At 47.6% G+C, this 115,343-nt stretch carries 93 protein-coding genes and 1 riboswitch (2 of these 94 only partly in view); of the genes, 53 read left to right on the top strand and 40 right to left on the bottom strand.

Features of this window, described 5'->3' with window-relative positions; genetic code table 11:
- Together D9Y29_RS08090 and D9Y29_RS08085 are read left to right on the top strand one after the other, a co-directional pair.
- Positions 1 to 509, top strand: partial view of a 3-keto-disaccharide hydrolase gene (locus D9Y29_RS08090; protein WP_127126820.1) — the final stretch only. 856 nt of this gene lie to the left of the window's left edge; 509 of the gene's 1,365 nt are visible here — the last part of the coding sequence; its start codon lies beyond the left edge, outside the window; the stop codon is at positions 507 to 509.
- A gap of 216 nt (positions 510 to 725) precedes the next feature.
- On the top strand, positions 726 to 1,598 hold the full coding sequence (locus tag D9Y29_RS08085; protein ID WP_127126818.1) for a class I SAM-dependent methyltransferase: 873 nt from the start codon (positions 726 to 728) through the stop codon (positions 1,596 to 1,598).
- A 52-nt stretch (positions 1,599 to 1,650) separates the two neighbouring features.
- Here the strand turns inward: D9Y29_RS08085 and D9Y29_RS08080 are convergent, their stop codons facing one another.
- The 6 genes from D9Y29_RS08080 to rpsF form a co-directional block, all read right to left on the bottom strand.
- Positions 1,651 to 2,526: a universal stress protein gene (locus tag D9Y29_RS08080; protein WP_164735310.1), complete on the bottom strand. Its 876-nt coding sequence runs from the start codon at positions 2,524 to 2,526 to the stop codon at positions 1,651 to 1,653.
- Positions 2,527 to 2,556: 30 nt separating this feature from the next.
- On the bottom strand, positions 2,557 to 3,936 hold the full coding sequence (locus tag D9Y29_RS08075) for an HAD-IB family phosphatase (protein ID WP_127126814.1): 1,380 nt from the start codon (positions 3,934 to 3,936) through the stop codon (positions 2,557 to 2,559).
- A gap of 439 nt (positions 3,937 to 4,375) precedes the next feature.
- Positions 4,376 to 4,741, bottom strand: coding sequence for an RNA recognition motif domain-containing protein (locus D9Y29_RS08070; RefSeq protein ID WP_127126812.1), 366 nt, complete (start codon positions 4,739 to 4,741; stop codon positions 4,376 to 4,378).
- A 359-nt stretch (positions 4,742 to 5,100) separates the two neighbouring features.
- Entirely contained in the window at positions 5,101 to 5,547 is a 447-nt protein-coding gene (gene rplI / locus D9Y29_RS08065) for a 50S ribosomal protein L9 (protein ID WP_127126810.1), read from the bottom strand.
- Positions 5,548 to 5,557: 10 nt separating this feature from the next.
- Positions 5,558 to 5,824, bottom strand: coding sequence for a 30S ribosomal protein S18 (gene rpsR, locus D9Y29_RS08060; protein ID WP_127126808.1), 267 nt, complete (start codon positions 5,822 to 5,824; stop codon positions 5,558 to 5,560).
- A gap of 5 nt (positions 5,825 to 5,829) precedes the next feature.
- Positions 5,830 to 6,186 carry a 30S ribosomal protein S6 gene (rpsF, locus tag D9Y29_RS08055; protein WP_127126806.1) on the bottom strand — a complete coding sequence of 119 codons (357 nt, stop codon included), beginning with the start codon at positions 6,184 to 6,186 and terminating at the stop codon, positions 5,830 to 5,832.
- Positions 6,187 to 6,753: 567 nt separating this feature from the next.
- Here rpsF and htpG point away from each other — a divergent pair.
- Positions 6,754 to 8,595 (top strand): molecular chaperone HtpG, encoded by a 1,842-nt coding sequence (gene htpG, locus D9Y29_RS08050; RefSeq protein WP_127126804.1) that lies wholly within the window; start codon positions 6,754 to 6,756, stop codon positions 8,593 to 8,595.
- Positions 8,596 to 8,610: 15 nt separating this feature from the next.
- On the opposite strand, the gene recJ is transcribed toward htpG, so the two are convergent.
- Positions 8,611 to 10,320 (bottom strand): single-stranded-DNA-specific exonuclease RecJ, encoded by a 1,710-nt coding sequence (gene recJ, locus D9Y29_RS08045; RefSeq protein ID WP_127126802.1) that lies wholly within the window; start codon positions 10,318 to 10,320, stop codon positions 8,611 to 8,613.
- Between the two features lie 37 nt (positions 10,321 to 10,357).
- Complete coding sequence (locus D9Y29_RS08040) at positions 10,358 to 11,320, bottom strand: polyprenyl synthetase family protein (RefSeq protein WP_127126800.1); 963 nt, start codon at positions 11,318 to 11,320, stop codon at positions 10,358 to 10,360.
- 349 nt (positions 11,321 to 11,669) lie between these two features.
- Here D9Y29_RS08040 and D9Y29_RS08035 point away from each other — a divergent pair, with 349 nt between their 5' ends.
- The 8 genes from D9Y29_RS08035 to D9Y29_RS08000 all read left to right on the top strand — a co-directional run bounded on the left by D9Y29_RS08035 (position 11,670) and on the right by D9Y29_RS08000 (position 18,817).
- Positions 11,670 to 13,175, top strand: coding sequence for an OmpA family protein (locus D9Y29_RS08035; RefSeq protein ID WP_241237875.1), 1,506 nt, complete (start codon positions 11,670 to 11,672; stop codon positions 13,173 to 13,175).
- Positions 13,176 to 13,333: 158 nt separating this feature from the next.
- Complete coding sequence (locus D9Y29_RS08030; RefSeq protein WP_127126796.1) at positions 13,334 to 14,149, top strand: outer membrane protein assembly factor BamD; 816 nt, start codon at positions 13,334 to 13,336, stop codon at positions 14,147 to 14,149.
- A complete protein-coding gene (locus tag D9Y29_RS08025; RefSeq protein ID WP_127126794.1) occupies positions 14,124 to 14,465 on the top strand; it encodes a DNA-directed RNA polymerase subunit omega in 342 nt (113 codons plus the stop codon). The genes D9Y29_RS08030 and D9Y29_RS08025 overlap by 26 nt, the downstream gene beginning before the upstream one ends.
- 133 nt (positions 14,466 to 14,598) lie before the next feature.
- Positions 14,599 to 15,795, top strand: a complete 1,197-nt coding sequence (coaBC, locus tag D9Y29_RS08020; protein WP_127126792.1) for a bifunctional phosphopantothenoylcysteine decarboxylase/phosphopantothenate--cysteine ligase CoaBC — start codon at positions 14,599 to 14,601, stop codon at positions 15,793 to 15,795.
- The gene (gene porD / locus D9Y29_RS08015) at positions 15,788 to 16,708 is read left to right on the top strand and encodes a type IX secretion system protein PorD (RefSeq protein WP_127126790.1); all 921 of its coding nucleotides are present in this window, start codon (positions 15,788 to 15,790) and stop codon (positions 16,706 to 16,708) included. Before coaBC ends, porD begins: the two co-directional genes overlap by 8 nt.
- A complete protein-coding gene (locus D9Y29_RS08010) occupies positions 16,705 to 17,370 on the top strand; it encodes a DUF4296 domain-containing protein (protein ID WP_127126788.1) in 666 nt (221 codons plus the stop codon). The genes porD and D9Y29_RS08010 overlap by 4 nt, the downstream gene beginning before the upstream one ends.
- A gap of 62 nt (positions 17,371 to 17,432) precedes the next feature.
- Entirely contained in the window at positions 17,433 to 18,125 is a 693-nt protein-coding gene (locus D9Y29_RS08005) for a CoA transferase subunit A (protein WP_127126786.1), read from the top strand.
- Between the two features lie 32 nt (positions 18,126 to 18,157).
- Positions 18,158 to 18,817: a 3-oxoacid CoA-transferase subunit B gene (locus tag D9Y29_RS08000; protein ID WP_127126784.1), complete on the top strand. Its 660-nt coding sequence runs from the start codon at positions 18,158 to 18,160 to the stop codon at positions 18,815 to 18,817.
- A gap of 80 nt (positions 18,818 to 18,897) precedes the next feature.
- Here the strand turns inward: D9Y29_RS08000 and D9Y29_RS07995 are convergent, their stop codons facing one another.
- The 5 genes from D9Y29_RS07995 to D9Y29_RS07975 all read right to left on the bottom strand — a co-directional run bounded on the left by D9Y29_RS07995 (position 18,898) and on the right by D9Y29_RS07975 (position 22,371).
- Positions 18,898 to 19,578, bottom strand: coding sequence for a hypothetical protein (locus tag D9Y29_RS07995; RefSeq protein WP_127126782.1), 681 nt, complete (start codon positions 19,576 to 19,578; stop codon positions 18,898 to 18,900).
- Between the two features lie 43 nt (positions 19,579 to 19,621).
- A complete protein-coding gene (locus D9Y29_RS07990; protein ID WP_127126780.1) occupies positions 19,622 to 20,278 on the bottom strand; it encodes a response regulator transcription factor in 657 nt (218 codons plus the stop codon).
- Positions 20,279 to 20,335: 57 nt separating this feature from the next.
- Complete coding sequence (locus D9Y29_RS07985) at positions 20,336 to 21,175, bottom strand: sensor histidine kinase (RefSeq protein ID WP_127126778.1); 840 nt, start codon at positions 21,173 to 21,175, stop codon at positions 20,336 to 20,338.
- Positions 21,176 to 21,200: 25 nt separating this feature from the next.
- On the bottom strand, positions 21,201 to 21,680 hold the full coding sequence (locus tag D9Y29_RS07980) for a hypothetical protein (protein ID WP_127126776.1): 480 nt from the start codon (positions 21,678 to 21,680) through the stop codon (positions 21,201 to 21,203).
- Between the two features lie 292 nt (positions 21,681 to 21,972).
- The gene (locus D9Y29_RS07975; RefSeq protein ID WP_127126774.1) at positions 21,973 to 22,371 is read right to left on the bottom strand and encodes a hypothetical protein; all 399 of its coding nucleotides are present in this window, start codon (positions 22,369 to 22,371) and stop codon (positions 21,973 to 21,975) included.
- 923 nt (positions 22,372 to 23,294) lie between these two features.
- Here D9Y29_RS07975 and D9Y29_RS07970 point away from each other — a divergent pair.
- Positions 23,295 to 23,954 (top strand): response regulator transcription factor, encoded by a 660-nt coding sequence (locus tag D9Y29_RS07970; RefSeq protein WP_127126772.1) that lies wholly within the window; start codon positions 23,295 to 23,297, stop codon positions 23,952 to 23,954.
- A 277-nt stretch (positions 23,955 to 24,231) separates the two neighbouring features.
- On the opposite strand, the gene D9Y29_RS07965 is transcribed toward D9Y29_RS07970, so the two are convergent.
- Entirely contained in the window at positions 24,232 to 24,891 is a 660-nt protein-coding gene (locus D9Y29_RS07965; RefSeq protein ID WP_127126770.1) for a response regulator transcription factor, read from the bottom strand.
- 6 nt (positions 24,892 to 24,897) lie between these two features.
- The gene (locus D9Y29_RS07960; protein WP_164735309.1) at positions 24,898 to 25,677 is read right to left on the bottom strand and encodes a sensor histidine kinase; all 780 of its coding nucleotides are present in this window, start codon (positions 25,675 to 25,677) and stop codon (positions 24,898 to 24,900) included.
- 1,246 nt (positions 25,678 to 26,923) lie between these two features.
- On the opposite strand from D9Y29_RS07960, the gene D9Y29_RS07955 reads away from it, so the two are divergent.
- The 3 genes from D9Y29_RS07955 (at position 26,924) to D9Y29_RS07945 (ending at position 29,886) form a co-directional block, all read left to right on the top strand.
- Complete coding sequence (locus tag D9Y29_RS07955; RefSeq protein ID WP_127126766.1) at positions 26,924 to 27,601, top strand: response regulator transcription factor; 678 nt, start codon at positions 26,924 to 26,926, stop codon at positions 27,599 to 27,601.
- Positions 27,602 to 27,666: 65 nt separating this feature from the next.
- On the top strand, positions 27,667 to 28,515 hold the full coding sequence (locus tag D9Y29_RS07950; RefSeq protein ID WP_127126764.1) for an aminotransferase class IV: 849 nt from the start codon (positions 27,667 to 27,669) through the stop codon (positions 28,513 to 28,515).
- A 63-nt stretch (positions 28,516 to 28,578) separates the two neighbouring features.
- A complete protein-coding gene (locus D9Y29_RS07945) occupies positions 28,579 to 29,886 on the top strand; it encodes a cryptochrome/photolyase family protein (protein ID WP_127126762.1) in 1,308 nt (435 codons plus the stop codon).
- A 139-nt stretch (positions 29,887 to 30,025) separates the two neighbouring features.
- Here D9Y29_RS07945 and D9Y29_RS07940 read toward each other — a convergent pair whose 3' ends face one another.
- Complete coding sequence (locus D9Y29_RS07940; RefSeq protein ID WP_127126760.1) at positions 30,026 to 30,865, bottom strand: 1,4-dihydroxy-6-naphtoate synthase; 840 nt, start codon at positions 30,863 to 30,865, stop codon at positions 30,026 to 30,028.
- Positions 30,866 to 30,874: 9 nt separating this feature from the next.
- Positions 30,875 to 31,549, bottom strand: coding sequence for a futalosine hydrolase (gene mqnB, locus D9Y29_RS07935; RefSeq protein WP_127126758.1), 675 nt, complete (start codon positions 31,547 to 31,549; stop codon positions 30,875 to 30,877).
- Positions 31,550 to 31,615: 66 nt separating this feature from the next.
- Between mqnB and D9Y29_RS07930 the strand changes: the two genes are divergently transcribed.
- From D9Y29_RS07930 to D9Y29_RS07910, 5 genes are all read left to right on the top strand, one after another.
- Positions 31,616 to 32,026: a 6-pyruvoyl trahydropterin synthase family protein gene (locus tag D9Y29_RS07930; protein WP_127126756.1), complete on the top strand. Its 411-nt coding sequence runs from the start codon at positions 31,616 to 31,618 to the stop codon at positions 32,024 to 32,026.
- 38 nt (positions 32,027 to 32,064) lie between these two features.
- The gene (locus tag D9Y29_RS07925; RefSeq protein WP_127126755.1) at positions 32,065 to 32,484 is read left to right on the top strand and encodes a 6-pyruvoyl trahydropterin synthase family protein; all 420 of its coding nucleotides are present in this window, start codon (positions 32,065 to 32,067) and stop codon (positions 32,482 to 32,484) included.
- A gap of 15 nt (positions 32,485 to 32,499) precedes the next feature.
- Entirely contained in the window at positions 32,500 to 33,096 is a 597-nt protein-coding gene (gene folE / locus D9Y29_RS07920) for a GTP cyclohydrolase I FolE (RefSeq protein ID WP_127126753.1), read from the top strand.
- Between the two features lie 142 nt (positions 33,097 to 33,238).
- Entirely contained in the window at positions 33,239 to 34,129 is an 891-nt protein-coding gene (gene fabD, locus D9Y29_RS07915) for an ACP S-malonyltransferase (protein WP_127126751.1), read from the top strand.
- A 152-nt stretch (positions 34,130 to 34,281) separates the two neighbouring features.
- Positions 34,282 to 34,731, top strand: coding sequence for a hypothetical protein (locus tag D9Y29_RS07910; protein ID WP_127126749.1), 450 nt, complete (start codon positions 34,282 to 34,284; stop codon positions 34,729 to 34,731).
- 4 nt (positions 34,732 to 34,735) lie between these two features.
- On the opposite strand, the gene D9Y29_RS07905 is transcribed toward D9Y29_RS07910, so the two are convergent.
- The 3 genes from D9Y29_RS07905 to D9Y29_RS07895 are packed head-to-tail and all read right to left on the bottom strand — an operon-like array spanning position 34,736 to position 37,592.
- Positions 34,736 to 36,085, bottom strand: coding sequence for a S41 family peptidase (locus tag D9Y29_RS07905; RefSeq protein ID WP_127126747.1), 1,350 nt, complete (start codon positions 36,083 to 36,085; stop codon positions 34,736 to 34,738).
- Positions 36,086 to 36,124: 39 nt separating this feature from the next.
- Entirely contained in the window at positions 36,125 to 36,589 is a 465-nt protein-coding gene (locus D9Y29_RS07900) for a GNAT family N-acetyltransferase (protein WP_127126745.1), read from the bottom strand.
- Positions 36,590 to 36,599: 10 nt separating this feature from the next.
- The gene (locus tag D9Y29_RS07895; RefSeq protein ID WP_127126743.1) at positions 36,600 to 37,592 is read right to left on the bottom strand and encodes a beta-ketoacyl-ACP synthase III; all 993 of its coding nucleotides are present in this window, start codon (positions 37,590 to 37,592) and stop codon (positions 36,600 to 36,602) included.
- 132 nt (positions 37,593 to 37,724) lie between these two features.
- On the opposite strand from D9Y29_RS07895, the gene ruvA reads away from it, so the two are divergent.
- Both ruvA and sov read left to right on the top strand, forming a co-directional pair.
- Complete coding sequence (ruvA, locus tag D9Y29_RS07890; protein WP_127126741.1) at positions 37,725 to 38,309, top strand: Holliday junction branch migration protein RuvA; 585 nt, start codon at positions 37,725 to 37,727, stop codon at positions 38,307 to 38,309.
- Between the two features lie 96 nt (positions 38,310 to 38,405).
- Positions 38,406 to 45,497 (top strand): T9SS outer membrane translocon Sov/SprA, encoded by a 7,092-nt coding sequence (sov, locus tag D9Y29_RS07885; protein WP_241237873.1) that lies wholly within the window; start codon positions 38,406 to 38,408, stop codon positions 45,495 to 45,497.
- A 166-nt stretch (positions 45,498 to 45,663) separates the two neighbouring features.
- On the opposite strand, the gene D9Y29_RS07880 is transcribed toward sov, so the two are convergent.
- The 10 genes from D9Y29_RS07880 to folD all read right to left on the bottom strand — a co-directional run bounded on the left by D9Y29_RS07880 (position 45,664) and on the right by folD (position 59,150).
- Positions 45,664 to 46,167: a hypothetical protein gene (locus D9Y29_RS07880; RefSeq protein WP_127126739.1), complete on the bottom strand. Its 504-nt coding sequence runs from the start codon at positions 46,165 to 46,167 to the stop codon at positions 45,664 to 45,666.
- Between the two features lie 116 nt (positions 46,168 to 46,283).
- Positions 46,284 to 47,045: an SDR family NAD(P)-dependent oxidoreductase gene (locus D9Y29_RS07875; protein WP_127126737.1), complete on the bottom strand. Its 762-nt coding sequence runs from the start codon at positions 47,043 to 47,045 to the stop codon at positions 46,284 to 46,286.
- A 221-nt stretch (positions 47,046 to 47,266) separates the two neighbouring features.
- Complete coding sequence (locus D9Y29_RS07870) at positions 47,267 to 49,948, bottom strand: PKD domain-containing protein (RefSeq protein ID WP_127126735.1); 2,682 nt, start codon at positions 49,946 to 49,948, stop codon at positions 47,267 to 47,269.
- Positions 49,949 to 50,116: 168 nt separating this feature from the next.
- Complete coding sequence (locus D9Y29_RS07865) at positions 50,117 to 50,938, bottom strand: alpha/beta fold hydrolase (protein ID WP_127126733.1); 822 nt, start codon at positions 50,936 to 50,938, stop codon at positions 50,117 to 50,119.
- Between the two features lie 11 nt (positions 50,939 to 50,949).
- On the bottom strand, positions 50,950 to 52,122 hold the full coding sequence (locus D9Y29_RS07860) for an Lnb N-terminal periplasmic domain-containing protein (RefSeq protein ID WP_127126732.1): 1,173 nt from the start codon (positions 52,120 to 52,122) through the stop codon (positions 50,950 to 50,952).
- A gap of 27 nt (positions 52,123 to 52,149) precedes the next feature.
- Positions 52,150 to 53,652, bottom strand: a complete 1,503-nt coding sequence (gene guaB, locus D9Y29_RS07855) for an IMP dehydrogenase (protein WP_127126730.1) — start codon at positions 53,650 to 53,652, stop codon at positions 52,150 to 52,152.
- A gap of 113 nt (positions 53,653 to 53,765) precedes the next feature.
- The gene (gene dprA, locus D9Y29_RS07850) at positions 53,766 to 54,869 is read right to left on the bottom strand and encodes a DNA-processing protein DprA (RefSeq protein ID WP_127126728.1); all 1,104 of its coding nucleotides are present in this window, start codon (positions 54,867 to 54,869) and stop codon (positions 53,766 to 53,768) included.
- A gap of 739 nt (positions 54,870 to 55,608) precedes the next feature.
- The gene (locus D9Y29_RS07845; protein WP_127126726.1) at positions 55,609 to 57,525 is read right to left on the bottom strand and encodes an OmpA family protein; all 1,917 of its coding nucleotides are present in this window, start codon (positions 57,523 to 57,525) and stop codon (positions 55,609 to 55,611) included.
- A gap of 101 nt (positions 57,526 to 57,626) precedes the next feature.
- Entirely contained in the window at positions 57,627 to 58,244 is a 618-nt protein-coding gene (locus tag D9Y29_RS07840; protein WP_241237872.1) for a 7-carboxy-7-deazaguanine synthase QueE, read from the bottom strand.
- Between the two features lie 30 nt (positions 58,245 to 58,274).
- Positions 58,275 to 59,150, bottom strand: coding sequence for a bifunctional methylenetetrahydrofolate dehydrogenase/methenyltetrahydrofolate cyclohydrolase FolD (folD, locus tag D9Y29_RS07835; protein ID WP_127126724.1), 876 nt, complete (start codon positions 59,148 to 59,150; stop codon positions 58,275 to 58,277).
- Positions 59,151 to 59,232: 82 nt separating this feature from the next.
- On the opposite strand from folD, the gene D9Y29_RS07830 reads away from it, so the two are divergent.
- The 6 genes from D9Y29_RS07830 (at position 59,233) to D9Y29_RS07805 (ending at position 68,291) form a co-directional block, all read left to right on the top strand.
- A complete protein-coding gene (locus tag D9Y29_RS07830; RefSeq protein ID WP_127126722.1) occupies positions 59,233 to 60,051 on the top strand; it encodes a hypothetical protein in 819 nt (272 codons plus the stop codon).
- Positions 60,048 to 62,063 carry a ComEA family DNA-binding protein gene (locus tag D9Y29_RS07825; RefSeq protein ID WP_127126720.1) on the top strand — a complete coding sequence of 672 codons (2,016 nt, stop codon included), beginning with the start codon at positions 60,048 to 60,050 and terminating at the stop codon, positions 62,061 to 62,063. Before D9Y29_RS07830 ends, D9Y29_RS07825 begins: the two co-directional genes overlap by 4 nt.
- A gap of 253 nt (positions 62,064 to 62,316) precedes the next feature.
- Positions 62,317 to 65,469 (top strand): SusC/RagA family TonB-linked outer membrane protein, encoded by a 3,153-nt coding sequence (locus D9Y29_RS07820; RefSeq protein ID WP_127126718.1) that lies wholly within the window; start codon positions 62,317 to 62,319, stop codon positions 65,467 to 65,469.
- A 12-nt stretch (positions 65,470 to 65,481) separates the two neighbouring features.
- Entirely contained in the window at positions 65,482 to 66,975 is a 1,494-nt protein-coding gene (locus D9Y29_RS07815; protein WP_127126716.1) for a SusD/RagB family nutrient-binding outer membrane lipoprotein, read from the top strand.
- Positions 66,976 to 66,997: 22 nt separating this feature from the next.
- Positions 66,998 to 67,858, top strand: a complete 861-nt coding sequence (locus D9Y29_RS07810; protein ID WP_127126714.1) for a BT_3987 domain-containing protein — start codon at positions 66,998 to 67,000, stop codon at positions 67,856 to 67,858.
- A 118-nt stretch (positions 67,859 to 67,976) separates the two neighbouring features.
- Positions 67,977 to 68,291: a DUF3467 domain-containing protein gene (locus D9Y29_RS07805; RefSeq protein ID WP_127126712.1), complete on the top strand. Its 315-nt coding sequence runs from the start codon at positions 67,977 to 67,979 to the stop codon at positions 68,289 to 68,291.
- A 3-nt stretch (positions 68,292 to 68,294) separates the two neighbouring features.
- On the opposite strand, the gene radC is transcribed toward D9Y29_RS07805, so the two are convergent.
- A complete protein-coding gene (radC, locus tag D9Y29_RS07800) occupies positions 68,295 to 69,008 on the bottom strand; it encodes a RadC family protein (protein WP_127126710.1) in 714 nt (237 codons plus the stop codon).
- Positions 69,009 to 69,138: 130 nt separating this feature from the next.
- Here radC and D9Y29_RS07795 point away from each other — a divergent pair, with 130 nt between their 5' ends.
- The 11 genes from D9Y29_RS07795 to D9Y29_RS07745 all read left to right on the top strand — a co-directional run bounded on the left by D9Y29_RS07795 (position 69,139) and on the right by D9Y29_RS07745 (position 83,890).
- Entirely contained in the window at positions 69,139 to 69,348 is a 210-nt protein-coding gene (locus D9Y29_RS07795; protein WP_127126708.1) for a hypothetical protein, read from the top strand.
- 172 nt (positions 69,349 to 69,520) lie between these two features.
- Positions 69,521 to 70,471: a ribose-phosphate pyrophosphokinase gene (locus D9Y29_RS07790; protein WP_127126706.1), complete on the top strand. Its 951-nt coding sequence runs from the start codon at positions 69,521 to 69,523 to the stop codon at positions 70,469 to 70,471.
- A gap of 43 nt (positions 70,472 to 70,514) precedes the next feature.
- Positions 70,515 to 71,123 carry a 50S ribosomal protein L25 gene (locus tag D9Y29_RS07785; RefSeq protein WP_127126704.1) on the top strand — a complete coding sequence of 203 codons (609 nt, stop codon included), beginning with the start codon at positions 70,515 to 70,517 and terminating at the stop codon, positions 71,121 to 71,123.
- 190 nt (positions 71,124 to 71,313) lie between these two features.
- The gene (pth, locus tag D9Y29_RS07780; protein WP_127126702.1) at positions 71,314 to 71,892 is read left to right on the top strand and encodes an aminoacyl-tRNA hydrolase; all 579 of its coding nucleotides are present in this window, start codon (positions 71,314 to 71,316) and stop codon (positions 71,890 to 71,892) included.
- Positions 71,893 to 72,039: 147 nt separating this feature from the next.
- The gene (locus D9Y29_RS07775; protein ID WP_127126700.1) at positions 72,040 to 72,651 is read left to right on the top strand and encodes a fumarylacetoacetate hydrolase family protein; all 612 of its coding nucleotides are present in this window, start codon (positions 72,040 to 72,042) and stop codon (positions 72,649 to 72,651) included.
- 131 nt (positions 72,652 to 72,782) lie between these two features.
- Positions 72,783 to 74,852, top strand: coding sequence for an alpha-ketoacid dehydrogenase subunit alpha/beta (locus tag D9Y29_RS07770; RefSeq protein WP_127126698.1), 2,070 nt, complete (start codon positions 72,783 to 72,785; stop codon positions 74,850 to 74,852).
- Positions 74,853 to 75,026: 174 nt separating this feature from the next.
- Complete coding sequence (locus tag D9Y29_RS07765) at positions 75,027 to 75,734, top strand: hypothetical protein (protein ID WP_127126696.1); 708 nt, start codon at positions 75,027 to 75,029, stop codon at positions 75,732 to 75,734.
- Between the two features lie 528 nt (positions 75,735 to 76,262).
- Positions 76,263 to 76,712: a LytR/AlgR family response regulator transcription factor gene (locus D9Y29_RS07760; protein ID WP_127126694.1), complete on the top strand. Its 450-nt coding sequence runs from the start codon at positions 76,263 to 76,265 to the stop codon at positions 76,710 to 76,712.
- 151 nt (positions 76,713 to 76,863) lie between these two features.
- Positions 76,864 to 77,661, top strand: coding sequence for a hypothetical protein (locus tag D9Y29_RS07755; protein WP_127126692.1), 798 nt, complete (start codon positions 76,864 to 76,866; stop codon positions 77,659 to 77,661).
- Positions 77,662 to 77,823: 162 nt separating this feature from the next.
- The gene (gene gltB, locus D9Y29_RS07750) at positions 77,824 to 82,344 is read left to right on the top strand and encodes a glutamate synthase large subunit (protein ID WP_127126690.1); all 4,521 of its coding nucleotides are present in this window, start codon (positions 77,824 to 77,826) and stop codon (positions 82,342 to 82,344) included.
- 40 nt (positions 82,345 to 82,384) lie between these two features.
- The gene (locus tag D9Y29_RS07745; RefSeq protein ID WP_127126688.1) at positions 82,385 to 83,890 is read left to right on the top strand and encodes a glutamate synthase subunit beta; all 1,506 of its coding nucleotides are present in this window, start codon (positions 82,385 to 82,387) and stop codon (positions 83,888 to 83,890) included.
- A 108-nt stretch (positions 83,891 to 83,998) separates the two neighbouring features.
- Here D9Y29_RS07745 and D9Y29_RS07740 read toward each other — a convergent pair whose 3' ends face one another.
- Positions 83,999 to 84,607, bottom strand: coding sequence for a Crp/Fnr family transcriptional regulator (locus D9Y29_RS07740; protein WP_127126686.1), 609 nt, complete (start codon positions 84,605 to 84,607; stop codon positions 83,999 to 84,001).
- Between the two features lie 151 nt (positions 84,608 to 84,758).
- On the opposite strand from D9Y29_RS07740, the gene D9Y29_RS07735 reads away from it, so the two are divergent.
- From D9Y29_RS07735 to D9Y29_RS07725, 3 genes are all read left to right on the top strand, one after another.
- Positions 84,759 to 85,895: a sensor histidine kinase gene (locus D9Y29_RS07735; RefSeq protein WP_127126684.1), complete on the top strand. Its 1,137-nt coding sequence runs from the start codon at positions 84,759 to 84,761 to the stop codon at positions 85,893 to 85,895.
- A 247-nt stretch (positions 85,896 to 86,142) separates the two neighbouring features.
- Complete coding sequence (locus D9Y29_RS07730; RefSeq protein ID WP_127126682.1) at positions 86,143 to 87,540, top strand: ammonium transporter; 1,398 nt, start codon at positions 86,143 to 86,145, stop codon at positions 87,538 to 87,540.
- Positions 87,541 to 87,626: 86 nt separating this feature from the next.
- On the top strand, positions 87,627 to 88,751 hold the full coding sequence (locus tag D9Y29_RS07725) for an outer membrane beta-barrel protein (RefSeq protein WP_127126680.1): 1,125 nt from the start codon (positions 87,627 to 87,629) through the stop codon (positions 88,749 to 88,751).
- 33 nt (positions 88,752 to 88,784) lie between these two features.
- On the opposite strand, the gene D9Y29_RS07720 is transcribed toward D9Y29_RS07725, so the two are convergent.
- The 3 genes from D9Y29_RS07720 to D9Y29_RS07710 all read right to left on the bottom strand — a co-directional run bounded on the left by D9Y29_RS07720 (position 88,785) and on the right by D9Y29_RS07710 (position 92,031).
- Positions 88,785 to 89,063 (bottom strand): DUF5615 family PIN-like protein, encoded by a 279-nt coding sequence (locus D9Y29_RS07720; RefSeq protein ID WP_127126678.1) that lies wholly within the window; start codon positions 89,061 to 89,063, stop codon positions 88,785 to 88,787.
- Position 89,064: 1 nt separating this feature from the next.
- Positions 89,065 to 89,295, bottom strand: a complete 231-nt coding sequence (locus D9Y29_RS07715) for a DUF433 domain-containing protein (RefSeq protein WP_127126675.1) — start codon at positions 89,293 to 89,295, stop codon at positions 89,065 to 89,067.
- A 156-nt stretch (positions 89,296 to 89,451) separates the two neighbouring features.
- Entirely contained in the window at positions 89,452 to 92,031 is a 2,580-nt protein-coding gene (locus tag D9Y29_RS07710; RefSeq protein ID WP_127126673.1) for a phosphoenolpyruvate carboxylase, read from the bottom strand.
- Positions 92,032 to 92,364: 333 nt separating this feature from the next.
- Between D9Y29_RS07710 and thrA the strand changes: the two genes are divergently transcribed.
- The 9 genes from thrA to D9Y29_RS07665 all read left to right on the top strand — a co-directional run bounded on the left by thrA (position 92,365) and on the right by D9Y29_RS07665 (position 106,675).
- A complete protein-coding gene (thrA, locus tag D9Y29_RS07705) occupies positions 92,365 to 94,800 on the top strand; it encodes a bifunctional aspartate kinase/homoserine dehydrogenase I (RefSeq protein WP_127126671.1) in 2,436 nt (811 codons plus the stop codon).
- A 19-nt stretch (positions 94,801 to 94,819) separates the two neighbouring features.
- Positions 94,820 to 95,761, top strand: coding sequence for a homoserine kinase (locus tag D9Y29_RS07700; RefSeq protein ID WP_127126669.1), 942 nt, complete (start codon positions 94,820 to 94,822; stop codon positions 95,759 to 95,761).
- 9 nt (positions 95,762 to 95,770) lie between these two features.
- Complete coding sequence (gene thrC, locus D9Y29_RS07695) at positions 95,771 to 97,087, top strand: threonine synthase (RefSeq protein ID WP_127126667.1); 1,317 nt, start codon at positions 95,771 to 95,773, stop codon at positions 97,085 to 97,087.
- A 138-nt stretch (positions 97,088 to 97,225) separates the two neighbouring features.
- Positions 97,226 to 98,227 carry a DUF2167 domain-containing protein gene (locus D9Y29_RS07690; RefSeq protein WP_127126665.1) on the top strand — a complete coding sequence of 334 codons (1,002 nt, stop codon included), beginning with the start codon at positions 97,226 to 97,228 and terminating at the stop codon, positions 98,225 to 98,227.
- Between the two features lie 211 nt (positions 98,228 to 98,438).
- Positions 98,439 to 99,038, top strand: coding sequence for an RNA polymerase sigma factor (locus D9Y29_RS07685; protein ID WP_127126663.1), 600 nt, complete (start codon positions 98,439 to 98,441; stop codon positions 99,036 to 99,038).
- A 75-nt stretch (positions 99,039 to 99,113) separates the two neighbouring features.
- Complete coding sequence (locus tag D9Y29_RS07680; protein WP_164735308.1) at positions 99,114 to 100,298, top strand: FecR family protein; 1,185 nt, start codon at positions 99,114 to 99,116, stop codon at positions 100,296 to 100,298.
- A 141-nt stretch (positions 100,299 to 100,439) separates the two neighbouring features.
- Positions 100,440 to 104,006, top strand: a complete 3,567-nt coding sequence (locus tag D9Y29_RS07675; RefSeq protein ID WP_127126659.1) for a SusC/RagA family TonB-linked outer membrane protein — start codon at positions 100,440 to 100,442, stop codon at positions 104,004 to 104,006.
- A 10-nt stretch (positions 104,007 to 104,016) separates the two neighbouring features.
- Complete coding sequence (locus D9Y29_RS07670; protein WP_127126657.1) at positions 104,017 to 105,543, top strand: RagB/SusD family nutrient uptake outer membrane protein; 1,527 nt, start codon at positions 104,017 to 104,019, stop codon at positions 105,541 to 105,543.
- 10 nt (positions 105,544 to 105,553) lie between these two features.
- Positions 105,554 to 106,675 (top strand): TlpA disulfide reductase family protein, encoded by a 1,122-nt coding sequence (locus D9Y29_RS07665; protein WP_127126655.1) that lies wholly within the window; start codon positions 105,554 to 105,556, stop codon positions 106,673 to 106,675.
- 180 nt (positions 106,676 to 106,855) lie between these two features.
- Here the strand turns inward: D9Y29_RS07665 and D9Y29_RS07660 are convergent, their stop codons facing one another.
- The 5 genes from D9Y29_RS07660 to D9Y29_RS07640 all read right to left on the bottom strand — a co-directional run bounded on the left by D9Y29_RS07660 (position 106,856) and on the right by D9Y29_RS07640 (position 111,717).
- Positions 106,856 to 108,112, bottom strand: a complete 1,257-nt coding sequence (locus D9Y29_RS07660; RefSeq protein WP_127126653.1) for a homoserine dehydrogenase — start codon at positions 108,110 to 108,112, stop codon at positions 106,856 to 106,858.
- A 39-nt stretch (positions 108,113 to 108,151) separates the two neighbouring features.
- Positions 108,152 to 108,592, bottom strand: a complete 441-nt coding sequence (queF, locus tag D9Y29_RS07655) for a preQ(1) synthase (protein ID WP_127126651.1) — start codon at positions 108,590 to 108,592, stop codon at positions 108,152 to 108,154.
- Positions 108,593 to 108,604: 12 nt separating this feature from the next.
- Positions 108,605 to 109,792, bottom strand: a complete 1,188-nt coding sequence (locus D9Y29_RS07650) for a trans-sulfuration enzyme family protein (protein WP_127126649.1) — start codon at positions 109,790 to 109,792, stop codon at positions 108,605 to 108,607.
- A 246-nt stretch (positions 109,793 to 110,038) separates the two neighbouring features.
- A riboswitch (SAM riboswitch) is annotated at positions 110,039 to 110,159 on the bottom strand.
- A 101-nt stretch (positions 110,160 to 110,260) separates the two neighbouring features.
- The gene (locus tag D9Y29_RS07645; protein ID WP_127126647.1) at positions 110,261 to 110,908 is read right to left on the bottom strand and encodes a porin family protein; all 648 of its coding nucleotides are present in this window, start codon (positions 110,906 to 110,908) and stop codon (positions 110,261 to 110,263) included.
- A gap of 131 nt (positions 110,909 to 111,039) precedes the next feature.
- Positions 111,040 to 111,717 (bottom strand): YiaD family glycine zipper/OmpA-like lipoprotein, encoded by a 678-nt coding sequence (locus tag D9Y29_RS07640; RefSeq protein ID WP_127126645.1) that lies wholly within the window; start codon positions 111,715 to 111,717, stop codon positions 111,040 to 111,042.
- Positions 111,718 to 112,068: 351 nt separating this feature from the next.
- Here D9Y29_RS07640 and uvrA point away from each other — a divergent pair, with 351 nt between their 5' ends.
- Together uvrA and D9Y29_RS07630 are read left to right on the top strand one after the other, a co-directional pair.
- Positions 112,069 to 114,960 carry an excinuclease ABC subunit UvrA gene (gene uvrA, locus D9Y29_RS07635; protein ID WP_127126643.1) on the top strand — a complete coding sequence of 964 codons (2,892 nt, stop codon included), beginning with the start codon at positions 112,069 to 112,071 and terminating at the stop codon, positions 114,958 to 114,960.
- Positions 114,961 to 114,979: 19 nt separating this feature from the next.
- Positions 114,980 to 115,343, top strand: partial view of a 5' nucleotidase, NT5C type gene (locus D9Y29_RS07630; protein ID WP_127126641.1) — the 5' portion only. The gene runs 158 nt beyond the window's last position; the window shows 364 of its 522 coding nt (coding positions 1–364); it begins with the start codon at positions 114,980 to 114,982; the stop codon falls past the right edge of the window.

Here is a 115,343-nt window from a genome sequence, read left to right as displayed (position 1 = left end):
AATCCACCAATGGTGGCGATATCGTTACGCTTGACGAGTACGCTGCATTCGATCTCTCCTGGGACTTCAAACTCACGCCCGGCGCCAATTCCGGCGTGAAATATTTTGTTACCCTGAAGGAAGACAGCAAAGGTTCTGCTATCGGGCTTGAATACCAGTTACTGGATGATACGCTTCATCCCGATGCAAAACTTGGACTCAACGGCAACCGAACACTGGCTTCTCTCTATGACCTGATCAGGGCAGAGAAAACATCCCGCTTCATCAGGCAGCCGGGCAACTGGAATACAGCCAGGCTGGTAGTGTATCCTAATAATCATGTAGAGCATTATCTGAATGGAGTGAAGGTACTGGAATATGATCGCGGGTCACAGGCGTACAGGGAGCTGGTTGCAAAAAGCAAATACAAAGTGTGGCCTAATTTCGGAGAAGCGCCCAAAGGCCATATCCTGTTGCAGGACCATGGCGATTCGGTGAGCTTCCGAAGCATCAAAATAAAGCAGTTGTAACGGCATGTGGCCAAAAAGGTCAGAGAGCTGGCAGTCGCTCGCCTCTGGCGAGTGACTTTTATTTAGTCGCCTCCGGCGACGCGGTGTTCGCCGGAGGCGAACCAATACTGGTCACTCGCCAGAGGCGAGCGACTGGCCACAAACTGTTACAACTGCAATAGTCCGTTTTGGCGTTCTTATGTGGAATGATTATTTTACTGTTAATAATCGAAACACATGAAAGTAGACAAGGCCAGCCGCACCGCCCTATATATGGCTTTCTTCAGAGCACTCGAATCAACGAGACCGGAAGGTAAGCGCCTTTTCTACGATCCCTATGCTGTTTTTTTTCTCGATAATAAACTGAAACGGGCCGTGCGTTATTCGCCCGTCCCGTTGGTGAGAAAATATCTCCGGTGGAAGATCCACAAGGAGTTGCCGGGCGGATTTACTTCCGGCGTAGCGAGAACAAGATATATCGATGACCTGCTGAAAGCCAGTATCAACAAGGGTGTTCAGCAGGTCATAATTTTAGGCGCCGGTTACGATACAAGGGCGCTCAGACTGGATTATTTACAGGATATTCCCGTTATAGAGATAGACCATCCCAATACAGCAAAAAGAAAACTGGGCGCCTTGCAAAGTGAAATGGGGAAGCTGCCTGCAAATGTCCGTTTCTACCAGATCGATTTCAATGAACAAAGCCTGGATGACCTTGCGCAAACAAGGCATATCGATATGAGCATTCCTACAGCTTTCATTTGGGAAGGTGTTACCAATTATCTTTCCGATCAGGCAGTAGACAATACTTTCAAATTCTTCAGCCAGTTCGCGTCCGGCTCCTGCCTCATCTTCACATATGTTCACCAGCAGGTTTTTGATGATCCCGGTTCTTTCTTCGGCGCACAAAAACTCTTGAATGACCTGGCTGAGCTGGAAGAGACCTGGACTTTCGGTTTCGATCCGGAAGAGTTGAAAGATTATTGTAAGAAATTCAATTGTACCCTGGAAGCCGATAAAGGCGCAGTTGAATACAGGGAAGATTATATGCCTGAAAGGCCCGAGCGCGGATATGAGTTTTACCGTGTAGCGATGGCCGTTAGGGACTAAAAAGCCTCCCCTGGACAGAGGAGGCATAACCCTAAAAACAACTACTTAAAAATTAAGATGCTGAGATCGTTTCATTATTGTTGCGGCTGTCTGTGATCACGGGGATCCTGGAGCCATATGATAATAGTTTTCTGGTGATCCTGTTCCACCAGCCCGGCATATGGAATTCTTTCAGCGGGTTGGCCATGATCAGGTCAGCATTGATGCGTTTGGAGAATTCCAGTGTACTCTTTGCGAGATTCTTTCCTTCCAGCAGGAAACATTGTACAGGAATGGTACTGAGGCTCTGGATCACTTCCAGGGTGGTATCCATGATGCTCTTGGCAGCGTTCTGTTCTTTCTGCTCATCACGGAGGCTTACCAGGTATACAGTGGATTTGAAAGTGCGCGCCAGCATGGTGGCAAATTTGATACGGTGCAACGGCAGATTGTCTGTCAGTGGCAACACGATCTTCTTGAAATGACTAACCAGTCCACTGGAGCGGATAGTGAGCACCGGTACATTTGTTTTGTGCGCCAACCTGCTGATGCTAACGGTGCTCAGCACACGATGCAGAAGGTTGAAGCGGGCAAGCCCTACCACCACCAGGTCCATTTCAAATTTCTGGATATAGTCGGCCAGTTGCTGACTGGGATTGCCTTTGAGGAGGCTGATCTCCAGCTTGCCACCTCCGCAGATATGATTGCTGTAAATATCACGGAGGTTTTCCAGTTTCTTCCTGGCATTGGTCATGTCTGCTGCATCATAGGATGGCATCAGCATGCTCATGTCCAGCGGTAGCAATGGCATCAGGGCTCCCGACGAAACGTGCACCAGGTGTACGTTACAGTGGAAGGTATTGGCCAGTTCGATGGCCTTGCTGATAGCCCATTTGTTCTTTGCCGTGAAATCAACGGGAACCAGGATATTATACAGAGTTTTTGGCATAGACGTTCTTTTCATAATTTAAGTAAGTTGTTAAACAGCCAGCTCCAGTAATGTCTGGAAGCTTTCTTCTTCTATATTGGTGCCTGCAATGGTCCTGAGCAGCTCATCTTTTGTCCGGAATGCAACGCCCTTGCCACCATGTCCGATCATGCAACGGTCGTCCCGGCTATCGCCCACCACTATGCAGTTTTTCAATTGAACACTGTATTTATCGCAAACATGCTGCAGAACGTTCGTTTTACAGTAAGCATGTCCGCAGATGCTTTCCGGCGATCCGAACCAGTACGACGGGAGGTTTACTTCGCCGGTGCATTTACCTTCAAAGAATTCAAGCTGGTTGGCATAAGTGAAATCAGCGCCGATCTGTTGCTTCACATAATTGGCGACGAGCGTATAGCTGTTGCTGATGATGCCGATGATATAACCACGTGACTTCAGTTCAGCGATCACTTCTTTGATATCGGGCACCATAGGAATCTCAGACACAACATTGAGCATATCGTCGATAGTGCGTCCTTTCAACAGCAGGCCGATGCGCTTGGTAAGGATGATGGGGTCCTTCTCCTGCGAGCGGAGGTCATCAAGTTTAGCGGTGAACCCAAACTTTTGGGCACAGGCGTCGATGGTCCGGCCAAGAAGAATGGTATCATCCATATCAAAGATGGCCATCTTATGGAAGCCACTGAGCTTTTCACGGAGCGTTCTGTTCATTTCCCCGCTGACAGCTTCAATACTCATGATATCTTCCTCACTGATTTCCTGTGGGTGCCTGCGTTGCGCTTTGGTGATGATGGCGCGGCTCACTTCTCCACTCATTTTGCCGAGTGCCTGCCAGGGCTTTGATTTGTTTTCGATATAACCGATGTTCACTTCGCGGATGCGTGCTTTCATCAGGTACATATCGATGAGTATGCCGATATCAACACCGTAATCGTTGAGCAGATCTATTTTCTGGAAGAATGATTTTTTACCGGCGATCATGCCGCTAAGCGGTTGTTCAAAATGGGAGAGGCCGGGATAGAAGATATTGAGCAGCGGTTTAGCCACCAACTCTGTTACGCGGCCTGCGTTGCGTGCGAAACTTCCTTTCACGAAATCCACTTCATCCTTTACCAGTGGGTCGGCCAGCTTCGAAATGGTTTCTTCCGGATATGGATCGATATCTCCGTCCAGGAAGATCACAATATCATTGGAGGCTGCATCGATACCATCTTTCATGGAAATACCTTTCCCTCTCACCTGGCTGGTGATCACTTTGGCGCCTGCTGCGCTTGCAATTTGTGTCGTTTTGTCCTCAGATTTATCGTCAACCACAATTACTTCATTCACAAGAGGGGAACTGAGGCAGAACCTGACCACATTCGCAATCGTATTCTCTTCATTTAACACCGGGACAATAACAGTTAGCACAAGTACCTCCTTTTGATTTACTACGGTTTGTATTGATCTTTCTGCACTTATCTGGAAAATCCTGCCGGATGGTTCTGAGGGAAATTGGCAGATGCATTGTTATAGTTGACAAAAGCCATGCCTTAACACCCTGAGAACGATAAAAAATGCATCAATTGTGGATATATTTCCTGGCTTCACAGCGGCCCATAATGGCGCGGCGGTAATATGGCCTCTGAACCTTATCAGAGGGTTAAAACAGCATTAAAAAACTATTAAACATAGGGTGCTGGGATCATATAGTAATATAAGAAAAAATGAGGAGAAAAACAGGAGTATAATTTGACCGCTGATCTGCGGTTATTCGTTGCTGTTATATTGCCGGGTGCAGGCGCAAAAAAAATCCTCTTGTCCGTAAACAAGAGGATTATGATAGACTAAAAGCGATTAGTTGAGTTGATTAGAAATCCCTGTTGTAACCGCCGCCGCCCCTGTTGAAGCCGCCTTTCTTGTAGCCGCCGCCACCACCGGAGCCGCCGCCGAAGCTTCTCTTCTTGAAGCCTCCGCCACCGCCACCATTTTGTGGTTTGGGTTGCGCTTCGTTAACGATGATTTTTCTGCCTAATACTTCAGATTCGTACAGGCTGGTGAGCGCGTTCTGAGCTTCGCCGTCTTCAGGCATTTCAACGAAACCGAAGCCTTTGCTGCGACCACTGGCTTTGTCCTTTACGATTTTTGCAGAAGTAACAGAACCATATTGTTCGAATAAGGTTCTCAGATCGTCATCGGTCATTTGCCAGGAAAGGTTCCCTACGTAAATGTTCATTGTAACAATAATTTTAGATGTTCTGAAAAAGCAGATAATGACGCAAGTTGCTTCAATGAACTGAGGAAACCGGAAAAACAGGTAAAGCACTACAGTACAAGAGAACAAGTTCATTAACCATACATGAAGATAAGAAATAATTTGATTTACCAAATAAAATTTCGGTCAAATCCTGATTGGGCAAGCATTTGAAGAAATTACGATATGTACCCGATATACAAAGGATTAAGTGTGGAGCGGGTTCCGGGGAATGGGCCGGTCCTGTTTGCGGCCGGCCCGGATGGAGGAATACGGATGACCACAAAAAAAGAGGGTGGAAATGTTGTTCCACCCTCTTGAATTATCTGCAGACTTTGAGATTACTCAGCTACAACTTCGAATTCAACTTCGGTAGCATGACCGTTGCCGAAATCGATATTGGCTTTGTAGGTGCCCAGTTCTTTAACTTCGTCAACGATAGAGATCTTCTTGCGATCGATCTCATATCCTTTTTGCTCGCGGATAGCGCGGCTGATCTGGAGAGAAGTTACGCTGCCGAAGATCTTGCCACTGGTACCGGTTTTAGCACCGATCCTCAGTACACCATCTTTCAGTTTGGCGATTACTTCCTTGATTGCTGCCAGCATCACTTCTTCCTTCTTGCGAACGATCTTCATCCTTTCTTCCAGTTGTTTCAGATTGGATGAAGAAGCCTCTACCGCAAATTTTTGCGGAATAAGGAAGTTACGGGCGTATCCGTTGCGAACTTTTACAACCTCGTTTTTGGCACCTAAGTTATCTACGTCTTGAATGAGTATAATGTCCATGGTGTCCTCCTTATTTTAAAAGGTCTGTTACATAAGGCAGCAAAGCCATCTGACGGGCTTTTTTCACAGCCTGAGCCACTTTACGCTGGTACTTCAGAGAGTTACCGGTAATGCGGCGGGGCAGCATCTTACCTTGTTCGTTCAGGAATTTTTTCAGGAACTCTGCGTCCTTATAATCGATATACTTGATACCATACTTTTTGAAACGGCAGAATTTCTTCCTTGGCTTCTCAGTTTTAATGGCCGTCAGGTATTTGATCTCATTTGCTTTTGCCATGATGATTAACCCTCGATTGCTTTTTCAGTTCCTGTAGGTACACCACTTCTCTTTTTACCATTGTACTCGACGGCGTATTTATCGAGTGCAGTGAACATGTGACGGAGAATGTTCTCGTCACGGAGCATCTGAATTTTGAACTGCTCATTGAAGGTGGATGGCGCTTGGTATTCCAGTACCCAGTACAGACCAGTGGTCTTTTTCTGGATCGGATACGCCAGTGATTTCAGACCCCAGGGATTTTCGTGCACAACTACACCGCCATTATCTTTGATAAAGTCAGTGTATTTTTTCTGAGCGGTTTTGAAGTCGTCATCAGAAAGCACAGGGGTAAAAATCACCATCAATTCGTAATTGTTCATGATCCCTGTTTTGTTTTGAAATAAAGAAATATTGTTCTGTTCCCCGCCCCGTCTGCGTTTCCACTTCCGGTTAAGGGGCTGCAAAGATACAGACTTACCACCATAGTGGCAAAAGCCCGATCAGAAAAGTTTTGGAGAAGACGAGGATGGCGTATTTTGCTGAAAACAAAGAACTTATCGGGTAGCACTATCTTATCAGCCGCTTCCTGCTGCCCAACCTGATTCCCATTTCTCATTTCTCCTGCCTTTTTTTCTCATTCCTGTCACCTGGTCACCGTAAAAAAGGCCTGCAAAAGAAAATTCGGCATTCCATCATTTTCAGAAAAAATAGAAAAACCAACCATTTCTCCCATCATTTTATCGGCACTGCTGCACCCGCGGCCCCTCAGCGGAGGGTTATTGAAACTCCGGCCTGTAAAACAAAAGCGAAGAAGCCCGATAGAAATTCCACCGCCCAAACCAACCCTCCACAGCTGATCAAAAACTCTCCCGCGGCGGTTTGTTTTGCCGCCGGATTTCAAAAACCCGGAGCGATCTTTGGTATCTTCCCTGCAAATTAATTGTACAATGCAAAAAGGATCGATCAGGGTACAAACCGAGAACATTTTTCCTATCATTAAAAAATTCCTCTACAGTGATCACGATATTTTCCTTCGTGAGCTCATCAGCAATGCTGTAGACGCCACACAAAAACTGAAAACACTCAGTTCCATCGGAGAAGCCAAAGGCGAACTGGGAGAACTGAAAATTGAAGTGAAACTGGATGTGGACAACAAGACCATTACCATCTCCGACCGTGGTTTGGGTATGACTGCCGACGAGGTGGAGAAATACATCAACCAGGTTGCATTCAGCGGTGCAGAGGAATTCGTGAACAAATACAAAGGACAAAACGAGAATAATATAATCGGAAAGTTCGGTCTTGGATTCTATTCCGCTTTTATGGTGAGCGATAAAGTGGAGATCTTCACCAAAAGTTTCCGCGATGGTGCAAAGGCCGTTCGCTGGGAATGTGATGGCAGTCCCGAATACATGCTGGAGGAAACAGAAAAAGAACAAAGAGGCACAGACATCGTACTTCACGTTAATGAAGAAAGCAAAGAGTTCCTGGATGAGCTGCGTATCGAGTCAGTACTGAAAAGATTCTGCCGTTTCCTTCCTGTTCCTATCTTCTTCATCGGAAAAGAAAAAGAAGAGGAACCGCAACCTATCAACAACACACAACCGGCCTGGGTAAAGAAACCTTCCGAGCTGACTACAGAGGATTATCAGAACTTTTACAAAGAGCTCTATCCCTACAATGAAACGCCTTTGTTCTGGATCCACCTGAATGTGGACTATCCCTTCAACCTCACCGGTATTCTGTATTTCCCCAAAATCAAACAGAACTACGAGATCCAGAAAGACAAGATCCAGCTCTACGCCAACCAGGTTTTCGTAACCGATGAGGTCAAAGACATCGTACCTGAGTTCCTCATGTTGCTGCAGGGCGTGATCGATTCTCCGGATATCCCGCTCAATGTGAGCAGGAGCTATCTGCAGGGTGATCCCAATGTAAAGAAGATCAATAATCATATCACCAAAAAAGTAGCGGACAAGCTCGATGAAATTTTCAGGAACGAAAGGGCATCATTCGAAGAAAAATGGGACAGTCTCGGACTGTTTGTGAAGTATGGGATGATGACGGACGATAAGTTCCTGGAAAAGGCAAACAAATTCCATTTGTTCCAGTCTGCCGATGGCACTAAATTCTACACGCTGGAAGAATACCGTCTCGCTGCAGAAACACTGCAAAAGAATAAAGATGGAAAGCTGGTGATCCTGTATACCACGGATACTGTGCAGCAGGATGCTTACATCAAAGCTGCTGAAGCGAAGGGATACATCGTTGTGAAACTGGATACTTTGATAGATGCCAGCTTCATCAACCAGATGGAGCCTAAATGGAGTGATGTTCATTTCAACCGGGTGGATGCAGACATCACAGACAACCTGATAGACAAGCAGGAGAATACAGAAATGGTTTTGAACGAGGATGATCAAACGAAGTTGAAAAATCTTTTCTCCATCACTCCTCCGGGATTACAGGTAACAGTGGAGTTGAAAGGGCTAAGCCCCGAAGCGCCTCCTGTACTGGCCACAAGGCCTGAGTTCATGCGCCGAATGAAGGATATGGCTGCCATGAGCGGACCGATGGGAAGCTTCTACGCCAATATGCCTGATGAGGTAACGTTGACGGTCAATGGAAATCATCCGATCTACCAGCAGGTACTGGCTACAGCCGATGCCGGAAGGCAGGAAAAGATGACCAGGAACCTGGCTGATCTCGCTTTATTGAGCCAGGGTTTACTGAAAGGAACGGAACTAACCAGCTTCATTAGCCGAAGTGTAGACCTTCTGAAAAATTAAAGGGTAAGAAATAAATTATAAGGCTTCGTGCCGTCTTAAGTCAAGCACCTTCAGTTGAAGGTGCTTTTCATTATTCCACTCGTTCTCTTCCAGCGTGAATACGATATCCACTGGTTCTCCGTTCTGCAACAAATGGAATTTGGAAGCAAGGTTGAAGCCGATCCCGTTGAAGAGGATATTGCCCTGCCTTACTGAAAAACGGATATGCACATCCTTCACGATCTTCGAGTAGCCGGAATCGGTAACACCGCTCACCATGAGGAGCGGCTGCATGTTTTCCGGCCCGAAGGGTTCCATGCGTTTGATGATATTGAAAAAAGATTGCTTGAGGTCGCTTAGTGTAACAACCGAGTCTATATTGATTTCGGGGATCAGCATGTCTTCCGTGATGGAGGCTGAAACCACTTCTTCGAATCTTGCCCTGAAAGCCTCCACCTTGCCGGGTTCCAGGGTCATGCCAGCTGCGTAGAAATGTCCGCCATATCCAAGGAGGAGGTCGCGGCACTGGTGGATGGCTTCATAAACGTTGAAGCCTGCCACGCTTCTGGCGGAACCGGCAATATATTCTCCCGATTGTGTTAATACGATGGTTGGACGGTAGTAGTGATCGATGAGCCTGGAAGCCACGATGCCCACCACACCTTTGTGCCAGTGCGGTTGGTATACGACGGTAGATTTGCTGCTCACCATAGTGTTGTCTCCGCTGATGATGGCGAGCGCTTCGTCTGTGATATTCTTATCAGCCTCTTTTCGGTCTGAATTATCTGAATGCAGCATGGCTGCGTATTGCCTGGCTTCATCGATATGTTTGGCGATAAAGAGCTGCACTGCTTTGCTGCCATCGTCCATTCTACCGGCGGCGTTCACGCGCGGTGCGATCATGAATACCAGGTTATTGATATAAAGTTCCTTTTGCGCGCCTCCGAGTTCCTTGAGGGCACGGATTCCGAAATTGGGCTCCTCATTGGCTTTTTTCAGACCGTGGTAAACGAGTATCCTGTTTTCGTCTACCATGGGAACGATGTCTGCTGCGATAGCGGTGGCCAGCAGATCGAGGTATTCCATCGGGGCGGAGCTGCTGAGCTCCAGTTTCCCGGCAAGTGCCGTTATCAGTTTGAAACCTACGCCGCAGCCGCAAAGTTCTTTGAACGGATAGTTGCAGTCAGCTTGTTTGGGATTGAGGATGGCAACGGCCGGAGGCAGGATAGCGTCCGGCGTATGGTGGTCGCAGATCACAAAATCGATCCCGAGCTCTTTAGCATATCCTACCAGGTCGATGGATTTGATGCCACAGTCGAGGGAGATGATGAGCGTTGCACCTGTCGTATGTGCATGGTCGATACCTGCTTTGGAAACGCCGTATCCTTCGCGGTAACGATGGGGAATGTAATACTCAATATTGGAAGGTTCATACACGGTTTTGAGAAAACTGTACATGCAGGCCACAGCAGTTGTGCCGTCTACATCATAATCACCGAATACAAGGATCTTTTCGCGGTTATTGAAGGCTGTGAGGATGCGGTCCACGGCTTTGTCCATATCCTTCATCAGCCAGGGGCTGTGGAGGTTGGCGAGGTCCGGGTTGAAAAAGGCTTTTGCTTTCTCGTAAGTATCTATGTTACGCTGGATGAGGATTTGCAGGAGCGCCGGATGAATATTGAGGTCCTGCCGGAGTGCGGTGAGTTTTGCGTCTTCGACAGAAAGTATGTTCCAGCGTTTTTGCATGTTGGTATATGTAGTGTATGAAAATAGGAAAATGTGATCAGAATTTTCTGTCGGTGGTAAATCTCACCAGTTCTTCGAGGCCGTTGCGGACTTCCTGGTTATCGAAATCATTCAGGATGGCGAGGGCATCGTCGCGGTACTGCATCATTTTTTGTTCGGCATATTGGATGCCGCCGGCTTCTTTCACAGTATTGATCACTTCCTGCACTTTCAGTGGATTACGGTTATCGTTTTTAATGATACTGATCAGGCGGCGGCGGGTGGTTTTATCGGCATTGTTGAGGGTGTAGATCAGTGGGAGGGTAAGCTTCTTTTCTTTTATATCGTTGCCGGTGGGTTTGCCTACTGCTTCGTTGCCGTAGTCGAAAAGATCGTCCTTGATCTGGAAGGCAATGCCTGTTTTTTCACCAAAAAGCCGCATTTTTTCCGCAATTGTTTCATTTTGGGAAGAAGAATAGGCTCCGGCTGAGCAGGCAGAGGCGAGGAGGGAGGCTGTTTTATTGGTAATTATCTCGAAATAGATATCTTCCCGGAGATTTAGCGTGCGGGATTTCTCCATTTGCAGCAATTCTCCTTCGCTCATTTGTTTAACAGCGCGGGAGAGGATCTGCAGAATGCGATAGTCGTCGTTATCGAGTGAGAGAAGCATTCCTTTGGCGAGCAGGTAATCACCAACGAGTACGGACACCTTACTTTTCCAGAGGGCGTATGTAGAGAAAAATCCCCTTCGTTCGGGAGATTCATCCACTACATCATCATGTACGAGACTGGCTGTATGCAGCAATTCAACAAGAGATGCTGTCCTGTATGTGGATTCGTTTACAGGCCCGCTCAGCTTGGCAGACAGCAGCACAAACATCGGTCTCAGCTGTTTGCCTTTGCGGTTCACGATGAACCGCATGATGCGATCCAGCAGCGGAACCTGACTTTTGACCGCCTCCCTGAACTTTTTATCGAAAGCAGCCAGTTCATCGTGTAGTATTGCCTGTGATAGTTTCATGATTGGAAAAAAGAACGGCAAACATACTATTTTACTGTGTATTACTAACGGTAAAACAGCCCTGTTTTCGCGCGTTCTTAAAGGGTGAAAGACAGCAAGATAATGCACGCAACGTTGGTTAAAAAAATTTGGTATTTAGTTTGCAATTAATATTTTTGCACCTAATTCGGATAATTGGTTTTCTTAATCCTTCACATAAATTTTAGTTATGGCAAGCAAAAAGTACACAGGTTTATTTGGCTTACTATGCCTGCTTACGTCAGGCGCGTTTGCCCAGATAGGCGGAAGTTATGACGTACAGGATTCCTCTGTAATTCCCTCAAAAAGACTCCCTCAGCACACAGAGTTCATGGCAAATAATTACGCTTTTCCTGCCAAACCCAGAAATAAATGGGAAATAGGCGTGAAAGGCGGTTTGGCTACCATTTCCGGCGACGTTCGCGCCAGGCCGGGTTGGGGCGCTGGTCTCCACGTTCGTAAGGCTTTAGGTTATGTTTTCTCTCTGAGAGCCGACTTCGGTTACTACCAGGCGAGAGGTCTGAACTGGCAGCCTGGTCGTGTAACGGTTAAGAACCCAGCATGGGCTGGATACACTCCGGGCTCATATGTTTTCTATAACTACAAATCCACAATGTATGACGGAAGTCTGCAAGGTGTATTCACATTGAACAATATCCGCTTTCACAAAGCGAAAACCGGATTCAATATTTACGGTTTTGTAGGTGTGGGTGGTCTTGTTTATGATGTGAAAGTGAATGCTCAGAATGGCAGCAGTGGTAATTACGAAGCTGACTTTAATACCTACGTAGCAGGCCGTGGTCTTAACAACTTCAAGTACAAGGACAGGAAAGACATCCGCAAAGATGTGAAAGACATGATGGATGATTCTTACGAAACGCAGGCTGAAAGGGATAACGGACCAGAACTGTTCGACAAGCCTTTCAAACCTACACTCGTTTTTGGTGGTGGTATGCAGTTCAGACTGAGCAAAACACTTAGCCTCAGCATTGAAGACAAGGTTACCATTGCTAAAACCGACCTGCTCGATGGTCAGCAATATCAGGAGAATGATTTTACGCATGCTGCGCTCACCCCTGATAAGGATCTGTTCAACTTCGCTTCAATTGGTCTGAACTTCAATATCGGTGGCAAATCCGTTGAACCACTCTGGTGGCTGAATCCGCTGGATTACGCTTACAACGAGCTCAACGCTCCACGTCACATGAAACTGCCTAAACCCGTTCTGGATGATGCAGACGGCGATGGAGTTACTGACCAATTCGACCAGGAGCCTAACACACCTGCCGGTGCGCCTGTTGATACCCGTGGTGTAAGCCGCGATACTGACGGTGACGGTGTTCCTGACTACAAAGACAAAGAACTCATTACCCCCACACAATGTCAGCCAGTTGATGCTGATGGTGTAGGTAAATGCCCAGAGCCTGAGTGCTGCAAAGAGCTCCGCGATAAACTGGCTAACTACAAACCTGGTGGTGACTGCCAGATCGGAGACCTCCCAAGCATCTCTTTCAGAGGCAAAACTGTTGTACTGAGCAAAGACGCTAAAGCCCTCCTGGCCAGCGTAGCTCAGAAAATGCGCGACCACTCTGATTGTAAAGTTGCTGTTGTAGGCTACTGCTCTACCAACAAAACTGAACAACAATTAAGCTGGGACCGTGTGAACGCCGTTATCAACCACCTGGTTGAAAAAGAAGGTATCAGTGCTGACCGCTTTATCTTCAAATACGGTGAAATGAACGGAGATTGCAACACCGTTGACCTGCGCGATGGTACTGGTGAAGAAGGACCTACTACAGTTCCTGCTCCTCACCCCAACTTACGTCGCAGAGGATAATCATTTTTGCTTTGACTATACTAAAAGCCCTTTGGTCGGCCGCCGGATAACCCGGCGGCTGGATCAAAGGGTTTTACAATTTTATTAACTTCCTCTTTTTGAGGTTAATAACTAATCCTTTAATATTTGTACCTAAATCCTTAACTTTGCCCACTTTTATGAGATTAACTGTCATCTTCGTATTCCTGGCCATTACAGCCGTTTCCTGCTCCAAATTTGCCAAAGTGCAAAAGAGCAACGATTATGAGTATAAGTTGAGGATGGCGGAAAAATACTATGTAGCCAAGAAGTACCATTTTGCTTCACAGCTCTATGCCGAACTGTTCCCCTTGCTGAAAGGGCAACCGCAGTTCGAAGATCTTTTTTATAAGTACGCTTATTGCAGCTATTACCTCAAAGACTGGCCCAATGCGGAATCACTCTTCAAGCAATTTGTGGAAGTGTTCCCCAATAGTCCGAAGGCAGAGGAAATGGAATACATGAGAGCCTATACTTTTTACCGTCAGAGCCCGAAAGCTGAACTGGACCAAACCAATACCCAGAAAACGATCGGCCTGATGCAAACATTTATCAATACCCATCCGGAATCTCCCCGGTCCAAAGAAGCTTCGGGAATCATTGATAAATGCCGTGAGAAAATGGAAGACAAAGCGCATAAGAGCGCCGAGCTCTATTTCAATATGGGCCACTTCAGGGCAGCCGCAATAGCGTACACCTCCCTGATGAACGATTTTCCGGATTCTGAAAAAAGCGACGAATATAAATTTCAGGTGATCAAATCATATTATCAGTTCGCATCCAACAGTATCGAGGACAAGAAATTGACCCGCTTTGAGCAGGTGGTGACTGAATGCAACGATTTTATTGATCGCTTCCCCGAGAGTAAACTGCGCAAGGAAGTGGACAATTACCTGACATTATCTAAAAACAACATCAAAGATCCATCTAATGAGCAAGCTAAGACGCCAAATTAGTGCCAACACCACTAACGTAGCAGAAACCAAAGATCTGAATGTGATCAAGTCCAAGACTGGTAATGTGTACGAGTCCATCGCCATCATTGCCAAGCGTGCGAATCAGATCAATATCGGGCTGAAAGAGGAACTGCACAATAAGCTGGAAGAGTTTGCAAGCCATACAGACAGCCTCGAAGAGATCCACGAGAACAAAGAGCAGATCGAGATCTCGCGTGCATATGAGCGCATGCCGAATCCTGCGCTGCTGGCTACCCAGGAATTCCTGGAAGACAAGATCTACCATCGCAAGAACGAGGATGATCTGTTCAGCTAAATATGGCTGTTGGAGATAACTAAAATTCGTGAAGCGACAGAATCGTTCTGTCGCTTTTTTTGTATGAACAAGGCCCCGTAACTTGCTGGACCGCGTATATCGTTACCTGTCAGAAACTTCTTAATTTTAGCCTATGTTCCAGGGAAAGAAAATACTGCTGGCCATTACCGGAAGCATCGCAGCTTATAAATCCATCCTCATCGTCCGCCTGCTCATTAAAGCCGGCGCGGAAGTCCGTGTGGTGCTAACTCCTTCAGCTAAAGATTTCGTTACCCCGCTTACCCTGTCAACTCTTTCAAAACATCCGGTTATTTCAGAGCTGTTCACGGAAGAGGCCTGGAGCAATCACGTAATGCTCGGGCGCTGGGCAGATGTAATGCTTATCGCCCCGCTCAGTTGCAATACGCTCGCAAAAATGGCTACTGGCCAATGTGATAATATCGTACTCGCTACTTATCTCTCGGCCACCTGCCCTGTTGTAGTAGCGCCTGCGATGGATGAGGATATGTGGCATCATCCCACAACACGCGATAACCTGGCACGCCTCGGATCCTTCGGTAATAAGGTGATACCTGTAAACAAAGGCGAGCTTGCCAGTGGCCTGCACGGCGATGGCCGTATGGCCGAACCTGAACACATCCTTCAATACCTGGAAGATCATCTTTTCCAGCGGCAGGACCTTGAAGGGCAACGCGCCCTGGTTACTGCAGGACCTACATACGAACCACTGGACCCGGTTCGTTTTATCGGAAATCACTCTTCCGGTAAAATGGGGATCGCCATTGCAGAAGAACTGGCCCGCAGGGGAGCGGAAGTGCACCTGGTACTCGGTCCCTCTTCTTACACCACTACGGCAAAAGGTATTGAGATACAACGTGTACAAACAGCCGAAGAAATGTACCAGGCCTGCACACTTCACTGGCCATCGGCTTCACTGGCAGTAATGTCCGCTGCTGTGGCCGATTACAGTCCAACCAACTTATCGCAGGAAAAGATCAAAAAGTCGGAAGACAATTTTACTTTGGAATTATCCAAAACGAAAGATATCCTGGCCAGCCTTGGTGCCAGTAAACATAATGGACAGGTACTGGTAGGCTTCGCATTGGAGAACCGTAACGAGAGGGAGTATGCGCAGTCAAAACTTCAAAAGAAGAATGCGGATATGATCGTTCTGAACTCACTCAACGACAATGGCGCCGGTTTCGGATTTGATACCAATAAGGTCACCATCTTCGAGAAAGACGGAAACGAGATCCCCTACGAACGTAAACCCAAAACACAAGTAGCCAGGGATATTGTTGACAGAATTGTAAAAATGCTATATGCGTAAACAGATATTGCTGATACTCACAGTGGCTGTTTTGCCGATCATGATACAGGCGCAGGAGCTCAATGCCCGCGTCAGCATCAATGCCGGCCGCGTGAGCTCACAAACAGACAAGAAAGTGTTCTCCACCCTGCAGAACACCATCAATAATTTTCTCAATAACAGGAAATGGACCAATGAAACTTTTCAGGCCAATGAAAAGATCAATTGCAATTTCCTCGTGAACATCCTGGAAGCACAACCGGGAAATGTATACAAAGCCACACTAACGGTGCAGGCTGCACGACCGGTGTTCAATACCAACTACGAAACACCATTGATCAATTTCCAGGACGATGGCCTTACTTTCCGCTATGTGGAATTCCAGCCCTTCGAGTTCAACGATAATCGTGTGTCAGGCTCAGACCCGCTGGTATCCAACCTCAGCGCTGTGTTTGCGTATTATGTGTACATGATCCTGGGCCTCGATTTCAATTCCTATTCACTTCGCGGCGGCGATCCTTATTTCCAGAAAGCACAGAATGTAGTGAACAATGCTCCGGAAAACAGGGATATTACCGGTTGGAAAGCATTCGACGGATTGCGCAATCGCTACTGGCTGGTGGAGAACCTGGTGAACAACCGCTATAATTCCATTCATGATGCCATGTACAGCTATTACAGACTGGGAATGGACCATATGTATGAGAACGAGAATGAAGGGCGTACAGCAGTACTGAATACCCTCAGCATGCTCAACAGCCTCAATAACGATATCGGCAATACGATGATCATCCCTTTCTTCCTGCAGGGCAAATCCCAGGAACTGATCAAGATCTTCAAAAAAGCCACACCCGAAGAAAAACAGAAAGCACGGGATATCCTCCAGAAGATCGATATCTCCAACGCCAACACCTATAAATCGGAATTGAAATGATGCGTTCACCCTTAGTGAAGCGGAAGAGAGGCAATATCGTATTGATCATAGGAGTAGCCCTGGCGCTGGGTTTCGGCGCCTGCTCTGATAAGAATAAAGTCCCTTCAGGTGTGCTGGACCGTGAGTCGATGCAGGCAGTGATGTGGGATATGATCCTGGCGGATCGCTATGCTATCACCTATTTTCCTTCGGATACCTCCAAACGCAAGGATATCAAAACGGAGACCCTCAAACTCTACGACCAGGTATTCCAGATCCATGATATTACACAGGAAGAATTCCTGAAAAGCTACAGGTTCTATTTGTCGCGCCCGGATATCAGTAAGTCGATGTTCGATTCCATCTATACGCAAGCCAATCGTAAAAGGGATGAAGAGTTGCAGGAACGCCAGCGTGAACAACAGAGAAAAGATTCACTACAGAACCTGAAAATGAAGGACACTGTATACGCTAAATTTTACAGGGACTCTATCGCCAACAAACGGAAAGCTGACTCGGTTGCCAACAAATTGAGAGCAGACTCTATCGCTAAAAATTTAAAGCGTAGTACAGTCAACCCCAAAATAAAACCGGATTCAGCGGACCTGAAACGCAGGAAGGATTCCGTGCTCAACAGGTTACGCAACAAGGCCATGGACCAGCGTTTGAAACCGGCGCCATAAGCCGCTGCTTCCCGCCTCCTGGTTTATCTGTATTTTTACCATCTAAAATTCGCTTGTCAGATATGAATAAAGTTGTTGCAAATGCCGATGAGGCAGTAAAAGATATACAGGACGGAGCCACCATCATGTTGGGTGGCTTTGGTCTTTGTGGTATCCCCGAGAACAGTATTGCGGCGCTGGTGCGCAGTGGGGTGAAGAACCTTACCTGCATCTCCAATAATGCCGGTGTGGATGATTTCGGACTGGGCCTGATGCTGAAGACCCGCCAGATCAAAAAAATGATGAGCTCCTATGTGGGAGAGAATGCGGAGTTTGAGCGCCAGCTCCTCAATGGAGAACTGGAAGTGGACCTTATTCCGCAGGGCACACTCGCAACGCGCATACAGATGGCCGGTATGGGCATTCCCGCTTTTTATACGCCGGCAGGTTATGGAACAGAAATAGCTGCAGGCAAAGAAGTGCGTGAGTTCAATGGAAAGATGTACCTCATGGAACATGCGCTGCATGCGTCTTTCTCCATTGTGAAGGCCTGGAAAGGTGATACCCTGGGCAACCTGGTATTCCGCAAAACCACCCGTAATTTCTCTACTTCCATGGCAAAAGCCGGTGATATCACCATTGCGGAAGTGGAGCAGCTGGTGAAACCCGGAGAGATCGATCCGGATGATGTGCATGTGGCCGGGATCTACGTTCATCGCATCTTCCAGGGCGGTAATTATGAGAAACGGATCGAAAGACGCACGGTAAAGCTCTGACCTGTTCAATTTTTTCATCTTCAAATGCTTTTATGGCTTTAGATAAATTCGGTATTGCAAAACGTATTGCGCAGGAACTGCGCGATGGTATGTATGTTAATCTTGGCATCGGCATCCCCACGCTGGTGAGCAATTATATCCCTGGGGGAATGAGCATCATGCTGCAGTCAGAAAACGGACTGCTCGGTATGGGCCCTTATCCCGACGAAGAGCAAATAGATGCTGACCTGATCAATGCAGGCAAGGAAACAGTTACTACCATTCCCGGCAGCGCTTTTTTCGACAGCGCCGAAAGTTTTGGAATGATCCGCGCCGGGAAGGTTGACCTCACGGTTTTGGGTGCGATGGAAGTTTCTGAGAACGGAGACATTGCCAACTGGAAGATCCCCGGGAAAATGGTGAAAGGGATGGGAGGAGCGATGGACCTGGTGGCCAGCGCCAAGAATATCATCGTAGCGATGATGCATACTAACCCTAAAGGAGAATCGAAAGTACTGCCGGCCTGTACGCTGCCGCTTACAGGAGTGAACTGTGTGAAGCGCATCGTGTCTGACCTGGCTGTGCTGGAAGTAATGCCCGGAGGCGGTTTCAAATTGTTGGAACGTGCTCCTGGCGTGACTGTGGAGGAGATCAAATCGAAAACTGCCGGCAAGCTCATCATCGAAGGAGATATTCCCGAAATGAAGATCTGACGAAAATATTTATGCTGTGCCCAGTCGCTCGCGTCCCCGCGAGTGACTTCTATTTGATCGCCTCCGGCGATCTCGTCCCATCAGTACCTGAACTCTTTAAACCCTGTAGTGTGCTTCACTGCAGGGTTCTTTATTTTGGTGGATGCGGCGATGATGAAGAAAACGCTCCTGATAATGATAACGAGTGATTGCATGATAGCCATTTCCCTTTGCGGCTGTCCGTTCCCGTTGTATGGGACCATTGCCAGCAACAGTTCCATACAGGAGAAGGCGATGGTACCTGCAATGATCCAGAAAAGCGGCAACTGGAAAATGAATACTTCTCCTGATCTAAGTAACTGTATTAAACCTGCAATGGAGGCTGCCAGCAGGATCAGGTTCTGTAAAACCATTATAGTGCTTCCGGAAGACGCGGCACCCGTGATGGCATACACAGTGATGATCACGGAGAGGAATGCGATGGAAAAGATATAGAAGAGATCGCGCTTCCATCTGGGATCTGCCGGAGGTCTGAGCAGGAAGAGCAACAGGATGAATTCACCAAGACTGAAAGCTGCATGTGTGAAGTGGTAGCCGATTTGGTTAGCCGGCATGATTCCCGTGAGCAGCTGGTGCATGAAACTGAGGAGGGAGAACACCATCAGGAAGTTCAGTATATCCGATTGCCACACCCGTCTGAACAGGATGATCAGGGCCGGCGCCAGCGCAGCCAGCATGGCGATGATGCAAAGGGTGTTCTGTATAGTTCCGGCATTTACCATAATGGCTACAAGTCTGTAACCGGGGTTTCATAGAGTAATAAATCTAATCGATCAGGTTGTTTTTTACGGCAAAGAAAACAAGGCCGGCAGTGTTCTTGGAGCCAAAGCGTTCCATCAACCGGTCTTTTATCGCCTCCACAGTTCTGGGGCTCACTTCCAGCTTCTGTGCAATTTCATGCGCTGTGAATTCCATGCAGATGTACTTGATCACATCTCTTTCACGATCGCTCAGGGTGATCTCGCTATTGAGCGTTGGCACTACTTTCTGGCGGGCATGCGATTTTTTCAACAATATCCTGTTCACGAAATTGTTGAGATAATAGCCTTTGCTCATTACTTCCATAATGGCTTTCTTGATCTCGGCAGGATCAGCGCTTTTGAGCAAATATCCGTTGGCGCCGATTTCCATCATATGACTGACGAAGCGCTCATCTTCATACATGGTCAGCGCAATCACATGGATCTGCGGATATTGCCGGGCAATGATCTTGGTGGTTTCAATTCCGTCTTTCAGCGGCATTCTAAGGTCCATCAGAATTACATCAGGCTGCTCCGTCAATCCCGGCAGATTGTCTAACAGTTCCTGCCCGTTCTCCGCCTCCAGCACAAATTTGATATTTGTGTAGGGACGGAGGGAAAGTATCACTCCTTTTCGAAAGATCTTGTGGTCGTCTGCGATAGCAACTTTAATGGGTCCCATTGTTTTTATGATATTGGCAGTCTAAATTTACAGAATGTATGAACATGAACCATTGAATCATTCTGCTACTACTTCTTCCTCAACTCTTGGTATTTCAATGGTTACTTTATAATAGGTTTGAGACATGTCTTTTTCAAAGTAAATTCTTCCGTGCAGGAGCTTGAGGCGGCTCTGGATATTTTTTAGACCCAGGCCCTGGTTGCTTTTGTTGAGTTTCTCGAAATCGCTCTGGGTAATTCCCTTCCCGTCGTGGTGCATCCTGATATACAGCTTGTTTCCGCCGAGATTCTGGGTAACATGAATGAAACTGGCATTGCTGTGTTTGAGGATATTATTCACCAACTCTTGTATAACGCGGAAAATGATCAGCTCCTGGTCCGGATGGAGCCTGTCGCGATAATCATGGAACCTGCAACTGGCGTTCATGCTGCCCGAGCCGCTGATCTTCTGGAAGAGGTCGTTCACGGCAGATTCCAGCCCGAAATTCTTCAGGGTGGGGGGCATGAGGCTATGTGAGATATTCCTGATCAGCTGGATGGTATCATCGATGATCTGCTTGGCATTGTAGATGCTTTGAAGTTGCGAAGTCTTATCGAGGTTTACGAGGTTCTCGTTCAGATACAAGCGGGCGGTGGCGAGGAGTGGGCCTGCATCATCGTGAAGGTCCGCGGCTATGCGCTGGCGTTCTTCTTCCTGCAGGCGGATGGAGGCGTTGAGCAGCATCTTCTGTTGCTCCTGCTCCAGCCGCTGTAACTGAAGCTGGTAGCGGATCACTTTCCGTTGGTGGAAGATGATGAAGACGATAAGGCCGATGGTCAATGCCAACATGCCTACTGTACCAAAGAACAGTACCAGGGAAACGGGGCTATCAGTGCTGCTTATCTGGAGGAAGAGCATGGCCTATGAACAGGTAATTGGTTTTTTATAATGGGTTTAGTGGTGGTGGATCAAAGAGTTGATCCCTGTAATGTTTTTCCTGGGATTGGAGCGTATCGTTCTTTTTGGGCATGATCACGGCAATTCCAAAAAGAATATTCTTAATAATAGTAAATATATAATTTATGACTGACCATTTGGCCCATTCTTCATCACTTAAATTCCTGGAATAGGTAAAAAAGAAGAAAGTTCCCGTGGAATAGATGAGAATGCCTACAATTACCCAGAAAGTGTACGAGGAATAGATGAATACAGATTCGGGTTGATTGATCTCTTTGAAGAAATAGAACAGGCAGAATATGATAAGCAGGAGATATTCCACTGTAATACTCAGTGAGTCAATGGATGATCCCTGTGTTCTGAAGAATTCAAAGAAAGAAAAGGTCAGAAAGAAAGGGGATGCGATCAGTACGATCTTCTTGAAGACGCCTTTCCGCAGGTTGAGCCAGATAAATGCTGAGAACAACAAATATTCGAAAACAGTGAAAACGCTCAGCAGGATATAGATCAGAAAATTGTTCGATTCACTGGTCCGAAGGCTCAGATTGGAAATAGTGAGATCATTCAGAAAAGCGTATCCGCAATAAAATAAAATTACCCTTATCTCTGTTCTTCTGTTTCTTTTAAAGAATATGACGAACAGTAATAAGGGTAATAAGTGGGAATAAATAGTAATATGTTGAAGTAGAGCCTCTATATTTGAACAGCATTTGGGGTCAAATATATAAAAGGCATCATGAAGTTCAAATAAATTCTATTTAATCGACGATCCAGGTGAATGTGTCGGGCTCAGGCGAAGTGGGCGGTGGAGTGCTTGGCCTGCGAACAATACGGTCGGCCACGATGCCTTTGTTGGTTGACAGTTGGCCTTCCTGGTTTACAGTAGCGTACTCGAGGATGGCTTTGCCATCAGCGTCTAAACCTACATAAACCAAAGTTTTTTCGCCCATTTCATTGTAAGCGTTGTAGAACTGAATGCCTACGCAACCAGGTTGAGCAAGGATGTTTTCGATGATGTTACGACCGATTACGTAGCAATAAGCATCCTGAGGATTGGCTGTTTGGTAGTCGTTAACCATTGTAGCTCCGAGCTCGAAGCCGATCTCTTCACCAATAGCCTTGATATCGCGTTTAGTGATGAGTTCGTTTTGCATCATAGTAGTAAGTTTAAGAGGTTTAGAATAGTAGTTCCGAGTGGTAAAAGAACCTCCAAAAAAAAAGGTGGGCAACAGGTAGAAAGGCTCGGTGAAATGGTTTAAATTGCCTGCAATTCAAGCGTGTCGTGGGTTTACGAGAAATTTCAGGGTATTACTACGATATAAAAATGAGTAGAAACTCTGTTTATAGACCGTATTTTTACTATGGTAAAAATCGCAATTTAATCTGGAAAACTTACGAACTCCATCGAGGTTATTCACAAATCATGCCGGATTGTGGAAAAGTATTCCCAAGGTTTTGAGGATCTTAAAAACGGGACTGTTGGAAAGAGGAGGTAGTGGGTATCAAGCTAAATATTGCCATTCAGGCAAAAAAATGATAAACTGGAGTATAAAAGAGGGAGCCGTTTTTTCAAAAGATAATTGGAAAAAAGAAGAAGTTGACTGATATTGGATTTGACACGGCTTTCAGTGGATATTTGGAAATTAGTTTTTGGACGGTAAACTCAGGACATTGGATGATCGAAGAGGTTGCCAATTCTGTACCAATCAACTTCAGCACAAATATATTGTAGTGTATTTCAAGCTACAAGAGCATTATTGCTTGATTTTGGCCGTTCAGTAATTACTTTTAGGTTCGTAGATATTCCAGTACCGGGTGTTGGTAAAATCCCGATACCGTTTCAATAAAACTAACTACCATTGTTACAGGAACCGGCGCCTGTTAAGGATCCGGAGAGAAAGGAAATGGCATGAAGCAGCAACGGCAGCGTTTGCCGTGACAATGGTGTGGCTGATTGAGAGTATCCGGCACGGTGTAATCAACGGATTTTTAACGGGATTTTTCTCCCGGTACAATGATGGTCCACCGGCATCGTTTAGTACGTTACTAACCCAACCAATAAAGTCAAACCTGCCCCGTTATGAGCGCTGAACTGGTAATCAAGGTATCAATAGCCGACGATCACAAGATTTTCCGCGACGGCATTAAGATGGCTCTCAAAGGCAAAGAATATCTGAAGATCCTTTGGGAGGCAGAGGACGGAAAAGACCTGATGCACAAGATGAAGTTGAAAAAGCCGGATGTACTCCTCATGGACATCCGGATGCCGGAGGTGGATGGTGTGAATGCCATCGGCATCCTCCGCAAAGAATACAACGATGTAAAAATCGTAGTACTCACCATGTACGATGATCAGGAAATGATCACCAAAATGATGGAAATGGGCGCCAATGCCTATCTCACCAAAACATCAGATCCGGAAGAAATCTACCAGGCTATCCTTGCCTGCATGAATGAAGACTTCTATTTCAACGATCTTGTTAATAAAGCTGTACTTTCCAAACTTCAAACCAAGAAACAGGTAAGACAATTCTACCCAAATCCCATCAAGTTTTCAGAAAAGGAAATCCGCATTCTCAGGTTGCTGGCGGAAGACAAAACCACGGAAGAGATTTCCAAAGAAGTATTTCTCAGCCCGCGCACAGTTGAAACCATCAGGCAAAATATGAAATCCAAAGTTGGAGCAAAAACCATTGCCGGATTGATCATGTATGGCATGCGCAATAAGTTGATCGATTAAAAACCGGAGCCGGCACCTTGGCCAGGTTACACAGTTGATAAGCCGCCCGCACAGATCGGCTCACCAATCTGTCTGAATAACTATGCCATTTTCCTGAACCTGCTGATCAGGACCTGTCTTCATTACCGGTAACGACGCAATAATAAAGCAGCGTCCTTTCCGGCTGTTCCTGAAGCAGGCATAGTTTCTTCTAAGCCTTGCCAGGTGCAGGCTTCCGGAGCTCTCATTGGGAGGGATTAATATTACATGGACAAACTAGAAAGCAAAAAGCTATCCGTCAGATATGGACGATACCGCTGCGGATGGCATACATAGCCAGTCCAACGCGGTTCTTCACTCCCAAACGGATGAACAGATTATCCCTGATCGTATCAAGTGCGCGCATTGGGATGCTCATGATGGAAGAAATGGCTTTGTAGGTTGCTTCTGAAGTGATCAGCTTCAGGAACTCAACCTCCTGGTCTGTCAATGTTCTTTTACCGAGCAATTCATCGCGGAATGGACTGCGATAAGTAGTGGTGATCCTTCCCGCTGTGTCGTTCGAATGATAAAAGCCTTCTTCCATCACAGTCTGCATTGCCAGCTTCAACTCAGCAAGGTCCGCATCCTTACGGACAAATCCTCTTGCTCCTGCATGTAAGAAGCGGATCAGGAAAGAGTCGGAATTATAGATGCTAAACATCAGCACACGGATACCCGGATAATTATTCATAAGATATTTTGCGGTAGCATACCCGTCTATTTCAGGCATGTTCTGGTCCAGTAGTATCAGATCAGGTATATTGCCTGCATCAAGTTGTTTCAATACTTCGGCACCGTCTCCTGCTTCCAGTACAACTGAGAATCCGCCGAATGAATTGATCATCATTGCAACGCCCTGACGCATAATGCTGTGATCGTCTGCGATACCAACAGTATAGATAGTATTTGATTTCATGGTTTATTAGTTGATAGGTATTGAAATGGCAATGGTGGTCCCTTTGGGTTGATTGCTGGTTATAGTGCAGCAACCCTGCAACAACTCCGCACGTTTATGCAGATTTGCCAACCCGTTGCCCATTACTTTTTTTTCCAGCGCTGCACCAATCCCAATACCGTCATCACAGACCTGAAGATCCAAACGGTTGTCTGAGAACCTGAGCTGGATATCCACTATCCTGGCTTTAGCATGCTTGATCACATTATTGATGGATTCCTGGATCATTCGCAGTACGGCAATCTCTTTGGAAGGCTCGAAGGTTTTCTCTTCACCTTCCACATGTAATGAGATCTGCAAATGGTCCAATTGATTGATCCTTTCAACTTCCTGTTGAAGGGCATTCACCAGGCCCTGATCTTCCAGTACATCACCATTCATACTGTGACTGATATGACGGAGTTGGTCCATAGCCCGGCTGAGCATTCCCATAGACCCTTTGAGGTAGCGGGCTTCATCTGGGTCCTGTCTTGGTTTGAGCCGGTAGAGAAAATGCTTGACGGCGGTGAGTGTAAGCCCAACATTGTCATGTATCTCTCTTGAGATCATGCGGAAAATTGCTTCCTGTGCGCGCATTTCCGTGTTGAGCAACTGGATCCTGAAAACGGAAACAAAGCTGCGTGCCGACCAATGGAACCAGGAATGTTTCTTCCGGAACTGAAGTGTGATGGTAATCAGTAAGAGTACAATGAATACCAGCATGCTCATGGCGCTGGTAACAAAAAAACTGATGAAGAGTTGGTTCATACAGATTTGGTTTTTGGTGATGGATTTATTCAATGGGATTTCTGCCGGTTCAGTATGAAGGGTTGAGTGGAAGTTGAGCGCAATAATAAGCACAGCATTGTTATGGTTAATTCTGCTGTATTGACGTAGCATCCTTAAAGAATAAGTCCATGGGTCCGGGTAGACCCATGGAACTTAACGGGGGAGAGCTGTTAATAGGTGGGAAAAGGCTCTCCTGGCAGCAAACATCGAGTAGCACGGAAAGGGCCGGGGTATTGCTGGCAGAGCAACTAAGACGTTTTAAAGAAAAAATTATCCGGATGTATGATGCAGAAGGATCAGTGACCATCTTACAAGGTTTAATGTCATTTATGCAACATAACGGTGATGTGCATACGAAAAATGTGTACTGATCAAAAGTAAGAGGAGATGAATAAGCAGCAAGGGGAAAAAAAACGGGATTTTGCGTTTTTTTTCCCCTTGCTAATTGAGAAGAATTTTGTAAGGGAAATGTGCAGGTTAAGAAACTAACCAGAACCTTAGCCAAATGACGGGGATGGGAAATTTAGTAACAGGACCGGGCTAATGCACCAGGATAGGGACCGTTGAAAGGTTTCAGAAAGGAAAGGTTCAGAACGAAGGCGGTCTGAATAAAATTATGAAAAAATATAATGCAAAATGCAGTCGGGGAGCTTATGGGGAAAAGTTACAGGATGGCAGGTTGCTGTTGAATATCACCATGATTATGAAAAACCCAGATGATTAATTCGGTAATGAAATAAATGGAAAACAGGAAGGTGAAAAGGGGAACAATGAATATCAGCCAGGAAATAAAAAGAAAGAAAGTTGATTGACATTGGATTTTGCCGGCTTCATAGATATTGGAATACTTTTCTGGACGGTTATTATAAGGACATTGGATGGTGTGAGGTTGCTAATCCTCGTCAATCAACTTGTATAACAAAAATACTTGTGGATAACTATGTGCACAAGAGCAGATTTGCTTCATTTTCAAAATACGGTATTTACCAACCGCATTAGAAAATTTCCATTGTTGACTTCGTAAAACAACGTTTTTGTATCGTAGATTTCCTGTTTATAAATAGTTTCCTGTATATTCCGAAATAGTATAATTTCGTAAATCTGCTATAGTAATTGTCACGAAAAATTATCATTTTGAGCACGGTTAGAACCAGGTGTTCAACCCCTCAGTTTGATGCCTTATCAAACTAAACCTGGAACTCAATATTAAATACAATAGAACCGTATGAAAAAACCAGATGGAGAAAGGCTCATAAGAGTAGCAATTGCGGATGATCACGCCCTTTTCAGGGCAGGCGTTAAAACGGCCCTGTCGGCTAAAAAAGATGTGGAACTCATTGCGGAAGCAGACAATGGCATGCAACTGATCAATCTGTTGAAACACATAGAGCCCGATGTTATTCTCCTTGATATCCAGATGCCTATCATGGATGGCATCCAAACACTTCCAGAGATCAGGAAGGTTCGCCCCGAAGCAAAAGTGATTGTGCTCTCCATGCACAATGATCACTCCATGATCAGTAAGCTCATGGAGATCGGCGCCAATTCTTATCTCACCAAAAACTCCGACTCGGAAACCATTTACCAGGCTATCAAAACCTGTTTCGAGCAGGAATTCTTCTTCAATGAGCTCACCAATAAAGCACTCCTCACGGGACTTCGCACCAAACGAACGGACCTTGCCGGTCCGCAGGATGCGAATCTTTCCGATAAGGAAATGCGTGTGCTGAAGCTCATGTGCGAAGAGAAAACCACCAAGGAGATCGCTGATATTGTGGAAATAAGCCCTCGTACGGTGGAAGCGATCCGTGATAAATTAAAAACCAAAACAGGGGCTAAATCAATGGCTGGCCTGGTGATGTATGCAGTGAAGAATGGCATCATCGATCAGAACGGCAATTAATATTACTTGTTGCGGGTTGCTGTACCACAGTGATCCCAACTGTGAACAGTCACCCGCAACCATTCATGTCAACATTCGATTATTACAACGGCTCTTTCATTCCCGCCGGTTCTCCTGTGATCAGCGCCAATAGCCGCGCGCTTCGATATGGCGATGGACTCTTCGAAACCTTTAAGCTCCTCGATAACAGGCTGCTACTTGCAGATGCCCATTTCGACCGTCTCTTTCACGGGCTTACCCTGCTTCAATTCGAGATACCCAAACATTTTACCCGTGGGTTCATTACGGAAAATATCCTGCAGCTTGTTCGCAGGAACAAAACTGAAAAAGCTGCCCGCATCCGATTAAACATACTAAGGTCAAACGGCGGCCCCTATGACCCTGAAAGCATGCAGCCTCAGTTGCTCATCCAATGCTGGCCATTACAGGAACATGCGCTGCAACTCAATCAAAATGGTTTGCAGACCGGCATCTATGCCGATGCAAGAAAAACATGCGACGCTTTCGCCAATCTCAAATCGAACAATTATCTTCCTTACCTGATGGCAGCACAGTTTGCAAAACGGAATCAGCTCAATGATGCTGTTTTGTTGAACGTTTTTGACCGGATCTGCGATGCAAGCATCGCAAATATTGCCTGGGTCAAAAATGGAACGATCTTTACTCCGCCTTTGTCTGAAGGCTGTGTGGCCGGCGTGATGCGCCGTTATCTCCTGGAACAATGCGAACGCATTACAGGGCTAACGATGAAAGAACAGGCCGGCACTGCAGAGGATCTTGCAGAAGCCGACGAAGTTTTCCTTACCAATGCCATCAGCGGGATCCGCTGGGTGGCCCAGTGCGGGGAAAAGAAATACGGTCATTCACTCACCACACAGCTCTATGATCAGCTGATCAGGCCATTGCATCATTAAAACATTATAGCTGCATCAACCATTCATCTTCCATGAGATGAAACTGTCAATCGCATTTGTTGTATGAAGAAACTAAATGTTTTCTGGTTTCGCCGCGACCTTCGTCTTGATGACAATGCCGGCCTCTATCATGCCCTCAGGCAGGCTGAACCTGTATTGCCTGTATTCATCTTCGATACCAATATTCTCGATCAGCTGGGGAATAAACAAGATAGCAGGGTTGCATTCATTCATGCCGCATTGCAGGGCATGCAGGAGCAGTTGCTGGAGCAGGGTTCTGCATTGCAGGTAATGCATGACACTCCACTGAATGCATTCGCACAGTTGTTGAAGCACTATCCTGTTGCCGCCGTATACACCAATCATGATTATGAACTCTACGCAAAAGACAGGGATGAAGCGGTTCGCATCTTACTGAACGAACAAAATATTCCGCTTCATACATTCAAAGACCAGGTGATCTTTGAAAAGAACGAAGTAGTGAAAGACGATGGAAAACCTTACACCGTATTCACGCCCTACAGTAAACGATGGCTGGCCACGCTGAATGATTATTACGGGCAGTCTTATCCCAACAGAAAATATTTTTCCAACTTTTTTAAGCAGGAAGCAATTGCTATTCCTTCATTGAGGAAGATCGGGTTTAAAGAGTCGGATCAATCATTTCCTGCAACTGTGCTGAAGAAGTCGATCATCCGGCGATACGGGGAACAGCGCGATATCCCTGCGTTACAGGGCACTACTCATTTAGGCGTTCACCTGCGTTTCGGTACCGTGAGTATTCGCAAAGTGTTACAACAGACAATGCCATTGAGCGCCACTTTTGTGAATGAACTGATCTGGCGCGATTTCTTCCAGATGATCTGCTGGAATTTCCCGCATGTAGCACAAGGAAAGGCTTTCAGACCAGCGTATGATCTGATCCACTGGCGCAATAATGAAAAGGAATTTGAAAGATGGTGTGCAGGCGCAACAGGTTATCCCATTGTAGATGCCGGCATGCGTGAGCTTAATGCAACGGGCTTCATGCATAATCGTGTGCGCATGATCGTGGCATCATTCCTGTGCAAGCATTTGCTGATCGATTGGCGATGGGGAGAAGCCTACTTTGCGGAGAAATTACTGGATTACGAATTCGCGTCCAACAATGGTAACTGGCAATGGGCGGCAGGAAGCGGTTGTGATGCAGCACCTTATTTCCGTGTATTCAATCCCGCATTACAGGCAAAGAAATTTGATCCGGAATTGAAATATGTAAGAAGATGGGTTCCTGAGCTGGATGATTTCGGTTATCCCGAACCGATAGTTGATCATGAGTTTGCAAGAAAACGTTGCCTGGAAGTGTACAGCAAGGCGTTGAAGAGGGAGTGATGCAAAACCGGGGAGCAGTCGCTCGCGTCCCCGCGAGTGACGGTTATTCCGTCGCCTCCGGCGACACGGTGTTCGCCGGAGGCGAACGAATATGAATCACTCGCCGGAGGCGAGCGATTGCCAGCACACGGAAAAATTGTTACAGGTTATTCTCCAAAAACATCTCCGCTCCATTCACAGGAGTCTGGTGCAGGTTACCATAAATATCCAGGAATTTCTTTACGGCTGATCTGCCATCCGGGCCCAGGTCCAGCGAATAATCATTTACATACAGATCGATATGCTGGCGCATCACGGCCTCACTCATTTCCTGCGCGTGCTGTTTTACATAATCCGTTACAACGGGATAATGCGCAAATGAGTATTCAAGGCTCTTTCTGATGAGGCTGTCTGCACGTCGTTGCAGAACAGGATCGATATTGCGTTTGATCACGATGCCGCCTAATGGAATAGGATTGCTGGTAGTGGTTTCCCAGTATTCTCCGAGGTCTGCGAGTTTTAGTAATCCTTTATCCTTGTATGTAAAACGATTCTCGTGAATGATCACACCGGCATCTACCTGTCCACTCAAAATGGCATCTTCAATTTCAGAAAAGAGCAGGAATTTCTTTTTCCTCGCCTGCGGATAGGCGAGTGAGAAAAGCATATGTGCAGTGGTTTGTTCTCCGGGAATGGCAACGGTCATTTCCTCCACCGGTTTCACTTCTCCGTCATTGCGGGTAATGAAGAGCGGTCCAACGCCTTTGCCAAGTGCACCACCTGCATTGAGTACGATATAATCCTTAATGATCAGCGGGAGTACACCATAACTGATCTTGGTGATATCCAGCTGTCCTTGTAATGCCCATTCGTTGAGGGTTTGCACATCTTCAAGTACCGGTTCCACTTCCAAACCCTCCGTATCGATCTTCTTATTCACCAGTGCATCGAAGATGAATGTATCATTCGGGCAGGGAGAAAAGCCAAGCGTAAGTTTCATGTTGATCAGTTATTGTTCACTAAATAATTCCGGTTCCTGCAGTATGTTGATCAGTTGCTGGTTGAGCAGATGGATGGACTCTTTCATCAGCCAGTTCTTTTTATCCCTTTCGCCCACCATATTGCTGACGGCCCTCAATTGCAGGAATGGGATTTTTTGCTGAAGCGCCACGTAATGGAATGCAGCGCCTTCCATAGATTCAACAATTGCGGAATACTTTTGTTGCAGGATGCGGATGCGTTGAGGCGAAGTAGTGATCTCGTTAATGGTAACCGCTTTCACAAAAGGCAGCCCGAGATGGGCCCAATACGATGTATATGGATTGAGCAATGCGGTATCTGTAAAAGGGAATACGGCTGCCTGCTGAAGGTTCATATCGAATACATCCTTGAAATTCCCATCTTCTTCCACGCCAAGATCACCAAATGATTCTTCCTGAACAATTGCAATTGTGCCCGGGGGACAGTTGAGGGAAAAGCTGCCTGCGATACCGGCCTGGACCATTGCATCGGGTCTTTGCTGTTGAATGGCATGCATCAGGTGGTAAGTAGTTTGCATACTGCCGATGCCGGTGATTACTGCATTTACAGTTATTCCTGCTTCTGTGCGGAACTCATTTTTTTGCAGCCATTCCAGTGCAGGTGCAATTTCCAGCGGAGTGGCGGAAACCAGCATTATTTCCATGCTGGCAAAGATAGGAGATGTAAACCCATTAAATTGTACCTTTGCGCGGCAATTTAATTATGATCTATGGTGTATCTGACTCGTGTTGAACACTTTAATGCCGCTCACAAGCTATATAACCCCGCCTGGAGCAAAGAAAAGAATGAAGAAGTTTTTGGCAAATGCGCCAATGAACATTGGCATGGTCACAATTATGAATTGCTGGTCACCATCAAAGGCAAGCCTGATCCCGATACCGGATTCCTGTATGATGTGAAGCAGTTGAGCAAACTAATACAGCAATTTGTGCTGGACAAGCTGGACCATAAGAATCTCAATATGGACGTTGAGTTCATGCAAGGGCAGCTCTGTTCTACGGAAAACCTGGCCATTGCCATCTGGCAGCAGTTGCAGCCGCATTTGCCCCCTGCTGTAAAACTGCATTGCATCAAACTGTACGAAACACCCAGGATTTTTGTTGAATACTTTGGCGAATAAGCCAAACTTTTTAAAGCAATTATCGTAATACATTTGATATGAGCAGGAAAGTAGCCGTATTCCGGAAAGAACATTTCAATGCAGCCCACAGGCTGTACAATCCCGCATGGGATATGGCAAAGAATGATGCCGTATTCGGTAAATGCAATAATCCTAATTTTCACGGGCACAATTATGAACTGGTAGTGAAAGTGGTGGGGGAGCCTGATCCTGAAACCGGCTATGTGATGGACCTCAAAATCCTGAGCGATCTTATCCGCGATGAAGTGCTTGAACATTTCGATCACCGGAACCTTAACCTTGATACGCCTTTTTTCAAAGACAGTAATCCGACAGCTGAAAATATCTGCATCGTGATCTACGAATTGCTGCGCGCAAAGATCGATCTCAAATTCGATCTGCAGGTCCGTCTCTATGAAACAGAGCGGAACTTCGTGGAATACCCGGTGAACAACTAACAAAAAACTGTTATAATGGCTTACAAGAAAACAGAACAATACGAAGATAAGATCACTTCAGGGCTGATTGAAAACTACCGTGAGGTGTTGAATCTTCTGGGTGAGGACCCGAAGCGCGAAGGACTGGAGAAGACTCCCGAAAGAATGGCAAAAGCCATGCAATACCTTACACAGGGGTACCAGCTGGATGCCAATGCCATCCTCGCCAGTGCTATGTTCCGTGAAGAAGTAAGCGAAATGATCGTTGTAAAAGACATCGAGCTGTACAGCATGTGCGAGCACCACCTGCTGCCATTCTTCGGTAAAGCTCATGTTGCGTATATCCCTAACGGTCATATCACCGGGCTGAGCAAGATCGCACGCGTGGTGGACGTTTTCTCCAGGAGACTGCAGGTGCAGGAAAGATTGACCACCCAGATCCTGGATGCTATCAAAACAACGCTTCGTCCACTGGGCGTAGCCGTGGTGATTGAAGCCTCCCATCTTTGTATGATGATGCGTGGCGTACAGAAGCAAAACTCTGTTACCACTACTTCCGCTTTCTGGGGAGAATTCGAAAAGAGCGAAACACGCAGCGAGTTCACCAAACTGATCTCCTCCAGATTACACTAGGAATTTTTGTCTGCAGCTGACCTGTTCCGGGGAATCCACGCAGGACCTGCTGTTGCAAAGAACCGGATTTTCGTATGCTACAAAGATTTTGGTTTTATAATTCCTTTATGGCATTTTTGTCTGTCTAAACCCCAGGTAACTTATGAAGCATGCTTTTGTGTTTCCCGGTCAAGGATCACAATTCCCGGGTATGGGAAAAGAACATTATAATTTGAGCGTTTTTGCCAAGAAGCTGTTTGAGCAGGCCAATGAGATAGTTGGCTTTCGCATTTCCGACATCATGTTTGAAGGAACTGAGGAAGATCTGCGCCAGACGAAAGTAACACAGCCTGCGGTTTTCCTGCATTCTGTGATCGCTTTTAAGGGCATTGAGTCCGTTAAGCCGGAAATGGTAGCAGGTCATTCACTCGGTGAGTTTTCTGCATTGGTGGCTAATGGTGTGCTGAGCTTTGAAGATGGTCTCAAACTGGTGAGCATCCGCGCACAGGCCATGCAGAAAGCCTGTGAACTGCAGCCCTCCACTATGGCTGCAGTGCTGGGACTGGATGATGCAAAAGTAGAAGAAGTATGTGCTGCCGTTGCCGCCGAAACCGGCGAAGTGGTGGTGCCCGCCAATTACAATTGCCCCGGTCAGCTGGTGATCAGCGGAACTGTCAAAGGAATTGAAGTGGCTTGTGAAAGAATGAAAGCTGCCGGAGCCAAACGCGCTCTGGTACTGCCGGTAGGCGGCGCCTTCCATTCTCCATTGATGGCGCCGGCCCGCGAAGAACTGAAAACCGCGATCGAAACCACTACCTTCTACAATCCTACCTGCCCTGTTTACCAGAATGTGGCGGCCAAAGCGGTAATGGACAGGGAAGAGATCAAAAAGAACCTCATCGATCAACTTACCGGCGCTGTTCGCTGGACGCAGAGCGTTCAGGCGATGATCGCAGATGGCGGTAACCGCTTCACAGAAGTGGGACCCGGCAAAGTATTGCAGGGATTGATCAACAAAATCGACAAAACTGTCACTACCGAAGGCGTAGCCTAAATGACTTATTGATATTTGTCAAATTTTGACGCCTAAAACAACGTTTTTATCCCAAAAACGGGTCAACTGTATAAACCTTGTGGTTATGCGGTTGACCTGTTTCCATTTTGGAACGGCAGCATAACTGCAGGGGGAGAATAAAAACTTAGATATTGATGAGGTTGATGTATTTCTTAATAACGGTGCTGGCGTTTGTTACGGCTTGTAAAAAAGATAAGTCGGAACCGGAACTCCAGATCTATGATGTGAATGGCCCCTACGCAGGTGTATGGGTGGAGAGCAGTATGCAAAAGGATACGCTCAATTTCAATGCCCCCAAAGTTATGTTGGAACAACTTCCCTGGAGGCCGCCTTCCAATGCAGGCGTATTCATTATGGGATCGGAAGCGTTTAAAGCCGGGGACGGAAGCAATCGATCTCCCGGTGGTGTATATGCATATTATCGGAAGAACGATAGCCTCTACGTTTATAATTACTATAATTCCAATAGTTACACTGGCTATGAGTTCAAGGTGGATCCGGCAGAAAAGACCATCATTATCGGTCGTTTTTATGAACGTCCCGGTCTTACAGATCTGCTTAAATTCCGCCAGATCCGTTAATTGTTTAGTGTAAGTTCTTTGGTAAGGCCACGGCGCCCCTGAAGCGTTTTGCTCCCAGCAGATCATTGCTGGTTTCTGTTTGCGGCTCCAATTGCCTAATGCCATTAGGTTCTACCACTCTTGCATATGCGCCGGTACTGATGTACTTGAGGGCTGCTGCCAGGCAGCTTTCTGTAATATCTCCCCAGGCTTTGTCAAGCCCGTCACCAACCTGGTGGTTCAGGGTAAATCCATCAAAATAATTTCCTTGTCCATTCTTGTTCACGGTTCGGAAAGAAACCGGGAAAATATACCAGTCCATTACAGGAATGGGGAAGTAGCCTACGGGTTTCCCATGCGTTCTGGTGGGACCTACCAATTGCACATTGAGATAGGGTTTCAGACTATTGATGAGCAATTCACTTGCAGAAGCCGTGTTCTGACTAACGATCACGAATAGCCTGTCCAGGTCAAGGGAACCTTTCCTGCTGAATCTTGAAGTGGAATTATAATTGGAGTATTTATTGTTGAATTTTTGCTCTTCCATGATCTGGCCGTTGGCATCTGGCGGCGCCAGGTAATTGGCCAGTTCATCCTGCAAAAGCACATACCCGCCACCGTTATAGCGGAGGTCCAGCACCACATCACTCACACCGGCTGTGGTGAACTTGTTGAAGATGCGTGCGAATTCGTTCTTGATCTTTGTTGTATCACCGAGGAAGGAGTTGAAAACAAGGTAACCGGTTTTGGTAGCGCCGGTTGTATAGATGGTATCCAGGATGATCGGTTGTTCCAGGTAGGTAGCGGCTGTGAGTGCAACCGTGGTGTCTGCCTTTCCCTCCCTGCCGAGTAAGAGCGTAACACTGGTACTGTTGAAAATGGCGTTTGATACGAAATTGATATTGCTGGTGCTGATATTGGAACTGTTGTTGATTTGTTTGATCTGCCAGCTGCGTTTGATATTGGCTTTACCTGCCGGAGAGGCGGGCTCCACAAAGCTTACACGGAGATCATTGGAGTTATAATAAAAGATACCCAGTCCAAAATCGCTGCTGATGCCCTGGCTGAGATCGTCCCATACGTTTTTGGTAACGGCAAAGCTCCACCTGTCTACCGGATCAGTGAATCCGGGCTCGATACTATAATCCCTGATTGCTTCCATGATGGCGTCGGGATCTGCATAATTCCTGGCTTTGAAAGAAGAGGGGATCTTATCGTACCACAAATAAATATCACGTGCGTATAAAATGGTGGAATCTTTGAGGCGATCGCTATTGTTGGATCCGCCTCCGTTTCCGTCTCCGCTGCTTTTCTTGCAGGCGGGAAGGTGAATGGCGAAGGAGAAGATGATCGCCAGGAAAATGATTTGTCTCATGGTAACAGAGTTTCTGTTCCATTAAGTTAACACCTTTTTTTACAATTCCAGTGAGCAGTTGATCCAGCCCTGGTCAAGTTTGGCGCCGTATTTCTTATAAAAATCGATGGCAGGCTCATTCCAGTCGAGCACCTGCCAAACCATGCCGCTGAATTTTTTTTCGCGGGTTTCCTGTAATACCCTGTCGAAAAGGAGTTTTCCAAGGCCTTTGCCACGCATTTCTTCTGTAATGATGAGGTCTTCCAGGTAGAGGCGTTGACCTTTCCAGGTGGAGTAACGAATATAATAAAGTGCAAATCCGTGGATGGTCTCAACGCCCGAAGGGTCTGTAGTGGTAGCCACGAATGCCCACCAAACGGGATTTTCGCCAAAACCGCTCTCCTCAAAATGCTGAGGAGCAACGGTCACTGCATCGGGTTCTTTTTCGAACACGGCCAGTTCTACAATTAATTGCATCAATCGGGGGCAATCGGCCTTTACGGCCCTCCGGACGTTGAATTCCATCTTGATTATTTTAGTAAGCCCATTTGATCCAGGTAGCGCCCCAGGTGAATCCGCCACCGAAGGCTGCGAGGACTATATTATCTCCTTTCTTCAATTGTTTTTCCCACTCCCAGAGGCAGAGTGGAATAGTAGCTGCTGTGGTGTTGCCATAGCGCATGATATTGAGCATTACTTTATCGTGGCTCAGTCCCATCCTGTCTGCAGTGGCATCGATGATGCGTTTGTTGGCCTGGTGGGGCACCAGCCAGGCGATATCTTCACCGGTGAGGTTATTTCTTTCCAGCAGTTCAGCGCTAACATCGGCCATTCCTTTAACAGCGGCTTTGAAAACGGTCTGACCTTCCTGGTATGCATAATGTTCCTTGTTAGCAACTGTCTCCATGCTCGCGGGGCGGCGTGACCCACCGGCTTTCATGTGGAGGTAGGGCTCACCGGAACCATCACTTTTCAGAATCGTGTCTTTCATGCCATAGCCTTCTTCATTGGGCTCAAGCAGAACACCTGCGGCGCCATCGCCGAAAATGATGCAGGTGGCGCGGTCATTATAGTCGATAATTGAGCTCATCTTGTCGGCTCCGATCACGATCACTTTCTTGTAACGGCCACTTTCGATGAGGGCTGCGCCGGTAGAGAAGGAATAGAGGAAGCCCGAGCAGGCGGCCAGGAGGTCGAAGCCCCAGGCATTTTTCAGCCCTGCCTTGTGACAAACCAGGTTGGCTGTGGAGGGGAACATCATGTCCGGGGTTACAGTGCCAATAATCAGGGCATCGATGTCCAGGGGGCTCAGGTTCTTTTTCTCCAGGATCTGCAACACTACCTGAACTGCCATATCGGAAGTACCTTTTCCTTCACCTTTCAAAATCCTTCTTTCTTCGATCCCGGTGCGGGTGCGGATCCATTCGTCATTGGTCTCAACCATTTTCTCCAGGTCAAAATTGGTCAGTTTATCTTCAGGAACATAGCCGCCTACGGCAGTGATGGCGGCAGTGATTTTTTGACTCATCCTTGCGATTTAGTATGGAATTAAAATAAAGGTTGCCATTATAAAGCCGACAAAAATACGCCAAAAGTTATCATCATTTCACCAATTCATATCTATATAATAATTAAGTGGTTTTTCCCTATTTTCGCAGTCATGATCGCTTTTATACGGGGTAATTTCGTGCATAAATCACCGGCTGTGGTACAGGTGGAAGCCAATGGGGTGGGCTACGAACTTCAGATCAGTCTGAATACTTATTCCGCCATCCAGGGCCTCGAAAAAGGGATGCTTTATACCCATCTCGCGATCCGGGAAGATGCACATGTGCTGTATGGTTTCTCCGATACTGTTGAAAAAGAACTGTTCCTCCAGCTGATCAGTGTGTCTGGTGTTGGTGCAGCAACCGCAAGGATGATGCTGTCTTCCGTAAAGCCTGAAGAAATAGTGAGGGCTATTGCCGAAGCCAATACCAAACTGTTGGAAAGTATCAAGGGGATCGGTAAAAAATCCGCCGAAAGAATTGTTCTGGAGCTGAAGGATAAGATGGCCAAATCAAGGCTGGACGCAAATATTCCTTCAGCATCGTACAATCCAACGGGTCAGGATGCGTTAAATGCTCTGATGGCGCTGGGTATTGCCCGTGCCGCCGGTGAACAGGCTATTCAAAAGGTACTCAAAGCTGAACCGGGCCTTTCCGTAGTAGAAGATATTATTAAGAAAGCTCTAAAAACACTCTAAGCCTATCGTCAGGATTTCTACTTAACTAATTCTTGAGAAAAAAGATTGGCCCGTAATATCAACCACAATAATTGTTTCAAAGCAATTTGCATTGCTGTGCTTGTGCTTTTTTGCACAGCCACAAAAGCAAATCATGCCCCTCAACAGGATACCACAGTAAAAAAGACTGCTGATACCCTCAAATACCCTATTCATGACCGTAGGGGAGACCGCTACAGCGCCCCACGGAAAAGGTCTTTCGATCTCCCGGATCCAGTCAACATCACAGACTCCGTGGTGTATGACCCCAAAACAAAACAATATTATATCATAGAAAAGGTGGGTAATTTCTATTTCAGAAAGCCTACCTCCATGACCTTCGAGGAATTCCTGAATCTGCAGGCGCGGAAATCGGAGAACGAATATTTCCAGAAACGCTCCAATATCCTCAGCAGCCTCAACAGGAAATTACTTCGTCCGAGGATGAGCGTTACAGACAACCTCTTCAACCGCATCTTCGGTAATGGAAAGATCGAGATCAGGCCGCAGGGCGAAGTGAACCTCATCGCCGGTTACCAGGGGCAAAATATCAAGAACCCTTCACTACCCGAAAGGGCCAGGCGGAATGGTGGCTTCGATTTCGATATGAACGCCAATCTCAGCGTGATAGGTAATATCGGGGACAAGCTCAGGCTGCCGATCAATTACAATACCCTGGCCAATATGGATTTCGAAAACCAGCTGAAACTGGACTATACCGGAACGGACGATGAGATCATTAAACGTATCGAAGCCGGTAATGTCAGCTGGACTTCCAAAGGCTCCCTCATTCCCGGTGCACAGCAATTGTTCGGTATCAAAACTGAACTGCAGTTCGGCAAACTCAGCGTTTCTGCCGTAATGGCCAATCAACGCTCGCAGCGCCAGAGTATGAACGTAGCCGGTGGCAGTTCCAATATGTATTTCGAATTCAAGGCCAATGATTACGAAGAGAACCGTCACTTCCTCCTGGCGCAGTACTTCCGTAATCAGTACAACCAGGCCATGAGCAAACTGCCGGTGGTGAGCTCGAAAGTGCAGATCCTTCGTATGGAGGTGTGGGTTACCAACCGTAATGGGTCCACTACGGAAACCCGTGATGTGGTAGGTCTGATGGACCTGGCAGAACCAGATCCGTTCAATAACAGTATCAATCCGCTCAGCGCGCAGCCATATCCATCCAACGAATCCAACGACCTCTATCAGCGGATCGTGAGCGATCCCAACAGCCGGAACTCTGCCCTCATCACTTCCAAATTATCAACGCTCGGATTGCAGCCTGTGCAGGACTTTGAAAAAACATTCGCTCGCAAGCTGAGCCCTACTGAATATTATTTCAACCCGCAGGTAGGCTTCCTCTCGCTCAACCAGCCGCTTCAACCTGATGAAGTGCTGGGTGTTGCCTACCAGTACAGTTACAATGGACGTATCCTCCAGGTAGGTGAGTTCTCACAGGATGTAACACCCGATACAACCGTGAACAAAGGAGGTACGCAAAAGATCTTCTTCCTGAAACTCCTGAAAGCTACTTCGCAACGTACCAACCTGCCGCTCTGGGACCTGATGATGAAAAACGTGTATGCGTTGAAGAGTAAAGACAATAGCTACCTCTCCAGTGTGCAGCCACAGGATTTCAAACTGAATGTACTTTACGAACAACCCAGCCTCGGTCAGAAAAGATTCCTGCCGGAAGGCGACAGGGTGGGCGTGCCCATCATCACATTGCTGAACTTAGACCGGCTCAACGCACGCAACGACCCCATGCCCGATGGGGTGTTCGACTATATAGAAGGATTCACCGTAATGAGCCAGCAGGCAAGGATCATCTTCCCATTCCTTGAGCCATTCGGTCGCGACCTAGATTCCGTGGCCTTCCGGAACAGCTCACAGGACCTTAAAGACAAATATGTTTACTATCCGCTCTATGATACTATCAAGGCTATCGCGCAGACCTATGCGAACCTGGACAGGTATATCATCAGCGGTTATGCGAAAGGTAATTCCAATTCAGAGATCAACCTCAATGCATTCAATATTCCCCGCGGGTCCGTTACCGTTATGTCCGGGGGGCAACTGCTCAAGGAAGACGTGGATTATACAATCGATTATAACGTTGGAACACTGCGTGTGATCAATCCTGCAATCCTGGCTTCCGGAGTTCCGGTGAATGTGCAGTTCGAGAATAATGCCAGTATCGGCATACAACAGCGTAATTTCATGGGTATCCGGTTAGGGTACCAGGTGAAGAATACTGCCCGTGAATCATTGAATATCGGCGCCAGCATGGTGCGCCTGGGTGAACGGCCCTTCTTCACTAAAACGCAGTACAATGATGATCCGATCCGCAACACCATGTACGGACTGGATTTCAACTATCGCACTGAATCGCCCAGGCTTACTTCCCTGTTGAACAAATTACCATTCTATGAAACGAATGTGATGAGTACTATCACCGCTTACGGTGAAGCAGCCCTGTTGAAGCCGGGCCACCCGCCACAGATCGGAAAAGGAAAGGCCGGCCTCATCTTCGTTGATGATTTTGAAGGATCACGCAATTCCATCGACCTGCGCTTCCCGTTGGTGAGCTGGGGGATCTCCAGTACGCCAGCAAACAATGGGCTCTTCCCTGAAGCCAATTACCGCGATTCGCTCCCTTACGGTTTCAACCGGGCCAAGATCGCATGGTACAATATCGAACCTGTATTGCAGGACAGGCGTTCCGGCAATAACCCCGTAAGATCTTATGAAGATTTCTCCGATCCGCGCATCCGGCCGGTGAACCTCACGCAGATCTATCCCAACCGTACACCGGACCTGGGACAGAGCCAGCTGGTAACCTTCGATATCGCTTATTATCCAACCGAAAAAGGTCCGTATAACTTCGATGCAGAAAATGTAACTGCCGATGGCAAACTGACGGACCCGCAAACCCGCTGGGGTGGCATCATGCGCGGTCTTGACCAGGTGGACTTCGAAACCGGCAACGTGGAATTCATCGAATTCTGGATGCAGGACCCCTATATCAAAACACCTTCCAGCACCGGCGGTCAACTGTATTTCAACCTCGGTAATATTTCAGAAGATGTATTGAAAGATGGAAAACGATTTTTCGAGAACGGTATCAGCGGCGCTGTTACCAAAGCCCTGGAAGATCCCGATACAAGATGGGGTAAAGTGCCGGGCAATCCCATCCAGGTTACACAGGCATTCAGTAACGATCCTGCTGACAGGCAATTGCAGGATGCAGGCTTCGACGGCCTCGTGAATGAAGCTGAAAGAGAAAAGTTCGCAGCCTATCTCCAGGAACTGGCCAACCGCTTCGGCACCAGCAGCAAAATATACCAGGATGCCTTGAAAGATCCGAGCAATGACGATTTCCTCAATTACCGTGATGGTGAATACGATCAGACACGTACGGGTATCCTTGGCCGTTATAAGAACTACAACGGACCACAGGGTAACTCTCCTGTTGCCACCAACCAAAGCAATGTGGCTGCCTTCACCATGCTGCCGGACCAGGAAGAATTCAACCGGGATAATACCCTCAATGAACTGGAAGAATATTTTCAGTACCGCGTTGAGCTGAAGTCGAGCGAATTTGAAGTGGGACAAAACTTCATTACCGACAGTATCGGGTTTACCCCCAACGGTGGTATCCCTGAGAAATGGTACCTGTTCCGCATTCCTATCGCTCAATATGAAAAGAAAGTGGGTAATATCCCCGACTTCAAATCCATCCGTTTCATCCGGATGTTCCTCACCGGGTTTGAAGATTCAGTGGTATTGCGTTTTGCCAAACTGGAACTGGTGCGCAACACATGGCGCAGGTTCAGCTTTGAGCTGGATACTACCGGTACCTATAAACCGATCCCCACCAATACCACCACTACTTTCAATCAGCTGGCGGTGAATGTGGAGGAGAATAATGCACGCAGGCCTGTTCCTTACCGTACGCCTCCCGGGGTAGAGCGTCAGCAGGCGCTGAGCAACAACAACGTGAACCTGTTGTTGAACGAGCAGAGTATGAGCCTTAAAGTGTGCAATCTCGCCCGTCAGGAATCGAGAGGCGTGTTCAAGACCATGAACCTCGATCTCCGTCAGTACGGCCGCATGCAGTTGTACATTCACGCAGAATCTGTGAACTCCAGCAGCGATATCCGCGATAATGAATTGTATGGTGTGATCCGTCTCGGCGCTGACCTCATCAATAACTATTATGAGATCAAGATCCCGCTGAAGATGACGCCCTGGTTCACCAGCGATGCCCAGTTGATCTGGCCATTGCAGAATGAACTGGACCTCGCACTGGACCGGCTCATTCAATTGAAAGTGTCCCGCAACAATAATGGACAGGTATCCAATTATTATAAACAGACCGATGCTGACGGTAAGGAATATGCGATTTTGGGTAATCCCAACCTCGGTGAAGTTCGAATCTTCTTCCTGGGGGTAGAGAACCGAAATCGTGAAGAAGCCTGTACCGAAGTATGGTTCAACGAACTTCGCCTGAGCGATCTCGATGAGAAAGGAGGCTGGGCTGCGCTCGGCCGTGTAGACATTCAGCTGGCCGATCTCGGTACCCTGTATATTGCCGGTGCGGCGCATAGTGCCGGCTTCGGTACACTTGAACAAAGGATCAATGAACGTTCACGCGACAACTTCAAGCAATTTGATATTGCCACCAACCTGGAGCTGGGTAAACTGATCCCGCAGAAGGCAGGCATGAGCATTCCTTTCTACGCCAGCTATTCCAAAGCTGTGTCCACTCCGGAATACGATCCATATGACCTGGATGTGAAACTGAAAGACAAGCTCAAAGCGGCTGCCGGCGATACCAAGGATTCGATCAGGGACGATGCCGTAGATGTGAAGACCATCCGTTCCTTCGCCTTTACCAACGTGAGAAAGAACAATACCTCCGGTAAGAAACAACAGATATGGAGTATTGAAAATGTCGATGTGAGTTATTCTTATTATAAAGAAGAACAGCATAACCCGCTGATCGAAAACAATGAACTGGTCAGGCATCGTGCAGCAGTGGGATACAATTATACATCCACGCCAAAATTCTGGGAGCCTGCCAAACGGATGATCAAATCGAGATCGCCCTGGCTGGCCCTGTTCAAAGATTTCAATATCAACCCGATCCCTTCACTGCTCGGATTCCGGGCTGATGTGAACCGTCAGTTCGGCGCATTCAGACCGCGCAATGTGGGTGGACCGAAAGGCGGATTGCCTGAGACGTACGACAAATTCTTTACGTTCGACCGTTTCTATAATCTCCGATGGGACCTGACACGTTCATTCAATGTGGATTTCACTGCCGTGAACAAATCATGGGTGGATGAAGATTCCGGCAGACTAGATGATCGTGAAAAGAAAAGCATGTGGCACAATTTCTGGAAAGGCGGCCGCACCATCTCCTACAATCAGCATGCTGAGTTCAGCTATAATGTGCCGATGAGCAAGATCCCTGCACTCAACTGGACCACACTTCGTGCATCATATGCCGCTGACTTCGACTGGATCGGCGCCTCTCTGATTGCCCGCGAACTGGGCAATACGCTCAGCAACCAGCAACGCAAGACCCTCACTTTCGAAATGGACTTCACCCAGCTCTATTCGAAAAGCAGGTTCCTGCGCGCCATAGAAGATGATAATCCTGCTGCACCCAAAGCGCCGCGGGACCCGAAAGATACCACCAAACGGAAACGCGACAGGAATGAACCGCTGGTGCTCAGTCCCGGCGCCAAATTCGCAGGCCGCTTCCTCACCATGGTGAAACGTGCGAAGCTCGAATACTCCGAAGTGGCAGGAGCTACCATCTATGGTTATACGGATTCCACCCGTGCACTCGGTATGAACTTCAGGTCCGGCGCACCGGGTCTGCCATTCATTTTCGGTAAACAGCCAGACACCAGCTTCATCAGCACAATGGCGCAGAAAGGTTGGCTCTCCGCTGATTCCAATTTCAACTTCCAGAACAGGCAGGACTATACGCAACGATTCAATATCACCGCTCAATTACAGCCCATCCGCGACCTGATGATCGATATCACCATCGATAAACAATTTGGTAAGAACTATTCCGAACTGTACAAAGACACAACCGGTACAGGTCTTCACTTTGCAAGGCTTAACCCGTACAGCGCCGGCAGTTTCCGCGTAACTTATATTTCGTTCCAGACCTTGTTCAAGAAAGTGGAAGCGAATTCCGTGAGCGAAATGTTCCAGCGTTTCCAGGACTACCGCTACATTCTTTCCAAACGATTGGCTGAGTCCAACCCATACTGGCAGGCATTGCCCGAAACTGAGAAATTCCTCTCCGATGGTTATTACAGAGGGTACAGCCGCTATGCACAGGATGTGCTGATCCCGGCCTTTATTGCTGCTTACACCGGCAAGGATCCTAAATCTGTGCCGCTGCTGAAACAGAACAATCCGAATATCCGTTCCAATCCGTTCTCCGGCATCCTGCCGAAACCAAACTGGAGGATCACTTATACAGGCCTTACCCGTATCAAGGCATTGGAAAAGATCTTCACCAACTTTACCGTTACCCATGGATACAACAGTACGCTCGGTATGAACAGTTTCAATTCTGCATTGCTGTATCGTGATGATCTGCGATATGGATTCCCTGGCTTCCTGGACTCTGCAGGCAACTACGTGCCTTATTTCCTGGTGCCCAATATCACGATCTCTGAAGAGTTCTCTCCACTGATCGACCTGGATATGCAGTTCACCAACCAGCTTACTGCAAGGTTTGAGTATAAAAAATCGAGAACCCTCAGCCTGAGCCTGATCGATTATCAACTGAGTGAAACGCGCACTACGGAATTCACTATCGGCGCCGGTTTCAGAAAGCGTGGGGCTTTCTCCTGGATCAAATGGAAAGGTAAGCCGCTGGAGAATGATGCCAGCTTCCGTCTCGACCTCAGTCTGCGTGATGATATCACGGCCAACAGCCGTCTTGATCAGGAACAAACCCTGCCTACAAACGGAGCCAAGACCATCTTCATCAATCCTTCTGTGGATTACGTGATCAGCAATCGTGTGAATATAAAACTGTACTTCGAGCAGAGAAGAGTAACGCCCAAAATATCCTCCTCACCGCCTATCACCAATACCAGGGCAGGTGTGCAGGTAAGGATCTCGCTGGCCCAATAAGTAAGTGATTAAAAATGTCAGTGAGCTGGCAGTCGCTCGCCTCCGGCGAGTGACTTATATTTAGTCGCCTCCGGCGACGCGGTGTTCGCCGCAGGCGAACGACTACTCCCCGATAAACAAAAGGGCCGACATTTTAGCCGGCCCACAATAAAAAGATGGGAAGAAATTATTTCTTTTCTGTTCCGGGAGGAGCTGTGCGCTTGAACAACATTACATAGCCACAGAGTTTCTTTTTCTTTTTGTTCACCTGCACCGGTTTGATCATGTGCATTTCCGAGAACCTGGGAACATAATCGAAGTTGATGATATTGCCATCCACATCGCCCCACCTGTTCTGTTTGAAGATCACTTCCTTTTCATTGTAATCATACATTCTTACTTCGTACAACCTGGAGCTGGGATCACCGATAAAAACGAACTGGTACCAGGTGCCTTGTGTCATGGGCATGATGATAGGCATTTCGTATTCGCTTTCCATGGTCATGCTGGCCTCACGAAGAAGGCTGAAGCCGCGTTCACCATAATATTGTTTGATGGAATCTATCGCTGAAGTATAGCCGCTGATATCACAGCTTTGTTGTCTGATCATATCCTGCGCCTGTGATGGTTGAACGCCAACAGCTAGCCACAGCATGGCGCCGGAAATGAATTTCAACAGGGTCTTGAACATACGGTATGGTTTTTTGGACGGAACTTGGATTAAGGAACTTCTTCAAAATTAATCAATTCAAATACTTTGCCAAACGTTCTGGGAAATTTTCATATAAAATTAAATGTTTCTATGTATTATCCTTGTTTGTAGAAATATATTGAGTTAGCCTGGGCGGTACAGGTTAAAACCAGGTCGTTGATGCAAACATGTTGGGGAAGGGTGGTGGTAAAAAACGCCACATCTGCCACATCTTCTGCACTGAGAGGCTGGAATCCATCGTACACTTTGGAGGCCTGTGAGGCATCGCCTTTGAAGCGGACAACGGAGAATTCCGTCTCGGCGGCGCCTGGGTGAATGGCGGTAACCTTGATGCCATGACGCAAAAGATCGATCCTCATTCCTTTGGAAATGGCTTCAACAGCGGATTTGGTGGCGCAGTAGGCGTTTCCTCTTTCATACACTTCTTTTGCTGCGGTGGAGCCGATATTGATGATTTGTCCTTTCTTGTTCCTGATCATGAAGGGAAGTACGGCTTTGCTCACATACATGAGCCCTTTCAGGTTGGTATCGATCATGGTTTCCCAGTCGTCAAGATTGGCTTCATCAACAAAATCGCGGCCCAGCGCCAATCCTGCATTGTTGATCAGTACATCGATCTGTTGCCATTCAGCGGGTAGCGATCCGATGGCCTGGAAAGTGGCGGCGCGGTCCTGTACATCGAAATGCAGGGTATGCACGCTTGTTCCGTATGTTGATTGCAGTTCATTCCTGATGGCTTCAAGCCTGTCTTCCCTGCGGCCTGTAATGATCAGCCTGTATCCATTGGCTGCAAACTTGGAGGCAAATGCTTTTCCGAATCCTGAGGTAGCTCCGGTGATCAATACTGTTTGTGGCATGATGGAATTTTTTTGTGGCTGCAATCTAAAGAAAATCGGAGTGTTAGCAAGAAGGTCGGAGTGTGTGTGGGGCGACTAAAAAGGGCGGAGAGTTGGCAGTCGCTCGCCTCTGGCGAGTGACCTGTATTTGTTCGCCTCCGGCGAACACCGCGTCGCCGGAGGCGACTAAACAAAAATCACTCGCCAGAGGCGAGCGACTGCCCACACGCTGCGCCAATTCATTACCGGATAAGAACAGCGGTCCCTTTTTTAATGATCCACTGTCCGAGGAAGTCTTCTGCTTTCACCATCCAAACAAATGTTCCCGGGTCCTGCAGTTTACCGCCGATCCTGCCATCCCAGCCAGCACCTGGTTGTGAGGTTTGGAATACGAGCTGTCCCCAGCGGTTGTAGACCTGGAAATAGCTTAGTTTGGAGATGCCTGCCAGAATAGGCCGCAACAAATTGTTCTGTGTGCCTCCGGGCCGGAATGCATTGGGCACAAACACATCAGGTTTGGTTTTGAATACTTTTACATTGATGGTATCATCAGCGTAGCAACCTTCTGCCGTATAGGCGCGCATGTAATAAGTGTAATGATCAGAGAGCAGGGCAACGGGATTGGAGCCGCGCGTGGTGCTCAGGAAATTCGAGGGCCACCATTCTATGAATTCTGCGCCGCTTCCGGAAAGCCGCAGGGGCTGGTTGATCACGATACTGGTGTCGTTACCTGCAAAAGCATGGATTTGAGATCTTACAGTAACGGTCACGGAATCGAATTTCGGTTTGGGGCAACCGATAGTATCTGTAACGCGCAGTATATAAGTGGTAGTGCGCAATGGCCAGGCAAATGGTGAGAGGATAAAAGGATTGCTCAGTGTGTTCATGGGCAACCAGTTGAGCCTGGCGCCGATCATGGAGCCATGCAATCGGATGGTATCTGCATAACAGATGGTGGTATCAGGGCCGGCAATGGAAGTGGGGTAAGGAATTGTGGTTACTCGCAAATTGTCGGTGGTATTGCATTTACCCACTTCTGCAAATACTTCGTAGCTGGTGTTGCCAGTTGGGTTCACCAGTGGGTTCCTGGCATTGGCATCGTCGATGGGGCTGGCAGGAGTGGAAGTCCAGGTATACCGGAGACCGTCTGATCGGGGCCGGAGTTGAATGGTATCGGTGAGGCAGATGGTGGTATCAGGTCCGGCATCGAGTGTAACGAAGCTAATCGTTCGCACTTTCACGCTGTCTGTGTTGATGCAGCCATTTTCGTTCAATGATACCCGGTAGATGGTAGTTTTGTCGGGGAACACCAATGGTGTACCGGAGTTTGGAAAGAGCAAATCGGTGGTGGGCGTCCAGCTGAAAACACCAAAGCCGCTTGCCTGCAGCTGCAAGGTGTCCTGCACAGGCCTGTTACTGCAGATGAGCGTGTCCCTGAATGCGAGTGTGATGGTTGGTTTGTCCTTTATTTCCACATTGCTTTGAACAAGTGTATCGATACAACCTTTATCGCTTTCCACTATCAGCCGGACAGATTTGAAGCCTGTTGTGGAGTAACGCCAGGCGGGATTTTTTTGTGTGCTGGCATCGCTGCTGCTTGTTTCATCTCCGAAATCCCATTGCCACTTACTTACTGATCCGTAAACGGTGGTGGTCCTGTCTTCAAACTGTATCGGGTTGAGTATGCAGGAGCCGCGCCAGGTGAAGGCTGGTTTGAAGCCGGGCCATACTTTGGCGATGGTGGTGGTGGAATCGAAGCATTGTCCGGCAAGGACCACTTTGAGCTTGATGGTATAATCGTTGGGCGCGTTGTAAAGATGCCGGACCATTCCATCGGCGGCAAACACGGTATCACGTTTGGAACCATCTCCATAGTCCCAGATATACATGGTGCCGGCGGGGTTCACCTGTTCATTGCGGAAGGTTACATTGAAATCGTCGCAATAGGAATAATCCGGTTTCAGCCTTGCTCTCAGCGGAATGCAATCTGATACGCGGAGATGGATCTCTTTATGATGCACATTGATGAGTACATTGTTGCGGTATTCGCTCACACAGGCTTTCACCACATATTGTCCTTCCACAGACGGAGCGATGCCTGAGAGTATACCGGTTTTAGGATCGATGGTTGCATTGGGCCCCATGGGGGATGAGCCTGAGTAGCTGCCGCTGTAGCTGATCGGATAATAAGGGGGATTGTTGGCCGGATTGGGATTGGGAACATTGGGCCAGGAATTCCCTTGTCCGCCACCGTTATAGGCTTCGCAAAGTGAATACACCAGCGAGTCTGAGAGCTTGCCTACTGAATTGGTATCGGAGTCGATGGCGGAGAAATCGAAAGTGAAATAAGAACCGTAGCAGATGGCCACTGCGTCGCGGGGATCGAATTGCGGACTGGAATTTTTATATGCATCGGGAACACCATCTATATTGGTGCCGGGAATATTGGCCACGCAGGTAACGCCATAGCTTTCGCTGGGGGCGGATACATTCCGGATCCCATTGATGCGGCAGCATCGCTGCCAGGCCAGCGTGTAACCTCCGGGGATATTTGCCAGCGTAACCCGGGTGGTGAAGTACCGGAGCCTGTAGCAAACATCGGTGGGGGCATTGGAAATACAGGGATTGGAATTTGGATCGTACCGGATGAAATTTTCAAAGCTCATGGGAGCCACCAGGGTCCTGTCTTCTGTATTGGTGGCGCTCCTGAAAATGGTGATGGGCACTTCGGTTTCCAGTTGCCCGGGCGCGTTCTGGTTACAGTCGATATAAAGTTTGAGCGTGATCTCGTAAATAGATGTATTGGGAGTGGTTCCCGCACTGATAAATTTGTACGACAATTCCCCACCCCTGATATGCGCAGCATGGAGTGAAGTGTAACAGGTCATCAGCAGAACAGCGGTCCATAGTAGTTTTCTCTTCATTTACTTCCGATTAAGATCAGGCCGGAGTAAAGCAGCTGGCCGGAAAACTGTTTCCGTGGTTGCAGAAGGGATATTGAATATACAACAAACTGCCCAGCCTTTCAGGCTGGCGATCGATTATTTAATACGATATAAATATGGGGATCGTTGGTAGGAAGCTCAGATAATTCAGTGACCGGGAACTACTGTCTGGCAGGCATCGCAAAAGCGGTAAAGAAGCTGGTTGGCCCTTGGAGTTTCTTCCAGCATACCCATATGGCCGGAATGATTGAGGATCTCAACAAAAGAAAACCCGGGAAGATAGGTCTGTGGCAATACGGCATCGGGAGGGATGGTGGCATCGTATTGACCGATCACGAACAGGACTGGTTGGGGGATATTCTGTAACAGGGCGGTGCGGTCCGGGCGGCGGATCATCGCTTCATAATAACTGATCAGTGATGCTGCACTGAAACCTTCATACCTGTCTGTGATCTGTTGCACCAGTTGCGGATTTTCCTGTCTGGTTCCTTCCGCAAAAAGATTGGGCGTGGCCTGTTCCAGGAATTTGGCAGCGCCATGCTCTTTGATGAATTCGATGCCACGCCTGCGGATATTCTTACGCTCCTCACTATCGGCCATGGCTGTACTATGAAACAGGCCCAGGCCGAGAAGTTGCTGCGGATATTTTTCAGCGAATGCCAGGGAGATATATCCTCCCATGCTATGACCAATAATAATGGCGGTATTGATCTGTTCTTCTTCCAGAATGGCGTGAATGCCATCGGCAAACATTTCCATGGACCATTCGGTGCCTGTTGCAGTGGAATGACCACTGCCCGGAAGGTCCGGAACGATCACCGTGAAATACTGCTGCAGGAATTCCTGCTGCAATGCCCATCCCTGGCTGTCTTCGGCAAATCCGTGCACCAGCACCACGGCGGCGCCTTTGCCTGCTTTGCGGTAATACCATTGCTGGTCCGCTATCTGGATGGTTTTCTCGATGAACATAAGGGTTGTTTTTATTTGCTTCTGTAAAAGGAGCGAACCAGTATCAGACCGAGTACCGGGGCGATGGCCGGATTGAGTTGTTGGGGCAGGAAAAACCAGGAAACCAACACCAGTCCGGTAAGCATCGCGATGATACGGAAATATCTTCTTAACCAGGTTCTCCGCGAATTGAACAGCAAGGCTAATGCCGCGATCAGGTGGGTAGGAATTGCCCAAAGCAAATTGTAATTGTTCCTGCAAACATCATCTACGCGAATAAGCCAGAGGGTGAGGAGAAGGGTACCCAGGAGGCCGAGGAAAAGAAAGAAGATCACATCAAAGATGTAGAGCATCTTGTTCAAACCTTCATTGTTCATCACGGAAAGTGCGGTGATGGTGAGCAAAAGAATAGCGAAGCACATCACTGGCGCCACCGCCGTTTTGGATTCGCCGGAAAGGGCTGCTGCTGGAAGGATGGTGTTAGTGGCGCTTACGAGCGGTTGACCATCCACTGTTGCTTTGTCTATTCCTTTCATCAGGTAGTCCGGCAGGAACATGGCCTCCTGATTGTTGACGGCTGCATCCAGGTTAGCGCCGAGCAGGATATCGATCCCGAATTTGCTCCAGAGCATGCCGGAGGAATCGAGGTATTGATGAATAAGATTACGGTAGGTAATTTTTTTGTCGGGCAGCACATTGGCGAGTGAAACGGAATCGCCTGCATGTTTTGTGATCATGTCACGGGCGCGGGTAGTACAGTTATCAGTGTGGAAATAATAATTGTAGTACCGGTTGTCTTCCGTATTGTTCCTCATCAGCGCATGGATAAGCGCTTTTTTATGTTCGCAGGTGAGCCGGAGTTCCTGTTCTACCACTCCTCTGCCTGCGCTGCTGTATTCGTACACAAAATCACTGAAGGGATATGCAGACAATGCGTACAGCATGATCCCTTTAGTGAATTTGGTATAGAACTGCGGGTCTCTGTCGTCAAAAGTTCCGTAGTTGAAAACATAGTCCAGGGAGTGGGCACTGTCTATCACCCTGATGGCTGTATGCCCGAATGTGGAATACAATTCATTGCCGGGGCTGCAGGTGAGGAGGCTCACGCGCAGGTGGCATTCAGAGGAATCGGTTCCGGTTTTTGCTTTTACGATTGTTGAGCAAAGCAGGGCAAAGACGAACAGTAGGACCGGCGCATTTTTCATGAACAGTGTTTTCGGGGATGAGGCTGATTATCTTCTGCTGTAGTTCGGAGCTTCCCTGGTGATCTCGATATCGTGTGCGTGGCTTTCTTTCATAGCCGCATTGGTGATGCGAATGAACTGGGCCTGTTGAAGCGCTTTGATATCTTTGGCGCCGCAATATCCCATCCCTGCACGAAGCCCGCCTATATACTGGTAAACGATTTCGCTGAGGCTTCCTTTGTAAGCTACGCGGCCTTCGATCCCTTCCGGTACAAATTTCTTGATATCATCTTCTACATCCTGGAAGTAGCGGTCGCCGCTGCCTTTGCTCATGGCGCTGATAGAACCCATACCGCGGTATTGCTTGAATTTACGTCCTTCGTAGATGATGGTTTCTCCGGGGCTTTCTTCAGTACCTGCAAACACACCGCCCATCATAACCAGGTTGGCGCCTGCTGCGAGGGCTTTCACCATGTCGCCGGTATAACGGATACCACCATCCGCAATCAGGGGAATTCCTTTTTTGTGAAGAACGGAAGCGGCTTCCATCACGGCAGTGATCTGGGGAACGCCGGCTCCTGCCACGATACGAGTAGTACAGATGGATCCAGGTCCGATACCAACTTTCACAGCGTCAGCGCCTGCCTCTGCGAGAGCGGCTGCACCAGCGGCAGTACCAACATTGCCGGCGATCACCTGCAATTTTTTGAAATTCTTCTTCAGTGTTTTCAATGCATCGATCACACCTTTGGAATGACCGTGGGCGCTATCCAGGCAAACCACATCCACACCGATCTGCTGGAGGGCTGAAGCCCTGTCAAGCAGGTCGCCCGTGATACCGAGGGCTGCGCCGGCGAGCAGACGGCCGTAGCTGTCTTTCACTGCATTGGGGTGGCTGGACAACTGGAGGATATCCCTGTACGTGATCAGTCCGGCGAGGCTGCCGTCTTTGCGGATCACGGGGAGTTTCTCGATCTTATATCCTTTGAGGATCTTTTCTGCTTTTTTGAGGTCGGTGCCTTCGGGAGCAGTAATGAGGTTTTCACTGGTCATTACTTCGGCCACCTTTTTCCTGCTATCAGTTTCGAAACGAAGATCGCGGTTGGTAAGGATACCTACGAGCTTGTTTGCATTATCAACGATGGGAATACCGCCGATCTTATTGTCTTTCATCAGGCGAAGGGCATCGCCGATGGTGGCATCTTTGTGAAGGGTGATGGGGTCGATGATGAGACCGCTTTCACTACGCTTCACTTTACGGACCTGCTCAACCTGCTTTTCAATGCTCATGTTCTTGTGGAGGATACCGATACCGCCTTCGCGGGCCAGTGCAATAGCTAAATTGGCCTCAGTGACCGTATCCATTGCCGCAGATAACATGGGAATATTCAGTACGATACTTTTGGTGAGATGGGTTGAGATATTTACATCTCTGGGAAGCACCTGCGAGTATGCGGGTACCAGTAAAACGTCATCGAACGTTAAACCATCGCCAAAAAACTTACCTGATTGGGGGGATTTTGTTCCGGGAGCGTTATTTATTCTTGCCATGTGCAAAGGTATGGTGACAAAACCATATGCTCCAAATGAAATTTTGTTAAACACACGAAATGCAGTCTGGTAGCGGGTTTTCGGCCATTAAAACTTTTCCGGGTGGTAAATTGTTACCGGAGCCTGTACATTTTTCCCGGCAAAGATTCTATCACCTGCTGCAGTTCCAGGTTCAGCAGGGCCCCTGCCAGTGTACCGGGTGTAAATCCGCTGTGGACGCAGATCTCTTCCATATGAACTGAATCTTTTGTACGCAGCAGTTCTACCAGTACCGTCTCTGTTGCATTGAGCTCCGGAAAAAGCCGGGGCTGCATCACGTTTTTCTTTTCCACCGCCTTCCATCCCATCCAATGCATCAGGTCTTCTGCAGACTGTAACAATGCAGCTTTGTTCTCCCTGATCAGTTGATTGCAACCTGCACTTTGCGGATCGGAAACCCGGCCGGGAACGGCAAAAACATCCCTGTTGTAGCCATTGGCCAGTTCCGCCGTGATCATACTGCCGCCTTTGACGCCTGTTTCGATCACCACCACCGCATCGCAACAACCGGCCACAATCCGGTTGCGGGTAGGAAAATGATGTTTGTCCGGCTGTTTTCGGCTGCTGAACTCCGTTAGCAACGCGCCCTGCTGCATCATCTCCTTCGCCAGTCCTGCATGTTCCTTCGGATAGATAGTGCCCATCCCATGCGCCAGCACGCCGATGGTTGGCAGACCGTATCGCATCGCCGCCTTGTGGGCCTCCGCATCGATCCCGAAAGCGAGCCCACTCACAATGCAGGTGCCGGGCATACTGTCGGCCAGATCGCGGATCAATTCGTCCGTTACCCTCTTGCCATAGCCCGAACTGATGCGTGTACCCACTACGGCCACCATCCTTTGCGCACCCAGATCCGCCTTGCCTTTGTAAAACAACAACGTTGGCGGATCATAGCATTGCAATAACCTTTTCGGATAAGCAGTATCATTGAGGAAGATTGGCGTTACCTGGTATTTCTCCAGGAAACGGATCTCTTGTTCGGCTTCAGCAAAATTTCGGAACCCTGCAATACTTCTGGCCCTCGCCATTCCGATGCCTTCCACTTTCTCAAGCAGGCGCACCGGCGCCCTGAAGATCGCTTCAGCCGAATGAAAATGCTGTATCAAATTTTTCGCATGAACATAACCGATATGGGGGACGCTGCTGAGTGCCAGCTGGTAGATCAAATCTTTCTTCATGTGACTATTGTGTTGAGTTGCTATATACGAATGAAATGCCTCAATGGATTTGTTTTATTGCTCTGCTGCTGCAAAGGGGTATGAAACGGCGCTGTAAAACATACCACCGCGGGAGGATATTTGTTGGGCTGTGGATAGGAGAGATAGGGCTATAATATTTCAATTGAGCTGTTGCGCTTATGTTTTGAAGGCGCCTTGTTCATACCACCTTTGCAGCAGCCTGAACATTGCTGATGTGAAACAGATATATTGCATCAGCTGCACAATTCGTAGTCTCATTGGTGATGGGAGTTTTAGTCTCTGTACCCCGGCACTTAGCAGCTAAGGGGAGAGAGATGGGGAAAGCTTCGGGATGCGTAATGAATATCAACTTTGGCTTGCATGGTAACGGAAACAATTATGCGAATATTGTTATTGAAGGAGATGATAGGGAGGCAGGAAGAAATGTGAAGAATATAATTGAACAACAAAAAATGAAACTGAGCTATGAAAAGCCCTGAATGAAGGAAGAAATAAGTTAAGCAGATCCAAGAAAAAAGCAGCACATTCCAGGTGCCGTGGCCGGTGAAGGGGTTATGAAAACCTGGCCTTCAAAATATAAGCGAAGAAGATCAATAGAATTACAAAAGCCCCATCTCTCCCCTCCAAAGCTCAACAAATATTCTCCCGCGGCGGTATATTTTACAGCCAGCGTTTCATAACCCCTTCACCGGCCTGCCTGCCTGACAAAAACAGTAAATCATTGACTGATCACTTTGAGTTCGGTTCTCCTGTTCTTTGCACGGCCTTCTTCGGTATCGTTGCCGGCAACAGGTTGCGTTGCGCCATATCCTTTGAAGGTAAGGCGCTGCTGATCGATGCCCTTTGCTACAAGGTATTTCACTACGGCCTGCGCGCGGTTGTTGGAGAGCACCAGGTTATCTTCCGCTTTGCCAACATTGTCTGTATGACCGCTGAGCTGGATGCGGACGGTTGGATTATCGTGGAGTAATGCTGCCAGTTTATCGAGCTCCGAAGTAGATTCGGGTTTTAGATCGAATTTGTTGACATCGAAGAATACATTGCGCAGCACGATGGTGGCATCAGCTTCGATCGGTTGCAACGGAATATCGATATTGAATACAGAATCGGTTTGCTGGCTCAGAGAGAAATTTTCAGAGTAGAACAGATAGCCTTTCCGGTTCACGTTGAAGGCATAGTCTTTTCCTACAGGAAGTGTTACCAGGTAATGACCAGTTTCGTCTGTCTGTATTTTGCTGAGCAGTGCCTGCGTGCCAAGATCGGTCAGCTCTACTGCGGAAGGAAGACCCTGGCCGGTTTTCTTGTCGAACACTTTGCCCTTGACCCAGAGTGTGCGTGCAGGACGGATATCGCTGCGCAGCTCGAAAGTATAGAGGTCGAGGCCGCCGCGGCTATCGCTGCGATCACTGGCATACCAGGCTGTTTTGCCATCGGCAGACACAACGAGGCTACCTTCATTCTCGATGGTGTTGATGGGGTAACCGAGATTCACAGGTTTGCTCCATTGACCATCGGACTGCTTCCGGGAAATGAAAAGATCATCGCCTCCATAACCCAGATGCCCATTCGAAGTGAAGTAGAATGTATGGTTGTCTGCATGGATGAATGGACAACTTTCTTCCCCGCCGGTATTGATAGCGGGGCCCAGGTTCTCGGGCTCGCCCCATCTTCCGTTGGGCAGGAGGCGGCTCACCCAGATATCACTGCCACCAAATCCGCCGGGACGGTTACTGGCGAAATACAATTCTTTCTTATCGGGCGAAAGCGAGGGTGCGGATTCCCATGCTTCTGTATTGATGCGGTTGCCAAGGCTTTCAGGTTCGCTCCAGCCATTGGGGGTGAGATAGGAAATGTAGAGGTCGCAACTGCCGGCGCCACCAGGAAAATTGCAGCCGGTAAAGATCAGCCATTGACCATCCTGCGAAATATTCTGAGCACCTTCATTGCTTTGTGTGTTGATATTGCCGCTGAGCGGCTTTGCGGCATGCCATCCTGCACCATTCCTGCTGGCCCCGTAGAAGTCTTCATTGATCCCGTTCACGCGGCGCGTGAAGATCAGTTCTTTTCCGTCGATGGTGATGGTGGGATAATATTCTGAGTTGGACGAATTGATACTGTCGCCAAGGTTCGTGGGCTCGAAACGGTAAGCCCCCAATGGTTTTTGCTTTGCGTAGTTGATGGCGAACCGGTAGCTTTTCTTCCTGTATTCTCCCACCATCCTGCTTTTATCGCTGAGGTTGCTGATACTGAGGAAATCGTTGATGGCGGCAAGCGCTTTTTCGAAATCGCCTTTGCCTGCGAGGTTGATAGAGTAGGGCAGGTTGTAATCCCTGAAATAAATACTGTCGATAGCTTTTGCTTTTTCGTAGGCATCGATGGCTTGCTGGTATTGTTTCATTTCGCCATGAAGGCCACCGATACTGAGCCAGGCGTCCAGGAACTTTGGTTCTTTGGCAACGGCATTTTGCAAAATTTTGAGGGCCTCATTGAAATTACCGTCCTGGGCTGTAGTGATGGCCTGCTCGTAGAGGGCTGCCACTTTCCTATTGATCTTTTCCGGATCATACTGGGCCTGGCTGATCTGGATAGTGAATACAAAGGCGATTAATATGGTACAGAGTTGCTTGAAACCCATGACGGTGTTTTTAATGTCAGTTCCTGATGGAAAGATAGTGCCAAAAATTAAAAACGCATACGCATGCCGTTTATTCTACGGAAAGGATAATTCCTTTTGGATCAGGGTACATGAATGTATTTGTGCAGTTGCAGTGAGAATTCCCATTGGGGATGGTCCTTGATATAATCGATAATGAGCGGGGTCACCTGCTGGCTTTTGCTCCATTCCGGCTGCAGGTAGAGCTTGCAGTGGGCGCCAACCTGTGCTGCATATTTTTCGGCCCATTCGAAATCGCTTTTATTGTATACCACTACTTTCAATTCATTGGCCAGGGGAAGAATTTCCGGAAGGGGCGCTTTGAATTTTTTGGGCGAAAGGCAGATCCAGTCCCATTCTCCGCTGAGCGGATGGGCGCCGGAGGTTTCGATATGTGTTTGGAAACCGGCATCGTGCAGGGCATCTGTGAGAGGGCCGAGATCATGCATCAGTGGTTCACCGCCGGTAATGATGGCAATGCGGCCGGGGAATCGGGCAGCGCCTTCCACAATGGTTTCCAGGCTCAGTAAAGGATGTTTGGAAGCGTCCCAGCTATCTTTCACATCGCACCATACGCAGCCAACATCACAACCGCCGAGGCGGATAAAGTAAGCGGCTCTTCCCTGGTGATAGCCTTCACCCTGCAGGGTGTAGAAATATTCCATCACAGGAAGTTGCTGAGTGGTTACGATGTCAGACATGATGCAAAGTTAGGGTAATGATGAACAATGCTAGTTCCTTTCCATGCAGGCACGGTAGGTATTGGCCATCAGCGCTGCAATGGTCATGGGGCCTACGCCGCCGGGAACCGGTGTAATATAGCTGCACTTTGGCGCTACGTTCTGAAAATCTACATCACCTTTAATGGAGTAGCCTCTTTTTTTGGTGGTATCGGCCACGCGGGTGATACCAACATCGATCACCACAGCGCCTTCTTTCACCATATCGGCAGTAACAAATTCAGGTCTGCCCAATGCAGCTACAATGATGTCGGCCTGCAGGCAGATCTCTTTCAGGTTCTTAGTTTGCGAATGGCAAACGGTCACGGTGCAGTTGCCGGGATTGGTATTGGCGCTGAGCAGGATGCTCATAGGGCGGCCAACGATATTGCTGCGTCCGATCACCACGGCATGTTTGCCTTTGGTTTCGATCTTATAATGTTCCAGCATCAGCATAATGCCGTGCGGCGTTGCGGAAACGAATGTGGGAAGCCCCTGTACCAGTTTTCCTGCACTCATCGGATGGAAGCCGTCCACGTCTTTTGATGGGTCGATGGTTTCGATCACTTTGGCTTCGGAAATATGTTTGGGGAGCGGTAATTGTACCAGGATACCATCAACATCGGGATCATTGTTAAGGTCTTCGATGGCCTGTAACAGTTTGAATTCACTGATGTCTTCCGGGAGGCGGAGCAGTGTGGATTTATATCCGATCTCTTCGCAGGTCCTCACTTTGGAGCCAACATAGGTTTCACTGGCGCCATTACTCCCAACCAGTACTGCTGCGAGGTGGGGTACTTTTTTTCCTGCTGCGATCAACTGGCCTACTTTCATTTTGAGTTCGTCCTTTGTGGCCTGGGATACAACTTGTCCGTCTAAGATTTGCATGGCGCAAAGGTAATTGAAGAAATTTAAATGGAACGAATAGTAAAACTTTCCTCGTTTTTTGTTTCCATGGAAAATCTACTATTTGAAAACACTTCTCTGGGGCCTGTTATGTACGCTGAGCGTACGTTCTGTTGCCCAAATCATCCGTCCTGCAGCGCTGCAACCCATGCATGCCGCTGCTTATAATCAAGAGTTTGCCGATATATTTTCATCTAAAATTAACCCCGCTGCACTCGGCGGCATCACACAGTTCCATTCCGGGGCCTGGGTTGAAAAGAAATTCCTGCTGAAAGAGCTCAGGCAATATTCAATCATTGCAGGTGCGCCCGCCGCAGGTGGTGGATGGGCTTTCTCGATGGATTATTCCGGGCTGCCGGTATATCATCAATGGCAAAGTTCACTGGCATTTGGAAGAAAACTGGGCAGGGTTTCTTTGGGCGCGCAAATGAATTACACGGCACAGAGCACTACCGGCTATGGCAATAAAGGATGGCTCAGCGCGGGTATCGGCGCAGCCTGGCAACTGAGCCCACTGCTTTCTGCCGGCTGGCAATTGTATCATCTCTCCGGAAAATTATTGAACGCCGATGCGGATGAAAGGGTTGCCTACGGTTATTCAACGGGTTTAGGATTACTGCTGGCGCCTGCCCTTTTGATGGAAGGCAGTTTCTTCAAACACGAAGCTCAGCCTGCCTCTGTTCTGGCCGCTATTCATTACAAAGCAGGCCATCACCTGATGGCCAGTTGCTTCATGGAGTTGACGGAAACCCATCCATCTGTCAGGGTAAAATGGCAGTCGGGCATTTTTCAGTTAGGCGTTACCGGTAGTTACCAGGCTTTGCTGGGATTTTCACCCGGCGTATTACTGATTGTTTCAGGAACAAAAAAAGGAGGGTTATGAAAAAGCTGGTCCAACTGACTTTATTATTGGTCCTGGGATTCAGGGGATGGAGCCAGGAAGAAGAAGAACATCTGGAGATGCAGGAGCTGCAAATGGAGCAGCAACTGATGCGCGAAGAAGCGTTGCCGGAAGATGACGGGCAGTGGCAGGAGGCCGTGGCCTATAGAAGGCGGCCTCTGCGATTGAACACTGCAAATGAAGAAGAGCTGCAAAGTCTTCAGTTGCTACAGCCCTGGCAGATCAGGAGTCTCCTGCTGTACCGTAAAACATTCGGGAATCTGCTAAGCATTTATGAGTTGCAGGCCGTTCCGGGATGGGACCAGGGAACTATCCTGAAGGTTTTACCATTTATCAGTATTGCAGCGGATGAAGCTGCAGACCTGCCCTTTTTTCAAAGGTTCCGGGGAGGGGAGAAGAACCTGCTGCTTAGGAGTGGGAAGCTGTTCGGTGCAGAAAGCCCGTCTTCGTTCATCCGGTATCGTTATAAGATTGGAAAGCAGCTGCAGTGGGGATTTGCAGCTGAAAAAGATGCGGGCGAAGGATTCTTTCAGGGCGCACAAAAAAATGGCTTCGATTTTTATTCCATCCATTTCTTTGCCAGAAGGGCCGGCCCTTTCCAAATGGTGGCACTGGGCGATTTCCAGGTGAATATGGGACAGGGACTGATCCAGTGGCAGGGGATGAATTATGCTTTTGGAGCTGTGCTTTCGCTCAAAAAACAAACTGATGTTTTGCAGCCTTACAGTTCGGCAGGTGAATTCAATTTTCATCGTGGCGCAGGATTTACCATCGGGAAGCGGGACCTGCAATTCACTGCATTCGCTTCGTACAGAAAATTATCGGCGCATTTGAAACAGGACAGTGCCGGAACTTATTTCAGCAATTTTATCCTTAGTGGATATCATCGTACACCATCAGAACAAAAAGCAAAGCAATCGGCGCCGCTGTTCACCACAGGCGCCAGTCTTCGCTGGAGAAAAGCTGCCTGGCAGTTGGGATTGAATGCAGTTCAGTACCAGTTCGGAGTTCCGGTGCGCAGGCCTGCACCTTTATACAAACTGTTTGCCATTGAAGGAAATCGTTGGTCTAATGCCAGTGTTGATTACAGCATCACGGTCCGTAATATTCATTTTTTCGGGGAAGCTGCGATAGACAGAAGGAATGCGCTGGCTTTCACCAATGGCCTGCTTTGCAGTCTGCACCCTGCTTTGCAGTTGGGATTGGGCTACCGGTATTTCAGCAAGGAGTTCCAGAGCATGTTCAGCAGTGCGGTTTCACAAAGCGCTGCAGTATCCAATGAGGAAGGCATCGGTCTGCGTGTGGAATGGCAGCCTTCACGTAGTTGGAAGGTACAGTCCACATTCGATATATTCCGCTTCCCCTGGTTGAAATACCGGATCGATGCGCCAGCTAACGGATATGAGCACTTGTTGTTGGTGGTTCACCAGCCTTCCAAAAAGATCAGCTTACAATGCAGGTACCAGTTATCGTCCAAGCCAGTGAACCAGTCGGACAGCCTTGCTTTGAAGTTCCCTGCCTGGCAACAGAGAAGGCAGTGGCGCTTTCAATGGCGCTGGGAGATGAGTTCCCGCTGTGTATTCACACAAAGAACAGAATACCTGGTAACGGGCAGCAAAAGTGCATTGCAGGAAACAGGTTTCAGTTGCTGGCTGGAGGGCAGCTACAAACCGGACAGGAAATGGATGTTCAATGCAAGGCTACATTTTTATGAAACCGGTGGTTACCAGAGCAGGATCTATAGTTATGAACGCGATCTGTTATACAGTTATTCCATGCCAGCATTTGCCGGCAATGCAATTCGTTCGTATGTTCTTATCCGTTATAAGAAAGAAAAGAGGCATTCGCCGGGCATGAAGAAAAAATTATCTGCGGAATGCTGGGTCAAATATGCGTTCGCATTGCGCCCTTCAGGAGTAAAAATGCCGGAGGAGCAAGTGGAAACCGGTGTTTCAAATGAATTCCGGGTTCAATGGCTGTTCCAACTTCATTAATAAAGGAAATCAGGGGTGCAGTTAACCGCAGTATGTAACGGATTATCAATCATTCGGTTATTCGAAAACCTCCGGATCCTCTACTGGGGCGGGCCGCAGCGTTTTTTTCTTTTTATAAACATTTTGTTTTTTTGGCAGCATTTTCAATTTTCCAATTGTCTACCAATATAATCCGCTCCCTGTTTTAACATTTTTTTGGGAAGTTTTAAAACTTCCTATATTTACACAGTTCAAATTTAAACTCACTAGTCACATGAGAAAAATTCTGTCACTGCTTGCAGTGCTGGTACTATTACATGTATCCGCAACTGCCCAAAGCCGGTATATTACCGGTCAGGTCCGGGATAATCAGGGAGAACCCGTTCCTTTCACTTCAGTTACTCTCAAATCTACAGGTAAAGGCGTTACCTCAGACGTCAACGGAAATTTCAGAATTTTAGCGGCCACCGGGGATGTTTTGGTTTTCTCTGCAGTAGGAACCGAACCCACCGAAGTAACAGTAGGCACCAGCGACATACTTTCTGTTACGCTCGTAAAAACGGGCAACCTCCAGGAAGTTGTAGTTACTGCCCTGGGTGTACGCCGCCAGGCCAGGGAACTGGGATACTCTACTGCGCGTGTGCGTAACAGTGAGATCACCCAGGCCAAGACCGTTAACCTGCAAAACGGTCTTACAGGTAAGGTTTCCGGTCTCAGCATCACCACGGTGAACAGCGGTGTGTTTGAAGAAACCAAGATCAACCTCCGCGGTCTCCGTTCACTCACGGGTAACAACCAACCATTGCTGGTGGTGGACAATATCCCCATTTCGCTCAGCTTCATCTCTGTACTGAACCCGAACGATGTGGAGGATGTGAACGTGCTCAAAGGCGCATCCGCCGCAGCCTTGTATGGTCCTGATGGTGTAAACGGTGTGATCCTCGTTACCACCAAAAGAGGTTCATCCAAACCTTATCTGCAGGTAGGACAGTCCGTTCAGCTTGCCAGGGTAAGCTTCCTCCCCAAAATGCAATCCCGCTTTGGTGGTGGTACTTCCGAAGATGCATTGGGGCGCCCATTGTATGACCCCATCGAGAACCAGCAATTCGGCCCCGAATTCAATGGCGAAATGGTGGATCTCGGTCCTGAACTCGAAGATGGCGATATTCAGCGTGTACGATACAGCCCGCTCAAGAATGAGAAGAGAAAATTCTGGGGTAATGGTCTTACGGTGCAGACCGATGTGGCTTTCTCTGCAAAAGACTTCTACATGTCCGCTCAACTGGCTGACCTGAAAGGTCTGATGCCGAAAGACCAGAACAAGAGGAATTCACTCCGTATCAACACCACCAAGGAATACGGAAAATTCAAAGCAACGCTCAACCTCAATTATGTTCAGAGCAATTACAATGTGGTGAACAATGCAGCCTATGCAGGCCGCTTTGCCAGCAGCTACAACGGTAGCGTATACTTCACCGTGCTCAACACGCCGATGCATGTGCCCCTCACTACTTACAAGGACATCAAGAACAACAAGTATGCACAATACTCCAACTATTACAATGAGTATTTCGTGAATCCATACTGGGCTATTGAAGCGCACCGCTCCAAAGGCAGGAATGATAACCTGCTCGGTGCCCTGGAGCTTAACTATAATTTCTTTGAATGGCTGCAGGCCACTTACCGTGTGGGTACATCTTTTTCTTATGGCACTTTCAAGAACGAGAACCAACCCATCGAAACTACTCAGTTTGCACAGGACCATCGTGGTCAGCAATTTGATGCTGCGCCGGGTAGCGTGGCTGATGGAAGTGATTTCGCCAGCCGCATTACACACGAGTTTTTCCTCAATGGCAGAAAAGAATTACCTGCTGATTTCACAGTGAATTATATCGTTGGTGGAAGATATCGCGAGAACCGCACCAAGAATATGACCACCACCGGTAACAACCTGGTGGTGCCTTATCTCTTCAACCTGAGTAACAGATCGGGTGAAGCAGTAGGGTTTGAGGGCAATACAAAGAACAGGCTGATATCACTTTTTGGTCAGGCAAGCCTGAACTATAAGGGGTGGGCCAACCTGGAATTCTCCGCAGCCAATGATTGGGACAGCCGTCTCAACATCGATAACAATTCCTACTTCTATCCTGCAGTGAGTGCCTCATTCTTACTCACCGATGCGATCCCTGCACTGGGAGAAAGTAAAATTCTTTCCTATGCCAAACTGCGTGGATCATGGTCAAAATCAGCAAACGTGAACCTCGGCACTTATGCCCTGGAACCTACATTCAGCCAGTCAGGTGGATTCCCTTATGGAAACCTCGGTGGTTTTGGTGCAGATAATTTCGTTACCAATCCGCTGATCCAGCCTGAAAAAGTGAATTCAAAAGAAATAGGTATCGAGCTCGGATTCATGAAGAACAGGTACAACCTGGATGTAACTTACTACACACAGAAAAATACTGACCAGATCCTGGACGTACAGCAATCGGCCGCAGCCGGTCCCACTTTATACAGGACCAATACCGCAGACTTCAAGAACTACGGTGTTGAGATCGATCTTAATCTTACACCGCTGGTGAAGATCGGATCCGGAAGGCTCAATTTCGGATTCAATGCTACTTATAACGACAATAAAATCATTTCTCTCTTTCCCGGCATCAATGAGCTCGCCATCGGCGGCACCAATCAGTTCACGCAGATCGCTGCCAGCTCTCCTGATGCATTCAACTATGCTATCGTGGGCAAACCTGCATTCGTGTTCAAGCTCAGTGATTACGCTCGCGATGCTCAGGGCCGTGTAATTGTAGACAGGATCACCGGAGACCCAAGCCTGGAAGACAGCCTGGTGGTCCGGGGAAGATCAATGCCATTGTGGACGCTCGGTTTCAATCCCAGCTTTACCTGGAAAGGGCTTACCATCTCCATGACCTGGGATTATAAAGGAGGTCATTACGCTTATCATGGTATCGGTTCCGATATGGACTTCACAGGTATCTCAGGACGCAGTGCACAATTCGGCCGTCAGCGTTTCGTATTCCCTAACTCTGTATATGACGATGGTACCGGTAAGTTGGTTGAGAACACAACCGTAACCACCTCCAGTGGAGGTCGTAGCTTCTGGGCTGTGGGTGCTACCAATACATCTATCGCCACCAACTATTTCTCCAGCGCTGCTTACTGGAAATTGCGCGAAGTAGCTATCTCTTACTCGCTTCCTTTCAAGTTTGTTGGAGAAGGACAGGTGATCAAGAAAGCTGTAGTTGGTTTTACCGGTCGTAACCTGTTTGCGTTCATACCATCATCCAACCAATGGACAGATCCTGAGTTCAACTATACTGCTGCAGGGAACACTTTCGGTTTGAACAACGTGTTCTCTACGCCGCCTGCCAGAACTTTTGGAGGATACATTACGCTGACCTTCTAAATTTTTATTACAATGAAACAATCTATTTATAAAATAATACTGCCTGTTGCTTTGCTCTCAGCAGGTTTGGCGGGATGTAAGAAACAACTGGACATCAACAAGAATCCGAATGCGGTGACTGAATCCAATATCACCGCTGACCTGATCATCCCGAATGCATTGAGCGCAACAGGAGCACAAACCGCACTCGCTTATGGATGGCTCGCCAACTGGATCGGTTATTGGTCACCGTCAGGTTCCTATAACCCCAATACGGAAGAGTCTACCTATAATATCACCAGCTCATTCCAGGAAACAAAATGGGCCAACATTTACAACGTGCTCTTTGACCTGGATGTGGCAGAGAGAAAGGCCAATGAAAAAGGCCAGACCTATATGCGCGCCATGGCGATGATCGCCAAAGCCCACCTTTTCCAGAACCTGGTAGACCTGTATGGAAATGTTCCGTACTCACAGGCATTCAAGCCACTTGAATTCCCCACACCGGCTTATGATAAAGGTGAAGATATTTATGCTTCACTTCAGGATAAGCTGGATACTGCCATCAGTCTTATGGAAGCATCTTCTCCTACAGCTATTGATGAAAAAGTAGATATCGTGTTTCATGGCGATCACAGTTTATGGGAGAAGTTTGCCAATACCATCAAACTGCGTCTGTTGCTCCGCACCAGCCTCATCAATCCCAATCCCACTGCCGAACTGGCCAAGATCGAAGCCAAAGGCGGAGTGTTGAGCTTTGATGAAAGCGCTGCGGCCAATCCGGGTTATGTGAATGATGCCAATAAGCAAAGTCCTTTCTATGGCGCTTATGGTCTCACTCCTTCCGGCAACCAGGCCAATGAGTATTTCCGGGCCAATGCGTATATCATCAATGTGCTGAGAAATGGCGCAGATCCAAGGCTGGGATACTTCTTCAAACCTGCGCCTTCACCATTGAACCCCGCAGTGCCTTATGTGGGTAACGTATATGGAAGTGACCCGGATGTGAACTTCAACGGAGACCGCACTTCGAATATCGGGGCAGGTCTGGTGAAGGGATTTGACCAGGACCAATGGATCATCACTTCTGTTGAAAGCCTTTTCCTCCGCGCCGAAGCAGTGGCCAGGGGTTGGCTGGCAGGTGATGCACAGGAAGCTTATGAAGATGCAGTGTATGAATCCTTTTACTGGTTGGGTGTGGAAGATGCAGATGATGAAGCAGCCGCCTTCCTTGAAACCGAAGGAGCCGATTGGGCCAATGCAGGCGCCACTGTGGATTCAAAAGTGAAATTCATCCTCAGACAAAAATACATCGCCCTCATTGGCATCAACCCGCTGGAAGCATGGAACGATTACAGGAGATTAGGCGTACCTGCCAATGTTCCGCTCTCTGTGAATCCGGCGAGAGGGTCAAGGATCATTCCGGTGCGACTGATCTATCCTACTGCGGAATATGCCGTGAACAGCGCCAATGTTCAGGCACAGGGAAGTATTGCCCCCATGACACCAGTGTTCTGGGATAAATAAACAACGCTAAAATCTTACTGATATGAACACACGAAATAAATTCCTTGCTTTCTCCTGCGCCGGATTATTGATGATTGCCGGCACGGGTTGCCTGAAAGATGAGGCTTATGATGATCACATGGCCAATGTGGTGATAGATAAGAACAGCAAAGTGGTTGAAGTGATGGGCCCCATTATCGGGTCTTACGGACAAGTACTCAACTTCAGCACCGGCGATACTACCGTGAAAATGCTGACAGTGAACCTGGCATCCGAGCAGCCGTCTTATGAAGATATCCAGGTTACACTGGTGGTAGACCCTGCTGTGATTACAGAATTCAATGATCGTACAGGCGGGGAGCTGGAGCCATTGCCTCCTGCCTATTATAATTTTCAAACTTTACAAATCACCATTCCCAAAGGAAGCAGGGAAGCTGAACTCAATGGAACGGTGATCAACCCATCTTTCCTGGAAACAGGAAAATATGCGTTGGGGCTCAGGATCGCTTCTACTTCACCCAGCTATCCCATCAGCGGCAATTACGGTAAACAGGTGATTGCATTGCGTGTAAAAAATAAATATCACGGACTGTATCATGCTTCAGGTATTTTCATTCACCCAACTGCAGGACAGAGGGATATCGATGAAGACAAAGAGCTGGTAACAGTTGAGCCCAACTCCGTGCAGGCAAACCTCGGCGACCTTGGAGGAGCAGGTTACCAGATGATCCTTACCGTCAATGGGGACAATACCGTTTCCATTGCAAAATTCGGAGCAACGCCCAATATCGATTACCAGGGCCCGAACACATACGATCCGGCAACGAAGACCTTCACGCTCAATTATTCCTATAATGGAGCAGGAGGACCGAGGATCATACGGGAAAAGATCGCACTTAAATAATCCTTTCAACCAGCAATTGAGGGCGGTGATCCATGGGATGCCGCCCTCATCATTTTAAATATCCCCAATTTTTATTTCAAAACCGGCTGATGGTTATCTTCGCAGCAATACTACACTTATGCAAGAACAGCAGGAACCAAACAATCAGTTGAATATCGAGATCTCGGAGGAAATAGCTGAAGGTCAATACGCAAACCTCGTTATCATTACACATTCTCATGCAGAGTTTGTAGTGGATTTTGTGAATGTGATGCCCGGAACTCCCAAAAGCAAGGTGAAGAGCAGGGTAATCCTCACCCCTCAGCATGCCAAGCGGTTTATGAAGGCCCTAACGGAGAACATCAGCCGATTTGAAAGCATCAACGGCAAGATCCAGGACCTGGAGGAAACCCAGCTTCCCATGAATTTCGGCGGCCCCACTGCCCAGGCTTGATTGCTATAGCATTCCTTCATTGGCAAAACTGAAATAGCCCTGTTGGGTGATGATGAGGTGGTCAAGCACTTGTATGTCTAATTGTTTGGCGGCATTCCTGATCCTGGCGGTCAGCTCCTCATCTGCTTTGCTCGGTTGCATATTGCCGGAAGGGTGATTATGCCCCAGGATCAGTTTGGTAGCTTCAGTTTCCAGCGCTTTTTTCAGGATCAATCGTACATCCACGGTGGTTCCGGTGATGCCTCCTTCACTGATCACGGAGAACGCTTTCACTCTATTGGCATTATTCAGGAACATTACACCGAAAATCTCATGTGAATAATAGCTGAAGCGTTTCTGTAAGTAATAAGCGGCGTCTTTGATGCCACCCACTTCGGCTAACTGATCCGGTAAGGCAGCCTGCATGCGCCTCGCCAACTCAAGGCTGGCGGCCACTTTCGCGGCCTTTGCAGGTCCCACGCCTTTGATGGCGATGAGTTGCTGAACGGTTATTCGCTGCAATGCCGCGAGATTGTTCTCTGTCAATTTCAGGATCTCGGTTGCCAGATCGATAGAGGTTTTCTGAGAAGAACCACTATTCAGGATCAGCGCCAGCAACTCTGCATTGGAAAGATGATGCGGGCTTTTACTAAGTAATCTTTCCCTGGGCCGCTCATCCATGGCCCATTTCTGGATCCCATAAATTTTCTTCCTCTTTGCGTATTTTTTCGCTTGCATACTTCACCGCGGGTTGTTAATTTTACCCCAATTAATATAAACAGCGGAAATACTAATTGTCCCATTCCCGCGTTTATATTAACAGAAGAAAATCCAATACTTTTTCAGAAGCCCTTAAAATCTTTTATCCATGAAGCGAAAAACTACACTCTCTGCCATCGGTGGCTATCAACCGTTCTTATTTTGCGCAGGTATGTATTTCGTTGCGCTCTTCTTCTCCATCTTTATCTGTTCTGCCATTTTTCATGCTGCCAATCCTAAAAAGTCTATGGCAGAAAAGAAAACTACCGTTGAAAGACCCGGTGGCCGTCAGGTATTGCTTACCGTTACCAATCAATAATAATCAATAACCGGTCTGAAACAAGGCCGGCTCTTTTTCTATTTCTTTTTTGCAGCACCCTGCTGCTGGTCCGTACCCTATTCTCCTGTTCATAGGTGAAAAATTATTATTGACCGGAATAACCCCTAATCCCAACCTTAGCTTTATCTTCGCCGCACATTTTTAATGCGGTATGGAAACAACTGTCAAGATATTTTCAGGCACCGGGTCTCAGTACCTCGCCGAAAAAATAGCACAGCAATATGGCACCACGCTGGGCAAAATCACGATCTCCAAATTCAGTGATGGTGAAATTCAGCCTGTTTTCCAGGAAAGTATCCGTGGTGATATGGTTTTCCTGGTTCAATCCACTTTCGCCCCCGCCGAAAACATTCTCGAACTGCTCCTGATGATCGATGCAGCCAGAAGGGCTTCCGCCTACAAAGTTGTGGTGGTGATCCCTTATTATGGTTATGCCCGTCAGGATAGGAAGGACAAGCCCCGTGTAGCGATCGGTTCTAAGTTGATTGCCAATATGTTAGTGGCGGCAGGAGCAGACAGGGTGATCACAATGGACCTCCACGCTCCCCAGATCCAGGGCTATTTCGACATTCCTGTGGACCATCTGGACAGTTCCGCGATATTTATTCCCTACATACAGCAACTTCAGCTGGAAAATCTTACCTTTGCGGCCCCTGACGTAGGCAGCGCCAACAGGATCCGTGAAATTGCCACCTACTTCAATGCAGATATGGTGATCTGCGATAAGCACCGTAAACGTGCAAACGAGATCGCCAGCATGGTTGTGATAGGTGATGTTACAGACAGGGATGTAGTTCTTATCGATGATATCTGTGATACGGGCGGCACCCTTGCAAAATCAGCAGGACTGCTGATGGAAAAGGGAGCGAGAAGTGTAAGGGCATTATGTACACACCCGGTACTGAGTGGCAATGCTTACTCCAATATCGAGAACAGTGTGCTGGATGAGTTGGTGGTTTGCGATACCATCCCCCTGAAGCAAAAGATCCAAAAGATCAAAGTGCTGAGCGTGGCCGAGCTTTTTGCAGTAGCCATCCGAAATGCATACGAGAACAGAAGTATCACAGGTCTGTTCATCCATAGCCAGATGAGGAACAAATAGCCTGGCAAAAAGAACAAGCGTTCAATTTAAACAAACATAAAAAATGAAAGCAATTACAATCGAAGGACAACTGAGGACCGAAACCGGGAAAAAAGCCACCCGCCAACTTCGCTCTCAGGGCCTGGTGCCTGGTGTAATTTATGGCGGTGCACAGGAAGTTAGCTTTGCAGCTCCCGTGCTGGCTTTTAAGCCGCTGGTGTACACTCCGGAATTTCAGGTAGCAGAAATCAAAGTGGATGGAAAGACTTACAGGACTATCCTGAAAGACATTCAATTCGACAAGGTTACTGATGAACTGAACCATATCGACTTCCTTGAACTGATAGCCGGCAAACCTGTTGTTGCCACCATTCCCATCAAGTTCACAGGATCTTCTGCTGGTGTGAAAGCGGGTGGTAAACTGATCACCAAGATCAAATCACTGAAAGTGAAAGCTGTTCCCGAGCACCTGAGCGAGAATATCGAAGTAGACCTGACCAACCTGGAACTGAACGAAAATATCCGTGTTGAAGATGTGAAGGCTGATAATATCGAGATCCTGAACTCTCCACGTATTCCTATCGCTTCTGTGGTGATGACACGTCAACTGAAACAGGAAGAAGCAGCAGCTCCTGCTAAAGGCGCAGCCGCTAAACCTGCAGCCAAGAAGTAATCAGACTAAAAGAAAAGAAAGAACTGAGATATTGATCCAAGCCCGGAAAACAAATGCCGGGCTTTATTTTATTTCCGGTTGAATTTCCTGTTACTGAAGACCCTTTTGATCCTGCTCTCGAAACCACTAATCGTTCCCACATAACCTTTACACAATATCAGTAACAGGGGCAGATTTTAAAGATTCATGTATGTCAAAATTCCTCATCGTAGGTTTAGGCAATATTGGCATAGAATACGCAGGAACCCGCCACAATATTGGATTTGAAGTGGCGGATGCACTTGCAATCAAACATGGCGCATCATTCCGGCCAGACAGGTTAGCAGACCTTGCAGAAGTTAAGTATCGTGGAAAACAGTTGATAATAATCAAGCCCACCACCTATATGAACCTTAGTGGTAAGGCGGTTAAGTATTGGCTGGACAAAGAAAAGATCGCAACCTCAAACGTATTGGTGGTACTCGATGATCTTGCATTGCCATTGTCGAAACTTCGACTGAGACCTTCGGGTAGTGATGCAGGTCATAACGGTTTAAAAAGTATTCAGGCAGCTTTGGGAACCGATCAATATGCAAGATTGCGATTCGGGATCGGCAACAATTATCCCAAAGGCATGCAAGCTGAGTTTGTTCTCAGTAAGTGGTGGAAGGAAGAAATTCCAGTAGTTCTACGCAAGATCGAAAAGAGCGTTGAAATTATTGAAAACGTTGCCCACATTGGCATTGAACGCACCATGAACGAAGTGAATAAATTGGAGTTTCCACTATGATTTGTTAATTTGAATCTTTATTTTCGCAATAATATCCCGGAATAGCCACTAATTATTTGATATTCAATATTTCTATGCAACTGTACCCACACCTGTCCAGGTTATGAAACTTGAAAACAATTATCACAGTTAAACCCTTTGTTGTGTATGAAAATATTCTGTGTAGGCCGTAACTACGTGGCACACGCAAATGAATTGGGAAACGAAGTACCAGATGAGCCGATTATTTTTCTGAAACCTAAAAGTGCTCTGTTGCAGGCACATACTCCATTCTACTATCCCGAATTCACAAACGAACTGGATTACGAATGCGAACTGGTGTTAAGAATATCAAAGAACGGAAAATACATCCAGGAAAGGTTTGCCAACAAATACTACGACGCAGTTACTGCCGGTATCGATTTCACTGCACGTGATGTGCAACGCGATCTGCAAGCGAAAGGTTTACCGTGGGAAAAAGCAAAAGCATGGGACAACTCCGCTGTGATCGGCAAATGGGTTCCCTTTCAAAATGTAAAAAATAAAAAAGACCTGAACTTCTGTCTCTATAAAAACAAAGAACTTGTTCAGCAAGGCAACTCCAATCTCATGATCAATAGTTTCGATAAAGTGATCGCTCACATTTCGAATTATTTTTCGGTGAATATCGGAGATCTGGTTTTTACCGGCACACCTGCTGGAGTAGGAGAGTGTGTGGTAGGAGACGAACTGGAAGCATTCATCGAAGATGAAAGCATGTTGAACCTCGAGATCAAATAACAGTTATAGATCACTACAAGGAAAAGCCGTTCCGCTTCTGCGGGATGGCTTTTTTTTTGTTTTATTCCCAACCAAACTAACAATCGTTATTGTTTTTATTACATTTGCCCGATATACCCGCTTTCAACTTTATGACCAGTATAGATACCATGATAAAAGCCTGGCGCCTCATGTGCACTGCCAGGGCGATGGCTGAGAAATATGAAGCTAACAGACAGGTTTGTAAATATGTACACTCCACATCCCGCGGGCACGAAGCCATTCAACTGGCCACTGCCTTCCAGCTCCTTCCCTGTGATTATGTAAGCCCGTATTACCGCGATGAGAGCATTCTCCTCGGCCTGGGATTCACTCCCTACCAACTGATGCTGCAATTGCTCGCCAAACGCGATGACATCTTCACCGGTGGGCGCGAATATTACAGTCACCCCAATTACAGGGGCAACGATAAACCAACCATCATCCACCAGAGCAGCGCCACCGGCATGCAGGTGATCCCTACTACCGGTGTGGCACAGGCGCTGCAGTTCCTTGAGAAAATCCATGCAGATTCCTTACCCCTTGGCCCGGCCGGCGAATTGCCTGTAGTGATCTGTTCACTCGGAGACGCCAGCGTTACCGAAGGTGAAGTGAGCGAAGCATTCCAGTTCGCCATCCTCAAAAAACTTCCTGTCATTTACCTGGTACAGGATAATAACTGGGGCATCTCCGTTAGTTCCGACGAAGCACGCGCAATGGACGCTTACGATTATGCCGCAGGATTTCCGGGCATGGGGCGCGTACGCATAGACGGTAGTAACTTCGAAGAGAGTTTCGACAATATGCGCCGCATCATCCAGTATGTTCGTCAGCATCGCAGTCCATATCTCGTGCAGGCCAAAGTACCGCTGCTGGGCCATCATACCAGCGGTGTGAGAAAAGAATTCTACCGCTCGGAGGAAGACTGGAACAAACATCTCCAGGATGATCCCGGCCCCAAACTCCGAAGGAGATTACTTGAGTCAGGGGTGCCTGAAATTGACCTGCAGCAGATCGAAACAGATGCCGCCCAATTTGTAGACAACCAGTTTGCACTCGCGGTTCAAAGCCCCGAACCTGATCCCGCCACCGTTGCAGACCATGTATTTGTTCCAACGCCTGTTACAGAAGAGAAAGGCGACAGAACAGGAAATGGAAAAGGCGACAAGATCATCATGGTGGATGCAGCCCTCTTTGCCATCAGGGAACTGATGGAAGATTTTCCTGAAGCAGTGCTCTATGGTCAGGACGTGGGTAGGAGACTTGGTGGAGTATTCCGCGAAGCCGCCACATTAGCCGAGCAGTTTGGAGACCATCGCGTTTTCAATACTGCCATCCAGGAAGCCTATATCATCGGTTCAACTGTGGGAATGAGCGCTGTAGGTCTCAAGCCCATCGTTGAAGTGCAGTTCGCAGACTATATCTATCCCGGCCTTAATCAATTGGTAACTGAAATCTCCAAATCTTCTTACCTGAGTTGTGGTAAATTTCCAGTGCAAACTGTGATCCGCATTCCGATAGGAGCTTATGGAGGTGGTGGCCCTTACCACAGTGGCAGCATCGAAACCACCCTGTTATCTATCAAAGGCATCAAAATAGCCTATCCATCCAACGCTGCAGACATGAAAGGTCTGATGAAGGCAGCGTTCCTGGACCCAAACCCTGTTGTAATGCTGGAGCATAAAGGTCTTTACTGGAGCAAGGTCCCGGGTACAGAAGATGCAAAAGCGTATGAGCCTTCCCGTGATTATGTACTTCCTTTCGGAAAAGGGATGGTGGTAGCAGAAGCGGATACAGCAAAGGTGAATGAAGGCAGCTCCTGCTGTATCATTACTTACGGAATGGGTGTTTACTGGGCGAAAGCAGCAGCTAAACAATATCCCGGGCAGGTAGAGATCATCGATCTCCGCACACTTTTCCCGCTGGATGAAGAGCTGGTCTACAATACAGTGAAGAAACATGGAAAATGCCTGGTGTTGACGGAGGAACAACAGAATAATTCCTTTGCAGAAGCACTCGCAGGTAGGATCTCACGCAACTGTTTCCAATGGCTCGACGCACCTGTTGAAGTGCTGGGCGCACTTAATCTGCCCGCAGTTCCCATGAATACGGCGCTGGAACAGGCGATGCTTCCCAACCCCTCAAAGGTTGCAAGTACCATCAATCAGTTGCTGAACTGTTGATTTAGCTTCCTCTAATAATATACTACCCAATTAATTGATATAGACTAGATAAGTATATTATCATTCCAATTCATACATCCCATCCATTGGCCGCTCGTAAAATTTTAACAATGCCAATCGCATAAAATTGTCCTTATTTACGTAAAGTATCGTACTTAACCACCTCGCGCCGCCATGAAGAACAAATACCTGAAAGGTGCCCACCTTTCCGAAAGGAAGGTCAGGGAACTTATTAAATTATTCTGCGATGATCTGACAGCCACACAGATCGCCAACATTACAGGCATCAGCCGTATTACGGTGAATGCCTATTTCAAGTTGATCCGAACGCATATTGCCAGGTTCTGCGAAGAACGTAATCCCCTGCATGTATCAAGAGGTACACTGGCTTTCATCCCAATCGACAATACAGCCATCGGCCTGGAAAATTCCGGTGACGGAAACAGGAAGCCTTTCTACGGGATCTATCGTAAGGATGATCATATACATGCAGACAAATTACCTGATCTCGAAAGTGAATGGCTGTCTGATTGGATGAAAGGACGAATAGAAGAGGGTACAGCAATTGCAGAGAAACATAGTCTGCATATTTATAAAGGCATCGCTGATTTCAATAATATCAGATTGCATCGTACCAATGGCGCTATCTCCAATAAGAACAGCCAGGATGAGATCGATCACTTTTGGAATATGTTGAAGTCGAGACTCGTGAAATTCCGCGGTCTCAATGGAGGCACCCTTTATCTGCACGTTAAAGAAACTGAATTCAGATACAATTACCGTTCATCAGACATTTATGAAATGCTGTTGGACATATTGCATCAACAACCATTGCATACATCTAAAACAATGGTTGCAAGAGAAAGTATTCCGGGAAAATAATCACTCGCAACCACCCGGTGTATTGGTTGCTGCATTCGAATTTTCTCATGTGACTCGCAGTTCCGATTCTTCGGAACTGCCTATTTTTTAACTTCATCAGATATGCTTTTGATCTGTTGATAGAGATAAATGGACAATTCGCACATTTTAACGTTTGCCACTATCAAAAAAAATCTTTTTTTGCACGTGGTATTCTGCTACACCTTCGCCTTATACCTGCCGAACCTTTCCTTCCTGATTTCTATAATTATTTTATTTGATATATTTCTCCGGGGATTTCCCTTATGCTACTTCTTACGCAACTCATCCCTGGATCATTAACCTAGTTGCGGTATAGAATTTTTCTCATGTGACTCGCAGGTGGTTTCTACCACCTGCTTTTTTTATGTACCGGAATGTGTGATACTCCGGATGAATTCTCCGTATCAGATCGCATATTCATGTGGTTTTGGCCGAATGGCAAGGTAGATTGGAAACGTTCTCTGCAAATTTGTTGTCAGATTCTGATCACCAACAAACCTAATAGTCATGAATGCAATGCACGCAGCTATGCAACAACTCAACCAGGCTGTGCCCGATTCCGAAACCGCCTGGAAACAATTCTTCCAGGAATACTTTCCAGAAAAAGTATTGCCTGATTATAAATCGAGATTCCTTGTAAAGAAGGGCCATCAACTCATCTCGCTTGCAGTAAGTGAAATCAGATATTTCTATCTCCGGGACAAACTCACTTTCGTAAAGATGGCAGATAACAGGGAACATATCCTCGATTATACCATCACAGAAATTGAAAGACTGATCTCTCCGGAACGCTTCTTCCGCGTGAGCCGCCAGTTCATCATCAGTCATGAAGCCATCGAAAAGGTACTGGTCAGTACACATGGTAAACTCAAAGTGGAAGTAAAGCCACTCCACCCTGATCCCGTCATCATCAGCCGTGAAAGAGTGCCTGCTTTCAAAACCTGGATGGGCGAGTAACCAGATCGTCCAATCCCGGCCCTGATTTTTTCCGGTTCATCAACCTGCTACTTCATCCGGGTTACCTTAATTCACCATCGGGAACACTGGCCCGGTTGCACCTGCTGCGCCGGTTCCCATTTTTTTGTCATACCTGAACAATCAAACAACCATGTTAAAACAAATCAGAACATTTATGGTGCTTGCTACTACCCTTGGCTTGCTGCTTACCGCCTGTAAGAAAAATGGGGGCGGTAACGATGATCAGGATGAGCCGGATATGCCGGTTGCCAATCAGCTGAGAATTTATTTCGATGCTACAACGGTTGATTTAGCACGATACGATTCAGGCTTTATCATTTTGCAAAGAGAAGGTACCGTTAACCAATACCTGAAGCGCTTTGTGAAGGGAAAAAATTTCCTAAAGATCGATATCGATGACCTGAAGGAAGGGAAATACATGACCATCATTCACCTCAATGTAAAACTGAAGAACAACAATGGCGCGATCTGGCGGCAGTTTCGATACGAACAGGATATACAGGTACTCAAATCAGGCGTGGTGATCAAAGGACCAGTGAATGAACTGAAGAAAGACTGGAAGATCTACACCGTGATGACTGATAATATGAAATCCGTTCATATCACTATTCCACTCGATTGTACAGATCCTTATTTCGAATTGTATGTGAACGATAACCGATGGAAATATTTCTACATAGAAAGAGTGGCTTACAAAAAAGGTGCAGGTGATAACAGGACCAGTCTCGGCGCCATGTCTTTCGAATGCCAGGGTGATTGCTATGATGGTAATGGAAATATAGCCGATGACGAAACCTTCAAAGACTGGTCTGCCATGCTGAACACAAAGCAGTGGGATAACGGTGAATATTTTATTCAATTAGTGGGCGACAGAGAGGAAGATGATCTGACCATCCTGCATTCCTATGACATCCCGGACCTTCAATGATTGGCCGGACAAACAAGTGTTCGTATGTAAAAATTAATTGAATAAAACAACGGTATTATTATGTTTTTGTTGTAATTTCAAGCAGTTGCTTGTCCGCTTTTTAAGATTCGTTTTAAAAAGCGCGTTAATCATTAGATAATCTCCAAAAACTAATTGTCAACGATGGCAAGCAACCAGGGTTTATACCATCCTTCTTTTGAGCGTGATGCCTGTGGTATCGGTTTCGTAGCCAATATCAAAGGGCATAAGTCCCACCAGCACATCTCCGATGCCCTCACTGTTCTCGAAAACATGGAGCATCGCGGTGCCTGTGGATGTGAAAGCAACACTGGCGATGGCGCTGGTATCATGATCCAGACCCCCCACGAATTTTTCTTTGACGAATGTATCCGCCTCGGCGTTCATCTTCCTGCATTCGGAAGATATGGTGTAGGTGTGATCTTCTTCCCGCGCGAAATCCGTCTCCGTGAAGAATGCCGCGATATTTTCAACCGCTCGGTAGAAAAGATGGGACTGGAAGTGATCGCGTACCGCAAAGTTCCTGTGAACCCAGACGGCATCGGAGCAACAGCCCTCAGTGTGGAACCGGAAATGGAACATGTATTCATTGCCTGCCCCGATCATATCACTAACCCTGATGAATTTGAGCGCAAACTATTCGTGCTGCGCAACTATGCCAGCCATACCATCAACAATACCGTAAAGCGCGATGCCATTGGCTTCTATATCGCATCTCTTTCCTACAAAACAGTTGTTTACAAAGGGCAGCTCACCAGTAATCAGGTGCGCGGTTACTTTCCAGACCTGAGTAATAAAAGAGTAGTGAGCGCATTCGGACTGGTGCACTCCCGTTTCGCAACCAATACTTTCCCCAGCTGGAAACTGGCGCAGCCTTTCCGTTATATCGCTCATAACGGTGAGATCAATACGCTGCAGGGAAATCTGAATTGGCTCAAAACTTCCGAAAAAGGTTTCACTTCCCATCTCTTCACAAAAGAAGAGATGGAAATGCTGCTGCCCATCGTAACAGAGGGACAATCGGATTCAGCCTGTCTCGATAATATGATCGAGCTGCTCACGCTTTCAGGCCGCTCTCTCCCGCATGTGATGATGATGCTCATTCCCGAAGCCTGGGATGGCAATGAAGACATGGACCCGGTGAAGAAAGCCTTCTACGAATTCCACGCCGCCATGATGGAGCCCTGGGATGGCCCGGCTTCTATCTCTTTCACCGATGGAAAGATGATTGGCGCCACACTCGATCGTAACGGTCTCCGTCCTTCGCGCTACTGCGTTACCACAGATGATCGTGTGATCATGGCCTCTGAAACTGGCGCACTGCCAGTTCATCCCACACTCGTGAAAGAGAAGGGAAGGCTTCAGCCCGGAAAGATGTTTGTGGTGGATATGGAGCAGGGCCGCATCATCAGTGATGATGAACTGAAAGCACAGATCACTTCTCAAAAGCCATACGCTGAATGGCTCAACAAATACAAGATCCGTTTGAACGAACTGCCGGAGCCACGTATAATGTTCACGCACCTGGAACATGAGCAGGTGTTCAAATACCAGAAAGCATTCGGCTATTCCACTGAAGACCTGGAAACCATCATCGCGCCGATGGCCATCGATGGCAAAGAGCCGATCGGTTCCATGGGTACCGATGCGCCGTTGGCTGTACTCAGCGATCAGCCACAACACCTCAGCAGTTACTTCAAACAATTGTTTGCGCAGGTGACCAATCCGCCCATCGATCCCATACGCGAAAGAATGGTGATGAGCCTGGCTACTTTCGTGGGAAACAATGGTAACCTGTTGCAGGAAGATCCGCTGAGCTGCCACACCGTTGCGTTGAAACACCCGGTGCTCACCAATCATGAATTAGAAAAGATCAGAAGTATCGATACCGGCATCTTCCAGGCAAAGACATTGCAATGCTATTTCCGTGCAGACGGAAAGCCCGGCAGGCTGAAAGCCGCACTGGACCGAATTTGCCGCTATGCCGTGGATGCTGTGGAAGATGGTTTCGAAGTGTTGGTTTTGCAGGACCGCGCTATCGATTCCGATCACGCACCCATTCCCTCACTGTTAGCCACAGCCGCAGTTCACCACCACCTGATCCGTAAGGGACTTCGTGGACAGGTAGGCATCGTTGTGGAAGCAGGCGATGTATGGGAAGTGCATCATTTCGCATGCCTGTTAGGGTTTGGAGCAACTGCTATCAACCCTTACCTGGCGCTCAGCTCCATCCGCGACATGAAACTGTCCGGCAAACTGGAGTCCAGTCTAGATGCAGAATACCTGAAAAAGAACTATATCAAGGCCGTGAATGAAGGACTGCTGAAAGTGTTCTCCAAGATGGGGATCAGCACGCTGCAATCTTACCAGGGTGCGCAGATCTTCGAGATCATCGGTATCAACCACGAAGTGGTGGACAAATATTTCTCCGGCGCCACCAGCCGTATCGAAGGCATGGGTCTCGATGAGATCGCTAAAGAAGCGCTGGCCAAACATCTTTATTCATTCAGCAGGAAAAATGTTCCTGTAGACAGATTGATGGCGGGCGGAGTATACCAGTGGAAACGCAAAGGTGAATTCCACCTCTTCAATCCGCAGACCATCCACCTGCTGCAGTATTCCACCAGGATGAATGAATACAACACATTCAAGAAATATTCAAAACTGGTGAACGATCAGGCCGAGAAAGCAGCAACGCTGCGCGGTCTGTTCCAATTCAAAAGAACACGTCCGGCCATTTCAATAGACGAAGTGGAACCAGCAGAAAATATCTATCGCCGTTTTGCTACCGGCGCCATGAGCTTCGGTTCTATTTCATGGGAAGCGCATACCACACTGGCTATCGCGATGAACCGCCTCGGTGGAAAAAGCAATACAGGTGAAGGAGGGGAAGATGAAAGCCGTTACCTGCCCATGAAAAATGGCGATAGCATGCGTAGTGCCATCAAGCAGGTAGCATCTGCACGTTTCGGAGTAACCAGTTATTATCTTACGGAAGCCGATGAACTACAGATCAAGATGGCGCAGGGTGCTAAACCTGGTGAAGGTGGACAATTACCTGGTCATAAAGTGGACGAATGGATCGGTAAGACCCGTCACTCCACACCCGGTGTTGGTCTGATCTCTCCGCCGCCGCACCACGATATTTATTCCATCGAAGACCTGGCGCAGCTGATCTTCGATCTGAAGAATGCGAACCGCGCGGCGCGCATCAACGTGAAGCTGGTGTCCAAAGCAGGTGTTGGTACCATCGCGGCAGGTGTTGCCAAAGCAAAGGCCGATGTGATCCTGGTATCTGGTCATGACGGAGGCACAGGTGCATCGCCACTCAGTTCTATCAAACATGCAGGTCTGCCCTGGGAGCTCGGTCTTGCAGAATCCCATCAGACACTGGTGAAAAATAAACTGCGCAGCAGGGTAGTATTGCAGGCGGATGGCCAGATGAAAACAGGCCGTGATATTGCCATCGCCACTTTGCTCGGTGCAGAAGAATGGGGTGTTGCTACCGCAGCGTTGGTGGTAGAAGGTTGTATCATGATGCGTAAATGCCATCTGAATACCTGCCCGGTTGGCGTGGCCACGCAAGATCCCGAACTGCGCAAACGCTTTACAGGTGATGCAGACCACGTAGTGAACTTCTTCAAATTCATCGTGCAGGAACTTCGCGAGATCATGGCCGAACTCGGTTACAAGACCGTGAATGAAATGGTTGGACAAGTAGATAACCTTGAAATGCGTGAGCATATCGATCACTGGAAATTCAGCAAACTGGACCTTTCTCCCATCCTGTACAAAGAGCCTGCCTCTCCATTCACAGGGTTGTATCACATGGAAGACCAGGACCATGGCCTGGCAGATGTGCTGGATTGGAAACTGCTGGAAGCAGCAAAACCGGCTATTGCATCACGTGAACGTATAACCGCTTCTTTCCCTGTTCGGAATATCGATCGTACTATCGGGACCATTCTTTCCAACGAGATCACGAAAGTGTACAAAGCGGAAGGATTGCCTGAGGATACCATCCATTTCAACTTCACAGGTACGGCCGGTCAAAGCTTCGGCGCCTTCAATACAAAAGGTGTTACGCTGGAACTGGAAGGAGATGCAAACGACTATTTTGGTAAGGGCCTCAGCGGCGCCAAGCTGATTGTTTATCCGCATCGTCAGGGAACCTTTGTGCCGGAGGAGAATATCATTATCGGTAATACTGCTTTCTATGGCGCTACTGCCGGTGAAGCCTTTATCAGGGGTAAAGCAGGTGAGCGTTTCTGCGTGCGTAACTCCGGAGCAGAAGTAGTGGTGGAAGGAACCGGCGATCACGGTTGTGAATACATGACCGGCGGCCGCGTGGTGATACTGGGTGAAACAGGTCGCAACTTCGCGGCAGGCATGAGCGGTGGTATCGCTTATGTGTACGATGTGAAAGGTCAGTTCCCGGGTCGTGTGAACCGTGAAATGGTGGAACTGGACCCGCTGGACCAGGAAGATGTAAAGTACCTGCAGGACATGATCGCGAAGCATTACGCTTATACCGGAAGCACCGTAGCGAAATTTGTGCTGGATGACCTGGAGAACCAGACCAAAAATTTCGTGAAAGTATTCCCTGCTGATTACAAGAAAGCCATTCAGCAGAAAGCAAAGGTCAGGAATGTAAAGCCATCCTGATCCTAAACAATCACTACTCACCACGTCAACGAATTAGAATATGGCAAAGCCAACCGGATTTTTGGAATTCACCCGCGCCCTTCCCGGCAAAACTGCTGTGGAGCTGCGTTTGAAACACTACGATGAATTTGTGGAGCGCTATTCAGAAACCAAACTGAATGAGCAGTCTGCGCGCTGCATGAATTGTGGCGTTCCTTTTTGTCACAATGGTTGCCCTCTTGGCAACGTGATCCCAGAGTTCAATGATGCCGTTTATCGCAAGAACTGGCTCGAAGCATATGAGATCCTTACTTCCACTAATAATTTCCCTGAGTTCACCGGTCGCATTTGTCCGGCTCCCTGTGAGTCGGCCTGCGTACTGGGGATCAATCAGCCTCCGGTAGCTATCGAGGAAATTGAAAAGCATATCATCGAGATCGCATTCGATAAAGGATTTGTGAAACCGCGTATTCCGAATGTTCGCACGGGAAAGAAAATAGCTGTGGTAGGTTCCGGTCCTGCAGGTTTGGCTGCAGCTGCGCAGCTCAATTATGCAGGACATAGTGTTACCGTGTATGAGCGCGATGACGCGCCCGGCGGATTGCTGCGCTACGGCATCCCTGATTTCAAACTGGAGAAATCCGTGGTGGAGCGACGCATCAAACTCCTGGAAGAAGAAGGAATCGTATTTAAGTGTAATTCGCACATAGGCGTTAACGTTAGTATCAATGAACTGTTGCGCGAATACCAGGCAATTGTACTGGCATGTGGCTCAACAAAGCCCCGCGACCTGGAGATCCCCGGCCGTGAGCTGGACGGTGTTCACTTCGCCATGCAATTCCTCAAACAACAGAACAAGCGCAATGCCGGCAGGGACCCGCTGGCCAATGCAAATATCGAGAGCAATATTTTCAGTAAAGACCTCCTCGCAACCGGTAAGAACGTAGTGGTGATCGGTGGTGGCGATACCGGCTCCGATTGTGTGGGCACTTCCAATCGTCAGGGCGCAAAATCCGTTTACCAGTTCGAACTGATGCCGATGCCGCCTGAAAAGCGCACGGCTTATATGCCCTGGCCCAGCTATCCCATGACATTGAAAACAAGTACTTCTCATGAAGAAGGGGTGCAACGTCAATGGGCCATCGCTACCAGGGCATTCATCGGCGATGAGAAAGGAAAACTGAAAGCCCTCAGCATTGTTGACCTGGAATGGAAGATCACCGAAGATGGAAGACCTGCTCATTTTGTGGAGGTCCCCGGCAGTGAAAGGCAGATCCCCTGCGAGCTCGCACTGCTGGCAATGGGCTTCGTGCATCCTGAGCATACAGGTCTTATCCAGGAACTGGGCGTAGAACTGGACAACCGCGGAAATGTGCAGGCTTCTGAAAAAGATTACCAGACCAGCATTCAAAAGATCTTTGCTGCCGGCGATGTGAGAAGAGGACAGAGCCTGGTGGTTTGGGCCATCAGCGAAGGACGCGAAGCTGCACGCAAAGTGGATGAGTTCCTTATGGGATCTTCCATGCTCGAAAGCAAAGACCATAACACAGTATTGGCAACGATGTGATTACGCTATAGATCGTAATGTTTTAGTGTGGAAGCGGTCCCGGAAGGGACCGTTTCTGTTTATCAGGGTGCCCACTCGCTCGCCTTTTTAGTCACCCCCAAATATCCGTCACTCGCGTGGACGCAAGCGACTGCTCTCCGATTGATGGGCTTTCCGGATCCTGCTCAGGCTATCCGTATGAATGCCGAGATAAGATGCAATGTATTTAAGCGGAATGTGCAGGAATAATTCCGGTTGCCTTTCCATCAGTAACTGATATCGCTTCTCAGCCGGGAAACAAATCAGCTCTATATGGTTTTGTTGTACCCAGTTCAGCATCCGCGCCATCAATGCCAGTTCGATATTGTAAACCTCCGGCGCCAGGCTCTTAATGGCATTGATGCTTGTTGCATCCCAGACCAGCAGGTCTGCATCTGTTAAGGTTTCCAGGCTGCAGGTAGAAATTTCTCCGGATAAAACCAGTTGTGGTGCGGCCAGGAAATCATGGCTGCTGACCAGCCCCAGGGTATGATCATTTCCTTCCTGCATCCTGAATAATCTTACAATGCCACTGGCGAGAAAATAGAAATGTTGTACAGGTTGATCCTGCTGCATCAATATCGTTTTCGCTTTTACATGTTTGAGTTCCGTGTATTTACGGATCAGCGCCAACTGACGTTGACTCAGTTGGATATTTCTGTTGTTCAGCCATTCGAGAACCGGTGTAAAAGCCTTCATGCTACTGAGTTTTATCGGATGGTAAGTTATGAAAAAACTGACCTATGTCGGAAAATGGGGAATGGCAGCTGTCGAATTACCGGGAGGAACTAACAGCAATTACATTTGTACTGAAAGTGCGGATCGATCCGATGTATGAAACAGAACAGCCATGAATCGTAAGGAAAAAATGTGTGCCCACGCAACCTGGAAGGAGCCCGCCGTGCTGGTGGCTACTATCCTGGTAACTGAGTTCATCTACTCGATGCCTCAGTTGGTGCATTATGGTTTTCCGGCCCGCATTGTGAATGAAGTACTCACCGATTCCCTGATCATGAGCCTGGCCTGTATTCCCGGATGGTGGCTGCATTTCAGGATCTTCAGGAATGCAGACTGGAAAAAGCGTGTACTCCTGCACGTTTTCACGGCAGCTGTTTATTATGGAGTGTGGTTACTGGGCTATTTTTTTTACAATTCCTTCATGAACCTTCCGGTAATGACGGCCTCGCAGGTACTGCAAAATTTCTGGCACAATATCCTTTTCTATATCCAGGGCTTCTCCTTCCTTCATCTTTTCCATTATTTCAGACAAAGGGAAGAGCAGGTGGTTCGTGAAAAGGAGCTGAAACGGATTGCTTATGAAACGGAGATCGCCGGTCTCAAAGCGCAAATACAACCACATTTCCTTTTCAATACGCTCAATAGCATAAGCGGTTCTGTACCTGCGCAGCAGGAGTTCACCCGCGAACTGATTGCAAGGCTGGCGGATATTTTCCGTTATGCGCTGATGGCTTCGCAGGAAGACTGGGTGCCATTGAAACAGGAAGTGGATTTTATCCGCACTTACCTGAGCCTGGAACAACATCGTTTTGGGGATCGCCTGAAGGTGGTGATCGAAATGGAGGAAGAGGTGCAGGATGCGATGGTGCCCTCCTTATTATTCCAGCCCCTGATAGAAAATGCTTTGAAGCATGGGATCGAGCCTTCAGTGAAAGGTGGAGTAATTGTATTGAAACTGTCGAAACAGGCGAAAAAATTATTGATCAGGGTGAGCAATACCGGCCACGTGCAGGGCAGGGAATTACAGGGCATGTTCCATACCCGGGGTGTTGGATTGAAAAATATCCAGATGCGTCTGCGTAAACTCTATAATGAAAACCTTGAAGTGAGCAGGACTGCCAATTGTTTAGAATTCTCTTTTTATATTCCAATCCATACAAAAAAGGCCTCCCAGGCCTATTCGGTTACCGCTGCTCCGGCGGCTTCATTCAATGCCATGAGCCCGGCATTAACCAATAATGGCATGTGAAAAAAATAGTTGAAAAAAAATTTTTTTAGAAGGCATGCAATAACTGCATGTTTTTGCTTTTCCGTTTTGAAAAATTTATAGAATTCAGGCAGGATCATTGTTTTCAGGCATTAAAAACTAATAAATGTTAATATGGTATAATTTTTATATTTAAATAGTCTTCTTGATTTCGTGATGATTTAGCGGTATTTTTATTTAAATAACACACATATAATAATTCTTAATAACAACACTAAAATCAACTGGTATGAAAAAGATCACGATTAAATCGGTAGCTCCGTTCCTGGTTCTTGCAGGAGTGGCGATAGCTGCGATATTTGTTCCTTCGGTTCCCGACTTCGTGGATGAAAAGGGAGCGTACAATGCTGCGGACATCACATGGGTGCTTGTTGCTTCTGCACTGGTATTTCTGATGACGCCGGGGCTGGCCTTCTTTTATGGCGGCATGGTGCACAGGAAGAACGTGATCTCCACCATGATCAAGAGCGTAGCTGCCGCAGGTGTGGTAAGCGTACTCTGGGTGGTTGTTGGTTACAGTCTTTGTTTTGGACCTAGTGTTGGTGGCGCTGGTTTCATCGGCGACCCAACCGCGCATTTCTTTTTCAAGGGAGTTGCATCGGGAGAACCCTGGGGGACCATCCCGCGTTCACTCTTTGCGGTATTCCAACTCATGTTCGCTATCATTACACCGGGCCTTGTGGTAGGTGCGGTAGCTGAAAGGATCCGTTTCACTTCCTACATTCTGTTCATTGCACTCTTCAGTCTGCTGGTTTATGCTCCGCTTGCACACTGGACCTGGAATTCAGAAGGCTTCCTCTTCAAGATGGGCGTACTTGACTTTGCTGGTGGTACCGTAGTACATATCTCTGCCGGTATGGCTGCATTGGCTGGTGTTCTTGTGCTGAAACGCCGCCAGGTGCATAAAGAGCACAAGGAGATCCCTCCTGCCAATATTCCTTATGTATTGATCGGTACAGGCCTTCTCTGGTTTGGCTGGTTCGGTTTCAATGCAGGATCTGCGCTCGCTGCCAATGCACTGGCTGTGTCTGCCTTCTTCACTACCAATACGGCCGCTGCTGCTGCAGGTCTGAGCTGGATGTTCTTTGATGTGATCCGTGGTAAAAAACCTTCTGTGCTGGGTTTTTGTATAGGTGCAGTAGTAGGTCTGGTGGCTATCACGCCGGCTGCGGGTTTTGTTGCTATCCCCCAAAGTATCACCATCGGTGTAGTTGCCGCACTGATCTCCAATATAGCTGTTTACTACAAACAGAAATCAAAGCTTGATGATACCCTGGATGTATTCCCCTGTCATGGTCTCGGTGGTATCGTAGGTATGTTGCTCACAGGTGTATTTGCCACCAAAGCAGTGAATGGCGCTGGTGCAGATGGACTCTGGCTCGGCAATGGCGCTTTCCTGTTCACGCAGTTCAAAGGAATGCTGATTGCTGTTACTTACAGCTTTGTTGCTTCTTATCTCATCTTCAAATTCATCAACTTCATCCTTCCCCTTCGTGTAACTTCTGAAGAAGAAGAACTCGGTCTGGATGCTACTCAGCATAATGAGAAGTATCTGCAGGGAACTTTGCTGGTACACAGCAATGGCAATATCAAGGAAGAAAAAATCATCGAAACAGAAGCTCACTAAAATAGAAAAAGGTACGGATGATTGACCAGCGTCTGGAACACGCTGACCGCCGTACCCTTTTCCTTTAACACTTAAAATCTATCGCAATGTTACAAAAATTTTTTGCAACAGGCCTTGCTATGGCTTGTTTTATCCCTGCGATTGCACAGGAAGCTTCAGCTCCCACAACCTCACCCGCAACGCAGGCTGCTTCCGCCCCGGAAGAACCAAAGCCGGCTACTGTAATTTCAGGATATGCTGATGTTTATTACAGGTACGATTTCGCTAAACCCACAAAGGCTGTGGGTTATAACAACTTCACTTCCTTCACCGGCACGCATAATAGTTTTGCATTGGGTATGGCATCCATCAAACTGGAGCATACTGCCGGTAAAGTAGGAGTGGTGGCTGATCTCGGTTTCGGACCACGCGCAGAAGAATTTGCTTATAATGATAAAGGCACTTTGCTGGCCGCTGTAAAACAGCTCTATATTACATATGCTCCCACCGACTGGCTGAAATTAAGCGCCGGTACCTGGGGTACGCATGTGGGCTATGAAGTGCTGGACGCATATCTCAACCGCAACTACAGCATGAGCTATATGTTCACGAATGGACCATTCGGGCATACAGGTCTCAAGGCTGAAATCACCAAAGGAAAACATGGTTTCATGCTCGGCGTTGCCAATGCAACAGACTACCGTGTTCCACCGGATGAGCAGATCAACAAGAAATTCGTTCTTGCACAATACAGCCTGGCTGCAACAGAAGATATCAAGTTCTTCCTCAACTATGTTGGTGGTAAAGGACCGGATACAGCAAAAGTGAACCAGGTGGATTTAGTTGCCACCGCCAAAGTGAGCGATAAATTCAATATAGGGTTCAATGCCACTTACAACAGCACCAAACTTTGGGATGGCACAAAGAATATCGATGCCAAAAACTGGTGGGGCTCCGCTCTTTACCTGAACCTGGACCCCAAGCCCTGGTTCGGTCTTACATTGCGTGGTGAATATTTCGATGATAAAGACCAGATGAAAGTGTATGCAGGTTCTCCCGAAGGAGGCTCTATCATTGCCACTACACTATCCGCCAATTTCAAAGTGGAAGGTTTCACCTTCATTCCTGAGATCAGGTTCGACAATGCGAATAAAGACCTGTTTGTTGACAAAGACCTGGCGCCCACAAAATCAACTGCCAGTTTCCTGATTGCAGCGATCTACAAATTCTAAACATGGATTAACGATACGTAATAGTAACTACAACTACAGCTCACTAACGAAACAACCACTACTTACTGCTTGAAATCTCTTGTGTTGTTTTGTTAAGAATGAAGGGTGCCGGATTTCCGGCGCCTTTTCTTTTAACTTGCAGTTTTCTTTCTGATCTTGAGGTAGAATGGCCTCCTTTTGATAAGCTATCTGGAGTACCTGCTCATCATCGATACCTGGATTGTTCTCTACTATTGCGAAAACCGTGTGACCGGCGTTCAGTAATGTTTTGTAGATAGGAGCATCTACGCTTTCATCAGCTACAAAATTCATATCAGGAAGCTAATGGGTAAATTGTATCGGCTCGGAGGTTGGCCGCAGCAAAAGTAATAGCAGCTTTGATTTGTTCGGCAGTCAGGTTAGGATAAGCAATAATGATATCTTCCAAAGATTCGCCTGCTGCAAGTTTTTCAAGGATGATTTCTACAGTAATCCTCGTTCCCTTGATAACAGGTTTGCCCATAATTTTAGAATTGATCTCTATGTAGTTCTGAGTTCCTGCCATACCAAATGATCTGAATGCAAAGTAACCATAATAAACCTATTGCCCAGCGAGTTGAATTCGGCCTGTACAATAGATTGATTTCGAATCAAAGCACTGTATTAACTAAGGTCAGGTTTTGTGATTTTATGTCACAAAATAAACTTTCAGTGAGTTACGTTACGCCGAATTCCTTCCCGCATTGATAATCCCAAATGCACTCCTGATCACCAGTTTCTCCAGTATCTCACGGTGTTGCACAGGTGCTAATTCGGCTTCCATCTGACGGATCCTGCACAATGCATATTGCTGGATAGTGGTCAGCGGCAATACAATGCGCTCGCGCATCATGATACTTAGTTGCTCTACCGGGTAATCAGCCATCAGTTCATTCTTGCCGGTTAGCTGGAAGATGAAACGTTGCGTGAGCTCATATTCGTTGTAGATCTTGTTCCAGATCTCGCCGTAACGGGGATCCTGTGAAAGGAATTCAGTGAGCGGGAAGAAACATTTTTTCATCGCCATCTCACAGTTATCTATAAGCGTTTTGAAGAAAAGTGAATTCTGATAGAGCTGACGCAGTTCTGGCGTCTTCCCTTTCTTGTCCAGCACCTGCAAGGCAGTACCTACGCCGTAATAGCCGGTAACGTTTTGTTTCAGCTGGCTCCAGGCGCCCACGAAAGGAATAGCGCGCAGGTCTTTCAGGCTTAGCTTGCCGCCACTGCCGCGTTTGGCGGGACGGCTGCCGATATTGGTCTCACTGTAAAATTTCAACGGGCTAACATGGCTCAGGTATTCCAGGAAATCAGGATGGTCTTTCAACTCCTTGTAGGAATCAAGACTTTCCTTTGCCAGTTCTTTCAGCAGCTCTTCTTCAGCAGCGTCCAGTGTTCTTTCTTTGGTGGAGAAGAGGTCATTGGAGATGCCTGCATTCAGCAATTGCTCGATATTGAACTGTGCTGAATCAATGGTGCCGAAATTGGAACTGACAGTTTGCCCCTGGATGGTGAGCTGGATCTCCTGGTTGGAGATATTCCTTCCCATGCTCGCATAGAACTTATGGGTTTTGCCACCGCCACGTGCGGGAGGGCCGCCGCGGCCATCGAAGAACACCACATCGATCTCATATTCTTTGGAGAGGCGGGTGAGTTCTTCTTTTGCTTTGAAGATACTCCAGTTGGCCATCAGGTAGCCGCCATCTTTGGTGCCATCAGAGAAGCCGAGCATGATGGTCTGCCTGCTCTGGCGCTTATCCAGGTGTGCTTTGTATACCGGGTTCTTGTATAAGGCTACCATGATATCTCCTGCTTTTTGCAGGTCATCGATGGTTTCAAAGAGCGGAACGATATCGATACTCAGATTATCTTTTTCCCATCCGCAAAGATTGAAAAGTGCAAACACTTCCAGCACATTCAGTACACTGTTGCACTGGCTGATGATATAGCGGTTGCAACCTTCCTGTCCGTTGTATTCCTGGATGGTTCTTACAGCAGCTATAGTATCAAGTGTATCTTTCACAACGCCTTCTTCATAGATGGAAGGATTACTTCGGGTATTCAAATGCGTTAGTACTTCTATTTTTTCATCATTGCTGAGTGATGCATAGTTCTCCGGAAGTCCGTCGCCTTTTTCTGCAATGGCTTCCAGCACAGTATTGTGCACGGAGCTATCCTGCCTGATATCGAGTGAAGCGAAATGCAGACCAAATACCTGGATCTTGTTGATCAGGCCGTCCACCAGATGCTGGAACAGTCCATTGTGCTGATACACGAGGATATCGCGGATCTTGAACAGCTCATCCAGTAAGCCCTGCTTGGTGAGTGCGGTACGCTGACCTGGAATGAAGATATTGTTATAGAGTTGTCTTTCCAGTTCGTTAAGGATAGTATCAACGCCTTTGAAAGTGAGCCTGCGTTTGAGTTTACGCACATCGAGGTAATAGCATTTGATGATGCTGCCGCGAAGAACATCGGCTACTTTCAGCGTGGTGTCCACTCTTACATTGGGGTTACCGTCGCGGTCGCCACCGGGCCAGAAGCCCATTGTGATCACAGGGTTATGGTCAGGCACTGCATCGGGGAACTGTTGCTTCATGAAGCTGATGATGCGGCCTGCGGCCTGGTAGAATACATTCTCCAGGTACCATACCAGGCTGATGGCTTCGTCATACGGTGTGGGCTTGTTCTTTTTGAAGAAGGGTGTTTTGCCCAACTGTTGTAAGTAGGTGTTGATCTGCGCTGCATTGTTTTCCTGCAATGCGCGGGAGAGATCATTGATGATACCGAGTACCGTGCCGGGATAGAACTGTGTAGGGTGAGCGGTGAGCACGAGGCGGATAGAGAAGTCTTTCAGTTTCTCCGCCAGTTGTTCCTGTGCATTTTCCTGTATGATCTCAGACTCCAGGTGTTTGAGTGTACCGATGCCGTTCGTGTCGTTCACATCGCGGAAAGCCGCATCTTCCAGCGCATCGAATAACACTACCTGGCGTTCAACATATTGAATGAAGCGGAAGAGGAGATCGATCTTCTCCTGTTCCTTTATATATGATGTATGTTTCTCGAAGAATTCGTCGATGATCTGAACAGGGCTCAACTTTCGCTTGAAGCCTTCTTCACAGTTATTGAGTAAAAGAGAGAGAAGAATACCGGTCTTTTCGATGCGGTGAAAGGGCAATGAAGTGAATAAGCTGTTGTATAACTGGAACTTGATTCCTACATAGTTCTTGAATTGCTGCAACCCTCTCGACGAATGATGATCCATGTTTTAAAGCATTTTAGAATTGATGGGTGCTGAAATTACACCATAAAATTTATTCGGACCTGCTCTGAAAATTATTTTTTGAAACTAACAGATGTTATGAAAGGCCCTTTGTATATTTGACCCATCTAGTAGAATAATAGTGGCAATTATCAACAATATCATCTCTTCTGCCTCCGTAGCTTCCACGGCTACGTCCACTATTATTACGATTACAACAACCCGCTAAGGGTTGTCATATTCCATATTACCTTCTGGGCTTTTTGTAGCTACACATCGATACCGAAAAGGTTATTCTTTATTCATTTATCATTCAATCATTTCAACAATCAATATATGCAGGTCCTGAAATTTGGTGGCAGTTCAGTAGCCAATGCCGTCAACATCAATAAAGTAGTGGATATAGTTCAAGAGGCGTTGAAGAAAGACAGAACGGTAGTAGTGGTTTCTGCACTGGGAGGCGTTACCGATCTGCTGTTGCAGAGCGGCGCCCTGGCTGCCGCAGGCGATGAACAATACAAGAATGTTTTACAGGTTATAGAACAGCGGCACCTCGAAGCCGTGAAAACACTGATCCCCGTTGCAAAGCAGAGCAGCGTCCTTAGCTGGATGAAACAAAGATGCAATGAAATTGAAGATATCTGCAACGGTGTTTTCCTGCTTGGTGAACTGAGCTCCCGCACCAAAGATCGTATTGCTGCATTCGGAGAATTGATGAGCTCACATCTCATTGCTGCGCGTATGAACGAAAGCGGCGCTGTTTGGAAGGATTCACGTGAACTGATCCTCACCGATTCCAATTACAGCAATGCTGCAGTTGTGCGCGATGTTACGGATCATGCCATTCAACAATACTTTGCCTCTGTAAAAGACCAGCTCTTTGTTGTTCCGGGTTTCATCGCTTCCAATGCTGAAAGGCAAACCACCACACTTGGCAGAGGCGGGTCGGATTATACTGCTGCTATTTTCGCTGCTGCACTGGATGCAAACCAGTTGGAAATATGGACCGATGTAAGCGGTATGATGACTGCAGATCCCCGCCTGGTGCCGCATGCAAAGGCATTGCCGCATATCTCTTACCAGGAGGCGATGGAGCTTTCACACTTCGGGGCCAAAGTGATCTACCCGCCTACCATTCAGCCTGTGATGAAAAAGAATATCCCGGTATGGGTGAAGAATACTTTCGAGCCAGGCGCCTATGGAACATTGATTGAGAGAGAAGTGATGCTCAACGGCAATCATATCCGTGGTATCGCCAGCATCAACAAGATCACATTGCTCAGCCTCGAAGGCGGCGGTATGGTGGGCATTCCCGGTTTCTCGAAAAGACTCTTTGAAGCGCTGGCCAGTGAACAGATCAACGTGATCCTGATCACACAAAGCTCTTCAGAGCATAGCATCTGCGTGGGTATTGAAGATGCACTGGCAGAAAAAGCAAAGCAAGTGATCGACGACACTTTCCGTTTTGAGATACAATCCGGAAAAGTGGACCCGCTGGTAGTTGAAAAAGATCTCGCAGTGGTGGCGCTGGTGGGAGATAATATGAAAAGTCATCCGGGTGTGAGTGGAAAGATGTTTGGGGCGATGGGCCGCAACGGCGTGAATGTTCGCGCCATCGCACAGGGATCTTCTGAAAGGAATATCACTTCTGTAGTGGCTGCATCGGATGTGCGTAAAGCCATCAACGTACTACACGAAGAATTCTTCGAAACCACTTATAAACAGGTGAACCTCTTCCTGGCCGGCACCGGCAATGTGGGAGGAAAGCTGATTGCACAGTTGCAACAGCAGCAGCAATACCTGCTGGAGAATCTTCGCTTACAGCTAAGAGTTATAGGGATGGCCAATAGCCGGAAAATGCTTTTCAAAGAGGAAGGGATCGACCTGGCAAATTGGAAAGAGGCCCTGGAAGCAGGAGAACCAATGGGCCTTCAGCAGTTTGTGGACCAGGTACGTGCAAGAAATCTCCGTAACTCCGTGTTTGTGGATGTTACCGCCAATGGCGAAGTGGCAACTGTTTATGATCAGTTATTGTCGAAAAGCATTGCTGTGGTTGCCTGTAACAAAGTAGCCTGTTCTTCTTCATTCGAATATTATCGCAGGCTGAAAGACCTGGCCCGCGAGTTCAATGCCAGTTTCCTCTTTGAAACCAATGTGGGAGCAGGGTTGCCGGTGATCGGCACTTTGAACGATCTCAAACGTACCGGCGATGTGGTGAACAGGATCGAAGCAGTGCTCAGCGGAACCCTCAATTTCGTTTTCAATAATTACAACGGAGAGAAACCATTTGCCGATGTGGTGAAACAGGCGCAGGACGAAGGTTATACCGAGCCTGATCCACGTCTGGATCTCAGTGGTACCGACGTGATGCGCAAGATCATGATCCTGGCGCGGGAATCCGGTGAACAACTGGAAATGGAAGAGATCTCCAATAAATCGTTTATGCCTGCCAGTTGTATGGAAGGAAGCGTGGCAGACTTCTACAAAGAGATGGCTAACCAGGAAGCGCATTTCAAAGCGCTGTATGCAGATGCTGCCAAAGAAGGTAAGAAGCTGAAATTTGTGGCGAGCTACGATAACGGCAAAGCATCGGTGGGGCTGCAGCATATCGGGCCGGAGCATAATCTGTATCATCTCTATGGAAAAGACAATGTGGTGTTGTTTTACACCAATCGTTATCCTGACCAGCCGATGGTGATCAAAGGGGCAGGCGCCGGCGCAGAAGTAACTGCATCGGGAGTATTTGCAGATATTCTTCGCGCAGCGCATTAACACTTTAAAAAAACAACCCATGAGTAAATCAGTTCAGGTACATGCTCCCGCCACAGTGGCCAATCTCGTTTGCGGATTCGACGTATTGGGCATGGCGCTGCATCGCCCGGATGATGTGATGACCCTCACCCTGAAGGAGGAGCCCGGCATCAGCATCGAACATACAGATATTTACCAGCTGCCTACAGAGCCGGAAAAAAATGTGGCCGGCGCCGCTTTGCTGGCCATGCTGGAAGAACTGGATAACCCTCCGGGCTTTCACCTGGTAACAGAAAAGCGTATCAAACCCGGAAGCGGACTGGGTTCCAGCGCAGCAAGCTCTGCAGGCGCAGTGGTAGCAGCCAATGAATTGCTGGGCAAACCATTCTCCAATGAAGATCTTGTGCGCTTCGCGATGAATGGAGAGAAAGTTGCCAGCGGTGTGAAACATGCAGACAATATCGCGCCTGCGATCTATGGAGGCATCACTTTGATCCGTTCCATTTTTCCATTGGACATTGTACAGCTCAGCGGTCCCCCGCTTTTTGTAACTGTTGTGCATCCGCAGATCGAAGTGCGTACGGCGGATGCCAGGCAGATCCTTCGCAAAGAAGTGCAATTGAAGAGCGCCATCAAACAATGGGGCAATATTGCCGGATTGGTTGCGGGCCTGCTCAAACAGGATTATGCACTCATCGGCCGTTCGCTGGAAGATGTGATCATCGAACCGGTGCGCAGCATCCTCATTCCCGGTTTCGATGATGTGAAATCGAAGAGCCGTGAAGCAGGCGCACTGGGCGGCGGTATTTCAGGATCAGGTCCATCCATATTCATGCTCAGTGAAAAGGAATCCACTGCAAATGAAGTAGAGCAACTGATGCAGGACGTATATACTAAACTGGGCATCGATTTCAAAACTTATGTAACCAGTATCAGTTACGAAGGCGTGCGTGTATCGCCTGTAACGGTTCATCAACCTTAATCAATCATCATGCAATACTATAGTCTGAACAGGCAATCGCCGGCAGTGGGTTTCAAAGAAGCCGCTATCAGGGGACAGGCGCCAGACAAGGGCCTTTACTTCCCCGAACGTATTCCGGCATTTGAGAAATCCTTCCTCGATAATATTGAAGAGCTGAGCAAAGAAGAGATTGCGTTCAATGTGATCAGTCCATATGTTGGCGATGCCATTCCCGAAGCTGATCTGCGGAGGATCGTGAGCGAGACCGTCAACTTCGATATACCACTGGTACGTATAAACGAAAATATCAGTACACTGGAATTGTTCCATGGCCCTACACTGGCGTTCAAAGATGTAGGCGCCAGGTTCATGAGCCGCTGCCTGGGATATTTCTCCAAAAGCATTTCAGAAAAAGTGGTGGTGCTGGTGGCTACTTCCGGCGATACCGGTGGTGCAGTGGCGCATGGGTTTTATGATGTGCCGGGTGTGGAAGTGGTGATCCTTTATCCCTCCGGTAAAGTAAGTTCCGTGCAGGAAAAACAGCTCACCACATTGGGAAAGAATATTCGTGCACTGGAAGTGAATGGCAGTTTTGATGATTGTCAGAAACTGGTGAAGCAGGCATTTGCCGATGCTTCACTGACAGAGCAACTGTTCCTCACTTCAGCCAATTCCATCAATGTGGCGCGCTGGCTGCCGCAGCAGTTCTATTATCTTTTTGCCTGGCAGCAATGGAAAGATAAAAATAATCCACCCGTGATCTCCGTGCCCAGCGGAAATTTCGGGAATATCTGTGCGGGGCTGCTGGCGCATGTTTCAGGCATGCCGGTGCAACATTTCATTGCAGCCTGTAATGCCAATGCGGTGGTGCCTGATTTTTTACAGACAGGTGAGTACCAGCCGAAACCCGCAGTGGCTACCATTTCCAATGCAATGGATGTGGGCGATCCCAGCAATTTCGTTCGTGTGCTTGAACTCTTCAACCAGGAGTTGGGTTCATTGAAGAATGTACTCACCAGCTACAGCGTGAGCGATGTGGAAACAAAAAAGACCATCCGGGAAGTGTACAGCTCTTACGGCTACCTGCCTGATCCGCACGGAGCTGTAGGGTATAAGGCATTGCAGCAATACCTGAATGAACATCCCGGGGAGAAAGGATTTTTCCTGGAAACTGCACATCCTGTTAAGTTTTATGATGTGGTTGAACCGGTCATCCATAGCAATATCCCATTACCGGATGCTGTGCGGGCTGTGATGCATTTGAAGAAGGAGAGTGTTCTGATTGATAAAAATTATGAAGAATTGAAAGCACGATTATTGTTATTGAAACAGGAAGTGGAACGATAGAATTGGATTTGTTATGAATGGATGGCGTCCCTGTATGGGGCGCCATTCCAGTTCATTGAAAAGTGGAAAAATATAAGGCTGCGGGATTTTTGAATATCGGGAAAAGGTTGTTCTTTTACCGAAACCCGAAAAACTAATATGAAAAAAGCAATCTTATCCCTGATCGCCATCTTCTTTTCCATTGCCGTATGGGCAAACGAAGAAGATTCACTGGCAATGGAAAAAGCACTGATGAAGCAAGTGTATGATAGTATCAATGCCAGTATGAAATACAGTACAGGAACCATTAAATTGCCTGATGGCACTATCGAACTGAAAGTTCCTGCCGGTTTCAAATTCCTCGATGCGGCGCAATCCCAGAAGGTACTTACTGAATTCTGGGGTAACCCTCCCAGTAAGGAAACCCTGGGAATGATCTTCCCGGAGAACAGCGGCCCGATGTCGGAAGGCAGCTATGCATTTGTAGTGAGCTATGAAGCCATCGGTTATGTAAAAGATGAAGATGCAGACAAGATCAATTACGACGATCTCCTGAAAGATATGCGCGAAGGAGAGAAAGCAGAAAACGAAGAACGTAAGAAAGCAGGATATGACGCCATTCACATGATCGGCTGGGCTTCCAAACCTTATTACGACAAAGATAATAAGATCCTCCACTGGGCAAAGGAATTGCAATTCGGCGCCAGCCCTGATCATACATTGAATTATGGTGTTCGTATCCTCGGAAGGAAAGGTATCCTGGTGTTGAATGCAGTAGCTACCATGGATGAGCTCAACCTGGTGAAAGCCGATATCCCGAAAGTGGTCCATATCGCCAATTTCACCAGTGGCAATACTTACAGCGATTTCAATCCTGATGTGGATGAAGTGGCTGCCTGGACCATCGGCGGTCTGGTTGCCGGTAAGATCCTCACCAAAGTGGGGCTCTGGGCCGTGATTGCCAAGTTCGGAAAATTCATCGTGCTGGGCATCATCGCTATCGGCGGCTGGTTGTTCGGCAGGTTCCGAAAAAAGAAAGAAGAGCAAACCGAAGATTATATTCAGGAAGCAGAGGCTGTACCGGCAGTAGCCGAAGTAGCCCAAGCACCTGAAACCCCGCAGGCGCCCGAAGCTCCGCAGGGAGAACCTGATCAAAAATAACCACGCAGCGCCAGTCGCTCGCCTCCCCGAGCGACTTCTATTTGTTCGCCTCCGGCGAGCACCGCCTTGCCGGAGGCGAACAAACAAAAGTCAAAACCATTGGTGCATCCCGCAAGCCGGCAATATGCCGGCTTTTTCTTCTATTCCCGTTTATACTTAATTGCTGCTCCAATGCATTTTTTATTTTAGTTTGCAGCAGTTGTCTACAAACATGGCATATCACCCCAGGGAACTGTTGATCCGTATTGCTGAAGATGATACAAAAGCGTTTACGCTCTTGTTCGATCAGTACTGGCTGCAGGTATTTGCCCATGTGCGCAATTATATAAAAGACAGGTCGCAGGCGGAAGATCTCACCCAGGATATATTCTTCGGGATCTGGCTTAATCGCGCCAAACTGGCCACTGTACAGGATTTTGAGCCCTGGCTGCATGTAGTTACACGCAATCGCACTATCTCCGGTCTCCGTAAATTATTGAAAGAACCAGATAATGGTATTGCCGGTATCATTCCGGAACTGGCAACACTGCCGGGTGATACTCCCGCCAGCCAGCTCGATTTCAAACAATCGCGCGAACTGTTACAGCAAGCCATCGATCAATTGCCTCCCCGGCGCCGGCAGGTTTTCCAGCTGAGCAGGCAGGAAGGGCTTACTCACCAGGAAATTGCCGAACAATTGCAGATCTCCAAATCCACTGTGAACGAACATATCACTGAAGCATTATCCTTTTTAAAATCGAAGCTGGCCGCTTATCCCGGCCTCCTCAGCGCCTTACTCCTCATTTCAGATTGCTGGCTGGGAAGAAAATAATTTTTTTTCGGCAACACCCCTTATCCTCCGTTTTTCATGCGTCCTTTCCATAGCGCATGCTCAATCTATGATAATATGAATCCTGTGGACTTTAAAAAGATCATCAATGCCTGGCTCGATGGTGGGTTGGACAAAGAGGGACGAAAACAACTGGCCGAACTGCTGATGCTGCCTGAATACCAGGAGCAGCTGGATGCTATCATGCAGGAGCAGCAAGAGCAGGGATATACGATGCAGGCAGCGTTTGAGGAATCCTATGTCAATATGCGAAGGAGCCTGCAAACCCGTATTCAGCCTAAGTATGTAAGAATGTACAGGATCTGGTGGGCAGCGGCGGCAGCAGTCGTTGTATTTATTGCCGGCATCTGGTTCTTCGGTAATGATCAAAAAACAAATCAAACAGCAGCAGAACAACCAAAGCCTGCAATAGAGATCCCGGCGGGACAGGAGGGAGCTGTGCTCACACTGGCAGACGGATCAAAGATGATCCTGGATTCGATGGGCAATGGAATGCTATCGCATCAGAATGGTTCAGACCTGCTGCTCTCAAACGGGCAACTCGAATACAAGAAAGCAGGCGAAGTTGCCGGGGAAGAAACATATAATACACTGAGCACACCGAAGGGCAGGCAGTTCCGCCTCATGCTGCCAGATGGATCAGTGGCCTGGCTGAATGCAGCCAGTTCCATCAGGTACCCTACCAGGTTCACAAAAGATGTCCGCAGGGTGGAGGTAACGGGAGAAGTATATTTCGAAGCAGCCACTGTAATGCAGAAAGGAAAGAAAGTACCACTGGTGGTGAATGCTGACAACAGGTTTGAAGTGGAGGTACTGGGCACTCATTTCAATGTGAATGCCTATGCCGATGAACCTGCATTGAATACTACCTTGCTGGAGGGGAAAGTATCGGTAACCAGTACACGCAGCGGAGAGAAAGTGGTACTGCAACCGGGAGAGCAGGCTTCTTTGCAAACGCAGGCTGGCGCAATGCGTGAACTGGTCGTTCGAAAAGCTGATGCCGGGAAGGTGATGGCCTGGAAGAATGGTGTTTTCGATTTCGAAGATGCGAGGATCGATGAAGTGATGCGTCAGCTCAAACGCTGGTATGATATCGATGTGAAGTATGAGTCCGGTGTGCCTGACATTGAATTCGTTGGAAAAATGACCCGTGATATTCCCCTGAACGGATTATTGATTGCACTGAAAAAATCAAATGTGCATTTCCGCCTCGAAGGAAGAACATTGATCGTTACTCCCTGATACCATTAATAACTTATCCGCCTTTTTTCCTATGTACATAAAAAGGCCGGAAACGGTTGGCCCCGTTCCCGGCTGAAATTTCAGTTGATCCTAAAAGGTTTCGCAACCGCTTTTATTAACAACCAAAACAGAGTACAAGTTATGCAAAAAACTGCGAATGGTTGCCTGTATCTCCGTGCCCTGGCCGGATGCAGGTTGCCTGCACAAATTTCAAGAGTGATGAGACTGCTATCGATCTTTCTCCTTGCGGCGATGATGTCGGCCCACGCCTCGGGCTCTGCCCAGACGGTAACCATCTCAGGAAAAAACCTGACGCTGAAACAGGCTTTTTCCCTGATCGAGAAACAAACAGGATATGTGCTGTTCAGTAATAAGGAACTGCTGGCAGGAGTGGGAAGAATTTCTCTGTCTGTACGCAATTTTCCGCTGAAAGATGCACTGGACCTGATCTTGAAAGAAAAGGAACTTAACTATTTGATCCAGGGTAAAACCATCATCCTGAGCCGCAGGCCCCAGTCTCCGGTTGTTCCTGAATTGCGAATCATGCAAACAATCAACCCCATCACCGGTAAAGTGACGGATACAGACGGCACGCCGATGGGCGGCGTAAATATCCTCGTGAAAGGAACTTCCAAAGGTGTTGTAACCGCTGCGAATGGTTCTTTCTCCATTCCTGCCAATGAAGGGGATATTCTTGTTTTCTCCTTTGTAGGATACGCACCCCAGGTGAAGACCATTACCGCCGCCATGGTAAAAGGAACAGAGTCTCTCACTGTTATGCTTACCCCAACTACCACCAAACTGGATGAAGTGGCCGTGACGGTGAATACAGGCTACCAGACCATTTCCAGGGAAAGGATGACGGGCTCCTGGTCTTCCGTTCAAACCAAACGCCTGGAAAATAAATTGCAGCCCAGCTTACTAACTGCACTGGAAGGGCAGGCCGCCGGCGTCAGCGTTACAAAAGATGGCAGGGTGGAGGTACGCGGACGGTCCACCTTTCTTGCCAATGGTGACCCCCTCCTGGTGATCGATGGTTTTCCCACCACGGCAGGACTTGAAACAATAAACATAGACAATATAGAAAGCATCACTGTATTGAAAGATGCCGTAGCCGCCTCCATCTATGGCGCCCGCTCTTCCAATGGTGTGATAGTGATCACCACCAAAAATGCAAAAAAGGGAAAACTGCAATTGAGCTATAAAGGCAGTACGGGAGTACAGCTTCGCCCAAAATTATCTTACCTGAATAAAGCAGGCGCCAAAGATTACGTGGATGCAGAAGTGGATTATTATAACAGCGATGCCGCCAATGTAGCCTGGGACTATGAGTCCTATGCAACCTATGGCAGAGTAACGCAGCTGATGGTAATGAAAGATCAGGGCCTGCTTACAGAAGAGGAAGTGAATGCTGAACTGGACCAGTTGCGCAAAAACAATACACTCGACCAACTGGAAAGTCATTTGTTCAGAAGCAGGTTCACACAGCAGCATAATTTTTCCATCTCCGCCAGCGGGGAGAAATTCGCTACCAATGCCGCTGTTCGCTATATCACTAACCAGAATAATATGGTGAGCAACAGCGATAACAGGATGATCCTCGATCTGAAAAACGACTGGAAGCCAATCAATGGAGTGACTGTAAAAATGTTCTCCAATATCAATTTCTATAACAGCTCAACGCCTATGGAGGGAAGCGACTTGCTGAAATTCTCCAACTGGGACATCATGAAGCCCTATTACAATATCGTTGACCAGCATGGGAACTCACAGAATATCCCCGCTGTAAGACCCGACCTGGTTGAGACCTATACCAACTACGGCGGTCTTAAATCAATGGCGTACAATCCGCTTAACGACCTGGCAATGAACATGACGAAGAACCAGAACTTCCTGGCCAGGCTCGGCGCCAGTGTTTCTGTTAACATCATCGATGGTTTGACTGCAGAAGCAGGCGGCTCCTGGACAAGAGGAAGCGGTCTTACCCGCAGCTTACGCAATGCCAATTCCTTCTATGTACGCTCACTTTATAATGCCTCTTCTTCCGTAACCTCTCCCGGAAAACATTATGTGCCCGATGGAGCCATGGTGTATGAGTCACGCGCTCAGAATGAGGCTTACACCCTGAGGGCCCAGGTCAATTATGGAAAAACATTCAATGGTTTACACAGGATTTCGGTTATAGCAGGTGGTGAGATCAACAAAGACCTGATAGATAACAATACTTCCCCTACAAGAGTTGGGTATAATGAACAGGCCGGAACTTTTTCGCCTTTCAATTATGGAGATTACAGCAGCATGGCTTATTATCCCGACTTCCTTTTCCCGGACGGCATGATGCCTGTGGTCAACGGAAATTATTCATTGCGCGATAACAGGTTTGTGTCTGTTTACTCCAATGGTTCTTATGAATACGATAACCGTTTCATCCTGAGTGGTAGTGTGCGCATCGATCAGGGCAACCTGTTCGGCACCAATCCCAAATACAGGTACAGACCCAACTGGTCTGTGGGTGGTACTTATAAACTGGGTCAGGAGAAATTCTTCAATATCCCGGGAATCGATAAACTCAATATCCGTGGCTCATACGGTATCAACGGAAACATTTCTTTCACGCAGGGCCCCTTCCTGCTGGTTGGCGCAGGTAATGTGTTCTCGCCGGTGATCGGAGCCATCAATTATACCATCTCCTCACTGCCCGACAATAACCTGAGATGGGAGCGCACCATCATTACCAATATCGGTGCAGATCTGGGCTTGTTCGGCGGTAAGTTCAATCTTACGCTGGACTTCTACAATAAACTCAGCAAAGACCTGCTGGCGCCGGATTTCATCGATCCAACCTACGGAAGGTTCACAGTTACGAGAAATGCAGGATCAGCCAGGAATACAGGTATTGAATTATCACTTGAATCAGATCTGATCAGGAACAGGAATTTCGGTTGGAATGTACTCTTCAACGGAAGCTACAATAAGAGCAAGGTACTGCAGTTCAATTACAATTATCTCAATCCCAATTTCCTCACCTTCAGTACATCCTCCTCCATATTGGGAAGCAATGCAGGCGCTGTGCTGAAAACAGGCTATCCGCTGGATGCGATATTCACGCATCGTTTTGCGGGCCTCGACAATACAGGAACTCCCCAATATTATTCCTCCGCAAATAAAAAAGTATACGGAAACGAACTGGCTGTAGATGATATGAAGAATTCCGGTACTGCCAGACCTAAATTCATTCTTAGTCTTACCAATACCTTCACCCTGGATAAATTCGACGTTTCTTTCATGATGATCTCTCAATTGGGAGCTGTATTCCGCAGGGATGGTTTCAATGGCGATAATATCGAGCATAAAGATGTAGCCAACCGCTGGAGAAAACCGGGAGATGAAGCGCATACTATTTTCCCCAAACTGGCGGCATTCAGTACAGATGCCTGGTACTTCCCTTACTCAGATGTGATGATTGAAAAGGCCGATTTCCTGAAACTGAGAGATGTGACCGTTTCCTACAGGCTTGACAATAAAATTTGGGGCAATACAGGACTCAACAGCGCCAGGATCTATTTCCAGGGTCGCAATCTCTGGACCGTAACGGCCAATAAAGTGGGCGTAGATCCTGAAACAATTGCACAGGGAGCGGGTTTCTCTGTCAACAGGCAATTGCCACTCAGACCTGAATTGTATATCGGATTTTCCGTAAACCTCTAATCTAACTATTATGTTCAATCGAAAATATTATCTATTCATTGCTGCGGCATTCATGCTGGGATCCTGCAAAAAATACCTCGATGTAAAACCGAAAGGAAGACTGATCCCTGCAACAGTAGCTGAATTTGACAAGCTCCTCGATAATACCAATACCGCTGAATCCAATTTTCTGGACCATAACAAAGGCTCCATGCTCACTTCACTCGGTGATAATATAGAGATCACGGAAGGACAGGGAAAAGTGGGCTTTATTCTGAACAGCCATCCCAATGTGGAAAGATACTATGCTTACATTTTTCGTCAACCCTACAAAGATCCCAATAATCATGATCAGTTCTGGAGCGAAGGTGTATTGGGCATCTATCCGCAGGTATCCTATTTCAACAACCTGATTGAAGGTATTCGTGGCATTGGTCAAAAAACAGAGGAAGGAGAATTGGCGGGTAAAAGATCCATTGGCCAGGCGCTGGTTGCAAGAGCCTGGTGTTATTTCAATGCCAGTATGATCTACGGACCGGTTTACAAACCGGGTGCAGACAACTCTGCTAAAACAATCCCTTACCTCCTGGGTACAGATATCAATCAGCAGCTTCCCGATCTTTCAACCACACAGGAAGTATTTGACAAAGTATTGAAAGAACTGCATGAAGCCCTGCCTTATCTTCCTGCAAGAGCAGGCTGGCCTTCACGCGCCAATAAGGCCACAGGTGAGGCGATGCTGGCATATTACCATCTCTTCACCCGCAAGTACGATAGTGTACTGCATTATACAAATCTGGCATTGGCTTCTGTAGGGAATGTCTCGAATGTTATTTATGATTACAATAAATTCAGGCTGGCAGATTCCACACCCTCCAAAAGGACCACCACACTTTTGCTGACACCCCAGGACTCGTATACGAATACTGTGACCAGCAGGGAAATATTGTTCTACCGTGGAACCGACAAAGATGCAGGTATCGGTGGATCGCTTTCATACCCTTCAGCAGAACTGATTGCCCTGTATGATCAGGCAACGGATCTCCGCTTCAATTTGTTCTACCTGAATTCCCCCGGCTACAAAACGCCACTGGGCGGTGGTTATGATGATGGTATGCGTATCAGCAATTACCGTTTCCGCAAAACAAAAATGACAGAGGGCTTCTCCTGGCCTGAAGTACTGCTGATGCGGGCAGAAGCTTATGCAAGAATGAATGAGCTGGGCCTGGCCATTGCCGATCTCAATACCCTTCGTCAATTCAGGTTCAAGACCGGTACGCCGCCATTGACCGCCGGTACACAGGATGAAGTGATCAAATGGGTGCTGGAAGAAAGAAGACGTGAATTGCCGATGGGCGGCTACAAAAGATTCCTCGATCTCAAACGATTTACGCTGGATGCCGGTAAACCCTGGTCAAAAACACAGATCACCCATACCATTGCCGGACAGAACTATACCGCTACGATCGATTCAAAGGATTTTATCCTGCCCATCAGCAATGTTGTACTGAAGTTCAATCCGAATTGGGGTATCCCGCTCGATACCCGTCCATTTTAATTGATGCCTTATGAATAAGAGAAAATTTGTATCGTTTTTCATACTGACCGGCTTTGTTGCTACCGCTATGGCGCAACCGAAAGTTGTAATCAAGGGAACCATAAAGGGAGACCTGAAAGGGAATAAGAAAGTATATGTGTTTGGTGATAATGTGCAGCAGGATTCAGTTGAGATCAGGAATGGCCGGTTTGAGATCCGTTTCCCCTGGCTAAAGGATGCAGTACCTTATATTTATTCAGAATACGATTCGAAACTGAGAAAGGGGCCGCCTTCTTTCCCGGTAGTGGTGGATGGTCCGGGTACAGTTCAAATCAAACTGGATGATGTAACAAAAGGGCTTCGTTCCGGAAAGATCACAGGCAGTCGCTCTGCCATGGCCTTTCAGGATTTTGAAGAAGGAAGGGAAAAGCTCAGGGATTCCATCAAAGCAGTGATGGATGAGCGTAAGCGGGGAGACGGTGGTAAGCAGGATACGGCCTGGAACATGGCTCATCTCCAGATGACCCGCGAATGTTTAATGCCTTATATCAGCCGGTTTGTGGAAGCCCATGCGGATTCTTATATCGGGGCCTTTATTCTTGCACGCTATCAGGCGGTAATTGCTTCGGATGAACTGGAAAAGCTTTACAATATGCTGGGGACTGACCAGAAGAGTACAGCTGCTGGAGAATCAATAGCCATTCGTATAGAAGGAATGAAGAAAGCTGTAACAGGAAACCAGGTAGGTGAGTTTACATTGAATACACCGAAAGATGAGCCGGTTGCTTTCAGCAGTTTTCGTGGGAAATATGTGTTGATAGATTTCTGGAGCAGCTGGTGTGGGCCTTGTAAGGCGTCTTTCCCTCACATGAAAGAAGTGTATAAGAAATATCGAAGTGATCAATTCGAGATCGTTGGCATATCGATAGATGAAGATAAGAGCGCATGGCTGAAAGAACTGAATACGCAGCAACTGCCCTGGCCGCAACTGCTGGACAACAAAAAGATCTATATCAGTGAGTTTGCCGTAACAGGTGTTCCTACCGTATACCTGATCAGCCCGGAAGGAAAGATCATGATGAAGGAGATCGGGTTCGATAAGAATGGAAATGGAAAAATAGAAAACAAGCTGAAAGAGCTGTTTGAAAAATAACAGGGTGCTGGCAGTCGCTCGCCTCCGGCGAGTGACTTGTATTTGTTCGCCTCCGGCGAACACCGCGTCGTCGGAGGCGAGCGACTGGCCACAGCGAAAATAATTGCTATGGAAACGAAGAGGCCGTATCATTGATTTGATACGGCCTCGCTTTATTATTCAATCATTCGATCACATCCCTTAAACTATACCTGCCAGTTCCAGGCTTTTCTTTTTTAGTTTCCTGATCTCCACATCTTCGATGATAGCATCCGGCGAAAGGATCAATGAAGTATTGTTTTCCCTCCACCATTTGTTGCTGCGCAATTCATCGAAGCTCAGCACACCTACCAGGTATTTGCGATCGGTTTCTGCATGCCATTCTTCGATCCACTCGAATTTGTCTTTTGGGATGTATTTCCAGTCGTCGAAGCTAACGTATACGCGCACGTAGAAATCGTTGGTGAGTTCCTGCGGAACGTGGTGGTAGAGTTTTTTGTATTCGTATTTGTACTGGTAGCGGAGTGCGGAGAGGTCGCTCAGTACTGCGGATGCTGTAGGGAAGCTGCCTGCGCCTTTGCCGTAGAAGAATTGTTTGTCGGCAAATCCGCTTTCGATCACCACGCCATTGTATTCGTTCTTCACGAAAGCGAGGTGGTCATCATGTTTGATGAATTGCGGCAATACGAATGCGGCTACTTTTCCATTCTGTAATTTCTTGGCCTGGGCAACCAGTTTGATATCGTAATGTTTTTCGCGGGCAACATTGGCGTCTCCTGCCTGTACGTTCTGGATACCATTGAACACGATATTATCGGGATGTTCAATGATGCCATAAGCGTGTGTGAGGAGGAAGGCCCATTTGTTCACGGCGTCGTATCCTTCCACATCGAGAGTGGGATCGGATTCAGCGAAGCCGAGCTGTTGCGCCAGGATGAGGGCATCGCGGAAGCTCAGGTTCTCTTCGAACATCTTGGTGAGGATGAAGTTCGTGGATCCGTTAACGATAGCTTTGATAGAATGGAGGAGATCGTTATCATAATACTCTTCCAGGTTGCGGATCACGGGGATGGATGCACAGGCGGCGGCTTCGCAGAGGAAGGAGCGGTCTGTTTGTTTTTGCAGTTCCAGTAATTCCGTGAGATGTTCTGCGATCATTTTCTTGCTGGCGCTTACTACATCTTTTCCGTTTTTGAGGGCGGTGGATACGATATCGAATGCGGGCCCGGATTCATTGATCACTTCCACTATCACATTGATCTCGGGATCGTTGAGGAGAACATCTTTATCAGTTGTGAAAAGGGAATCTGGTGCGTTGCGTTTCTTTTCCGGGTTCTTGATACATACCTTCTTTATGCTGGCTTTCAGTGAAGGCGTTTGCTGCAGCACTTTGTAAAGTCCTTCGCCTACTACGCCAAAACCGAATAAGCCGATCGTCAATTGTTTGTGTGCGTCCATCGTTGATGATTATATATTGAGTGTTTTATCAGATAGAGATTACATGGTTACTTCCCATTCGTCTTCAATGAGTTTCCAGTCATTGAAGGCTTCTTTTCCGCCGCGGATCTTCCAGTCGGAGTCGATGGTCAGTTTGGAACTGATACCGCCTCTCGGGTTGCAGATCATCACGAGCCGCATTCGCGCTGGTTCGTAAGCTGCCTGGAGATCATCATAAATGATATTGATCAGTCGCTCGTAGGAAGCAACGATGTTGCGCAACTGGAAGATGTATTGTTTGAGTGATTTCAGTTCTATCACTTTTTTCCCGGGATAGAAGGTGAGGTAGATCACTGCAAAGTCCGGTTGCTCTTTAACACCGAGGAAGGTGAATTCGGGGATTTTGATCTTTATCTCGTACGCCTGGTCTGTAGGGTTCGGGATGCCTTTCAAAATTGTCCGGTCGATGTCTTTGTACGTCTTGATTATTTCCTGGCTCATAATATTAAAAACTTAACAGGCTGCTACTTGCTGTGTATTTGATTTTTTGAGTTTGGCAGCGCTGGTATTGAATGCCTGATCGAGATCGCTGATGAGGTCTTGAACATCTTCGAGGCCGAGGCTGAGCCTGATCAGGCTGTCTGAAACACCCGCCGCCTGGCGCTTTTCGGCGGGGATGGTTTTATGCGTCATGGTGGCTGGATGGCTCACGAGGCTTTTGATACCACCGAGGCTTTCGGCCAGTTTGAACAAATTGGTACTGGTAACAAGTGCAGTGGCTGCATCGAGATGGTCTTTCTTCAATGAGAAGCTCACGATACCGCCGAATCCTTTGGATTGTTTTTTGGCTGTTGCGTGATTGGGATGTGATGCGAGGCCGGGATAATACACTTTGTCAACTGCAGGATGTTGCTCCAGGAATTTTGCGATGGCGAGTGCGCTTTCGCTGTGCTGACGGATGCGAAGGTGTAATGTTTCTATGCCGCGGATCACCAGCCAACTGTCGAATGGCCCGAGGATATTGCCGGTGGCGTTCTGGTAGAATTTGATGCGTGCGCCGAGCCCGGGATCTTTGGTTACTACCAGTCCTGCTATCAGGTCGCTATGGCCTCCGAGATATTTTGTGGCGGAATGCACAACGATATCGGCTCCCAGCAACAGCGGTTGTTGCAGGGCGGGAGTAGCGAAGGTATTGTCCACACAAAGCCAGGCATTGCATGCTTTGGCGATTTTGGCAATGGCTTCGATATCTGAGATCTTCAAAGTAGGATTGGTAGGTGTTTCCAGCCAGATCAGTTTTGTTTTGGGTGTGATGGCATCCAATACTTTGGCGGGATCGGAAGTATCAACAAAATTGATCTTGATACCAAATTGTTCGTACACCTGTGTGAAGAGGCGGTAGGCGCCGCCATAGATATCATCTACGGCAACGATCTCGTCTCCTGTTTTGAGGAGCTTTGCAACCGCATCGATGGCTGCGAGGCCGGACGCGAATGCGAGGCCTGTGGCGCCGCCTTCGAGTTGCGCGATCAGTGATTCCAGAGTGGCGCGTGTTGGGTTGCTGCTGCGCGCATAGTCGTACCCTTTATTCACACCCGGTGCCTCCTGCACGAAGGTGGAGGTTTGATAGATGGGCACGGATACAGCTCCGGTGAGTGGATCAACAGGAATGCTGTGAATGAGTTGTGTTGTCGCTTGCATGATAAACAGTTTTTGTGATGATGCTTTTGTTGTTGTTTTTTTTCAGTGAGCACCATCGTTGATGATTGTTGAATAGACAGTGTTCTGCGACAGCCATTATCAAGAGTGGAGAACGATCGGAGAGCGTTGTTTTGCGGATGTACCGGGGCTGTTAAGCATACCGGCAGGGGCAAAAAAAAACTCTTCCGATAGTCAGGAAGAGCTTTTCAATATGTTTTGAAGGCGTATTGTTTGAAGCTATTATCTGACTTATCAGTCCGTTGTTGAACGGTGGTATTGGCACCTTTTTCTTTCCGGCATTGCTGACGTAAAGAATAGGTTGTCAAGGCTTCATCGGGCCATTTCCCTCTGCCTTTCTTGATAAGAGATGTAAAAAGAACTGGCGCAAAGATAATGAGCAAATCGATATAAACAAAAAAACCTGGAGACCGAAGTCTCCAGGTTGTTATTACGGCGGAATGAGACCGTTTAGAATCTGTAGCCTACAGATACACCGAAGCCGGTGTTCTTGATTTTTTCGTTTTCTGGTTTTTCGCCTTCGAATTTCGGCACCAGATTGAGCATACCTAACTGAGCATTCAGTTGTACAGAGAACTTGTTGGCAAACTCATAACCAAAAAGCAGGTTACCACCAGCATCGATACGCTTCAATGGAACCTTGCCCATGTCTTCCATTTTGGCATCATTGGTGAACTTGATGTCAGCTTCGCCACCATCACCTTTTACTTTGCCTGTGATACCAATCCCTACATAAGGTCCTACGCCAAGCAGAAGTTTACCTTCTCCCAGATCAGCTTTGTAGAGAAAATTTACAGGAACCTCGATATAGCCGAGATTCATTTTTACATCTCCTTCTCCATCAAGTTTTGCTCCTTTGGTGCTGAATAATACTCCTGGTTGAAGATAAAACTCATCAGCGAGAGGGATTTCAGCGTTCACACCAACGTGGAAGCCTACCTTCATTTTGTTCTCAAGTTTGTTATCTTCTTCATCTTTGCCATTCAGATTTGTGAAGTTTGCACCTGCACGAACACCGAAAGTGGTTTTACTTTGTGCGGATACTGCGCCTGCCGTCAGAGCTAAAACTGCGCTAAGAGCCAAAAATTTCCTTTTCATTTTTTGGTTTTTAATTTAAGAATTGAAATTAGGGCTGGATTATAAATAAGTAATTGATCTCAGTTTCCCTGTTTAATTTCAATTTTCTCATGTTAAATAAGCACAATATGCAAAAACGAGTAAAATGCTAATTAATTGTTTGATTCTTTCTTTGCATCAGCTTTCATCTTCTCATTGGCGGTGATCAGGAAGTTCACGCGACGGTTTTGTGCGCGGCCTTCGTCCGTATCATTGGTAGCTACGGGAGCTGATTCGCCATAACCTTTGGTAGTTACACGGCTGGAAGCAACGCCATTCCTGGTGAGATAGCCGGCAACAGAAGTTGCCCTTCTCTGGGAAAGTTGCATGTTATACTCATCGGTACCTCTTGAATCAGTATGACCCTGAACCTCGATGTTGGTATCAGGATACTCTTTCAGGATCTGAACCAGTTTGTTCAGGCTGTTCTCTGTTGCAGGAGTAAGGTCTGCCTTGTCGAAGCCGAACAGTACGGCGTTCTTGTCTGCAAATTCAACAACGATACCTTCACCAACACGCTCAACGGTGGCGCCTGGTACTTCGTTTTTGATCTCAGCAGCTTGTTTGTCCATTTTCTTTCCGATCACAGTACCGGTTACACCACCCACTGCTGCACCAATGATAGCGCCCAGTGCCGCATTACCTGCCACTTTTCCGATGATAGCACCTGCCGCGGCGCCACCTGCCGTTCCAATCACTGCTCCTTTTTGTGTTTTGTTCATGCTGCTGCAGCCAGCTAATAAAACTGAAGCTGCCATAAGTCCTGTCAGGGTGTTTTTGAGTAATTTCATAGTCTTTTTTTTTAATGTAATCAAGGTAACTTTCTAATGAACTGAGTGTTCGCTAATTATCAGAGCGGGCTTCATGATGCTGCAAAACTCATCAAAAAAAGTTACAATCCGAAAATCAGAATATCCACCTGATCTTGAAAACTCATCCTTGCGCTTTCAATTTTTATACCACATTACCATTTTGTCACCTATCTCCTTGAACCTGAGTACCAAAAAGTAGTAAGATTGCTACAACTTTTCCGCCCGCCTTTTGTTCTTATCTTTGATGTTTTCCCGGTTAGGACTGCAATTTGTGTAGATATCTCATTAAAATAATATCCCGGAAAAAATTTAAATACAGCCTCTGCAATTATGGCAAATGTGAAAGTAAACAAGGCAGTGTCAGGTGAAAACGGACAAAATAACGGAACCACACAGCAGGAAATGATCGATGTCTTTGGAGCCCGGGTACACAATCTCAAGAATATCGACATCAGTATTCCAAAAAATAAATTAGTGGTGATCACAGGTATCTCCGGCAGCGGAAAATCTTCCCTCGCATTCGATACCATCTATGCCGAAGGGCAACGCCGCTACATGGAAAGTTTCGGCGCTTATGCCAGACAGTTCATCGGCGATATGGAAAGACCGGATGTTGATAAGATCACGGGACTTTCTCCGGTCATCTCCATCGAACAGAAAACCACCAATAAGAACCCGCGATCCACCGTAGGCACCATCACCGAGGTATACGATTTTATGCGTCTCCTGTACGCACGTATCGGTGAGGCTTACAGCTACAATACCGGGAAAAAAATGGTGAAGTTCTCCGAAGAGGAGATAGTGAGTAACGTGTTCCAGCGCTTCAGCGGAAAAAAGATCACCCTGCTCGCGCCGCTTGTGCGTGGCCGTAAGGGTCATTATCGCGAGCTTTTCGAAGACATCCGCAAGAAAGGCTATCTCAAAGTGAGGGTAGATGGTGAAGTGAAAGACCTGGTGCCGAAGATGCAGGTAGACCGTTACAAGATCCACGATATCGAAGTAGTGGTAGACAGGCTCCCTGTTTCTCCTGATATGAAACTCCGCCTCAGCCAGAGTGTTCAGAAAACTTTGCAGACCGGGAAAGACCTGATGTTCCTCCTGGTGAACGACAGCGATAAAGTGATCCAGTACTCCAAACAACTGATGTGTGAAGACACAGGCATCAGTTACGAAGAGCCTTCTCCCAACTCATTTTCGTTCAACAGCCCTTATGGTGCCTGCCCCACCTGTAAGGGACTTGGGGTGGTCTACCAGGTAAGTATGGACGCTGTCATCCCCGATCCTTCGCTTAGCATCAATGAAGGCGGTATTGCACCATTGGGCGAAGAAAGGGAGAACACCATCTTCAAACAGGTACAACAACTGGCGAAGAAACATAAATTCAAAATGGATGTGCCGGTGAAGGACCTTCCTGCCAAAGCAATGAACATTTTATTGTATGGCAATGAAACCGGACCAGAAGATGAAGAGCACCTCGATTTTGATTCAGTAGATACTGAGGCTAACCTTTACATGACTGAGTTCGAAGGCATCGTTCCCCAGCTCAAACGCTGGTTTGCGGCCAGTTCCAGCGATGCCATCCGGCAGTGGGTAGAACAGTTCATGGAACTGAAAGCTTGCCCCAGCTGCGATGGCGCCAGGCTGAAAAAGGAAAGCCTCTGGTTCAAAGTGGATGGAAAGAATATTTCAGAGCTTAGCGAATTCAATCTTGATAAGCTCATGGTCTGGTTCAATGATATTGAAGACAGGCTGAGCGACAAGCAAAATGTGATTGCGAAGGATATCCTCAAAGAGATCCGCGAAAGAGTACAATTCCTGCTGGATGTTGGATTGACCTATCTTACGCTGAACCGCGCCAGCCGCACGCTGAGCGGCGGCGAGAGCCAGCGTATCCGCCTGGCAACACAGATCGGCTCGCAATTACAGGGGATCACTTATATTTTGGATGAACCCAGCATTGGCCTGCACCAGCGCGATAACCAGCGTCTCATCACTGCCTTGCAGAATCTCCGCGATATCGGCAACAGCGTGCTGGTAGTGGAACACGATAAGGATATTATGATGGCTGCCGATCACCTGGTAGATATCGGCCCGAAAGCCGGCTATCATGGCGGAAGAGTAGTGGCGCAGGGCAATCCGCAGAGCCTGCTGAAACTGGATACGCTTACATCTTCCTACCTCAATGGACATCGCGGCATCGCAGTGCCTAAAGAAAGAAGAAAAGGAAACGGAAAATCCCTGGAGATCAAAGGAGCCAAAGGCAATAACCTGAAAGATGTGAATGTGAAATTCCCGCTGGGGAAATTCATTGTGGTGACCGGTGTAAGTGGCAGTGGCAAGAGCACGCTCATCAATGAAACGCTGTATCCCATCCTCAGCAAACATGCGTACAACAGCCGCATGACACCGATGCCTTACAAGTCTGTAAAAGGACTGGAGAATATCGATAAGGTGATCGAGATAGATCAGTCGCCCATCGGACGTACACCCAGAAGTAATCCTGCCACTTACTGCGGCTTCTTTACTGATATCAGAACTTTGTTTGCGGCAGTGCCAGAAGCAAAGATCCGCGGATACAATGCGGGCCGTTTCTCTTTCAACGTGAAAGGAGGAAGATGTGATGTTTGTGAAGGTGGCGGTATGCGTGTGATTGAAATGAACTTCCTGCCGGACGTGTATGTTCCCTGCGAAAAATGCCAGGGTAAACGCTACAACCGTGAAACCCTGGAGATCCGTTATAAAGGCAAATCCATCAGCGACGTGCTGGACATGACGGTGGAAGATGCCGTAGTATTCTTCGAGAATGTTCCTTATATCTACCGTAAGATCAAAGTACTGGAAGAAGTTGGCCTGGGTTATATCACCCTGGGACAATCTGCTGTAACCCTTAGTGGTGGCGAAGCACAGCGCGTGAAGCTGGCCACTGAACTGGGTAAGCGCGATACCGGTAAAACATTCTATATTCTCGATGAGCCCACTACAGGGCTTCACTTTGAAGATATCCAGCACCTGCTGGATGTGCTCAATAAACTGGTAGAGCGTGGTAATACAGTGCTGGTGATAGAGCACAATATGGATGTGATCAAAGTAGCTGACCATCTTATCGATCTCGGCCCGGAAGGTGGTGATGGCGGCGGCCGCATTCTGTATGAAGGTGTGCCCGAAGGTCTGGTGAACGTAAAAGAAAGTTTCACCGGCAAATTCCTGAAAGACGAATTATAAATTCAGACGAAGGATAATTATGAAAAGAGTTTTGGTTGACATGGATGAAGTGATTGCAGACCCGATGACTGCAATGATCGACTGGTATAAGAAAGAATATGGTCTCGGAGTGGATTACTCGAAAATGAAAGGCTCCTGGGCAAACGGATTCCCAGAACAGCACCAGCATCTTATCAGGGCAAGATTGAATGAGCCCGGCTTCTTCCGCCATCTGCCGTTGATGAAAGACAGTCAGCGTGTGCTGGCTGAGATCAATAAAAAATATGAACTCTTCATCGTATCTGCTGCTACGGAATTCCCCAATTCACTGAAAGATAAGATCGATTGGCTGGGGGATCATTTCTCCTTTATCAGTTGGAAGCAGGTGGTGCTTTGTGGCGACA

Origin of the sequence: Pseudoflavitalea rhizosphaerae, from assembly GCF_003991355.1 — a bacterium.
Taxonomy (GTDB): Bacteria; Bacteroidota; Bacteroidia; order Chitinophagales; family Chitinophagaceae; genus Pseudobacter; species Pseudobacter rhizosphaerae.
This window is presented reverse-complemented; position numbering and strand designations above follow the sequence as displayed.

What these genes read in the sequence shown, in the direction of transcription:
- D9Y29_RS08085 (WP_127126818.1), top strand. Translation starts at nt 726, where the DNA reads ATGAAAGTAGACAAGGCCAGCCGCACCGCCCTATATATGGCTTTCTTC.
- D9Y29_RS08080 (WP_164735310.1), bottom strand. Translation starts at nt 2,526, where the DNA reads ATGCCAAAAACTCTGTATAATATCCTGGTTCCCGTTGATTTCACGGCA.
- D9Y29_RS08070 (WP_127126812.1), bottom strand. Translation starts at nt 4,741, where the DNA reads ATGAACATTTACGTAGGGAACCTTTCCTGGCAAATGACCGATGACGAT.
- rplI (WP_127126810.1), bottom strand. Translation starts at nt 5,547, where the DNA reads ATGGACATTATACTCATTCAAGACGTAGATAACTTAGGTGCCAAAAAC.
- rpsR (WP_127126808.1), bottom strand. Translation starts at nt 5,824, where the DNA reads ATGGCAAAAGCAAATGAGATCAAATACCTGACGGCCATTAAAACTGAG.
- rpsF (WP_127126806.1), bottom strand. Translation starts at nt 6,186, where the DNA reads ATGAACAATTACGAATTGATGGTGATTTTTACCCCTGTGCTTTCTGAT.
- htpG (WP_127126804.1), top strand. Translation starts at nt 6,754, where the DNA reads ATGCAAAAAGGATCGATCAGGGTACAAACCGAGAACATTTTTCCTATC.
- recJ (WP_127126802.1), bottom strand. Translation starts at nt 10,320, where the DNA reads ATGCAAAAACGCTGGAACATACTTTCTGTCGAAGACGCAAAACTCACC.
- D9Y29_RS08040 (WP_127126800.1), bottom strand. Translation starts at nt 11,320, where the DNA reads ATGAAACTATCACAGGCAATACTACACGATGAACTGGCTGCTTTCGAT.
- D9Y29_RS08035 (WP_241237875.1), top strand. Translation starts at nt 11,670, where the DNA reads ATGGCAAATAATTACGCTTTTCCTGCCAAACCCAGAAATAAATGGGAA.
- D9Y29_RS08030 (WP_127126796.1), top strand. Translation starts at nt 13,334, where the DNA reads ATGAGATTAACTGTCATCTTCGTATTCCTGGCCATTACAGCCGTTTCC.
- D9Y29_RS08025 (WP_127126794.1), top strand. Translation starts at nt 14,124, where the DNA reads ATGAGCAAGCTAAGACGCCAAATTAGTGCCAACACCACTAACGTAGCA.
- coaBC (WP_127126792.1), top strand. Translation starts at nt 14,599, where the DNA reads ATGTTCCAGGGAAAGAAAATACTGCTGGCCATTACCGGAAGCATCGCA.
- porD (WP_127126790.1), top strand. Translation starts at nt 15,788, where the DNA reads ATGCGTAAACAGATATTGCTGATACTCACAGTGGCTGTTTTGCCGATC.
- D9Y29_RS08010 (WP_127126788.1), top strand. Translation starts at nt 16,705, where the DNA reads ATGATGCGTTCACCCTTAGTGAAGCGGAAGAGAGGCAATATCGTATTG.
- D9Y29_RS08005 (WP_127126786.1), top strand. Translation starts at nt 17,433, where the DNA reads ATGAATAAAGTTGTTGCAAATGCCGATGAGGCAGTAAAAGATATACAG.
- D9Y29_RS08000 (WP_127126784.1), top strand. Translation starts at nt 18,158, where the DNA reads ATGGCTTTAGATAAATTCGGTATTGCAAAACGTATTGCGCAGGAACTG.
- D9Y29_RS07995 (WP_127126782.1), bottom strand. Translation starts at nt 19,578, where the DNA reads ATGGTAAATGCCGGAACTATACAGAACACCCTTTGCATCATCGCCATG.
- D9Y29_RS07990 (WP_127126780.1), bottom strand. Translation starts at nt 20,278, where the DNA reads ATGGGACCCATTAAAGTTGCTATCGCAGACGACCACAAGATCTTTCGA.
- D9Y29_RS07985 (WP_127126778.1), bottom strand. Translation starts at nt 21,175, where the DNA reads ATGCTCTTCCTCCAGATAAGCAGCACTGATAGCCCCGTTTCCCTGGTA.
- D9Y29_RS07975 (WP_127126774.1), bottom strand. Translation starts at nt 22,371, where the DNA reads ATGATGCAAAACGAACTCATCACTAAACGCGATATCAAGGCTATTGGT.
- D9Y29_RS07970 (WP_127126772.1), top strand. Translation starts at nt 23,295, where the DNA reads ATGAGCGCTGAACTGGTAATCAAGGTATCAATAGCCGACGATCACAAG.
- D9Y29_RS07965 (WP_127126770.1), bottom strand. Translation starts at nt 24,891, where the DNA reads ATGAAATCAAATACTATCTATACTGTTGGTATCGCAGACGATCACAGC.
- D9Y29_RS07960 (WP_164735309.1), bottom strand. Translation starts at nt 25,677, where the DNA reads ATGAACCAACTCTTCATCAGTTTTTTTGTTACCAGCGCCATGAGCATG.
- D9Y29_RS07955 (WP_127126766.1), top strand. Translation starts at nt 26,924, where the DNA reads ATGAAAAAACCAGATGGAGAAAGGCTCATAAGAGTAGCAATTGCGGAT.
- D9Y29_RS07950 (WP_127126764.1), top strand. Translation starts at nt 27,667, where the DNA reads ATGTCAACATTCGATTATTACAACGGCTCTTTCATTCCCGCCGGTTCT.
- D9Y29_RS07945 (WP_127126762.1), top strand. Translation starts at nt 28,579, where the DNA reads ATGAAGAAACTAAATGTTTTCTGGTTTCGCCGCGACCTTCGTCTTGAT.
- D9Y29_RS07940 (WP_127126760.1), bottom strand. Translation starts at nt 30,865, where the DNA reads ATGAAACTTACGCTTGGCTTTTCTCCCTGCCCGAATGATACATTCATC.
- mqnB (WP_127126758.1), bottom strand. Translation starts at nt 31,549, where the DNA reads ATGGAAATAATGCTGGTTTCCGCCACTCCGCTGGAAATTGCACCTGCA.
- D9Y29_RS07930 (WP_127126756.1), top strand. Translation starts at nt 31,616, where the DNA reads ATGGTGTATCTGACTCGTGTTGAACACTTTAATGCCGCTCACAAGCTA.
- D9Y29_RS07925 (WP_127126755.1), top strand. Translation starts at nt 32,065, where the DNA reads ATGAGCAGGAAAGTAGCCGTATTCCGGAAAGAACATTTCAATGCAGCC.
- folE (WP_127126753.1), top strand. Translation starts at nt 32,500, where the DNA reads ATGGCTTACAAGAAAACAGAACAATACGAAGATAAGATCACTTCAGGG.
- fabD (WP_127126751.1), top strand. Translation starts at nt 33,239, where the DNA reads ATGAAGCATGCTTTTGTGTTTCCCGGTCAAGGATCACAATTCCCGGGT.
- D9Y29_RS07905 (WP_127126747.1), bottom strand. Translation starts at nt 36,085, where the DNA reads ATGAGACAAATCATTTTCCTGGCGATCATCTTCTCCTTCGCCATTCAC.
- D9Y29_RS07900 (WP_127126745.1), bottom strand. Translation starts at nt 36,589, where the DNA reads ATGGAATTCAACGTCCGGAGGGCCGTAAAGGCCGATTGCCCCCGATTG.
- D9Y29_RS07895 (WP_127126743.1), bottom strand. Translation starts at nt 37,592, where the DNA reads ATGAGTCAAAAAATCACTGCCGCCATCACTGCCGTAGGCGGCTATGTT.
- ruvA (WP_127126741.1), top strand. Translation starts at nt 37,725, where the DNA reads ATGATCGCTTTTATACGGGGTAATTTCGTGCATAAATCACCGGCTGTG.
- D9Y29_RS07880 (WP_127126739.1), bottom strand. Translation starts at nt 46,167, where the DNA reads ATGTTCAAGACCCTGTTGAAATTCATTTCCGGCGCCATGCTGTGGCTA.
- D9Y29_RS07875 (WP_127126737.1), bottom strand. Translation starts at nt 47,045, where the DNA reads ATGCCACAAACAGTATTGATCACCGGAGCTACCTCAGGATTCGGAAAA.
- D9Y29_RS07870 (WP_127126735.1), bottom strand. Translation starts at nt 49,948, where the DNA reads ATGAAGAGAAAACTACTATGGACCGCTGTTCTGCTGATGACCTGTTAC.
- D9Y29_RS07865 (WP_127126733.1), bottom strand. Translation starts at nt 50,938, where the DNA reads ATGTTCATCGAGAAAACCATCCAGATAGCGGACCAGCAATGGTATTAC.
- D9Y29_RS07860 (WP_127126732.1), bottom strand. Translation starts at nt 52,122, where the DNA reads ATGAAAAATGCGCCGGTCCTACTGTTCGTCTTTGCCCTGCTTTGCTCA.
- guaB (WP_127126730.1), bottom strand. Translation starts at nt 53,652, where the DNA reads ATGGCAAGAATAAATAACGCTCCCGGAACAAAATCCCCCCAATCAGGT.
- dprA (WP_127126728.1), bottom strand. Translation starts at nt 54,869, where the DNA reads ATGAAGAAAGATTTGATCTACCAGCTGGCACTCAGCAGCGTCCCCCAT.
- D9Y29_RS07845 (WP_127126726.1), bottom strand. Translation starts at nt 57,525, where the DNA reads ATGGGTTTCAAGCAACTCTGTACCATATTAATCGCCTTTGTATTCACT.
- D9Y29_RS07840 (WP_241237872.1), bottom strand. Translation starts at nt 58,244, where the DNA reads ATGTCTGACATCGTAACCACTCAGCAACTTCCTGTGATGGAATATTTC.
- folD (WP_127126724.1), bottom strand. Translation starts at nt 59,150, where the DNA reads ATGCAAATCTTAGACGGACAAGTTGTATCCCAGGCCACAAAGGACGAA.
- D9Y29_RS07825 (WP_127126720.1), top strand. Translation starts at nt 60,048, where the DNA reads ATGAAAAAGCTGGTCCAACTGACTTTATTATTGGTCCTGGGATTCAGG.
- D9Y29_RS07820 (WP_127126718.1), top strand. Translation starts at nt 62,317, where the DNA reads ATGAGAAAAATTCTGTCACTGCTTGCAGTGCTGGTACTATTACATGTA.
- D9Y29_RS07815 (WP_127126716.1), top strand. Translation starts at nt 65,482, where the DNA reads ATGAAACAATCTATTTATAAAATAATACTGCCTGTTGCTTTGCTCTCA.
- D9Y29_RS07810 (WP_127126714.1), top strand. Translation starts at nt 66,998, where the DNA reads ATGAACACACGAAATAAATTCCTTGCTTTCTCCTGCGCCGGATTATTG.
- D9Y29_RS07805 (WP_127126712.1), top strand. Translation starts at nt 67,977, where the DNA reads ATGCAAGAACAGCAGGAACCAAACAATCAGTTGAATATCGAGATCTCG.
- radC (WP_127126710.1), bottom strand. Translation starts at nt 69,008, where the DNA reads ATGCAAGCGAAAAAATACGCAAAGAGGAAGAAAATTTATGGGATCCAG.
- D9Y29_RS07795 (WP_127126708.1), top strand. Translation starts at nt 69,139, where the DNA reads ATGAAGCGAAAAACTACACTCTCTGCCATCGGTGGCTATCAACCGTTC.
- D9Y29_RS07790 (WP_127126706.1), top strand. Translation starts at nt 69,521, where the DNA reads ATGGAAACAACTGTCAAGATATTTTCAGGCACCGGGTCTCAGTACCTC.
- D9Y29_RS07785 (WP_127126704.1), top strand. Translation starts at nt 70,515, where the DNA reads ATGAAAGCAATTACAATCGAAGGACAACTGAGGACCGAAACCGGGAAA.
- pth (WP_127126702.1), top strand. Translation starts at nt 71,314, where the DNA reads ATGTCAAAATTCCTCATCGTAGGTTTAGGCAATATTGGCATAGAATAC.
- D9Y29_RS07775 (WP_127126700.1), top strand. Translation starts at nt 72,040, where the DNA reads ATGAAAATATTCTGTGTAGGCCGTAACTACGTGGCACACGCAAATGAA.
- D9Y29_RS07770 (WP_127126698.1), top strand. Translation starts at nt 72,783, where the DNA reads ATGACCAGTATAGATACCATGATAAAAGCCTGGCGCCTCATGTGCACT.
- D9Y29_RS07765 (WP_127126696.1), top strand. Translation starts at nt 75,027, where the DNA reads ATGAAGAACAAATACCTGAAAGGTGCCCACCTTTCCGAAAGGAAGGTC.
- D9Y29_RS07760 (WP_127126694.1), top strand. Translation starts at nt 76,263, where the DNA reads ATGAATGCAATGCACGCAGCTATGCAACAACTCAACCAGGCTGTGCCC.
- D9Y29_RS07755 (WP_127126692.1), top strand. Translation starts at nt 76,864, where the DNA reads ATGTTAAAACAAATCAGAACATTTATGGTGCTTGCTACTACCCTTGGC.
- gltB (WP_127126690.1), top strand. Translation starts at nt 77,824, where the DNA reads ATGGCAAGCAACCAGGGTTTATACCATCCTTCTTTTGAGCGTGATGCC.
- D9Y29_RS07745 (WP_127126688.1), top strand. Translation starts at nt 82,385, where the DNA reads ATGGCAAAGCCAACCGGATTTTTGGAATTCACCCGCGCCCTTCCCGGC.
- D9Y29_RS07740 (WP_127126686.1), bottom strand. Translation starts at nt 84,607, where the DNA reads ATGAAGGCTTTTACACCGGTTCTCGAATGGCTGAACAACAGAAATATC.
- D9Y29_RS07735 (WP_127126684.1), top strand. Translation starts at nt 84,759, where the DNA reads ATGAATCGTAAGGAAAAAATGTGTGCCCACGCAACCTGGAAGGAGCCC.
- D9Y29_RS07730 (WP_127126682.1), top strand. Translation starts at nt 86,143, where the DNA reads ATGAAAAAGATCACGATTAAATCGGTAGCTCCGTTCCTGGTTCTTGCA.
- D9Y29_RS07725 (WP_127126680.1), top strand. Translation starts at nt 87,627, where the DNA reads ATGTTACAAAAATTTTTTGCAACAGGCCTTGCTATGGCTTGTTTTATC.
- D9Y29_RS07720 (WP_127126678.1), bottom strand. Translation starts at nt 89,063, where the DNA reads ATGAATTTTGTAGCTGATGAAAGCGTAGATGCTCCTATCTACAAAACA.
- D9Y29_RS07715 (WP_127126675.1), bottom strand. Translation starts at nt 89,295, where the DNA reads ATGGCAGGAACTCAGAACTACATAGAGATCAATTCTAAAATTATGGGC.
- D9Y29_RS07710 (WP_127126673.1), bottom strand. Translation starts at nt 92,031, where the DNA reads ATGGATCATCATTCGTCGAGAGGGTTGCAGCAATTCAAGAACTATGTA.
- thrA (WP_127126671.1), top strand. Translation starts at nt 92,365, where the DNA reads ATGCAGGTCCTGAAATTTGGTGGCAGTTCAGTAGCCAATGCCGTCAAC.
- D9Y29_RS07700 (WP_127126669.1), top strand. Translation starts at nt 94,820, where the DNA reads ATGAGTAAATCAGTTCAGGTACATGCTCCCGCCACAGTGGCCAATCTC.
- thrC (WP_127126667.1), top strand. Translation starts at nt 95,771, where the DNA reads ATGCAATACTATAGTCTGAACAGGCAATCGCCGGCAGTGGGTTTCAAA.
- D9Y29_RS07690 (WP_127126665.1), top strand. Translation starts at nt 97,226, where the DNA reads ATGAAAAAAGCAATCTTATCCCTGATCGCCATCTTCTTTTCCATTGCC.
- D9Y29_RS07685 (WP_127126663.1), top strand. Translation starts at nt 98,439, where the DNA reads ATGGCATATCACCCCAGGGAACTGTTGATCCGTATTGCTGAAGATGAT.
- D9Y29_RS07680 (WP_164735308.1), top strand. Translation starts at nt 99,114, where the DNA reads ATGAATCCTGTGGACTTTAAAAAGATCATCAATGCCTGGCTCGATGGT.
- D9Y29_RS07675 (WP_127126659.1), top strand. Translation starts at nt 100,440, where the DNA reads ATGCAAAAAACTGCGAATGGTTGCCTGTATCTCCGTGCCCTGGCCGGA.
- D9Y29_RS07670 (WP_127126657.1), top strand. Translation starts at nt 104,017, where the DNA reads ATGTTCAATCGAAAATATTATCTATTCATTGCTGCGGCATTCATGCTG.
- D9Y29_RS07665 (WP_127126655.1), top strand. Translation starts at nt 105,554, where the DNA reads ATGAATAAGAGAAAATTTGTATCGTTTTTCATACTGACCGGCTTTGTT.
- D9Y29_RS07660 (WP_127126653.1), bottom strand. Translation starts at nt 108,112, where the DNA reads ATGGACGCACACAAACAATTGACGATCGGCTTATTCGGTTTTGGCGTA.
- queF (WP_127126651.1), bottom strand. Translation starts at nt 108,592, where the DNA reads ATGAGCCAGGAAATAATCAAGACGTACAAAGACATCGACCGGACAATT.
- D9Y29_RS07650 (WP_127126649.1), bottom strand. Translation starts at nt 109,792, where the DNA reads ATGCAAGCGACAACACAACTCATTCACAGCATTCCTGTTGATCCACTC.
- D9Y29_RS07645 (WP_127126647.1), bottom strand. Translation starts at nt 110,908, where the DNA reads ATGAAAAGGAAATTTTTGGCTCTTAGCGCAGTTTTAGCTCTGACGGCA.
- D9Y29_RS07640 (WP_127126645.1), bottom strand. Translation starts at nt 111,717, where the DNA reads ATGAAATTACTCAAAAACACCCTGACAGGACTTATGGCAGCTTCAGTT.
- uvrA (WP_127126643.1), top strand. Translation starts at nt 112,069, where the DNA reads ATGGCAAATGTGAAAGTAAACAAGGCAGTGTCAGGTGAAAACGGACAA.